The sequence below is a fragment of the Stenotrophomonas sp. AS1 genome (genome assembly GCF_048957655.1).
In the GTDB taxonomy this organism is placed as follows: Bacteria; Pseudomonadota; Gammaproteobacteria; order Xanthomonadales; family Xanthomonadaceae; genus Stenotrophomonas; species Stenotrophomonas bentonitica_A.
The window spans coordinates 451,268-566,610 of the sequence record NZ_JARVXM010000008.1 but is presented as its reverse complement, the minus strand read 5'-3'; the positions used below and the strand labels follow the sequence as shown (position 1 = coordinate 566,610).

The 115,343-nt window shown below is 67.6% G+C and carries 98 protein-coding genes and 1 riboswitch (2 of these 99 running past the window's edge); of the genes, 69 read left to right on the top strand and 29 right to left on the bottom strand.

Annotated features, from left to right (window positions below):
* The 3 genes from PV764_RS17115 to hemH form a co-directional block, all read right to left on the bottom strand.
* Positions 1-1,643: the 5' portion of a methyl-accepting chemotaxis protein gene (locus tag PV764_RS17115; RefSeq protein ID WP_284128612.1), read on the bottom strand. Its footprint begins 94 nt before the window's first position; 1,643 of the gene's 1,737 nt are visible here — the first part of the coding sequence; its start codon is at positions 1,641-1,643; its stop codon lies off the left edge, out of view.
* Between the two features lie 360 nt (positions 1,644-2,003).
* Positions 2,004-2,852 (bottom strand): alpha/beta fold hydrolase, encoded by an 849-nt coding sequence (locus PV764_RS17110; RefSeq protein ID WP_421117147.1) that lies wholly within the window; start codon positions 2,850-2,852, stop codon positions 2,004-2,006.
* Complete coding sequence (gene hemH / locus PV764_RS17105) at positions 2,849-3,811, bottom strand: ferrochelatase (protein WP_019185584.1); 963 nt, start codon at positions 3,809-3,811, stop codon at positions 2,849-2,851. The genes PV764_RS17110 and hemH overlap by 4 nt, the downstream gene beginning before the upstream one ends.
* A gap of 187 nt (positions 3,812-3,998) precedes the next feature.
* On the opposite strand from hemH, the gene PV764_RS17100 reads away from it, so the two are divergent.
* The 4 genes from PV764_RS17100 to tatC all read left to right on the top strand — a co-directional run bounded on the left by PV764_RS17100 (position 3,999) and on the right by tatC (position 6,502).
* The gene (locus PV764_RS17100; protein ID WP_019185585.1) at positions 3,999-4,895 is read left to right on the top strand and encodes a lipid-binding SYLF domain-containing protein; all 897 of its coding nucleotides are present in this window, start codon (positions 3,999-4,001) and stop codon (positions 4,893-4,895) included.
* A 75-nt stretch (positions 4,896-4,970) separates the two neighbouring features.
* Complete coding sequence (gene tatA, locus PV764_RS17095; RefSeq protein WP_019185586.1) at positions 4,971-5,198, top strand: Sec-independent protein translocase subunit TatA; 228 nt, start codon at positions 4,971-4,973, stop codon at positions 5,196-5,198.
* A 15-nt stretch (positions 5,199-5,213) separates the two neighbouring features.
* A complete protein-coding gene (tatB, locus tag PV764_RS17090) occupies positions 5,214-5,756 on the top strand; it encodes a Sec-independent protein translocase protein TatB (protein ID WP_399620392.1) in 543 nt (180 codons plus the stop codon).
* The gene (tatC, locus tag PV764_RS17085) at positions 5,753-6,502 is read left to right on the top strand and encodes a twin-arginine translocase subunit TatC (RefSeq protein ID WP_019185588.1); all 750 of its coding nucleotides are present in this window, start codon (positions 5,753-5,755) and stop codon (positions 6,500-6,502) included. The genes tatB and tatC overlap by 4 nt, the downstream gene beginning before the upstream one ends.
* 43 nt (positions 6,503-6,545) lie before the next feature.
* On the opposite strand, the gene PV764_RS17080 is transcribed toward tatC, so the two are convergent.
* From PV764_RS17080 to PV764_RS17070, 3 genes are all read right to left on the bottom strand, one after another.
* Entirely contained in the window at positions 6,546-7,445 is a 900-nt protein-coding gene (locus PV764_RS17080; protein WP_266083394.1) for a BPSS1780 family membrane protein, read from the bottom strand.
* A 136-nt stretch (positions 7,446-7,581) separates the two neighbouring features.
* Positions 7,582-8,301: a glutamine amidotransferase gene (locus PV764_RS17075; RefSeq protein WP_019185590.1), complete on the bottom strand. Its 720-nt coding sequence runs from the start codon at positions 8,299-8,301 to the stop codon at positions 7,582-7,584.
* Complete coding sequence (locus PV764_RS17070) at positions 8,273-10,111, bottom strand: GspE/PulE family protein (protein ID WP_046272963.1); 1,839 nt, start codon at positions 10,109-10,111, stop codon at positions 8,273-8,275. Before PV764_RS17070 ends, PV764_RS17075 begins: the two co-directional genes overlap by 29 nt.
* Positions 10,112-10,193: 82 nt before the next feature.
* On the opposite strand from PV764_RS17070, the gene glyQ reads away from it, so the two are divergent.
* From glyQ to PV764_RS17040, 6 genes are all read left to right on the top strand, one after another.
* Positions 10,194-11,105 carry a glycine--tRNA ligase subunit alpha gene (glyQ, locus tag PV764_RS17065; protein ID WP_070426246.1) on the top strand — a complete coding sequence of 304 codons (912 nt, stop codon included), beginning with the start codon at positions 10,194-10,196 and terminating at the stop codon, positions 11,103-11,105.
* The gene (gene glyS, locus PV764_RS17060; protein WP_070426245.1) at positions 11,102-13,198 is read left to right on the top strand and encodes a glycine--tRNA ligase subunit beta; all 2,097 of its coding nucleotides are present in this window, start codon (positions 11,102-11,104) and stop codon (positions 13,196-13,198) included. The genes glyQ and glyS overlap by 4 nt, the downstream gene beginning before the upstream one ends.
* Positions 13,199-13,454: 256 nt before the next feature.
* Positions 13,455-15,260, top strand: coding sequence for an autotransporter assembly complex protein TamA (locus PV764_RS17055; protein ID WP_421117145.1), 1,806 nt, complete (start codon positions 13,455-13,457; stop codon positions 15,258-15,260).
* Positions 15,257-19,099: a translocation/assembly module TamB domain-containing protein gene (locus tag PV764_RS17050; protein WP_421117144.1), complete on the top strand. Its 3,843-nt coding sequence runs from the start codon at positions 15,257-15,259 to the stop codon at positions 19,097-19,099. The genes PV764_RS17055 and PV764_RS17050 overlap by 4 nt, the downstream gene beginning before the upstream one ends.
* A 99-nt stretch (positions 19,100-19,198) precedes the next feature.
* Positions 19,199-21,346 carry a S46 family peptidase gene (locus tag PV764_RS17045; RefSeq protein ID WP_421117143.1) on the top strand — a complete coding sequence of 716 codons (2,148 nt, stop codon included), beginning with the start codon at positions 19,199-19,201 and terminating at the stop codon, positions 21,344-21,346.
* A 78-nt stretch (positions 21,347-21,424) separates the two neighbouring features.
* Complete coding sequence (locus PV764_RS17040) at positions 21,425-24,874, top strand: NahK/ErcS family hybrid sensor histidine kinase/response regulator (RefSeq protein ID WP_046272968.1); 3,450 nt, start codon at positions 21,425-21,427, stop codon at positions 24,872-24,874.
* A 33-nt stretch (positions 24,875-24,907) separates the two neighbouring features.
* On the opposite strand, the gene mntP is transcribed toward PV764_RS17040, so the two are convergent.
* The 3 genes from mntP to acs all read right to left on the bottom strand — a co-directional run bounded on the left by mntP (position 24,908) and on the right by acs (position 28,638).
* Positions 24,908-25,486 (bottom strand): manganese efflux pump MntP, encoded by a 579-nt coding sequence (gene mntP, locus PV764_RS17035; RefSeq protein WP_046272969.1) that lies wholly within the window; start codon positions 25,484-25,486, stop codon positions 24,908-24,910.
* Between the two features lie 88 nt (positions 25,487-25,574).
* Positions 25,575-25,665: riboswitch (yybP-ykoY riboswitch) on the bottom strand.
* Positions 25,666-25,851: 186 nt separating this feature from the next.
* Positions 25,852-26,517, bottom strand: coding sequence for a response regulator transcription factor (locus PV764_RS17030; RefSeq protein WP_019185603.1), 666 nt, complete (start codon positions 26,515-26,517; stop codon positions 25,852-25,854).
* Between the two features lie 177 nt (positions 26,518-26,694).
* Entirely contained in the window at positions 26,695-28,638 is a 1,944-nt protein-coding gene (gene acs / locus PV764_RS17025) for an acetate--CoA ligase (protein ID WP_421117142.1), read from the bottom strand.
* 382 nt (positions 28,639-29,020) lie between these two features.
* Here acs and PV764_RS17020 point away from each other — a divergent pair, with 382 nt between their 5' ends.
* From PV764_RS17020 to PV764_RS17010, 3 genes are all read left to right on the top strand, one after another.
* Positions 29,021-30,448, top strand: a complete 1,428-nt coding sequence (locus PV764_RS17020; RefSeq protein WP_046272970.1) for a DcaP family trimeric outer membrane transporter — start codon at positions 29,021-29,023, stop codon at positions 30,446-30,448.
* A gap of 66 nt (positions 30,449-30,514) precedes the next feature.
* Entirely contained in the window at positions 30,515-32,170 is a 1,656-nt protein-coding gene (locus tag PV764_RS17015) for an MFS transporter (protein WP_421117141.1), read from the top strand.
* Between the two features lie 174 nt (positions 32,171-32,344).
* Positions 32,345-33,760: a coniferyl aldehyde dehydrogenase gene (locus tag PV764_RS17010; protein ID WP_421117140.1), complete on the top strand. Its 1,416-nt coding sequence runs from the start codon at positions 32,345-32,347 to the stop codon at positions 33,758-33,760.
* A 22-nt stretch (positions 33,761-33,782) separates the two neighbouring features.
* Here PV764_RS17010 and PV764_RS17005 read toward each other — a convergent pair whose 3' ends face one another.
* From PV764_RS17005 to PV764_RS16995, 3 genes are read right to left on the bottom strand one after another with little or no spacing between them, the layout of a single operon-like run.
* Entirely contained in the window at positions 33,783-34,298 is a 516-nt protein-coding gene (locus tag PV764_RS17005; RefSeq protein ID WP_421117139.1) for a PH domain-containing protein, read from the bottom strand.
* Entirely contained in the window at positions 34,288-35,376 is a 1,089-nt protein-coding gene (locus PV764_RS17000; protein WP_421117138.1) for a hypothetical protein, read from the bottom strand. Before PV764_RS17000 ends, PV764_RS17005 begins: the two co-directional genes overlap by 11 nt.
* A gap of 18 nt (positions 35,377-35,394) precedes the next feature.
* Positions 35,395-36,426, bottom strand: coding sequence for a radical SAM protein (locus tag PV764_RS16995; protein ID WP_421117137.1), 1,032 nt, complete (start codon positions 36,424-36,426; stop codon positions 35,395-35,397).
* 743 nt (positions 36,427-37,169) lie between these two features.
* Between PV764_RS16995 and xth the strand changes: the two genes are divergently transcribed.
* Entirely contained in the window at positions 37,170-37,940 is a 771-nt protein-coding gene (xth, locus tag PV764_RS16990) for an exodeoxyribonuclease III (RefSeq protein WP_421117136.1), read from the top strand.
* Positions 37,941-37,995: 55 nt separating this feature from the next.
* Here xth and PV764_RS16985 read toward each other — a convergent pair whose 3' ends face one another.
* Positions 37,996-38,247, bottom strand: a complete 252-nt coding sequence (locus PV764_RS16985) for a GlsB/YeaQ/YmgE family stress response membrane protein (protein WP_019185610.1) — start codon at positions 38,245-38,247, stop codon at positions 37,996-37,998.
* Positions 38,248-38,337: 90 nt separating this feature from the next.
* On the opposite strand from PV764_RS16985, the gene PV764_RS16980 reads away from it, so the two are divergent.
* The 13 genes from PV764_RS16980 (at position 38,338) to PV764_RS16920 (ending at position 52,112) form a co-directional block, all read left to right on the top strand.
* Positions 38,338-38,937 (top strand): 4'-phosphopantetheinyl transferase family protein, encoded by a 600-nt coding sequence (locus tag PV764_RS16980; RefSeq protein ID WP_421117135.1) that lies wholly within the window; start codon positions 38,338-38,340, stop codon positions 38,935-38,937.
* Positions 38,938-39,054: 117 nt separating this feature from the next.
* On the top strand, positions 39,055-39,693 hold the full coding sequence (gene rsmG / locus PV764_RS16975; protein ID WP_399620432.1) for a 16S rRNA (guanine(527)-N(7))-methyltransferase RsmG: 639 nt from the start codon (positions 39,055-39,057) through the stop codon (positions 39,691-39,693).
* A gap of 201 nt (positions 39,694-39,894) precedes the next feature.
* A complete protein-coding gene (locus PV764_RS16970) occupies positions 39,895-40,692 on the top strand; it encodes a ParA family protein (protein ID WP_019185613.1) in 798 nt (265 codons plus the stop codon).
* Positions 40,692-41,615 carry a ParB/RepB/Spo0J family partition protein gene (locus PV764_RS16965; RefSeq protein WP_019185614.1) on the top strand — a complete coding sequence of 308 codons (924 nt, stop codon included), beginning with the start codon at positions 40,692-40,694 and terminating at the stop codon, positions 41,613-41,615. The genes PV764_RS16970 and PV764_RS16965 overlap by 1 nt, the downstream gene beginning before the upstream one ends.
* A 35-nt stretch (positions 41,616-41,650) precedes the next feature.
* Positions 41,651-41,959: a helix-hairpin-helix domain-containing protein gene (locus PV764_RS16960; protein ID WP_019185615.1), complete on the top strand. Its 309-nt coding sequence runs from the start codon at positions 41,651-41,653 to the stop codon at positions 41,957-41,959.
* 87 nt (positions 41,960-42,046) lie between these two features.
* A complete protein-coding gene (locus PV764_RS16955) occupies positions 42,047-43,012 on the top strand; it encodes an SDR family NAD(P)-dependent oxidoreductase (RefSeq protein ID WP_070426232.1) in 966 nt (321 codons plus the stop codon).
* Between the two features lie 87 nt (positions 43,013-43,099).
* Positions 43,100-43,822 carry a glycosyltransferase family 2 protein gene (locus tag PV764_RS16950; protein WP_046272973.1) on the top strand — a complete coding sequence of 241 codons (723 nt, stop codon included), beginning with the start codon at positions 43,100-43,102 and terminating at the stop codon, positions 43,820-43,822.
* Positions 43,822-44,163 carry a lipid-A-disaccharide synthase N-terminal domain-containing protein gene (locus PV764_RS16945; RefSeq protein WP_019185618.1) on the top strand — a complete coding sequence of 114 codons (342 nt, stop codon included), beginning with the start codon at positions 43,822-43,824 and terminating at the stop codon, positions 44,161-44,163. Before PV764_RS16950 ends, PV764_RS16945 begins: the two co-directional genes overlap by 1 nt.
* Positions 44,164-44,293: 130 nt before the next feature.
* Entirely contained in the window at positions 44,294-46,117 is a 1,824-nt protein-coding gene (locus PV764_RS16940) for a DUF885 domain-containing protein (RefSeq protein ID WP_421117134.1), read from the top strand.
* Positions 46,118-46,216: 99 nt separating this feature from the next.
* Positions 46,217-46,594, top strand: a complete 378-nt coding sequence (locus PV764_RS16935; protein WP_019185620.1) for a DUF2946 family protein — start codon at positions 46,217-46,219, stop codon at positions 46,592-46,594.
* Between the two features lie 54 nt (positions 46,595-46,648).
* Positions 46,649-47,929 carry a TolC family protein gene (locus PV764_RS16930; protein WP_421117133.1) on the top strand — a complete coding sequence of 427 codons (1,281 nt, stop codon included), beginning with the start codon at positions 46,649-46,651 and terminating at the stop codon, positions 47,927-47,929.
* Positions 47,926-48,915 carry an efflux RND transporter periplasmic adaptor subunit gene (locus tag PV764_RS16925; RefSeq protein ID WP_399620448.1) on the top strand — a complete coding sequence of 330 codons (990 nt, stop codon included), beginning with the start codon at positions 47,926-47,928 and terminating at the stop codon, positions 48,913-48,915. The genes PV764_RS16930 and PV764_RS16925 overlap by 4 nt, the downstream gene beginning before the upstream one ends.
* 35 nt (positions 48,916-48,950) lie before the next feature.
* Positions 48,951-52,112 (top strand): efflux RND transporter permease subunit, encoded by a 3,162-nt coding sequence (locus PV764_RS16920; RefSeq protein ID WP_421117132.1) that lies wholly within the window; start codon positions 48,951-48,953, stop codon positions 52,110-52,112.
* Positions 52,113-52,219: 107 nt separating this feature from the next.
* Here PV764_RS16920 and PV764_RS16915 read toward each other — a convergent pair whose 3' ends face one another.
* The gene (locus tag PV764_RS16915; RefSeq protein WP_046272601.1) at positions 52,220-53,434 is read right to left on the bottom strand and encodes a glycosyltransferase; all 1,215 of its coding nucleotides are present in this window, start codon (positions 53,432-53,434) and stop codon (positions 52,220-52,222) included.
* A gap of 320 nt (positions 53,435-53,754) precedes the next feature.
* Between PV764_RS16915 and rpmB the strand changes: the two genes are divergently transcribed.
* The 6 genes from rpmB to uvrD all read left to right on the top strand — a co-directional run bounded on the left by rpmB (position 53,755) and on the right by uvrD (position 60,522).
* Complete coding sequence (gene rpmB / locus PV764_RS16910) at positions 53,755-53,991, top strand: 50S ribosomal protein L28 (protein WP_019185625.1); 237 nt, start codon at positions 53,755-53,757, stop codon at positions 53,989-53,991.
* A 10-nt stretch (positions 53,992-54,001) separates the two neighbouring features.
* Positions 54,002-54,169, top strand: a complete 168-nt coding sequence (gene rpmG / locus PV764_RS16905) for a 50S ribosomal protein L33 (protein WP_172407465.1) — start codon at positions 54,002-54,004, stop codon at positions 54,167-54,169.
* 145 nt (positions 54,170-54,314) lie between these two features.
* Positions 54,315-55,733 (top strand): cardiolipin synthase, encoded by a 1,419-nt coding sequence (gene cls / locus PV764_RS16900; protein WP_019185626.1) that lies wholly within the window; start codon positions 54,315-54,317, stop codon positions 55,731-55,733.
* Between the two features lie 36 nt (positions 55,734-55,769).
* Entirely contained in the window at positions 55,770-57,170 is a 1,401-nt protein-coding gene (locus tag PV764_RS16895) for an FAD/NAD(P)-binding protein (RefSeq protein ID WP_046272618.1), read from the top strand.
* Between the two features lie 126 nt (positions 57,171-57,296).
* Complete coding sequence (bla, locus tag PV764_RS16890; RefSeq protein ID WP_200899487.1) at positions 57,297-58,298, top strand: subclass B3 metallo-beta-lactamase; 1,002 nt, start codon at positions 57,297-57,299, stop codon at positions 58,296-58,298.
* A 34-nt stretch (positions 58,299-58,332) separates the two neighbouring features.
* A complete protein-coding gene (gene uvrD, locus PV764_RS16885; RefSeq protein WP_019185629.1) occupies positions 58,333-60,522 on the top strand; it encodes a DNA helicase II in 2,190 nt (729 codons plus the stop codon).
* 106 nt (positions 60,523-60,628) lie between these two features.
* Here the strand turns inward: uvrD and PV764_RS16880 are convergent, their stop codons facing one another.
* On the bottom strand, positions 60,629-61,393 hold the full coding sequence (locus PV764_RS16880) for a hypothetical protein (RefSeq protein ID WP_235318866.1): 765 nt from the start codon (positions 61,391-61,393) through the stop codon (positions 60,629-60,631).
* Positions 61,394-61,474: 81 nt separating this feature from the next.
* Between PV764_RS16880 and PV764_RS16875 the strand changes: the two genes are divergently transcribed.
* Both PV764_RS16875 and PV764_RS16870 read left to right on the top strand, forming a co-directional pair.
* Positions 61,475-61,801, top strand: a complete 327-nt coding sequence (locus PV764_RS16875; RefSeq protein WP_019185631.1) for a low molecular weight protein tyrosine phosphatase family protein — start codon at positions 61,475-61,477, stop codon at positions 61,799-61,801.
* Positions 61,802-61,938: 137 nt separating this feature from the next.
* Positions 61,939-62,493, top strand: coding sequence for a hypothetical protein (locus PV764_RS16870; protein ID WP_026070161.1), 555 nt, complete (start codon positions 61,939-61,941; stop codon positions 62,491-62,493).
* Between the two features lie 4 nt (positions 62,494-62,497).
* On the opposite strand, the gene PV764_RS16865 is transcribed toward PV764_RS16870, so the two are convergent.
* Positions 62,498-63,229 (bottom strand): ThuA domain-containing protein, encoded by a 732-nt coding sequence (locus tag PV764_RS16865; protein WP_019185633.1) that lies wholly within the window; start codon positions 63,227-63,229, stop codon positions 62,498-62,500.
* Between the two features lie 214 nt (positions 63,230-63,443).
* Here PV764_RS16865 and PV764_RS16860 point away from each other — a divergent pair, with 214 nt between their 5' ends.
* The 3 genes from PV764_RS16860 (at position 63,444) to PV764_RS16850 (ending at position 64,841) form a co-directional block, all read left to right on the top strand.
* On the top strand, positions 63,444-63,701 hold the full coding sequence (locus tag PV764_RS16860; protein WP_019185634.1) for a hypothetical protein: 258 nt from the start codon (positions 63,444-63,446) through the stop codon (positions 63,699-63,701).
* A 49-nt stretch (positions 63,702-63,750) separates the two neighbouring features.
* A complete protein-coding gene (locus PV764_RS16855; RefSeq protein WP_019185635.1) occupies positions 63,751-64,320 on the top strand; it encodes a sugar O-acetyltransferase in 570 nt (189 codons plus the stop codon).
* Between the two features lie 74 nt (positions 64,321-64,394).
* Positions 64,395-64,841 (top strand): universal stress protein, encoded by a 447-nt coding sequence (locus PV764_RS16850; RefSeq protein ID WP_019185636.1) that lies wholly within the window; start codon positions 64,395-64,397, stop codon positions 64,839-64,841.
* A 163-nt stretch (positions 64,842-65,004) separates the two neighbouring features.
* Here PV764_RS16850 and PV764_RS16845 read toward each other — a convergent pair whose 3' ends face one another.
* Both PV764_RS16845 and PV764_RS16840 read right to left on the bottom strand, forming a co-directional pair.
* Positions 65,005-65,244 (bottom strand): hypothetical protein, encoded by a 240-nt coding sequence (locus tag PV764_RS16845; protein ID WP_019185637.1) that lies wholly within the window; start codon positions 65,242-65,244, stop codon positions 65,005-65,007.
* 84 nt (positions 65,245-65,328) lie between these two features.
* Entirely contained in the window at positions 65,329-65,610 is a 282-nt protein-coding gene (locus PV764_RS16840; RefSeq protein WP_019185638.1) for a DUF2782 domain-containing protein, read from the bottom strand.
* 97 nt (positions 65,611-65,707) lie between these two features.
* On the opposite strand from PV764_RS16840, the gene polA reads away from it, so the two are divergent.
* Both polA and PV764_RS16830 read left to right on the top strand, forming a co-directional pair.
* The gene (gene polA, locus PV764_RS16835; RefSeq protein WP_421117131.1) at positions 65,708-68,479 is read left to right on the top strand and encodes a DNA polymerase I; all 2,772 of its coding nucleotides are present in this window, start codon (positions 65,708-65,710) and stop codon (positions 68,477-68,479) included.
* A 358-nt stretch (positions 68,480-68,837) separates the two neighbouring features.
* Entirely contained in the window at positions 68,838-69,314 is a 477-nt protein-coding gene (locus PV764_RS16830; RefSeq protein ID WP_421117130.1) for a DUF421 domain-containing protein, read from the top strand.
* Positions 69,315-69,437: 123 nt separating this feature from the next.
* On the opposite strand, the gene hemF is transcribed toward PV764_RS16830, so the two are convergent.
* The 5 genes from hemF to PV764_RS16805 are packed head-to-tail and all read right to left on the bottom strand — an operon-like array spanning position 69,438 to position 75,505.
* Complete coding sequence (gene hemF, locus PV764_RS16825) at positions 69,438-70,334, bottom strand: oxygen-dependent coproporphyrinogen oxidase (RefSeq protein ID WP_046272602.1); 897 nt, start codon at positions 70,332-70,334, stop codon at positions 69,438-69,440.
* Between the two features lie 41 nt (positions 70,335-70,375).
* Positions 70,376-72,010, bottom strand: coding sequence for a hypothetical protein (locus PV764_RS16820; protein ID WP_421117129.1), 1,635 nt, complete (start codon positions 72,008-72,010; stop codon positions 70,376-70,378).
* Between the two features lie 50 nt (positions 72,011-72,060).
* Positions 72,061-72,660 carry a hypothetical protein gene (locus PV764_RS16815; protein ID WP_421117128.1) on the bottom strand — a complete coding sequence of 200 codons (600 nt, stop codon included), beginning with the start codon at positions 72,658-72,660 and terminating at the stop codon, positions 72,061-72,063.
* A 30-nt stretch (positions 72,661-72,690) separates the two neighbouring features.
* On the bottom strand, positions 72,691-73,110 hold the full coding sequence (locus tag PV764_RS16810; RefSeq protein WP_421117155.1) for an NUDIX hydrolase: 420 nt from the start codon (positions 73,108-73,110) through the stop codon (positions 72,691-72,693).
* A 28-nt stretch (positions 73,111-73,138) separates the two neighbouring features.
* Positions 73,139-75,505, bottom strand: a complete 2,367-nt coding sequence (locus PV764_RS16805) for a prolyl oligopeptidase family serine peptidase (protein ID WP_421117127.1) — start codon at positions 75,503-75,505, stop codon at positions 73,139-73,141.
* A 319-nt stretch (positions 75,506-75,824) separates the two neighbouring features.
* Here PV764_RS16805 and PV764_RS16800 point away from each other — a divergent pair, with 319 nt between their 5' ends.
* A complete protein-coding gene (locus PV764_RS16800) occupies positions 75,825-77,222 on the top strand; it encodes a cytochrome ubiquinol oxidase subunit I (protein WP_421117126.1) in 1,398 nt (465 codons plus the stop codon).
* 1 nt (position 77,223) lies between these two features.
* Positions 77,224-78,237, top strand: a complete 1,014-nt coding sequence (gene cydB, locus PV764_RS16795) for a cytochrome d ubiquinol oxidase subunit II (protein ID WP_019185501.1) — start codon at positions 77,224-77,226, stop codon at positions 78,235-78,237.
* A gap of 505 nt (positions 78,238-78,742) precedes the next feature.
* Here cydB and PV764_RS16790 read toward each other — a convergent pair.
* Positions 78,743-79,765: a pteridine-dependent deoxygenase gene (locus PV764_RS16790; protein WP_421117125.1), complete on the bottom strand. Its 1,023-nt coding sequence runs from the start codon at positions 79,763-79,765 to the stop codon at positions 78,743-78,745.
* Positions 79,766-79,891: 126 nt separating this feature from the next.
* On the opposite strand from PV764_RS16790, the gene PV764_RS16785 reads away from it, so the two are divergent.
* From PV764_RS16785 to PV764_RS16685, 21 genes are all read left to right on the top strand, one after another.
* Complete coding sequence (locus PV764_RS16785) at positions 79,892-80,626, top strand: beta-ketoacyl synthase chain length factor (protein WP_421117124.1); 735 nt, start codon at positions 79,892-79,894, stop codon at positions 80,624-80,626.
* On the top strand, positions 80,619-81,422 hold the full coding sequence (locus PV764_RS16780; RefSeq protein ID WP_019185498.1) for a lysophospholipid acyltransferase family protein: 804 nt from the start codon (positions 80,619-80,621) through the stop codon (positions 81,420-81,422). Before PV764_RS16785 ends, PV764_RS16780 begins: the two co-directional genes overlap by 8 nt.
* Positions 81,409-81,669, top strand: coding sequence for a phosphopantetheine-binding protein (locus PV764_RS16775; protein ID WP_019185497.1), 261 nt, complete (start codon positions 81,409-81,411; stop codon positions 81,667-81,669). The genes PV764_RS16780 and PV764_RS16775 overlap by 14 nt, the downstream gene beginning before the upstream one ends.
* Positions 81,670-81,689: 20 nt before the next feature.
* Positions 81,690-81,947, top strand: a complete 258-nt coding sequence (locus tag PV764_RS16770) for an acyl carrier protein (protein ID WP_019185496.1) — start codon at positions 81,690-81,692, stop codon at positions 81,945-81,947.
* Between the two features lie 22 nt (positions 81,948-81,969).
* Positions 81,970-82,521, top strand: coding sequence for a membrane protein (locus PV764_RS16765; protein ID WP_019185495.1), 552 nt, complete (start codon positions 81,970-81,972; stop codon positions 82,519-82,521).
* Positions 82,514-84,199, top strand: coding sequence for an AMP-binding protein (locus PV764_RS16760; RefSeq protein WP_026070144.1), 1,686 nt, complete (start codon positions 82,514-82,516; stop codon positions 84,197-84,199). Before PV764_RS16765 ends, PV764_RS16760 begins: the two co-directional genes overlap by 8 nt.
* Positions 84,192-84,977 carry a glycosyltransferase family 2 protein gene (locus tag PV764_RS16755; protein ID WP_046272605.1) on the top strand — a complete coding sequence of 262 codons (786 nt, stop codon included), beginning with the start codon at positions 84,192-84,194 and terminating at the stop codon, positions 84,975-84,977. The genes PV764_RS16760 and PV764_RS16755 overlap by 8 nt, the downstream gene beginning before the upstream one ends.
* Positions 84,974-85,921 (top strand): acyltransferase, encoded by a 948-nt coding sequence (locus tag PV764_RS16750; RefSeq protein WP_019185492.1) that lies wholly within the window; start codon positions 84,974-84,976, stop codon positions 85,919-85,921. Before PV764_RS16755 ends, PV764_RS16750 begins: the two co-directional genes overlap by 4 nt.
* The gene (locus PV764_RS16745) at positions 85,911-87,467 is read left to right on the top strand and encodes an HAL/PAL/TAL family ammonia-lyase (protein ID WP_046272606.1); all 1,557 of its coding nucleotides are present in this window, start codon (positions 85,911-85,913) and stop codon (positions 87,465-87,467) included. Before PV764_RS16750 ends, PV764_RS16745 begins: the two co-directional genes overlap by 11 nt.
* Entirely contained in the window at positions 87,454-87,876 is a 423-nt protein-coding gene (locus PV764_RS16740) for an acyl-CoA thioesterase (protein ID WP_046272607.1), read from the top strand. The genes PV764_RS16745 and PV764_RS16740 overlap by 14 nt, the downstream gene beginning before the upstream one ends.
* Positions 87,873-88,493, top strand: a complete 621-nt coding sequence (locus tag PV764_RS16735) for an outer membrane lipoprotein carrier protein LolA (RefSeq protein WP_019185489.1) — start codon at positions 87,873-87,875, stop codon at positions 88,491-88,493. The genes PV764_RS16740 and PV764_RS16735 overlap by 4 nt, the downstream gene beginning before the upstream one ends.
* Positions 88,486-90,831, top strand: a complete 2,346-nt coding sequence (locus tag PV764_RS16730) for an MMPL family transporter (RefSeq protein ID WP_421117123.1) — start codon at positions 88,486-88,488, stop codon at positions 90,829-90,831. Before PV764_RS16735 ends, PV764_RS16730 begins: the two co-directional genes overlap by 8 nt.
* 42 nt (positions 90,832-90,873) lie before the next feature.
* Positions 90,874-92,115 (top strand): NAD(P)/FAD-dependent oxidoreductase, encoded by a 1,242-nt coding sequence (locus PV764_RS16725; RefSeq protein WP_019185487.1) that lies wholly within the window; start codon positions 90,874-90,876, stop codon positions 92,113-92,115.
* On the top strand, positions 92,103-92,654 hold the full coding sequence (locus tag PV764_RS16720; RefSeq protein ID WP_284128623.1) for a DUF3261 domain-containing protein: 552 nt from the start codon (positions 92,103-92,105) through the stop codon (positions 92,652-92,654). The genes PV764_RS16725 and PV764_RS16720 overlap by 13 nt, the downstream gene beginning before the upstream one ends.
* Complete coding sequence (locus PV764_RS16715) at positions 92,651-93,838, top strand: beta-ketoacyl-[acyl-carrier-protein] synthase family protein (protein WP_046272610.1); 1,188 nt, start codon at positions 92,651-92,653, stop codon at positions 93,836-93,838. Before PV764_RS16720 ends, PV764_RS16715 begins: the two co-directional genes overlap by 4 nt.
* Positions 93,835-94,296, top strand: a complete 462-nt coding sequence (locus PV764_RS16710; RefSeq protein WP_019185484.1) for a hypothetical protein — start codon at positions 93,835-93,837, stop codon at positions 94,294-94,296. Before PV764_RS16715 ends, PV764_RS16710 begins: the two co-directional genes overlap by 4 nt.
* Positions 94,293-95,024 carry a 3-oxoacyl-ACP reductase FabG gene (gene fabG / locus PV764_RS16705; RefSeq protein ID WP_421117122.1) on the top strand — a complete coding sequence of 244 codons (732 nt, stop codon included), beginning with the start codon at positions 94,293-94,295 and terminating at the stop codon, positions 95,022-95,024. The genes PV764_RS16710 and fabG overlap by 4 nt, the downstream gene beginning before the upstream one ends.
* Entirely contained in the window at positions 95,024-96,265 is a 1,242-nt protein-coding gene (locus tag PV764_RS16700) for a beta-ketoacyl-ACP synthase (RefSeq protein ID WP_421117121.1), read from the top strand. Before fabG ends, PV764_RS16700 begins: the two co-directional genes overlap by 1 nt.
* A gap of 75 nt (positions 96,266-96,340) precedes the next feature.
* Complete coding sequence (locus PV764_RS16695; RefSeq protein WP_046272614.1) at positions 96,341-96,778, top strand: hypothetical protein; 438 nt, start codon at positions 96,341-96,343, stop codon at positions 96,776-96,778.
* 261 nt (positions 96,779-97,039) lie between these two features.
* On the top strand, positions 97,040-97,306 hold the full coding sequence (locus PV764_RS16690) for a YcgL domain-containing protein (RefSeq protein ID WP_421117119.1): 267 nt from the start codon (positions 97,040-97,042) through the stop codon (positions 97,304-97,306).
* The gene (locus PV764_RS16685) at positions 97,299-100,634 is read left to right on the top strand and encodes an ankyrin repeat domain-containing protein (RefSeq protein ID WP_421117118.1); all 3,336 of its coding nucleotides are present in this window, start codon (positions 97,299-97,301) and stop codon (positions 100,632-100,634) included. The genes PV764_RS16690 and PV764_RS16685 overlap by 8 nt, the downstream gene beginning before the upstream one ends.
* Positions 100,635-100,708: 74 nt before the next feature.
* Here PV764_RS16685 and PV764_RS16680 read toward each other — a convergent pair whose 3' ends face one another.
* Positions 100,709-102,514 carry a monovalent cation:proton antiporter-2 (CPA2) family protein gene (locus PV764_RS16680; protein ID WP_019185478.1) on the bottom strand — a complete coding sequence of 602 codons (1,806 nt, stop codon included), beginning with the start codon at positions 102,512-102,514 and terminating at the stop codon, positions 100,709-100,711.
* Positions 102,515-102,859: 345 nt separating this feature from the next.
* Between PV764_RS16680 and mgtE the strand changes: the two genes are divergently transcribed.
* The 3 genes from mgtE to PV764_RS16665 are packed head-to-tail and all read left to right on the top strand — an operon-like array spanning position 102,860 to position 107,755.
* Positions 102,860-104,230 (top strand): magnesium transporter, encoded by a 1,371-nt coding sequence (gene mgtE / locus PV764_RS16675; protein ID WP_019185477.1) that lies wholly within the window; start codon positions 102,860-102,862, stop codon positions 104,228-104,230.
* 52 nt (positions 104,231-104,282) lie between these two features.
* Complete coding sequence (locus tag PV764_RS16670; protein WP_019185476.1) at positions 104,283-107,012, top strand: bifunctional acetate--CoA ligase family protein/GNAT family N-acetyltransferase; 2,730 nt, start codon at positions 104,283-104,285, stop codon at positions 107,010-107,012.
* A 47-nt stretch (positions 107,013-107,059) separates the two neighbouring features.
* On the top strand, positions 107,060-107,755 hold the full coding sequence (locus PV764_RS16665) for an alpha/beta fold hydrolase (RefSeq protein ID WP_019185475.1): 696 nt from the start codon (positions 107,060-107,062) through the stop codon (positions 107,753-107,755).
* Positions 107,756-107,883: 128 nt separating this feature from the next.
* Here the strand turns inward: PV764_RS16665 and dkgB are convergent, their stop codons facing one another.
* Entirely contained in the window at positions 107,884-108,687 is an 804-nt protein-coding gene (gene dkgB, locus PV764_RS16660) for a 2,5-didehydrogluconate reductase DkgB (protein WP_019185474.1), read from the bottom strand.
* A 164-nt stretch (positions 108,688-108,851) separates the two neighbouring features.
* Positions 108,852-110,066, bottom strand: a complete 1,215-nt coding sequence (locus PV764_RS16655; protein WP_421117117.1) for an MFS transporter — start codon at positions 110,064-110,066, stop codon at positions 108,852-108,854.
* A 127-nt stretch (positions 110,067-110,193) separates the two neighbouring features.
* Between PV764_RS16655 and PV764_RS16650 the strand changes: the two genes are divergently transcribed.
* The gene (locus PV764_RS16650; RefSeq protein WP_019185472.1) at positions 110,194-111,096 is read left to right on the top strand and encodes a LysR family transcriptional regulator; all 903 of its coding nucleotides are present in this window, start codon (positions 110,194-110,196) and stop codon (positions 111,094-111,096) included.
* Between the two features lie 75 nt (positions 111,097-111,171).
* Here PV764_RS16650 and PV764_RS16645 read toward each other — a convergent pair whose 3' ends face one another.
* On the bottom strand, positions 111,172-113,304 hold the full coding sequence (locus PV764_RS16645; RefSeq protein WP_421117116.1) for a methyl-accepting chemotaxis protein: 2,133 nt from the start codon (positions 113,302-113,304) through the stop codon (positions 111,172-111,174).
* Positions 113,305-113,485: 181 nt separating this feature from the next.
* Here PV764_RS16645 and PV764_RS16640 point away from each other — a divergent pair, with 181 nt between their 5' ends.
* Both PV764_RS16640 and PV764_RS16635 read left to right on the top strand, forming a co-directional pair.
* Positions 113,486-113,938 (top strand): Rrf2 family transcriptional regulator, encoded by a 453-nt coding sequence (locus tag PV764_RS16640; RefSeq protein ID WP_019185470.1) that lies wholly within the window; start codon positions 113,486-113,488, stop codon positions 113,936-113,938.
* Positions 113,928-114,836 (top strand): NAD(P)/FAD-dependent oxidoreductase, encoded by a 909-nt coding sequence (locus PV764_RS16635; protein WP_019185469.1) that lies wholly within the window; start codon positions 113,928-113,930, stop codon positions 114,834-114,836. Before PV764_RS16640 ends, PV764_RS16635 begins: the two co-directional genes overlap by 11 nt.
* A gap of 93 nt (positions 114,837-114,929) precedes the next feature.
* Here the strand turns inward: PV764_RS16635 and PV764_RS16630 are convergent, their stop codons facing one another.
* Positions 114,930-115,343, bottom strand: partial view of an aldo/keto reductase gene (locus PV764_RS16630; protein WP_019185468.1) — the final stretch only. The gene runs 546 nt beyond the window's last position; 414 of the gene's 960 nt are visible here — the last part of the coding sequence; its start codon lies off the right edge, out of view; it ends in the stop codon at positions 114,930-114,932.

Genomic DNA, 115,343 nt, shown 5'->3' with positions numbered 1-115,343 from the left:
GCCGCTGCACTGGCTTCCTCGACCAGCGCCGCGTTCTGCTGGGTGGCATCGTCCATCTGCGCCACGGTCTGGTTGACCTGGTCGATGCCGGCCGCCTGCTCCTGCGACGCAGAAGAGATCTCGGCCATGATGCCGCTGACACTGGCGACGCGGGTCACGATCTCGCCCATGGTCTGTCCGGCGTCCTGGACCAGACGGGCGCCCTCGGCGACCTGCTCCACGGAGGCCTCGATCAGGCCCTTGATCTCCTTGGCCGCTTCGGCCGATCGCTGCGCCAGGCTGCGCACTTCGCTGGCGACCACGGCGAAGCCCCGGCCCTGCTCGCCGGCGCGCGCGGCTTCCACCGCCGCGTTGAGTGCCAGGATGTTGGTCTGGAAGGCGATGCCGTCGATCACCCGGATGATGTCGCCGATCCGGTGGGAGGCGCTCTGGATGGCGTCCATGGTGGTCACCACCTGGCCCACCACCTGGCTGCCGCGCGTGGCGACGTCATGTGCGCCGTGGGCCAGCGCGCTGGCCTGGCGCGCATGCTCGGCGTTCTGGCGGACGGTCGAGGTCAGCTCTTCCATCGAGGCGGCGGTTTCCTCCAGATGTGCGGCCTGGCGTTCGGTGCGCTCGGAGAGGTCATCGTTGCCGCTGGCGATCTCACTGGCGGCCAGCGAGATGGAGCCGGTGCACCGCTTGATCCGCTCGACCATCGCGGTCAACTGTTCGGCGGTCGCGTTGGCATCGCGTTGCATGGCTTGGAACGAGCCGTGGAAGTCGCCGCGCATGCGCTGGTCCAGGTCGCCGTCGGCCAGCGCGGAAAGCATGCGGCGGATCTCGCCGACCGTACCACCAACACTGTCCAGCAACTGGTTGATGCCGCCGGTCAGGCCATTGAGGAAGCCGGCGCCGCCGTCGGTGGCCTGCAGGCGACGATCGAGGTCGCCCTTGCTGGCCGCCTCGACGATGTCGGCCACGGCGTTCTCCAGCAACAGCTCGTGGGTACGGTCATGCCACTCCACCGCGAAGCCCTGCCGCTGGCCCTGCGCATCGAACACCGGCGTCACTACTTGGGCGAAATGCACCGGGCCGATCCGCACGCGGCCATGATGGGTGGCCATCAGGGTGTTGAGGATGCCGCGGATCCGGTCCGGGTTGGCATGGAAACGGTGGATGCTGCTGCCGACCAGGCGCTCGGCGTCGAAATCGGGGAAGGCCTCGCGCAGACTGGCCTGCTGGTTGCGCAGCAGCGTCACCACCGACTGGTTGACGTAGCGGATCACGTGGTCGTTGTCGGCAATCATCATCGCCGTGCGGGAGACATCCAGCGCCTGCCGCACCTGGGCATCGTGGGCGTGGTCGACGCTGTCGCGCGCCTGCGCGCGCGCCGCCTCTGCGGCCAGCGAAAGCGCTCGCGTCTCTGCCTGCCGCAGGGCATGACCCTGCTGCCTCACACGCAGCGCCACCAGGCCCAGCAGCAGCCCCGCGATCGCGACCGGAAGCAGCGCCCAGGGCTGCCGCTGCCAGACCGCAGCGATCACGGCGGCGACGATCAGCAGCCCTGAGGTGATCAGACAGGCCGCGTCCGCGAACGGTCGGGCCGTGCGCGTGCGCAGCAGATCGGGTGGGCGGGTCGAGGCAACGGGAAGGGCGGACATGGCGGCTCCAGAATCAACAGAAAGCAGAAATCCTGCGGCGCTCGCGCGCACAGGCGGGTGCCGCACCCCTCACCGGCGATCCCGATGGGCGCAGCAGCGAAAGGAAGCAGGGAGGCGCGTAGGGGGCACACAGCGAACGCCGCGTCGGCGGTGGCGATCACCGCCGGCATGGCCCGGTCCTGTGGGCGATGGCACGGCCAATCCGGCATTGCGACGACGTTCCCTGGAAGCCTGGGTGATGCGCGGCTTCGCAACGGCGGAGCAAGCGACGACAGTGCAGTCGAGAAAATCGCCTGCACCCTCGGTATCGGTCGCTGCCGGGATAAGTTGAGTGCGACCGTGTGTCGCACCGTGCAGGGCTTACCCGGCGAGGAAGCCCTGGATCACCTCGGCCACCCCCTGCGGGTGCTCCATGTGCAGGTGATGGGTGCCCGGGAACACGGCCAGGCGGCCTTCGCGCAACAGGCCGATGCGCTGGCTGCGCAGCGGCTCGGGGTAATACGGCTGCGCCGGCGTGGCGTAGATCACCTGGGTCGGGCACTCGATCGCGGCGAGCAGGTCGTCGATCTGCGCCTCACTCAGGCGCATCGCGGTGGGCAGCATCAGGCGTTGATCGCTGCACCAGCTGTACCCGCCCTCGACCGGTTTGACGCCACGTTCGACCAGCAGGCGCGCGCACGGCTCGCTGAGCTGGTTGGCCATCATGCGGGCGCGGATCGGCGCAGCCAGATCGGGGAACACACGCAGCCTGCGGGTGGACAGTGCACGCGCGGCGCGCACGTGTTCGCGAAGACGCTGTGCTGTCTCATTCTCCGGACCGCGCAGGCCGCCGAGCGCCTCGATCGCGATCAGGCGCTCCACGCGCTCCGGTGCGGCTGCCGCGGTGAGGCTGGCGATGCCCGCGCCCATCGAATGGCCGAGCAGCACGAAGCGATCCCAGCCCAGCGCATCGGCGACCTCAAGGACATGGCAGATCGCACCGGGTGTGTTGTATTGCGTGCCGGGCGGCAGATGCGCGCTGTGGCCGTGCCCGGGCAGATCGATCGCCACCAGCTCCAGCCCGGGCAGCTGCGCGGCCAACGGCACGAAGCTGGCCGCGTTGTCGAGCCAGCCGTGCAGCGCCAGCACACGCAGGCCACCGCTCACAGGCGACCGCAGGCCGGCCACGGTGGTGCCGGCAACCGCCAGGGAGAACGGCTGCAGGGTCATGCCAGCGCCGCGATGCTCAGTCGCGACAGCGCCAGTGCATGCGCCTGCGCATCGTTGAGGCAGGGGATGTAGCGCATGGTCGCGCCGCGCTGGGCCACGGTTTCGGTAAAGCCCATCGCCACTTCCTCCAGCGTTTCCAGGCAGTCCGTGGCAAAGCCAGGGCAGACCACGTCCATGCTGCGCACGCCGCTGTCCGCCATTGCCCACAGGGTGGGCTCGGCATAGGGCTGCAGCCACTTCTCGCGGCCGAACCGCGACTGGTAGGTCAACTGCCAGGCATCGTCGGTCAGCTCCAGGGCCTGCGCGATCGCCCGCGCACTGGCCTCGCAGCGTTGCGGATACGGATCGCCGGCATCGGCCAGGCGCTGCGGGATGCCATGGAAAGAGAACACCAGCTTCTCGCCGCGTCCGTGGTGCTCCCACCACTGGCGGATGCTGCCGGCGACGGCGGCGACCCAGTCCGGATCGACCGCGTAATCGCGCACCAGGGTCACGGTGACGCCGGGATGTGCCGGCTGCCACTGGCGCACCTGGTCCTCGATGGAGGCGGTGGTGGTGGTCGAATACTGGGGATACAGCGGCAGCACCACGATCCGCTTGATGCCCTCGGCGGCCAGCCGATCCAGCTCGGCCGGCAGCGCCGGCGCGCCGTAGCGCATCGCATGACGCACCCGCAGGTCCGGCATGAGGCCCTGCATGGCCTCGGCCAGCCGGCGGGTGTAAACCATCAGCGGGGAGCCGTCCGGCAGCCAGACCTGGGCGTACTTGGCGGCCGATCGACCACTGCGCAATGGCAGGATCAGCCCGTACAGCAAGGGTTTCCAGAACAGTGGCGGAATCGCGACCACGCGCGGATCGCTGAGGAACTCAGCCAGGTAGCGACGCACCGCCGGGGCGGTTGGCGTCTCGGGCGTGCCTAGATTGACCGCCAGCACGGCGGTGTCGGGTGCGTCGAGCATGTCGCCATTCTCGCAGGTCTGCGCGATTGGCGGGATGGATTTGGATGATGAACACGATCCAGCAGGCATATCGATAGCCCGGAATACTCATTGCCGATTCATCGCCGGGCTTCTAACGTCCAGAAGCGTATCGACCCCGGTCGAACGTGCCGCTATCTTGTATGAATCGACTTTCTGGAGCCCACCCATGCGCCGCCTCAGCCTTGTACTGCTGATCACCGCCAGCCTGCTGTCGACCCAGGCCATGGCCGGGCCACAGGAGGACCAGCGCGCCCGCAATGCCGTGCGCGTCCTGAATGAAATCCAGGGCATCCCCGAGCAGGGGATTCCCGACAAGCTGCTCGACGAAGGTCGCGCGGTCGTCGTCATCCCTGACACCATCAAAGCCGGCCTGGTGATCGGTGGCCGTCGCGGCCACGGCCTGATGTCGGTCAAGACGCCCGACGGCAGCTGGTCCAACCCGGTGTTCGTGAAGCTCACCGGCGGCAGCATCGGCTTCCAGGCCGGTGTGCAGTCCTCCGACGTGGTGCTGGTGTTCCGCAATGACCGCAGCCTGGACAATCTCGTCAACGGCAAATTCACCCTGGGTGCCGATGCCGGTGTCGCCGCCGGTCCGGTCGGCCGCAACGCCGCGGCCGCCACCGATGGCCAGTTGAAGGCCGAAATCTGGTCCTGGTCGCGCGCCCGCGGGCTGTTCGCCGGTGTGGCGCTGGATGGCGCCGTGCTGCAGATCGACGATGCCGCCAACCTGGATGCCTACGGCAGCAACACCACGCCGCGCATGGTCTTCGAAGGCCGCGTCGGCGAGCCGCCGTCGGTGGATGTGGTCGCCTTCCGTGACCGTCTGGAAGAAGCCACCTACACCGCCCGTGAAAAGCGCGGGACCGCAGGCAGTGCCCCGGCCCCCGCCCCGGCGCCGCGCGCGGCCACCGTGCCGGTTCGACCTGAACAGGCACCGGCCCCGGCCGCTGCGGGCGCGACCACCGCCCCGCTGCAGTCCGTGCCGGCACAGCCGGCCCCGCAGCAGGGCTTCCAGCCGGTCGGTGACGGTGAAGTCCGTACCGAATCGCTGGACGGCAACTGACTTTTGTCACGCGCGCCGGCTTACCGCCGGTGCGCTATGCTCAACCGTCTGATCACTACGTAACGCGAGCGGCTCATGGGCAGTTTCAGCATCTGGCATTGGTTGGTCGTGCTGGTCATCGTTCTGCTGGTGTTCGGCACCAAGAAACTGACCAGCGGCGCCAAGGACCTTGGCAGCGCCGTCAAGGAATTCAAGAAGGGCATGCGCGACGAGGACAAGCCGAACGCGCAGCTCAGCGACAGCTCGCGTCCGCAGGACTCGACGACGACGTCGCAGACCGAGCACGACCGCGACCCGCGCTGATCCGGGCGGCTTGGCGTGTTCGATATCGGTTTCAGTGAACTGCTGGTCATCGCGGTGGTGGCCCTGGTCGTGCTCGGCCCCGAGCGGCTGCCCAAGGCGGCCCGCTTCGCCGGGTTGTGGGTACGCCGTGCCCGCAACCAGTGGGATTCGGTGAAGCAGGAGCTTGAGCGCGAGCTGCATGCCGAAGAGATCAAGCGCCAGTTCGATGATGTGAAGTCTTCGGTACGCGATACCGAGTCGCAGCTGCGCGCCAGCGGCGAAGCGGTGCGCCGCGAGGCCGAGCAGATGCGCCAGGACGTGGCGCGTCACGGCGAGGGTGTTGCCGCCGCCGCGGACGACGCGCCGGTGATGACCGGCCCGGCGCCAGGTTCTCCGGCCAGCGTGGCCCAGCATGCGGTGGCGACCGATGAGGTCGAGCCGCCGCGCGATGCGATGGCCCCGCCCGGGATCGATGGCAGTGCGCCCCGTGCGGACGTGTCGGCACCGCTGCCGCCATCGACGGATACCGCGGCGCCTGCGCCCACGCGCACGCCGCCGAACGACGAGGCACCGCGATGAGCGAGCATGAAAGCAGCGAGAGCTCGCTGGTTGAACACCTGATTGAACTGCGTGCGCGCCTTGTGCGCGCGTTGATCGGCCTGGGCGTGGTGCTGCTGGGGCTGATGCCGTTCTCGCGTCAGATCTACACGATGGTCGCCGAGCCGCTGATCTCGCAGCTGCCGAACGGGCAGACGATGATCGCGACCAATCCGGCGGGTGCCTTCTTCGCGCCGTTGAAGCTGACCTTCTTCGTGGCGGTGTTCATCGCCGTGCCGTGGCTGCTGTTCCAGCTGTGGTCGTTCGTGGCACCGGGCCTGTATGCCCGCGAGAAGCGCCTGGCCGTGCCGTTGCTGGCCTCGTCGGTCCTGCTGTTCTATCTGGGCTGCGCGTTCGCGTACTTCCTGGTGCTGCCGGCGGTGTTCCACTTCCTGACCACGTTCCGCCCGGAGGTGATCGCGATCACTCCGGACGCAACGGCTTACCTGGATTTCGTGCTGGCGATCTTCTTCGCCTTCGGCACCAGTTTCGAGCTGCCGGTGGCGATGGTGATCCTGGTGCTGCTGGGCTGGATCACGCCGCAGCAGTTCAAGGAAGGCCGCGGCTACGCGATCGTCGGCATCTTCGTGCTGGCCGCGGTGCTGACGCCGCCGGACGTGGTCTCGCAGCTGATGCTGGCCATTCCGATGTGCCTGCTCTACGAACTGGGCATCCATGCGGCACGCTGGCTGGTGCCACGCCCCGGTGGGAAAGCACAGCCGGAGTGACGCACAAACAAAAACCCCGGCCTTGGCCGGGGTTTTGTGTTGATCAGGCGGCGAACACGTTGTTCGGGCCGGGCATCGGCGGCGGGGTCTGCGGCCCCTGCTGGCCGAACATCTGCTTCCACGCCGTGTAGATGGCACCGGCGAACACCGGCATCACCACGCCCATCAGCAGCAGCTGCGCGACGAACAGGGCGAGCATGGTGCCGCCGATCAGCTGCGCGATCAGGGCCACCAGCATCACGCCGAAGTAGATCGCAAACACCGCCACGAAGGCGAGCAGGAAGAACACCAGCATCGCCAGCACGTTGTGCAGGCAGGCGCGCAGGCTCAGGCGCATCGCCTGCAGACCGTTGCGGTGCTCGAACATCACCTGCGGCGGCAGGGTGAACAGCGCCAGCGCCATGGCCAGGAAGGTGACCACCACCAGCGCCAGCCACAGCAGGATGCGCATCGCCGGCAGGCTCGCCATCAGTTCTTCGATCTGGGCCGGGTCCGGCTGCGCGCCGGACTGGCTGATCGTGTTGAGCTGGACCATCACCTCGCTGAGGTGCTGCAGGCCGCTGCTGCCGATCAGCACCAGCAGCAGCACGCCCAGGAACAGGCCGGCCACCAGCTGCGGCAGCAGCGAGGCGAGCAGGTTCAGGGCGCGGCCTTCATGCAGGCCCTGCAGCAGGTGCGCAGGCTGCGCCACGCGGCCCTGGTCGACTTCGCGCACGGCCCAGACCAGGCCGCCGAAGAACAGCGGGCCGGCCAGTGCCATCAACAGCTGCGCCAGCGTGCTCAGCGCCGGGCTCACCATCGCCAGCGACATCACCAGCAACGCGGCCACGGCCCAGATCACGCCGAGCAGGCCCAGCGCCAGCGGCGCCTTGCGCAGCAGGGTGAAACCCGACACCAGCCATTCCGCGCCGGCGGAGGCCGGCAGCTTGCGAATCTCGCTCATAACATTCCGGGGACAGGGGAGGAGGCGCGAACGCCCGATTGCGGTCGATTATCCCTGTTTTCCCGGCGCGTGACCTGAAGGCCGCCCAGCGCGGCGCGGACGCTGCGTTGCGCCCGGTGCCTTGCCGGTGCTCGCCTCAGGCGTTGCGCGCTTGGCGGACGAAACGGCGCAGCAGTTGGCGGGCCAGCGGCGCGGCGCTGACCTCGCGGGCGACGCGGCGCGCGCAGCCGCCGTGCTGGCGGATGCACTCGGCGCGGGCGCGGACATAGCCGCGCATGTGGTGGGTGGCGAACTCGGGGTGGAACTGCACGCCCCAGGCATGCGCGCCCCAGCGGAAGGCGTGGCAGTTGTCCTGCGCCGAGCGCGCCAGGATCGCCGCGCCCTCGGGGGCGCGCAGGACCGTCTGCAGGTGGGTGGCGTGCGCCGGGAAGCGCGCGGGCAGGCCACTGAACAGCGGATCGTCGATCGCTGACGGATCCAGCGCCAGCTCGATCGTGCCCGATTCGCGGCCCGCCGGGTTGTAGGCGACTTCGCCGCCCAGCGCGTGGGCCAGCAGCTGGTGGCCGTAGCAGATGCCGAACACCGGGCGGTCGTCGTGGGCGGCATCGCGCAGCCATTGCGCGCTGCGCTCGCTCCAGTCGGCGCGGTCGGTGACATAGGCGGCCGAGCCGCTGACGATCACGCCGGCGAAATCGCGGTGGCTGGGCAGGGTGCCGCCGTGCTCGACATCGACCACCACGGTCTCGTCGGCGTCGAGCCCGGCCGCGACCCGGATCCAGTGCGAAAACCGCCCGTAGCGGCGCAGCGAGGCGACGGGTTGGCCGGTTTCAAGAATCAGGAACGGGGCGGAATTCATCCGGGGGAGGCAGGACCGAGAGGACTTCCTCGATTGTAGTCAGCCCTGCCGCTACCTTTTCAAGCCCTGCGCGGCGCAGGGTTCGTACCCCTTCAGCACGTGCGGCACGGTTGAAGGCGGCCAGATCCATGTCTGCGCGGATGTGCCGGCGCAGGCTGGAACCCAATGGCAGCAACTCATACAGGCCCACGCGGCCAAGAAAACCGGTGCGCCGGCAGTCGATGCAGCCGACCGGTGCATATGGCGTGGGTGCCTCAGGTAATGCCGCATCGGCATCAGCCAACACCGCCCATTGCTCGGCCGAGAGCACCGTGGGCACCTTGCAGTGGGTGCACAGGGTGCGCACCAGGCGCTGGGCCAATACCCCGTTGAGGGTGGAGGCGAGCAGGTAGTGCGGCACCCCCAGGTCCAGCAGGCGGGTGATCGCGGAGGGCGCATCGTTGGTGTGCAGGGTGGACAGCACCAGGTGGCCGGTCAGCGAGGCCTGCACCGCCATCTGCGCGGTCTCCAGGTCGCGGATCTCGCCGATCATGATGATGTCCGGGTCCTGCCGCAGCAGGGTGCGCACGCCGCTGGCGAAGTCCAGATCGATGTTGGTCTGCACCTGCATCTGGTTGAATTCCGGCGCGATCATTTCGATCGGGTCTTCCACCGTGCAGACATTCACGTCCGGTGTGGCCAGCCGCTTCAGCGTGGAATACAGGGTGGTGGTCTTGCCCGAGCCGGTCGGCCCGGTGACCAGCACGATGCCGTGCGGGCGCTCGACCAGGGCGCTCCAGCCAGCCGCTTCCTGCGGGCTGAAACCCAGCTGGTCGATGCTCTTGAACGCCGCATCCGGGTCGAAGATGCGCATCACGCACTTTTCGCCGAACGCGGTGGGCATGGTCGACAGGCGCATTTCCACTTCGCGCCCGCCCGGCGAACGGGTCTTGATGCGGCCATCCTGCGGGCGGCGACGCTCGGCCAGGTCCATCCGGCCCAGCACCTTGATGCGGCTGACCACGGCGGTCATCACGGCCGGCGGCACCTCGAACACCTTGTGCAGCACCCCATCGATGCGGAAGCGCATGCGGCCCATGTCGCGGCGCGGCTCCAGGTGGATGTCCGAGGCGCGCTGCTCATAGGCGTACTGCAGCAGCCAATCCACGATGTGCACGATGTGCTGGTCGTCGGCGTTGACGTCGCCGGCCCGGCCCAGCTCGACCAGCTGCTCGAAGCTGGGCAGGGTGCTGCTGGCCTCGCCCCGGACATCGCCGCGGGCGCCGCGTACCGAGCGCGTCACCCCGTAGAACTCCATGGTGTAGCGGTGCAGATCCAGCGGATTGACCATCGCCAGCTCGATCCGGCGGCGGCTCAGGTGCTGCAGGTCGCGCAGCCACTCCTGGGCCAGCGGTTCGCTGGTGGCGACCAGCACGCGCTCGCTGTCCACGGCCAGCGGCAGGAAGCGGTGGCGGCGGGCATAGGCATGGGAGACCAGGGCGGTGACCGCCGAGACGTCGACCCGGGTCGGGTCCACCCGCAGGTAGCGCACGCCCGCGCGCTGGGCCAGCCATTCGCTGAGGCGCTCCAGGCCGAGTTCACCGCCGCCGCTGGCGCCCAGCTTCAGGTTGGCCAGCAGAACCAGTGGATGGACCTCGCTGGCATTGCGTGCGCCCGGGGCGGAGAAGCGGATCCGCTCCAGATCGGCAGGGGCGACCAGGCCATCGGCGACCAGTGCTGCAGCGACCTGGTCGAAGTCCAGGCGGCCGTGCGGCAGGGGCACGGCCGGCGCAGGAACACGGGCAATGGCCGCGGGCAGGCGTGGATCCATCCTCCAATTCCCCAAGGCACGGAAGGCCCGTGCGGTCGGTCGCTATACTAGCGCACCCCTCCTGCAGGCAAGAATCCGCCGCATGTCCGTCACGAAGAGCGTTCCGATCACTTTCCAGGGCCTGATCCAGACCCTCAACCAGTATTGGGCGCAGCAGGGCTGCGTGCTGATCCAGCCGCTGGACCTGGAGGTCGGTGCCGGTACGTTCCACCCGGCCACCTTCCTGCGCTCGATCGGTCCGGAAAGCTGGAACGCCGCGTACGTGCAGCCTTCGCGCCGCCCGACCGACGGCCGCTACGGCGAGAACCCCAACCGCCTCCAGCGCTACTACCAGTACCAGGTGGCGATGAAGCCGAGCCCGGACAACATCCAGCAGCTGTATCTGGATTCACTCAAGGCGCTGGGTATCGACCCGCTGGTGCACGACCTGCGCTTCGTCGAGGACAACTGGGAATCGCCGACCCTCGGTGCCTGGGGCCTGGGCTGGGAAGTGTGGTTGAACGGGATGGAAGTCACCCAGTTCACCTACTTCCAGCAGGCCGGTGGCCTGGAGTGCAAGCCGGTGCTGGGCGAGATCACCTACGGTCTGGAGCGCCTGTGCATGTACCTGCAGAACTGCGACAACGTCTATGACCTGATCTGGACCTACGGTCCGGATGGCACCCCGGTCACCTACGGCGATGTGTACCTGCAGAACGAGATCGAGCAGAGCACCTACAACTTCGAATACGCCGATGTGGATGAAATGTTCCATCGCTTCGATGCCTGCGAAAAAGAGGCGCAGAAGCTGGTCGATGTCGGCCTGCCGCTGCCGGCCTATGAGCAGGTCTGCAAGGCGAGCCATGCCTTCAACCTGCTGGATGCGCGCCGCGCGATCAGCGTGACCGAGCGCCAGCGCTACATCCTGCGCGTGCGCGCGCTGGCCCAGGCCGTGGCCAGGCTGTACGAGGCCAAGCGCCTGGAAGCCGTCGCCGCCAAGGAGGTGCAGGCATGAGCACGATGCAGCCGCTGCTGATTGAACTGGGTACCGAAGAATTGCCGGTCAAGGCGCTGCCGGGCCTGGCCCAGGCCTTCTTCGATGGCATCGTCGACGGCCTGACCAAGCGTGGCGTGGCCATCGAACGTGGCGATGCCAAGCCGCTGTCGACCCCGCGCCGCCTGGCCGTGCTGCTGCCCGGCGTGGCTGTTGAGCAGCCGGAACAGCACAGCGAAGTGCTGGGCCCGTACCTGAACATCGCGCTGGATGCCGAGGGTCAGCCGACCAAGGCGCTGCAGGGCTTCGCCGCCAAGGCCGGGATCGACTGGACCGCGCTGGAGCGCACCACCGATGCCAAGGGCGAGCGCTTCGTGCACCGCTCCACCACGCCGGGCGCGCGCACCGCGACCCTGCTGCCCGAGATCCTGCGCGAGGCGATCGCGGCGATGCCGATTCCCAAGCCGATGCGCTGGGGCAGCCACACCTACGGCTTCGCCCGCCCGGTGCATTGGCTGGTGCTGCTGCACGGCCCGGACATCATCGAGGCCGAGGTGCTGGGCCTGAAGGCCGACCGCATGAGCCGCGGCCATCGCTTCATGCACGACAAGACCGTGCGGCTGAGCGCGCCGGAGGACTACGTCGCCTCGCTGCAGGCCGCCTACGTGCTGGTCGATGCCGACGCGCGCCGCGCGCGCATCGTCGAACAGGTCAACGCGGCGGCCGCGCAGGCCGGCGGCCAGGCGCGCATTACCCCGGACAACCTGGAGCAGGTGGTCAACCTGGTCGAGTGGCCGGCGCCGGTGCTGTGCAGTTTCGAGCGCGAGTTCCTGGCGGTCCCGCAGGAAGCGCTGATCGAGACGATGGAGATCAACCAGAAGTTCTTCCCGGTGCTCGATGCCGGCGGCACGCTGACCGAGAAGTTCATCGGCATCGCCAACATCGAATCCAAGGACGTGGCCGAAGTGGCCAAGGGCTACGAGCGCGTGATCCGTCCGCGTTTCTCCGATGCCAAGTTCTTCTTCGACGAAGATCTGAAGCAGGGCCTGGACGCCATGGGCGACGGCCTGAAGACCGTCACCTACCAGGCCAAGCTGGGCTCGGTGGCCGACAAGGTCGCCCGCGTGGCCGCACTGGCCGAGGCCATCGCGCCGCAGGTCGGCGTGGACCCGGTGCTGGCCAAGCGCGCGGCGCTGCTGGCCAAGAACGACCTGCAGTCGCGCATGGTCAACGAGTTCCCGGAACTGCAGGGCATCGCCGGCCGGCATTACGCCGTGGTCGGCGGCGAGTCGCCGGAGGTGGCGCTGGCCATCGACGAGGCCTACCAGCCGCGCTTCGGTGGCGATGACATCGCGCTCTCGCCGCTGGGCAAGGTGCTGGCCATCGCCGAGCGCCTGGACACGCTGGCCGGTGGCTTTGCCGCAGGCCTGAAGCCGACCGGCAACAAGGATCCGTTCGCACTGCGCCGCAATGCGCTGGGCCTGGCCCGCACGGTGATCGAGAGCGGGTTCGATCTGGATCTGCGCGCGCTGGTCGCCACCGCCATCGCCGGTCTGCCGGCGGGCGTGCAGCCCAGTGCCGAGCGCAAGACCGAGGCGCTGCCGCAGGAGCTGTACGACTTCGTGATCGATCGTCTGCGCGGCTATTACGCCGACAAGGGCGTGCCGGCCACGCACTTCAACGCGGTCGCCGAGCTGAAGCCGGTCTCGCTGTACGACTTCGACCGCCGCATCGATGCCATCGGCACCTTTGCCGCGCTGCCGGAAGCGGAAGCACTGGCCGCGGCCAACAAGCGCATCCGCAACATCCTGCGCAAGGCCGAGGGCGCGATCCCGGGCATGATCGACCCGGCGCTGCTGGCCGAGCCGGCCGAGAGCGAACTGGCCGAAGCGGTGGAAGCGGCCATCGATGACAGCAACGCCAGCCTGCACCAGAAGGACTACGTGAGCGTGTTGAACCGGTTGGCGCGCCTGCGCCCGCAGGTGGATGCGTTCTTCGATGCGGTGATGGTCAATGCCGAGGACCCGGCGCTGCGGGCCAATCGCCTGGCCCTGCTCAAGCGCCTGGGCGACCGCCTGGGCAGCGTGGCGGCGATCGAACACCTGTCCAACTGACGCTGCGGGGCAGGACGCCCCGAGGCTCACCAGAAGGCGCGACGGCTTCGGCGGTTCGCGCCTTCTGCGTGTGTGGGACGAGGCGATGCCGTGCGCAGGCGGCGTGCCGGATGCCTCGTCCGATGTCGCGGACGCTTCTGTCCGACACCGTGCTATCATCGATCCGGGCCGACCTGACGCTGGCGACGTTCTCGCGGAATTTAACGGCTTCTTCACCGCCGTTCTGAAACATCCACGCCGATTTCGCATGCTCGCGATGGCCCGTTATGCTGTCGCCATGCAGCCAACGAAATTCGCCCTTCCGCTGATGTTCCTGTCCTTTGCCACCGTCTCGGTGGCACATGCACGGGGGACCATCGAGAAAGTGGACATCAAAGGATTGGACAAGGGCGACGACGCCGAGATGATCGAGAACATCGAGGTCTCGCTGTCCCTGTACGACACCATCGGCAAGGTCCAGGGCGAGTCGCGGCTGGAGTACCTGTTGTCCCAGGCCGAGCGCCAGACCCGCGAGGCGCTGGAACCGTTCGGCTACTACAACCCGACCATCACGGTGGAAAGCCCCCGCGAAGGCGAGAACCTGCGCGTGGTGATCCAGGTGGACAAGGGCTCGCCGACCGTGGTCCGTCGCGAGCACATCGACATCACCGGCCCGGCCCAGCTGGACCAGTACCTCCAGGAAGACCTGGAGAACTTCAAGCCGCGCAAGGGCCAGCGCTTCGAGCACACCGAGTACGAAGCCAGCAAGATCCGGGTGACCCGGCGCCTGGCCGAACGTGGTTACTTCGATGCCGACTTCACCCAGCGCCAGGTCCAGATCACCCGTGCCGAGAACGCGGCCGACGTCGATCTCACCTGGGACAGCGGCCGCCGCTACAACATGGGCGAAATCCGCTTCCACCAGGATTACTTCGTCGACAAGCTGTTCGACCCGCTGGTCTATTGGGACGAAGGCAGCTACTTCCACGAAGGCAAGCTGGACCGCCTGCGCGAATCACTGACCAAGCTGGATTACTTCAGCGTGATCGACATCCAGCCGCGCCCGGACCAGGCCGATGAGAACGGCGATGTGCCGGTGGACGTCAACCTCACCCGCGCCAAGCGCACGATCTACACCGCCGGCCTGAGCTATGGCAGCGAGAGTGGCGCCGGTGTGCGCGGCGGCCTGGAGCGGCGTTTCCTCAACAGCCGCGGGCACAAGATGAACACCCAGCTCGACTATGCGCAGAAGCGCAAGAGCCTGGTCACCAGCTACCGCATTCCGGCCTTCAACTGGCTCGATGGCTGGTATGCGTTCACCGCCAGCGCGTATGACGAGCAGACCGACTACATCGACCTGCGCAACTTCAAGCTGTCGGCCAGCCGCAGTGGCGAGATCAACGAGTACTGGACCGCGATCGCCTCGATCAACGCCCTGCGCGAGCGCTGGCGTTACGCTTCGGGCACCGAGTTCACCGATGCGGTCTACAACACCTCCACGCTGGTCTACCCGCAGCTGGTGGCCGACTACGTCAACGTTGACGATGAGATGTTCCCGCGTCGTGGCCTGAGTGGCAGCGCGACGCTGCGCGGCGGCATCGAAGGCGCCGGCTCGGACACCAGCTTCGTGCAGGCCAACATGGTGCTGCGCTGGTATGTGCCGATCGGCGACACCGACCGCCTGATCCTGCGCGGCGAAGGCGGCACCACCTGGACCAGCGACCTGGTGGCGATGCCGCCGAGCCTGCGCTTCTTCGCCGGTGGCGACCGCAGCATCCGCGGGTATGCCTTCCGCGAAGTCGGCCCGCGCACCGCACCGCCGGACAAGTACGCGCTCGGCGCGAAGAACCTGGTGGTCGGCTCGGCCGAGTATGAGCATTACTTCAAGGGCGGGCCGTGGGGTGCGGCGGTGTTCGTCGATACCGGCAGCGCGTTCGACAACACCATCGATCTGCACACCGGCGTGGGCTTCGGCGTGCGCTGGAAATCGCCGGTGGGCCCGGTGCGCGTGGATATCGCGCACGGCCTGAACAACCCGGATTCGCAGTTCCAGCTGTACCTGAACATCGGAGCGGACCTGTGAGCACGCCGACGCCTTCCGCACCCGCCACCCCGCCGCCGCGCGTGCGTTTCTACCGCAGGCGCCGCTTCTGGGCGTGGTCCGGCTTCACCGTGCTCGGCCTGGTGCTGCTCGCGCTGCTGCTGGTGTACTGGCTGCTGCAGACCGTGGCCGGCCGCGATGTGCTGCTGGCGCAGGTGGTCGCACGCTTGCCGGTCGGCGCGTCGCTGACGTGGAGCAAGGTGGATGGTCCCGTCGCCGGGCCGCTGGTGCTGCACGATCTGGACTTCCGCTACGACGATATCCATTTCACCGCCGAGCGCGCCTATCTGGATCCGGACATCCGCCCGCTGCTGGGGCGCAAGCTGCAGCTCGATGCCCTGCAGATCAAGAACGCGACGCTGAACCTGGCCAAGAGCGATGAGCCGTTCGAGCTGCCCTCGTGGCCGGACTCGCTGCCGCAGATCGAAATGCCCCTAGCGATCCAGGCCGACACGATCATCATCGATGGCTTCCGCATCACCCAGGCGCAGCAGCCGCTGATCGACATCGCCAAGGTGCGCGGTGGCGTGGAGATCGCCAATGGCGAATTCCGCGCGACCCAGCTCAAGGTCGACAGCGACATGGGCGATTTCCGCGTGGACGGCCGTTATCTGCCACGCAGCGATTACGACACCGACATCACCATCGGCGCGCTGATGCCGGCCCCGCGCGGGCGTACCCCGGCGCGGCTGGGGCTGGTCGCACGCGGCGACCTGGGGCACATGGAAGTGGCGATCGCCGGCAACGCACCGGCGCCGCTGCAGGCCAGCCTGGTCTTTGATGGCCGCACCGATCCGGTCTGGAAACTCACCGCACGCAGCAAGGAACTCGACCTGGCACTTCTGGTGCCGGGGATGGACGCGAGCACCAGCACGCCGATGGCGCTGGATGTGCAGGCCGACGGCAAGGGCGGCCAGGCCAATCTGCAGGGCAGCTTCAAGCAGGGCGACATCGCGGTGGAACTGGCGCCCTCCAAGGTCGGCCTGGCCGACCAGGTGCTGACCGTGGCGCCGCTGCAGGTGAAAGGCTTCGGTGGCCAGGCGCGGCTGGAAGGCATCGCCGATTTCACCGACAAGGAAAACGCGAGCCTGCGGTTCTCCGTCGTCGCCAACGACCTGACCTTCGTGCCCGCCGCCGATACCACCACCCCGGGCGCCGCTGCGCCGGTGCCGGTGACGCTCAAGGAAGCGCGCATGGGCCTGGCCGGCACGCTGAAGGCCTGGGCGGCGGTTGGCCGTGCCTCGGTTGAGCGCGAGAAGCAGGTCGCCGACCTGACGTTCGACGTGCGCGGCAACGACCAGGCCGCCGTGATCAAGCAGCTGCAGGCCAGCACGCCGGGCGGCTCGCTGGATGTCACCGGCCAGGTCGCCTGGGCACCGCAGCTGGATTGGGACGTCGCCGCCAGACTGGCCGGCTTCGATCCGGGTTACTTCGCGCCGGGCTGGGACGGCAAGCTGTCCGGTTCGTTCGCATCGAAGGGCCGCCAGTTGCCGCCGCCCGCGGGCAGTCCGGCCGGTACCGCCGGCAGCTACGAAGCCACCGTCGATGTACCTGGCATCAAGGGCACGCTGCGCAAGCGCGCGCTGGATGCCCAAGGCAAGTTCGCCCTGCGCGGCGAGCAGGGCGAGGGCAACCTCAGGCTCGCGCTGGGCAACAGCCGCCTGACCGCCAAGGGCTCGGTCGGTGACCGCCTGGATATCGATGCACAGCTGGAACCGGTGCAGCTGGCGGACCTGTTGCCCAACAGCACCGGCAGCCTGCGCGGCCACGTGCTGATCAAGGGCGCCCGTACCGCACCGGACATCACCGCCGATCTGGTCGGTAGTGGCCTGCGCTGGGACGACTGGAGCGCCGAGGCGATCAGCATCAAGGGCCGCCTGCCATGGCAGGGCGACAGCGGCACGCTGGCGGTGCAGGGCAGCAAGCTGCAGGTAGGCATGCTGCTGGACACGCTCAACGTCAATGCACGCGGCAGCCTCTCCAATCTGCGCCTTGATGCACAGACCAAGAACGAGCTGGGTGCTGTCGCGCTGGAAGGTGGCGTGCGCCAGCAGGGTCAGAGCTGGCGTGGCGATCTGACCGCGCTGCGCATCGCACCGATGAAGGGCGATGCCTGGAGCCTGCGTGCACCGGCCACCTTCAGCGTGCAGGGCAGCAACGTCACCCTGAGCGATGCCTGCCTGGGCGCGGCCACCGGTGGTGCGCTGTGCGCCAGCGCGAACTGGCCGCGCGAAGGCCTGCTCGTACGTGGCGATGCATTGCCGCTGGCGCTGGTGCAGCCCTGGCTGCCGCCGCAGTCCGGCCGCCGCATCTTCCTGCGCGGTGAAGTGAATCTGGACGGGCGCATCCGCCCCCGCGGCAACGCGTGGGAAGGCAGTGCCTCGGTCACCTCGCGCGAAGGCGGCGTGCGCCTGGGCGACAACGCTCGTGGCGAACTGGTGCGCTACGACCAGTTTTCGGTGAATCTGGAGATGACCCCGCAGCAGATCAACGCCAAGCTCGGTGTCGGCTTCCAGGGCGATGGCTTCGTCGATGCCAAGGTGCAGACCGGCTGGGATGCCAACGCACCGCTGACCGGCGAGCTCTACATGAACATCGCGCGCCTGTACTGGCTCGAACTGTTCTCCCCGGACATCGTGCGCCCGACCGGGCTGATCGAAGGCCACGTCAGCCTGCGCGGAACCCGTGGCACGCCCTCGCTGGGGGGCGAGGCCACGTTGAGCAAGTTCAATGGCGAGTTCCCCGCGCTGGGCCTGACCTTCGCCGAGGGCAAGGGCAGCTTCACCGCACAGCCGGATGGCTCGGCCAAGATCACCGCCCAGGCCAACTCCGGCAAGGGCACGCTGTACGTCGATGGCGGGCTGTCCTGGTTCGGTGACGCGCAGCCGCTGCAGCTGCATATCCACGGCGAGAACGTGCTGCTGGCCAATACCAGCGAACTGCGCGTGGTGGCCAACCCCAACCTGGACTTCACCCTGGCCGGCAGCGCGATGCAGCTGCGCGGCACGGTGCATGTGCCCGAAGCAGACCTGGACCTGGAGCGCCTGGATCGCGGTACCTCGGTCTCCGAAGACGTGGTGGTGCTGGACCCGGTCGATCCGGAAGAGGGCCCCAGTTCGCCGCTGGACATGGACCTGACCGTCAGCCTGGGCGACCAGGTCAAGATGGCCGGATTCGGGTTGAAGGGCGCCCTGACCGGCAAGATGCAGGTGTGGGCGCGCCCCGGACGCGAGATGACCGCCAACGGCGGGCTCGAAGTCAGTGGCCGCTACAAGGCCTACGGCCAGGATCTGACCATCACCCGCGGCAACTTGAACTGGAACTACAACGCGGTCTCCGATCCGCGCATCAACATCCGTGCCCAGCGCACTGTCGGCGACATCACTGCCGGTATCGATGTGACCGGGCGGGCGCAGTCGCCGCGCGTGGACGTGTGGTCGGACCCGGCCATGTCGCAGTCCGAAGCACTGGCCTACCTGGTGCTGGGCCGCAGCCTCACCGGTGCCAGCAGCGACCAGGCCCAGCAGGTCAACGCGGCCTCGGCGGCGCTGTCGGCCGGCAGTGGCCTGCTCGCTTCCCAGCTGGGGGCCAAGCTCGGCCTGGACGATGCCGGCGTGAGCCAGTCGCGCGCGCTGGGCGGCTCGGTGATCGGCTTCGGCAAGTACATCTCGCCCAAGCTCTACATCGGCTACGGCGTCTCGCTGGTCGGCAGTGGTTCGGTACTGACGCTGAAGTACCTGCTGCGGCGTGGCTTCGATGTGGAGCTGGAATCGAGCACGGTGGAGAACCGTGGGTCGCTGAACTGGCGGCGGGAGAAGTAAGCCGCGGCCGGTGGTTCAGGTGCCCCTGACCATCGGCCGTTGCCCTGCCGGGCCTCAGTGGCTAAGGTCTCGGGCTGTTCTGACGTACCGGAAGTGCCCATGTCTTCACGCAAACCCCTCACCGCCGCGCTGGCGCTTGGCCTGACCTTCGCCGCCGGCGCCCATGCCGACGAAGGCATGTGGATGCCGACCCAGCTGCCGGACCTGGCCAAACCGCTGAAGGCGGCCGGCTTCAAGGGCAACCCGGGCGACCTGGCCAACGTCACTGCGCCCCCGCTGAGCGCGGTGGTGCGGGCCGGGGGCGGCACCGGTTCGTTCGTCTCCGACGACGGCCTGCTGCTGACCAACCACCATGTCGCCATGGGCGTGATCCAGTACAACACCTCGCCCGAGCACAACCTGATCAACGACGGTTTCATCGCCAAGGGCCGCAGCGACGAGCGCGCGGCCAATCCGGATTTCCGCGTGTTGGTCACGGTCGGGTTCGACAAGGTCACCGATGAGGTGCTGCGCGATGCGCGCGGCAAGACTGGCCGGGCGTACTTCGATGCCGTGGACCGCGCCAGCAAGCAGCTGGTGGCCGAGTGCGAGAAGGAAGGCAACATCCGCTGCAGCGTGGCGGACATGTACTACGGCACCGATTTCTACCGCATCCGCCAGCTCGAGCTGAGCGATGTGCGCCTGGTCTACGCGCCGCCGCGCGCGATCGGCAACTACGGCGATGAGATCGACAACTTCATGTGGCCGCGCCACACCGGCGATTTCACCCTGCTGCGTGCCTACGTCGGCAAGGACGGCAAGCCTGCGCCGTACAGCGTGGACAACGTGCCCTACCACCCGCCGGCGCACCTGAAGATGGCGATCGACGGCCCGAAGACCGGCGATTACGCGATGTTGGCCGGTTACCCGGGCATCACCTACCGCCATCGCACCGCCGCCGAATTCGCCAGCCAGATCGATGCGGTGCTGCCGCGCCGCGTGTCGGTGTTCCAGCAGATGATCGACACCATCGAGTCGGCCAGTGCCAAGGACGCGCAGGCGCGTACCCGGTACGCCTCGCAGCTGCAGTCGCTGAAGAACAACCGCAAGCGTGCCGCCGGCGAGCTGGAAGGCCTGCTGCGCAGCGATGCGAAGGCCCAGCGCGCCGCCGATGAAGCGGCGATGCTGCAGGCCACCGATGCGAAGTACCAGGGCGATATCCAGTCGCTGCTGACCTCGCTGTCCAGCGGTGCCTCGGTGGGGGAGCGCGATCTGCTGCTCGACCTGCTCTCGGCGCAGAGCCAGCTGCTGCGTTCGGCATTGACCCTGGAGCGCCTGCGCATCGAATCGGCCAAGCCCGACGCCGAGCGCGACAGCGGCTACCAGCAGCGCGATCTGGCGCTGATCGAAGGCGTGCTCAAGCAGGTCCAGCGCCGCTACGATCTGGCCATCGAAAAAGCCCTGCTGACCACGCTGCTGACCCGTTACCAGCAGCTGCCCGACGCGCAGCGCGTGCCCGAGTTCGACGCTGCCTTCGGCCGTACCCCGGCTGCGCTGGCCAAGACCCTGGATACGCTGTACGCCAGCACCCGCCTGGGCGACGAAGCCGAGCGCCTGTCGCGATTTGCCGCCGCACAGCAGGGCAAGGCACTGGCGCGCGATCCGCTGATCGACCTGGCCGGTCCGCTGGTGGCCGCGCAGCTGCGCCTGGATGACGAGCGCAAGACCCGCGAGGGCGAGCAGCTGCGCCTGCGCCCGGCCTACATGCAGGCGCTGTTCGCCTGGCGGGCCAAGCAGGGCCGCGCGGTGTACCCCGACGCCAACCGTACGCTGCGCATCAGCTACGGCAAGGTCGAGGCGCTCTCGCCGCGCGATGCCGTGCATTTCGACCCGGTGACCACCGTGGCCGGGATCGTGGAGAAGAACACCAACGCCTACCCGTTCGATGCGCCCAAGCCGCTGCTGGCCGCGATCGCCAAGGGCGATTTCGGCTCCACCGCCGATCCGGTGCTCAAGACCCAGACGGTCAACTTCCTGACCAACCTGGACACCACCGGCGGCAACTCCGGCTCGCCGGTGCTCAATGCCAAGGGCGAGTTGATCGGCCTCAACTTCGACAGCAACTGGGAGTCGGTCAGCGCCAGCTGGTGGTTCGACCCGCGCTTCAAGCGCGCGGTGCACGTGGACATGCGCTACCTGCGCTGGCTGTTGGCCAAGGTCTACCCGGCGCCGGAGCTGTTGAAGGAAATGGGCGTCCCCGCCGAGTAAGGGACGCCGGCCGGCCCCGTAGCGCCACGACCAACGGTCGTGGCCTACACTGCGGGCTGCTCTTGCGGAAACAACCCTGTGGTTTCTAGCTGGATCCTGCTGCTGGTCTCGGTGGTCTACGCCGCGCTGCTGTTCGCCGTGGCGTGGTGGGGCGACCGCCGCCCGATGTATCCGGACCGGCCATGGCTGCGCCCGGTGGTCTACAGCCTGGCGCTGGCGGTGTACTGCTCGTCGTGGACGTTCTACGGGGCGGTCGGCACGGCGGTGCGCAATGGCATCGGCTATCTGCCGATCTACCTGGGGCCGCTGCTGCTGTGGGTGTTCGGCTGGCGCATCATCGAGCGCCTGGCACTGATCGCACGCAGCCAGAACGTGGTGTCCATCGCCGATTTCATCTCTTCGCGGTTCGGCCGCTCGCGGCGCCTGGCCGCGCTGGTGGCGGTGATCGCACTGATCGGCATCGTGCCGTACCTGGCATTGCAGTACAAAGCCGTGGCGATGAGCCTGCAGGTGCTGACCGGCAACGTCGGCCCGACCGGCTTCTTCACCGACCCGGCGCTTTACGTGGCGCTGCTGATGGCCTTGTTCGCCACGCTGTTCGGCACCCGCCAGGTGGACGCCACCGAGCACCACCACGGCATGATGCTGGCGATCGCGCTGGAATCGATGATCAAGCTGATCGCGATGGTGGCGCTGGGCCTGTTCGCCTACCTGTGGCTCAACGACCGCACCGATGCGGTGATCGAGTCCGCGCATACGCTGTTCACCGGGCTGCCACCGGTCGGCTTCATCTCGCAGACGCTGCTCAGCTTCCTGGCGATCATCTGCCTGCCGCGCCAGTTCCATGTAGCGGTGGTGGAGTGCGGCGACGTGCGCGACATCCGCCGCGCGCGCTGGATGTTCGGGGCCTACCTGGTGATCATTTCGGCGATGGTGATTCCGATCGCCACGGCTGGCGTGACCCTGTTCGGCACCGGCGGCAGCGTCGCCGACGACAGCATGGTACTGGCGCTGCCGCTGGCCGAGGGGCGCAAGTTCCTGGCGCTGGTGGCCTACGTGGGCGGTTTCTCGGCCGCGACCGGGATGGTGATCGTGGCCTCGATCGCGCTGGCCACCATGGTCAGCAACGATCTGGTGATGCCGGTGCTGCTGCGCCGCAGTGGCGACCACCAGGAGGCGGCCGACGTTGCCTCGCGCGTGCTCTGGATCCGGCGCACGGCGATCCTGCTGCTGGCCCTGGTCGCCTACAGCTACTACCGCGGCAGCAGCAACGACAGCACCCTGGCCTCGTACGGGCTGATGGCCTTCGCCGCCGTGGCGCAGTTCGCGCCGGGCTTGATCGGCGGCCTGTACTGGCGGGGAGCGAGCCGCCGGGGCGTGGAGGTCGGCATGCTGCTCGGCTTCGCCACCTGGGTGTACACGCTGCTCTTGCCCGCGCTCACGCATGCCGGCTGGATGGACGAGGCCTGGCTGGTGCACGGGCCGTTCGGGATCGGCTGGCTGCAGCCGCAGCATCTGTTCGGCATGAGCGGCTGGGACCCGTTGACCCATGGCACGTTCTGGTCGCTGCTGGTCAATGTCGCGGCGATGGTGCTGGTTTCCGTGCGCTGGCGCCCGGGCGTGGACGAGCGCCTGCGTGCCGCGCCGTTCCTGGACCCGTACGCGCAGCGGCCTTCGGTGGCCGGTGTGTGGCCCGGCAACGTGCATGTGGGCGATCTGCTGGCGCTGGCCTCACGGGTGGTCGGTGACCGCCATGCGCGCCGGTCCTTCTTCGAGCAGGCGCAGTCGATGGATCGCGAGCTGCAGGCCTCCGCGCCGGCGGACCGGGCGTGGGTGCAGTTCACCGAGCGCCTGCTGGCGGCCTCGATCGGCGCCGCCTCCGCACGCCTGCTGCTGACCAGCCTGCTGCGCGGCTCGGGCATGGACCTGGGGGAAGTGGTGGCGGTGCTCGACGAAGCCGGGCAGGAGCTGCGCTTCAACCGCGAGATTCTTTCCACCACGCTGGAGAACATCAGTGCCGGGGTCAGCGTGGTCGACCCGGACATGCGCCTGACCGCTTGGAACCGCCGTTACCAGCAGATGTTCGGGTACCCCGACGGGATGCTCTACGTCGGCCGCCCGGTGGCCGACCTGATCCGCTACAACGCCGAGCGTGGCGAGCTGGGCGAGGGCGACATCGAGGTGCAGATCAACCGCCGCATCGGCTACATGCGCGCCGGTTCGCCGCACATCTTCGAGCGCACCCGCAGCGACGGCAAAGTGATCGAGATGCGCGGCCAGGCATTGCCCGGCGGTGGCTATGTCACCAGCTACAACGACATCACCGACTACAAACACGCCGAGCGCGCGCTGCTGGAAGCCAACGAGACGCTGGAGCAGCGCGTGGCCGAGCGATCGCACGAGGCCGAGATGGCGCAGCAATCCAAGACGCGCTTCCTGGCGGCGATCAGCCACGATGTGCTGCAGCCGCTCAATGCCGCGCGCCTGTTCGCCTCGGCGCTGCGTGAGAGCCACCACAACAACGAAGAGCAGCGGCACCTGGCCGAGCGCGTGGATGCCTCGCTGCGCGCGGCCGAGGAGCTGCTGGATGGCCTGCTGGATGTCTCCCGCCTGGACGCCGGCGGCCTGCACCCGGTGATCGGGGATTTCGATGTCAGCCTGCTGATGCGCGAGCTGGCGGCGCAGTACTCGCCCGTCGCCGCCGGGCGCGGCCTGCGCATGGATCTGTTCGCGCGCCCGGCCTGGGTGCGCAGCGACCGCCGCCTGCTGCGGCGCGTGCTGCAGAACTTCCTGGCCAACGCACTGCGTTACACCCGCCAGGGGCGCATCGTGCTGGCCGTGCGCCATCGCGGGCCGGAAGTGGAGCTGCAGGTCTGGGATACCGGCCCGGGCATCCCCGAGCACCACATGCAGCAGATCTTCGACGAGTTCCACCGCTACCAGCAGCCGTTCGACTGGGGCGAGCAGGGCCTGGGGCTGGGCCTGTCGATCTGCCAGCGCATCTCGCGCCTGCTCGATCACCGGCTCAACGCCCGCAGCCGCGTGGGCAGCGGCAGCATGTTCTCGATCCTGCTGCCCCTGGTGGCCGCGCCGCAGCTGCCGGCCGCGACGTCCTCGCCGGCGCCCAGCCCGGTTACCCGTGCCGATTCGCTGGCCGGGATGCGCGTGCTGTGCGTGGACAACGACCAGGAAATCCTGGACGGCATGCGCGCGCTGCTGGGGCGCTGGCAGGTGCAGGTGATCACTGCCAGTACCGTCGACCAGGCGCTGGAGAAAGTCGTCGAGCGCCCGGATGTGATGCTGGTGGATTACCACCTGCATGACCGCCTGGATGGGCTGGATACGCTGGTGGCGCTGGGCCAGAAGGCCGGCCGTGCGATTCCGGGTGCGCTGCTCACCGCCGATGGGCGCGATGAGCTCAAGCGGATGGCGCGCGACCGTGGCTACCGGTTGTTGACCAAGCCGATCAAGCCGGCCTCGCTGCGCGCCTTCCTGGCCGCCTTCCACGACACCCGCGGCGATCTCTAGCCGCGGGCGTCCTGGGGAGGCGGCGGCAGGCGGTCAGGCCATGGCGCCGCTGAGATGTTCGTACAGGATGGTCGAGCCGATGATGATCAGGATCAGGCCGCCGATGATCTCCGCGCGCTTGCCGACCATGCCGCCCAGCACGCGGCCGAGCATGATGCCCATCGTCACCATGGTCAGCGTGCACAGGCCGATGATCAGCGCCATCACGCCGATATGCACATCGAGGAAGGCCAGGCCGATGCCCACCGCCATCGCATCGATGCTGGTGGCGAAGCCGGTCACCGCCAGGCGCCAGAAGCCATGGTGTTTGCTGGTGTCTTCGTCCTCGGCACCGTCATCCGGGCGGAGCCCGTTGATGATCATGTGCACGCCCAGCGCACCGAGCAGGCCGAAGGCGATCCAGTGATCGAAGGCCTCCACGTACTGCAGCGCGGCGCGGCCGAGCAGCCAGCCGATCACCGGGGTGATGCCTTCGATGACACCGAAAATGAGGCCGGCGCGCAGCGCATCGGAGAAACGGGGCTTGCGCATCGCCGCGCCTTTGCCGATCGCCGCGGCGAAGGCATCGGTGGACATGGCAAAGCCGATCAGCAGGATCGAAACAGGCGACATTGGGGTACGCGGCAGGTCGGGCGATATCGAGCAACGGACCGCGAACGCGCCCAACCTGTCGTTGCGCACGCGGACCGCTGGTCTCGCCAACCATGATGGTTGCCCGCACCACGGCGCACTGGCCAAGTATGTTGATGCGGGCGATTCCTGCAGCAGGAATCCGGCTACTCCCCAAGGGGACGCGAAGCTTAGCACCGGGGTTGTGGCGTGGCGCGTTTACCGGCAATTGCGCAGGTCACGCTGGATTTCATAGCCCCGGCTATAAGCCGTGGCGGGTAGAGCCGACCGTTGGTCGGCTGCACGGCGTGATCGGGCTCTGCAGCCGACCAACGGTCGGCTCTACGCCACCGATCCGCGTGGTGCCCTCACTCCTCTTCGGGCGGCAACACGATCTGCTCGTCATCGATGGCCAGCTTGCCGGCCATCAGCACCGCCTGGGTGCGGTTGGTGACGCCCAGCTTGCGCAGGATCGCGGTGACGTGCGCCTTGATCGTCGCCTCGGAGACATTGAGGTCGTAGGCGATCTGCTTGTTGAGGCGGCCGGCGCCGAGCATCTGCAGCACGCGGAACTGCTGCGGGGTCAGCTCGCGCAGGCGCTGGCCGATCTCGCGCTCTTCGCGGCCGGTCGGTGGCACGTTGTGTGCCTCCGGCGGGGCCCAGGTTTCGCCATCGAGGATGGTGCCCAGCGCATGGCCGATCGTGTCCGAATCGGCGGATTTGGGGATGAAGCCGAACGCACCGTGGTCCAGCGCACGGCGCATCACGGTCGGTTCCTCACGCGCGGAGACCACCACCACCGGCAGCTGCGGGTGCAGGGCACGCATGTGGACCAGCGCATTGAAGCCCTGCGCACCGGGCATGTTGAGGTCCATCAGGACCAGGTCGGCGTCGGTGTGCTGGTCGGCCAGCTGGTACAGCGCTTCCACGCTGTCCGCTTCGTACAGCTGCACGCCGGGGATGACACGGCTCACGGCGCCGCGAAGGGCTTCGCGGAACAGCGGGTGGTCATCGGCAATCAGGAGGGTAGGCATGGTGGGGGCCATGTTGCGAAAGGGGTAACACGCTGAAACGGAACGAGTGTATCGAGACGACAGCCCCCAGAGTCAGGGGCGGCCGCGCAGCGGCGGGGGTGTGGGTGATGGTGAGAAGGGCCCACGGTCCGCTTGCGGACCGTGGGAGCGACAGCGAGAATGCGATGGGGCGACCCCTCACTTCACCTTGCGTTCTTCCACCAGCGAGGCCACGACCGACGGATCGGCCAGGGTCGAGGTGTCGCCGAGCTGATCCGGCGCGTTCTCGGCGATCTTGCGCAGGATGCGGCGCATGATCTTGCCCGAGCGTGTCTTCGGCAGGCCAGGGGCCCACTGCAGGTGGTCGGGCGCGGCGATCGGCCCGATCTCCTTGCGCACCCAGGCGACCAGTTCCTTGTGCAGCTCCTCGCTCGGCGTCTCGTCGGCGATCAGGGTCACGTAGGCATAGATGCCCTGGCCCTTGATGTCGTGCGGGAAGCCGACCACGGCCGCTTCGGCCACCTTGGGATGCGAGACCAGCGCGCTTTCCACTTCGGCGGTACCGATGCGGTGGCCGGAGACGTTGATCACGTCGTCCACGCGGCCGGTGATCCAGTAGTAGCCATCCTCATCACGACGGCAGCCGTCGCCGGTGAAGTAGCTGCCCGGGTAGGTGCGGAAATACGTATCGATGAAACGCTGATGGTCACCGTAGACCGTGCGCATCTGGCCCGGCCACGAATCGCGGATGATCAGGTTGCCTTCGGTGGCCCCTTCCTGGATCTCGCCATCGGCGTTGACAAGGGCCGGCTGCACGCCGAAGAAGGGCAGGGTGGCCGAGCCCGGCTTGAGATCGACCGCGCCGGGCAGCGGCGAGATCAGGATGCCGCCGGTTTCGGTCTGCCACCAGGTATCCACGATCGGGCAGCGGCTGTCGCCGACCACCTCGTAGTACCAGCGCCAGGCTTCGGGATTGATCGGCTCGCCGACGCTGCCAAGCAGGCGCAGCGAACTGCGCGAGGTGCGCTTGACCGGTGCATCGCCTTCGCGCATCAACGCGCGGATCGCGGTCGGGGCGGTGTAGAAGATGGTGACCTGGTGTTTGTCGATCACCTCCCAGAAGCGGGACGTGTTCGGGAAGTTCGGCACGCCTTCGAACATCACCGAGGTTGCGCCATTGGCCAGCGGGCCGTACACGATGTAGCTGTGGCCGGTGACCCAGCCGACGTCGGCGGTGCACCAGTAGATGTCGTCCTCGCGCAGGTCGAACACCGCTTCATGGGTGTAGGCCGCATACAGCAGGTAACCGCCGGTGGTGTGCAGCACGCCCTTGGGCTTGCCGGTGGAGCCGGAGGTGTAGAGGATGAACAGCGGATCCTCGGCATTCATGCGCTCGGGCTCGCACTGGGTCGGCTGCGGGTCCACCACATCGTGGAACCAGCGGTCGCGCGGGGCCTGCATGTCCACCGCGCCGCCGGTGTGGCGCACCACCAGCACCGTTTCCACGGTGGTGGTGCCGGGCAGCTTCAGCGCCGCATCGACGTTGGCCTTGAGCGGGATCTTCTTGCCACCGCGCAGCCCTTCATCGGCAGTGATGATCAGCTTGCTGCCGCAGTCGATGACGCGGTCGGCGATCGAGTTCGGGGCAAAGCCGCCGAACACCACCGAGTGGATCGCACCGATGCGTGCGCAGGCCAGCATGGCCACGGCGGCGTCGACGATCATCGGCAGGTAGATGGTGACCCGGTCGCCCTTCTTGACGCCGAGGTTGCGCAGCGCGTTGCCGAGGCGGCAGGTGCGCTCATACAGCTCGCGGTAGGTCACGCCCTGGGCGGGTGCATCGGCGCTGTCCGGTTCGAACAGCAGGGCGACCTTGTCACCGCGTTTGTCGAGCTGCCGGTCCAGGCAGTTGACGCTGGCGTTGAGTTCGCCGTCTTCGAACCACTTGATGCGGAAATCATCGAGCTGGTAGCTGACGTTCTTGATGCGGGTCGGTTTCTTGAACCAGTCCAGGCGCTCGGCGGCCTTGCCCCAGAAGGCGTCCGGGTGCTCCACCGATTCACGGTAGAGCTGCTGGTACGTGTTCTTGTCGATCCGCGATGCCGCGGCGAACGCGGCGTCGACGGGGTAAAGATCAGCCATGGCACCCTCACTTGCACGTTGACTTGGGTTGTGCGGTCGCAGCATAAGCGGCGACCTCTCCCCCTCAGTTTGCCGCATCCACCCGCCTGCGCGGTGTCGAGGTGGTTAGACCATGGTCGAACGCCGCATGCCCTGGTATGAGAGGGCCGTCTAGCCCGGTAGCTCACGACTGCTGGTCGTGAGGCAAGGCGTACCGACCAACGGTCGGTACCTACGCGGTGCCTGCGGCACCTGCCGGTCCCCTGCCGGCGCCCGGGTCGTACTCGCCCCTTGGGGCGAGTACGACTAATGGCCAATAGCTTCGGTGCGTCAACGCGCCGCACCCTCGGCTCGACCGTGCCCCACGCGCGGCATCACTTTGCCACCCGGGAGAGAGGGCAACATGAGCCACCGTTTGCTGAGGACGACACGCCGGCCGTTGGCCGCCGCCCTGTTCGTCGCACTGATCGCGCCAGGCATGGCGTTCGCTGAAACCGCAAAAGAAAAAGCGCTGGAAGCCCGCGTCGTCGAGCTTGAGCGCCAGGTCCAGCTGCTGCTGAACAACCAGCAGCAACAGCAGGCCCAGATCAGCCAGGCCCAGACCGATGTCACCGCCGTGCGCACGGTGCAGGCGCAGCAGCCGGCGGCGGCCACTGTGCCGGCCGGCAAGCAGCCGATCCAGGTCACCACCATCACCCCCGGCGCCGCGCCGGGCACCACGGTCAAGATCGGTGGCTTCATCAAGGCCGATTTCCTGGCCACCCAGACCGGCGACGGCCAGCTGGCCGACGACGCCACCGGTCGCGCGCTGTACCTGCCGGGCCAGACCCCGGTGGCCGGTGCCGGCGGCAGCGGCAAGCGCTCGGACGTGGACTACAACGCCCACGCCAAGTTCTCGCGCTTCAACCTTGGCATCGACAATGTCAGCGAGGCCGGCAACAAGTCCGGTGCGTTCTTCGAGATGGACTTCTTCGGCAATTCGCTGGGCAACCAGACCGCGACCAATACCTACGGTGCGACCCTGCGTCACGCCTACATGTACTGGAACAACTGGATGGCCGGCCAGACCTGGTCGAACTTCATGGACGCGGCCTCGCTGCCGGAAGCGGCCGACTTCGTCGGCCCGACCGATGGCGTGATCTTCGTGCGCCAGGCCCAGATCCGCTACACCCAGGGGGGCTTCAGTGTCGCGCTGGAAAACCCGGAAACCACGCTGCTCACCGGCACCCGCAACCCGGTCACCGGCGTGTGGACCAACGTGGCCAGCAACTCCGACCGTGGCGCACTGCCGGACCTGACGCTGCGGTATGGCTGGAAGGGTGACTGGGGCACCTTCGGGGTCGGCGGCGTGGTTCGCCAGCTCAAGGTCGACAACCAGACCACCGGTGCCGACGCGGACAAGATCGCCGGCGGCCTGACCCTCGGCGGCAAGTGGGTGATGGGCCCGACCGACACTCTGCATTACCAGGTCACCGGCGGCGAAGGCATCGCGCGCTACATCGGCCTGGGTGTCACCGCCGACACCGCGTATGACATCGCCCGTGACGAACTCAACCCGACCGGTGTGCTGGCCGGTTACGTGGGCTGGCGCCACGCCTTCACCCCGAAGCTGCGCACCAACCTGATCTACGCGCGCAGTGATTACGACAACGACGGCAGTCTCGGCCCGCTGGTCACCAAGAGCGTGCAGAGCATCCGCGGCAACGTGTTCTACACGCCGATGCCCAAGGTCGATGTCGGCGCCGAGCTGATGTACGGCGTGCGCGAGATCGAGGATGGCCGCAAGGGCGATATCAGCCGCCTGCAGTTCACGACGAAATACAGCTTCTAAAACAGAAAACGCGTGCCGGCGTACAGCCGGCACACCACCACGATTGCTTCGGAGGGGAAGCGTCCCATGTCAACAACACCTGCACCGGCGAAAGCCCAACTTACCCAGGGACACAAGAAGGTCATCTTCGCGTCCAGCCTGGGGACCGTCTTCGAGTGGTACGACTTCTTCCTGTACGGCTCGCTCGCCGCGATCATCGCCAAGCAGTTCTTCAGCGGTGTCAATGAAACCACCGGCATGATCTTCGCCCTGCTGGCGTTCGCGGCCGGCTTCTTCGTGCGTCCGTTCGGCGCGGCCTTCTTCGGCAGCCTCGGCGACCGCATCGGCCGCAAGTACACCTTCCTGGTCACGATCCTGATCATGGGCATCTCGACCTTCCTGGTCGGCGTGCTGCCCAACTACGCCTCGATCGGTTTCGCCGCCCCGGTGATCCTGATCATCCTGCGCCTGGCCCAGGGCCTGGCGATGGGTGGCGAATACGGTGGCGCGGCGACCTATGTCGCCGAGCATGCACCGGCCGACAAGCGTGGCCTGTACACCAGCTTCATCCAGTGCACCGCGACGCTTGGCCTGTTCATGTCGCTGCTGATCATCCTGGCCTGCCGCTACTTCCTGGGCAATGAAGCGTTCGAAGCCTGGGGCTGGCGTATTCCGTTCCTGGTCTCGATCGTGCTGCTGGGCATCTCGGTGTGGATCCGCCTGCAGCTGAGCGAATCCCCGCTGTTCCAGCAGATGAAGGCGGAAGGCAAGGGCTCCAAGACCCCGTTCCGTGACAGCCTCAAGGACGGCAACCTCAAGCTGATGCTGCTGGTCCTGCTCGGTGCCGCAGCTGGTCAGGCGGTGGTCTGGTACGGCGGCCAGTTCTACGCGCTGTTCTTCCTGAGCAGCATGCTCAAGGTCGACGCCACCACCTCCTATCTGCTGATCGCCGCAGCCCTGGCACTGGGCGTGCCGTTCTTCATCTTCTTCGGCTGGCTGTCCGACCGTATCGGCCGCAAGAAGATCATCCTCGCCGGCTGTCTGTTGGCCGCGATCACCTACATCCCGATCTTCAAGGGCCTGACCCACTTCGCCAACCCGGCCATCGAAGAAGCCCGCACCAACTCGCCGGCGCTGGTCAATGCCGATCCGAACACCTGCTCGTTCCAGTTCGATCCGGTCGGCCTGCGCAAGTTCACCAGCTCCTGCGACGTGGCCACCGCGGCCCTGACCAAAGCCGGTGTGCCCTATGACGTGAAGCCGGCACCGGCTGGTACGCTGGCGACGGTCAACGTCGGGACCACCGCGGTGACCTCCTACGAGGCTGCAGGACTGACCAAGGAAGAACTCAAGGCCAAGGGCGATGCCTTCGGCGGAGAGCTCAAGGGTGCGTTGGGTGCCGCCGGTTACCCGGCCAAGGCCGACAATGCGCGCATCAACATCCCTGGCACGATCTTCATGCTGTGGCTGCTGGTGCTGTACGTGACCATGGTCTACGGCCCGATCGCCGCCTACCTGGTCGAGCTGTTCCCGACCCGCATCCGCTACACCTCGATGTCGCTGCCGTACCACATCGGTAACGGCTGGTTCGGTGGCTTCCTGCCGGCGATCTCGTTCGCACTGGTGGCCGGTACCGGCAACCTCTACTACGGCCTGTGGTACCCGATCATCATCGCGTTGATGACGGTCGTGGTTGGTGGCCTGTTCCTGCATGAAACCAAGGACGTGGACATCACCAAGTAACGGTGATCCACACGGCAGGACGAAGGGGCCGCGATGCGAATCGCGGCCCTTTCTGTGTCCGGGGTAGTGCCGGCCGCTGGCCGGCTCTGCATGAGATTCCGGAGACGCGTGCATGGCTGCCGGCCAGCGGCCGGCACTACCGATCATCACGTTCTGTGCGGCTATAGTCGGCCCATGAGCGATGCCCACACCGATCCTGCCGCGCTTCCCGCGATTCTGCAGCGCCTACGTACCGCCTGGCAGGCCAACCGCCCGACGCTGGAACAGCGCCGCGATGACCTGCAGCGCCTGCGAGCGGCCCTCAAGGCCCGCCTGCCGGAGATGGCCACGGCGATCTCGGCCGACTTCGGCCACCGTTCCACCCACGAATCGCTGATCGCCGACGGCATGACCGTGCTCGGCGACATCGACCATCTGTGCAGCCACCTGCGCGGCTGGATGCGGCCGCGCAGGGTCGGGGTCGGCTGGCGGTTCTGGCCGGCACGCGCCCAGACCCGGCCGGTTCCTCTGGGTGTGGTCGGGGTGATCTCGCCCTGGAATTACCCGGTCAACCTGGCGTTGATTCCGCTGGCGACCGCGATCGCCGCCGGCAACCACGTGATCCTCAAGCCGTCCGAGCACACGCCACGCACCAGCGCCTTCCTGCAGTCGCTGCTGGCGGAGGTGTTCCCCTCCGATCGCGTGGCGGTCGTGCAGGGCGATGGAGACCTTGCCAGCGCCGTGGCCGGCTCGCCGCTGGACCACCTGGTGTTCACTGGCTCCACCGCCATCGGCCGCAAGGTCATGGCCGCGGCCGCCGAGCACCTGACCCCACTCACGCTGGAGCTGGGGGGCAAATCTCCGGCCATCGTCTGCAGCGATTACCCGTTGGAGAAGGCGGCCGCGCGGCTCGCCACCGGCAAATTCTTCAATGCCGGCCAGACCTGCATCGCGCCGGACTACGTGCTGATCGACGGCCATCGCCAGCGCGAACTGGTGCAGCAGCTGCAGACGCAGGTGCAGGCGCGCTATGGCGATTTCAGCGACGCCGCCGATTACACCCGGATCATCCACGACGGCCAGTACCAGCGCCTGCGTGGCTATCTCGAGGAGGCTCGCGCGCGGGGCGTGCCGGTGATCGAACTGGCGACGGTCGATCCCGAGCGTGCGCAGCGCGAGCGGCTGATCGTGCCGACCATCGTGCTCGATCCGCCGGCCGATCTGGCGCTGATGCGCGAAGAGATCTTCGGACCGATCCTGCCGGTCTGCGCGTATCCGGATCTGGACGCCGCCATCGCAGAGGTGCAGTCCCGTGACCGCCCGTTGGCGCTGTACGTCTTCAGTCAGGAACGTGTGCAGGTGGAACGGGTGCTGGTGCAGGTCGTGGCCGGCGGCGTCACCGTCAACGACACCCTGCTGCATTTCGCGGTCAATGGCCTGCCGTTCGGCGGGGTCGGCCCGAGTGGCATGGGCGCCTATCACGCGCGTGCCGGTTTCGATGCGATGAGCAAGCAGCTGCCCATCCTGTGGCAGTCGCGCTGGGCCGCCAGCGATCTGCTCAAGCCGCCGTATTCGAAGATCGCCGGGATGTTGAAGGCGATGGTGCGGTGAGGGCCGCCGGCATGGACGCCCGCTACAGACGCCTGAGCGCGGCCAGGAACGCGTCGGGATCCTCCGGGGATACCAGCAGCGTGTAACCGGCCGTCGTCGGCAGGATCACCACCTTCGCGGGATCGGTCACTACTGCAAATGCTTTCCCCTTGCCGGTGCGGAACCACCCCAGTGAAAGGCCCGGCATGCCGATGCCATTGGTGCGTAGACCCAACGCAGTGTCATCGCTGCCGGGCAGCCGCCGTCGTGCGCCGGCATGATCGATCTGTGCCATCGGAACGGAAACGGAATACGCGCCGCCACCGACGGTCAGAGTCGTGGCGTCCGCCGTCAGCCGGATCGCGCTGAGTTGCCAGACGCCAAGCAGGCCGATGATGACGGCCAGAGAGGTGGCGCCGAGCGCGGCCAACTGGGACATCCTGTCCTGCCCGAGGAAGTAGACCGCCGCGCCGACCAACAGTAGCGGGACGACGCCGATCAGCAGCACCGCAGCGAGGGTCTTGTAATTCAACGCGTGGATCGCGAATTCAGTGGGCATGCTTCGTCGGAACTCCTGCCGTCTTGTAAGCGTAGAAGGTCACCGCGTCAATAATCTGAGGCAAGCTATCGGTGGATACATTTATCAGACTAAGATTGGACAACGACGTCAGTACCGCCGCTACCTCTTCGCGAATACTTTCACGTAGCGCGTGGAGTTGCAATTCTCCATCCTGAGTGACCTGTGAAAGACGATAGCTCGTTTGCATATTCCTGACTGCCGCAGGATCCAACTTCATGAACTGACCGGTAAAGGGTGCGGCTGCAAATCTAGGATGTTCATTCCCGTTAACCAAGATTGCTGTCATTACAGCGGCACTGATGCCTACACCCGCCATAATAGCAATCGTTGCAGCAACCGCGGCGGAGACATACAGCACGGCGAGTAGCGCGATGCCGACTACGCAGGCCGCCATTGCAGAGCATGCAGCGATGGTAACCCCTCCGTCACCCCGTAGCACTTGAACAACGGCGGCTAGATCCTCCTCCATCGCGATAGCGCCCGAACTCTTCAGGATGCCAATAAACTCATTCTTCTGTTCTGATGTAAGAGGTGCATTTTCATGAGCCCCGATTGCGTCTCGGATCACGTGGATGTTAGAGGAAATTATTCGCTCAATCCGCGATTGCAGAGCTGAGGGATCACGGCGCTCAAATACACCTGCAATTCGCATGTACTCGAATAGCTTGTCGTAGTCTCGCTTGCTAAGTGCATCTTTCACCGAAGGTTCTGACAGGGCAACTAGCATCACGACGGATCTGTCCAAGAGTGTCGCGTCCGATCCATCTAAGCCATGTTGTTCAAAATAGCGTCGTGGCGACGAAAAGAATGAGTTGGCGGCAGAGCTATCAGTAAGAACCGACTCGACGAGATTGGATACTCTTGCCAATTCGGTTAACGCGGAATGGGGCAGGCCTGAGTTTGCAAGTGGAAGGATCAGCCTATCCGCTCCGGAGGGCGCAACTGTCCCGTCCGCAACGCTGGCCGGCGCTCCGTGAAGTCGACCTGCTACACCAGTGGCAATAGGCACCACCAGGGTGGCTTGTATGAATCTTCTGCGCTTGCTGTCAATTTTCATATCCATTCCATAATAAGATTATGCGGACCTCGATAGATTGAGTGAGCGCTCACGTAAAGCCATTGACACTTTTAGTCTTGTCATTACCTCTGGAATAAATTCTTGATAGCGCTCGCGAATCGCGTTTCGAATTTCTGGGTTTTTGTGCATAATGGAGCAGGCTTCGCATATATGCACAACGTTCTCCAGCTCCGCGAATGAATTCTTGCCCATCACTCGTTCAATGATGGAATACGGGCCATCTACGTGAATCCACATTTTCATAAAGTCATCGAACTGCGATGAATATAAGGATTCGATGTTATAGCCGTCGTTTTTTCCGAGACGCATTTCGGGAATATGCTCCAGAGTGAGTCCGCAACAAGCTGATAGGTTGTCATGGGGCGTCACAACAACGGTATCGAAAATTTGATTACAACCCACTCTGAGTTGTTCAATATCGACCTTTTGTTGGCGTCGCTCCGCGTCTTCATGAAAAGGCATCCACGAATTTGATTGGACAGATATGGCTCTTGACTCAATGTAAGGGGAAAGTATGGGGCTTTTCAGAATTTCATTTATCAGCGATAGGTCTTCCCCCTGATTCTCTACTGTGACAAGGCAGAATATTCCTGCCTCGGCGGCTGCTGTAGCTGCATTTATAATGCTGGATGATGGCACCCATTCTTGATGATCTTTGCCAGTGCTAATGTTAAGTTCTTGGAGTCCGGATGATCGAAGTTCTGCGGCCGTACGGTGAGCTGTATTGGCAGTTTTTCCCCAGTACCCGTTAGAAACCACGCGAGTCGCTAGGCCCTCACTAGTGCAATAAGCGATTGCAGCAAAAAGGTCATCTTTGAGCATCAGTGCTTCGCCGCCGCTGAATACAACTAGGCCTAGCTCAAGGAACGCTGATTTTGCTTCTCTAATTCGATCAATTATTGTTTCTTTTGAAAGGCGGCCACTAATTAAAGGGCTTGATTCAAAGCAGCACTGCTTGCATGCAGCTGTACATTGATATGTGCAGAGGATTGTCAGAGTTCTTGGGCTGAGTGATCCGCTAATTGGCACTTTATGGATTCCTTTTTGGGAGCTTGAAGATAAACAATACCCATGGATAAGTGCGCGGCTTGATGGCGATTTACGAGTTAGTCCTGTTTGATGCTTACGTTTGCTAAATTGAATGCGGGGCGCGTCGATCGTAAGTATGGATTGTGATATTTCTGAAGTTCGCCGTGCGTTGGTTGGTGAAGGCTGCACATGCGGATATGAGTGAGATTGACGTTAACGTTAATTCCTTTTTGCTAGATTCCCTCCATCCATCCTGCCGTGCAATGGAAATACTGCTAATTTTTCTGTAGGTAAATGCCTGCGGTAATAAGGTCAATTGCGACATTAAGTCGATCTAGATGTTGCGCCAGAGGTGAGGCTGTCAGAATGCTAGCTTAGTTACGCGAGTGCGTCTGGCGCACGTTTCGAAAAAGTGTTATGCATCGAAATATGCGGATTGCAATAGATGTGGCAATCCACTTCCATGTTTGGTTCCGCTGCCGGCTGTGGCCGGGCACTTGGTGCTGGTGACTGCGTCGAGTCGGAAGCCTTGTAAGGAATCGCAGGGAGACTCTGTTTTAGTCAGTCCGGCGCTTTAATCGACCATCCACTTAGTACGCAATTTTGCGCTTATCCACTCGTTAACCTTCAAGCATTTGGTGGGCCGCGATGCTCCTGATCACCTCAGATATCGAGTGTTTGTCAGTGCTGCCCGCACTCAGTGGAACTCGGCAGCGGCACGCCTCCACGGGTAGAATGCCCGCATGAAAATCGCTTCCTGGAACGTCAATTCGCTCAACGTGCGCCTGCCGCACCTGGAACAATGGCTCACGGCGTTCACGCCGGATGTGGTCGGTATCCAGGAAACCAAGATGGAGGACCACAAGTTCCCCGACGCGGTGCTGGCCGGGCTGGGCTACCGCAGCGTGTTTGCCGGGCAGAAGACCTACAACGGCGTCGCGCTGCTCTCGCGCGAACCGGCGCAGGACGTGCAGATCGGCATTCCCGGTTTCGAGGATGAGCAGAAGCGCGTCATCGCCGGGACCGTCAACGGCGTGCGCATCATCAATCTGTACGTGGTCAACGGCCAGGACGTGGGCACCGACAAGTACGCCTACAAGCTGCGCTGGCTCGAGGCCGTGCACGCTTGGGTCGAGGCCGAGCTGGCCAGGTACCCGGAGCTGGTGGTGATGGGCGACTTCAACATCGCCCCCGATGCCCGCGACGTGCACGACCCGCTGGTGTGGAACGAGAACCACATCCTGACCTCCACCGCCGAGCGCGGCGCCCTGAACAAGCTGCTGCAGCTGGGCCTGCACGATGCGTTCCGCCTGCACAGCGAGGAAGAAGGCGTGTTCAGCTGGTGGGATTACCGGGCGGCCGGCTTCCGCCGCAACCTGGGCCTGCGCATCGACCTGACCCTGGTCTCCGACGCGCTCAAGGCGCGCACGCTGGCCTCGGGCATCGACCGCGAGCCGCGCACCTGGGAGCGCCCCAGCGACCATGCGCCGGCATGGGTGGAGCTGGCGCCGTAAACAACAAGGCCCGGCAGTGCCGGGCCTTGTTGATCGAACGAAGTACGTGAGCGCGTCAGCGGATGCTTTTACGGGTGAACAGATTCACGATCGCCAGCAGAATGACTGCGCCGATCAGCGAATAGATGAACGACCACAGCGTGATCGCTTCATTGATGCCACCGCCGAAAAAGTAGCCGGCAATCAGCGCGCCGACGATGCCGACCACGATGTTGAGGATGATGCCTTGCTGCGCGTCCCGCTTCATGATGATGCTGGCAAGCCAGCCCACGATGCCGCCGACGATCAACCAGATGATGATGCCCATAGCGTTGACTCCCTCTGTGCGGATGCGACCTGTGCAGTTGACGGCACACCCCGTGAAGTCGTCGTGCAGCCGGTATGGCGGGGGCGTGGCATGACCCTGCCGGCGACCTTGGAGGGCCCCTGGCGCTTCGGCCCGGTCACGGTCTGGCGCCTGCCGCATGTGCCGGGCACCCGCGGCGAGCCCCAGGCCCGGGTCCTGCTGGCCGAGCAGCTGGGCGGGGCGCCGGAGGACCTGCCGCTGCAGCGTGACCCGCGTGGCCGCCCGGCGCTGCATGGCCCGTTGGTCCATGTGGGCACCGGGTGGAGTCACAGCCACGGCCTGCTGCTGGTCGCGATGGGTGAGGGGGTGCGGCTGGGCGTGGACCTGGAACCGCTGCGCCCGCGGCCGCGGATGCTGGAGATCGTGCAGCGCTTCTTCCACCCGGCCGAGATCGCCTGGCTGGAATCGCTGGACGAGAACGCCCGCAACCACTGGTTCTTCCGGGTGTGGTGCGCCAAGGAGGCGCTGCTGAAGGCGCAGGGGCAGGGCATCTCGTTTGGTCTGCACCGGCTGCAGCTGGCCCCCGGCATCGACGGAGGCCTGCACCTGGCCTGGTGCGACCCGGAACTGGGGCCCGCCGAGCGCTGGCACCTGCATGAGTGGCAGGCGGCGGATGATTTCCGCGCGGCGCTGGCCTGGCATGCGGTGTGAGATCGAGGGCGTGGCCAGCGATTGGGTGTGCGGGCGGAGGCAGCCGATCAACGGTCAGGTATGCGAGCAGCGGCAGCCGACCAACGGTCGGCTCTACCGACCTGCGATAATGGCCGCATGAACGAACACATCCTCCCCGCTGGCGTGGCCGACGCGCTTGAGCGCGGCCTGGCCGCCATGCAGCTGGACGCCGCGCTGGCACCGCCGCTGCTGACCTACCTGACCCTGCTCGACCGCTGGAACCGTACGTACAACCTGACGGCCATCCGCGATCCGCTGGAGATGGTGACCCGCCATCTGCTCGATTCGCTGGCGATGCAGCCGTACCTGGAGAGCGGCACCCTGGCGGACCTGGGCACCGGCCCCGGGCTGCCCGGCATCCCGCTGGCGATCGCGCGCCCGCAGCTGCAGGTGACCCTGGTCGAAAGCAATGGCAAGAAGGCCCGCTTCATGCGCGAGGCCGTGCGCCAGCTGGGCCTGGGCAACGCCCGCGTAGCCGAGTCGCGCGCCGAGGCGCTGGCCGAACCGGCCGCCTATGACCATCTGACCGCGCGCGCGATGGACACCCTGGCCGGGATCATCCGGGTCGGTGGGCACCTGCTGCGCCCGGGCGGCCGCCTGCTGGCGATGAAAGGCGTGTACCCGCACGACGAGATCGCGCAGCTGCCGGCCGGTTGGTCGGTCGAACAGGTGCTGCCGTTGAGCGTCCCTGGATTGACCGGCGAGCGCCATCTGGTGGTGGTCACCGGCCCGTGAGCCGGTGACTCCCGCGCCCGCATCGCCCGTCCCAGCGTCGTCCCGGCGCCCTCCCGCGGTGTCCCCATGCGGCGCCACCGGCGTGCCCGTGGGCGTCGTTGCGGCATTGCGGCGCATGCCTGCCGCGCATCTCACAGTGCATGACACGCCTCATATACGCATAATGACCAGTCCCACTCCCTGCCGATGAGGCTCACCCGCATGGCCCGCATCATCGCCATCGCCAACCAGAAAGGTGGCGTCGGCAAGACCACGACCGCCGTCAATCTGGCCGCCTCCCTGGCTGCTGCACCCAAGCGCGTGCTTCTTGTCGACCTCGATTCCCAAGGCAATGCGACCATGGGCAGCGGCGTGGACAAGCGCGAAGTCGCCGCTTCCACCTGTGACCTGCTGCTGGGCGAAAGCACCGCGGCCGAGGTCCGGGTCAAGACGCCGGAGGGCTTCGACCTGCTCCCGGGCAACATCGACCTGACCGCCGCCGAGATCCAGCTGATGGACCAGAGCGAGCGCGAGCAGCGCCTCAAGCGCGCGCTGGCCCCGATCCGCGACGAATACGACTACATCCTGATCGACTGCCCGCCGGCGCTGTCGCTGCTGACGCTCAACGCGCTGGCCGCCGCCGATTCGGTGATCGTGCCGATGCAGTGCGAGTACTACGCGCTGGAAGGCCTGAGCGCGCTGGTGGAAACCATCGAAGCGCTGCGCGCCAACCTCAATCCCGCGCTGGAAATCGAGGGCGTGCTGCGCACCATGTTCGATGTGCGCAACAACCTGGCCAATGCCGTGTCGGCCGAGCTGACCGAGCACTTCGGCGAGCAGGTGTTCCGCACCATCGTGCCGCGCAACGTCCGCCTGGCCGAGGCGCCCAGCCATGGCCAGAGCATCGTCGGGTACGACCGTGCCTCGCGCGGTGGCGTTGCCTATCTCGGCCTGGCCGGCGAGATCATCCGTCGCAACAACCAACGCAAGAAGGCCGACAAGGCCATGGAGACCGCCTGATGAGCACCAAGCCTGCCCTCGGCAAGAAACGCGGCCTCGGCCGTGGCCTCGACGCGCTGTTGGGGCCCAAGGGGGCGGTGACACAGGTGCAGGCAGCGGCCGTGGTCGAACCGCAGCCGGGTGAACTCCTGCGCAAGCTGCCGGTGGGCCATCTGCAGCCGGGCAAATACCAGCCGCGCCGCGACATGGACGAAACCAAGCTCGCCGAGCTGGCCGAGTCGATCAAGGCCCAGGGCGTGATCCAGCCGATCCTGGTCCGCCAGCTCGGCCCGGACAGCTTCGAGATCGTGGCCGGCGAACGCCGCTGGCGCGCGTCGCAGCTGGCCGGCCTGGACGAAGTGCCGGTGGTGGTGCGCGAGCTGGAAGACCGCACCGTCATCGCGATGGCGCTGATCGAGAACATCCAGCGCGAAGACCTCAACCCGCTCGAGGAAGCCGAAGCCCTGCAGCGGCTGATCAGCGAGTTCGCCCTGACCCATGCCGAGGCCGCCCAGGCCGTGGGCCGCTCGCGTGCGGCGGTGTCCAACCTGCTGCGCCTGCTGGAGCTGCCGATCGCGATCCGCCTGCTGCTGGAAACCCGCCGGCTGGAAATGGGCCATGCCCGCGCCCTGCTGACCCTGGCGCCGGAACTGGCCAGCAAGCTCGCCCAGGAAGCGGCCGACCAGGGCTGGTCGGTACGCGAAGTGGAGCACCGCGCGCAGCAGTTCGCCGCCGGCAAGGTGCCCGGCGCGTTGCGCAAGAAGCCCTCCGCCGCTGCACCGCAGGCCGACATCGCCTCGCTGGAAACCGAACTGTCCGAGTCGCTGGGCGCCCGCGTGGCGATCAACCACGGCCGCGGCGGCAAGGGCAAGCTGATCATCCATTACACCGACCTGGACACGCTGGATGGCGTGCTCGACCGACTTCGCGCACAGAAGGGCTGAGTCCCCCGCAGGCGTCAGAGGATTTCCCCCCAGCAATGAACCCCACCAAGGTCGACCGCAACCATCTGTTGCGTCTGACCGACCTGCCGAATGTCGGGCCGGCCTGTGAGAAAGATCTCCGTCTGATCGGCATCCGCGTGCCAGCGCATCTGCGCGGTCGCGATGCCTATGACATGTACGCGCAGCTGTGCCTGCGCACGGGGGTGATGCACGACCCCTGCGTGATCGATGTATTCCTGTCGGTGCTGCGTTTCATGCAGGGCGAAGCGCCGCGGCCGTGGTGGGATTTCAGCAAGGAACGCAAGGCCACCCTGGCCAAGGAAGCGCCGCTCAGCCTCTGGTGAAGCGGACCACCGGGACGTGTGCAACGCCACGCGGGCGTCCCGGGAAAGCACTGTATTGATACGTGGCAAGTAGGACGGACGGACCCCATGACCATTCTCGTGACCGGCGCTGCCGGCTTCATCGGCGCCAACACCTGCAAGGCCCTGCTCGCGCGCGGTGAGCGCGTCGTCGGCCTGGACAACTACAACGACTACTACGATCCGCAGATCAAGCGCGATCGCGTGGCTGCGCTGTGCCCGCAGGCCGATATCCGCGTGCTCGACCTGACCGACCGCGACGGCCTGGCCGCGCTGTTCGACGAGGTGCAGCCGACCCGGGTCATCCACCTGGCCGCCCAGGCCGGCGTGCGGTACTCGCTGGAAAACCCGCATGCCTACGTCGACAGCAACCTGACCGGCTTCGTCAACATGCTGGAGCTGTGCCGCCACCGCGGCGTGGCCCATCTGGTGTATGCCTCGAGCAGCTCGGTGTACGGCGATTCGGCCACCCCGCCGTTCTCCGAAGACCAGCGCATCGACAAGCCGCGCTCGCTGTACGCCGCGACCAAGGCCGCCAACGAATTGATGGCCTACACCTACGCCCAGTTGTTCGGCCTGCATGCCACCGGGCTGCGCTTCTTCACCGTGTACGGCCCGTGGGGCCGCCCGGACATGGCGCCGCTGCTGTTCTCGCGCGCGGTCCTGGCCGGCCGCCCGATCGACGTGTTCAACGACGGAAAAATGCAGCGCGACTTCACACATGTCTCCGACATCGTGGATGGCATCCTCGGCGCGCTGGCGCATCCGTCCAGCGACACGGTGCCGCACCGGGTGTTCAACCTCGGCAACCACACGCCGATCGAACTGGAGCACTTCATCGGGGTCATCGAGTCCGCCGCCGGACGCCCGGCGCAGAAGGTCTACAAGCCGATGCAGCCCGGCGACATGGTCCGCACGATGGCCGATACCACGCGGGCGCATGACGCTTTCGGCTACGAGCCGGCGATGCCGATCGAGCGCGGTCTGCCGCCGGTGGTGGCCTGGTGCCGGGATTATTTCGGGGATCACGCCTGACACACACGCCTCGATTCATCTTCGGATAACCTCGGGTGCGGAAAATGCGCGCTCTTTTTCGATCCTGGCCAATCGCAGAGCCCGACCATGAGCCAACCCCAGTTGTCGGTCGTCGTCCCGGTCTTCAATGAACGCGACAACGTCACGCCCCTGATCAACGAGATCACCACCGCGCTGCGCGGGCAGGTCGATTTCGAAATCGTCTACATCGACGACCACTCGCGCGACGACACCCTGGCGGTCCTGCAGGCCCTGAAGGCCACCACGCCCGAGCTGCGGGTACTGCACCACGTCACCCAGAGCGGGCAGAGCACCGCGGTGCGCAACGGCGTCAAGCACGCCCGCGCGCCGTGGATCGCCACCCTGGACGGTGACGGCCAGAACGATCCGGCCGACATCCCCAAGCTGCTCGCCGCGCGCGCGGCGGCCGCCACTGAGGTCAAGCTGTTCGCCGGGTGGCGTGTGAACCGCCAGGATTCGGGCAGCAAGCGCTGGGCCAGCAAGTGGGCCAATGCGATCCGCGCGCGCATGCTGCACGACGATACCCCCGATACCGGCTGCGGCATCAAGCTGTTCGAGCGTGCGGCGTTCCTGGAGCTGCCGTACTTCGACCACATGCACCGCTACCTGCCCGCGCTGATGCAGCGGGCCGGCTGGAAGACCACCAGCGTGCCGGTCAACCATCGGCACCGCACCGCGGGTGTGTCCAAGTACAACAACCTGGGCCGCGCGCTGGTCGGCATCCGCGACCTGCGCGGCGTAGCCTGGCTGATCACGCGCAGCAAGCGCACCGCCGTGGAAGAGCGCTGATGGAACTGCACTGGCTCGACCAGCCACTGACGTGGCTTTACTGGACCGGCCTGCACGTGACCGGCTGGAAGTTGATCGGCTACACCGGCGCGCTGATGTTCGGTGGCCGCTGGCTGGTCCAGTTCATCGCCTCGCGCCGTGCCGGCAAGCCGGTGATCCCGCGCCTGTTCTGGTACATGAGCGTGGTCGGCAGCCTGATGACGCTGAGCTACTTCCTGTTCTCGGCCAAGCAGGACTCGGTGGGCGTGCTGCAGAACCTGTTCCCGGCGTTCACCGCGCTGTACAGCCTGAAGCTGGATATCGACCATCGTGGGTGGAAGCGGGACAAGGCGGCGCATTGAGGGCGTGCCGACCGACCAACGGTCGGTGGCTACCGGACGGGGTGAACGTCGGATGGGGGCCGGGGTCGTAACGGGGGCCCGCGACGCGGGCAGGACCTTTGATCCATGCGCGGCCCCTTCGCCCGGTGCCATGATCGGGGTTTGCCGTCCCCCGGGAACCCTGATCGTGAAATCACCGCTCGTTGCTGCGCTGCTGCTCGCCCTGGCCCTTCCTGCCGGCGCCGCCCTGGCCGCGCCTCCAGCTGCCCCGGCCGCCGCCCCGGCCAGCCTGGCCACTGAAAGCCCCGCCGATGCGCAGTTCCGCGCCATCTACGAGAAGGAATGGGCCTGGCGCGAAGCCGGTGGCGGTGAGGCCAGCGAAGACGGCGACGGCCCGGCCAACGCCACCCGCATGCCCGATGTCGGCGCGGCCGCGCAGCAGGGCCGGCTGAAGGTCTGGGACGACGTCCTGGCCCAGCTGGACAAGGTCGACACCCAGGCGCTCTCGGCCGAGAACCGCATCAACTACGCGATCTACCGCGACCAGGTGTTCAACCTGGCCGCCGATGTGCGCCTGCGCGCCTACGAAATGCCGTTCAACGCGGACTCCTCGTTCTGGTCCAATCTGTCCTTCATGGCCCGGCGCGAGATGAAGACCGCGCAGGACTACCGCAACTACATCGCGCGCCTGAACGACGTGCCGCGCTACTTCGACCAGCAGACCGACAACATGCGTGCCGGCCTCAAGCGTGGCTTCAGCGTGCCGTGCGCGGTGCTCGATGGCCGCGAGGTGTCCATCGCCACGGTCTCCGAACTGAAGGATCCGACCCAGTCGCCGCTGTACGCGCCGTTCAAGAAGCTGCCGGCCAGCATCCCGGCCGCCGAGCAGGCACAGCTGCAGGAGCAGGCCCGCCAGGCCATCGGCGGCAGCGTGGTGCCGGCCTTCGCCAAGCTGCGCACCTTCTTCGTCAGCGAGTACGTGCCGCAGGCGCGCACCACCCTGGCCGCCGAAGCGATGCCCGGCGGCAAGGCGTACTACAAGCAGCAGATCCACGAATACACCACGCTGGACCTGACCCCGCAGCAGATCCACGAGATCGGCCTGAAGGAAGTGGCGCGCATCCAGGCCGAGATGGACGGCATCATCAAGCAGGTCGAGTTCAAGGGCAGCTTCGCCGAGTTCCTGACCTTCCTGCGCACCGATCCGCAGTTCTATGCCAAGACCCCGGACGAGCTGCTGCACCGCGCGGCGTGGATCTCCAAGCGCGTGGATGGGGTGATCGGCAAGTACATGACCCTGCCGCGCGCGCGCTTCACCATCGTGCCGGTACCGCCGGATATCGCCCCGTTCTGGACCGCCGGCCGCGGTGGCATGGGCACCTACTGGCTCAACACCTACAACCTGCCGGCACGGCCGTTGTACAACCTGCCGGCGCTGACCCTGCACGAGTCCGATCCGGGCCACGCCCTGCAGGGCGCGCTGGCGGCCGAGCAGGGCGAGCAGCCCGCGTTCCGCCGCAACAACTACATCTCCGCCTACGGCGAAGGGTGGGGCCTGTACTGCGAGAAGCTCGGCGTGGAGATGGGCATCTACGAAACCCCGTACGAGGATTTCGGCCGCCTCACCTACGAGATGTGGCGTGCCGCGCGCCTGGTGATCGATACCGGCGTGCACCACAAGGGCTGGACCCGCGAGCAGGCGCTGTCCTACCTGCGCGACCACACCGCGCTGAGCGAGCATGAAGTGACCACCGAAGTGGACCGCTACATCTCCTGGCCGGGCCAGGCGCTGAGCTACAAGCTCGGTGAGATCGCGATCGTGCGCCTGCGTGCGCAGGCCGAGAAGGAGCTGGGTAACCGCTTCGACGTCAAGGCCTTCCACGACGCCGTGCTGAGCCAGGGCTCGGTGCCGCTGCCGGTGCTGGAGGCGCAGATCCAGGCCTTCATCGCCCAGCGCAAGGCCGCCGCCAGCTGAGGTGCGCGGGGGCCGGCCGTCGCGCCGGCCCCGCCAACGTGAACCAAGCTGCCGGCCTGCGATTGTGTAACGGCTTCACGCCCGGCTACCCTGCGGGCCATGTTCCGTCGTGCCCGCCCGCGTCCGTCCCTGCTGCTCCGCCTGCTGATGCTGGTGGTGGTCGGTGTGGGCGTGTTCGGCAGTTCGCTGGCCTCGGCCCTGGCCGATATCCACCTGAGCGTGCATGCCGACAGCAGCGAGCTGCATGGCAGCGATGACACCGCCGGCACCGCCTCCAGCGACGACGACGGCAACGAAGACTGGCTGCATGCCCTGGTGCATTGCGGCCACTGCCATGGCCACGGCGGCGTGCTGCCGATGGCCGCGATGGCCTGGAGCCTGCCCGCCGCCCCCAGCCACGGCGTCCCTGCCGGGTTGGTCGCGCAACTGCGCACCCAGCCGCCCGAGAACCTGCTGCGTCCTCCGATAGCGATCTGACGCCCTGCGGCTGCGTGCCGCCGTTTGCCATCTGATCGTTTTCTGGAGACTCCCATGTGGATGCGTCTGGCAGCGTTGGCTGCCATTGCGTTCGTGCCGTGCGTGTACGCACAGGGCACGACACCTGCTGCACCGTTGACCCTCGACGACGCCATCGCGCGCGTCGCCCAGTACCACCCCGACCTGCGCCTGGCGCAGGCCCTGCGCCCGGTGTGGGAAGCCCGCCGTGACGCGGCCGGCCTGTCGCCGCCGTTGACCGTGGGCGTGGAACTGGAGAACGCGCTCGGCACCGGCGAGGCCCGCGGCGTCGATGCCGCCGAGGTCACCGTCACCCTGGCCGGCGTGCTGGAGCGGGGCGGCAAGCTGGATGCCCGCCGCGCCGTAGCCCAGGCCAACCTCGACAGCCTCGCCCCGCAACGTGAAACCGCGCGGCTGGACCTGATGGCCGAGGTCGCCCGCCGCTACCTGGCGGTGACCGACGCGCGCCAGCAGCTGCGCATCGCCGAGACCGATATCGAACAGCGCAGGCGCGCGGTGGCGGCCGCGCGGCTGCGCCTGCAGGCCGGTGCTTCGCCGGAGTCAGTGCTGATGACGGCCCAGGCGATGCTGGCCCAGGCTGAGCTGGACCGCGATCGCGCCATGCAGATGGATCAGTCCGCGCGTGCGGCACTGTCGGCGTTGTGGCGCCAGCGTGATCCTGGCTTCGATGTGGTGAGTGGCGACCCGATGCAGCTGCCCGCGCTGCAGGACTTTGCCGTGCTCGCCGACGAACTCCAGCGCACGCCGGAACTGGCGGTGCTGGCTGGCGAGCGCCGCATCCGCGAAGCGCAGGTGCAGCTGGCCCGAACCGAAGCACGGCCCGACGTCAGCTGGCAGGTGGGCGTGCGCAACAGCCGCGATACCCGCGATACCTCGCTGGTGGCTGGTTTCAGCCTGCCGCTGGGCAGCGTGCGCCGCGCCGAGCCGGAGATCCGCGCGGCCGAGGCCGAGCTGGCGCTCAACGGCGTGGAGCGCGAGGCGCGCGCGCTGCAGCTGTACGCCACGCTCGCCGAAGCGCATGGGCGCTACCTGACCTCGCGATTGGAAGTCACGCGCATGGCGCGCGACGTCCTGCCCCAGCTCAAGCGCGCCGAGAATGCCGCCGAGAAGGCCTGGCGTGCCGGCGCGATCAGCTACATGGAATGGGCCCAGCTGCAGGCGATGCGGATCGAAGCACGCCAGCGTCAGCTGGAAGCGGCCATCGCCGCACAGACCGCCCTCATTGAAATCCAGCGGCTGACCGGCCAGAGCATGGTCGCCGCCACCGACACCGTGTCCACGGAGGACCGCCGATGACCGCTTCCCTGACCCGTACCGTGCTGGCCGGCAGCCTGTTGATCGCGCTGATGGCGCTCACCGGCTGCGGCAGCAGTGACCCCGCGGCAGCGCCGACCAAGGCCGCTGCGACGGACGCCGGCCATGGCGAGGCCGGGCATGACGATGATCATGACGATCATGACGCACCGGAAAGCACCACCATCGCCGCCGCGATGGCCGAACAGGCCGGCATCCGGGTGGCGCCGGTGGTGGCCGGCACCATCGCCGACGAGCACGACGTGCAGGGCCTGCTGACGCCGGTCGATGGCCGTGTCGCGCAGGTGATGGCGCGCTTCCCCGGGCCGATCCGCTCGCTGCGCGCCAATGTCGGCGACCGCGTGCGCGCCGGCCAGGTGCTGGCCAGCATCGAGAGCAACCTGAGCCTCACCACCTACACCGTGACCGCACCGATCGGTGGCGTGGTGCTCGCGCGTCAGGCCCAGGTCGGCGGCGTGGCCGGCGAGGGCACGCCCTTGTTCGAGATCGGTGATCTGTCCACGTTGTGGGTGGACCTGCATATCTTCGGCAACGACACCCAGCACATCACCGCCGGTGTGCCGGTCACGGTGTCGCGGATGACCGACGGCGTCAGCCAGGCCACCACGCTGGAGCGTGTGCTGCCCGGTACCGCCACCGCCAGCCAGAGCACGGTCGCCCGTGCCACGCTGCGCAACGATGATGGCCAATGGCGGCCCGGTGCCGCGGTGAAGGCCCGCATCGTTGTTGCCACCACCCCGGCCGCGCAGGTGGTGCCGCTGAGCGCGCTGCAGACGATGGACGGCAAGGACGTGGTGTTCGTGCGCGAAGGCGAGACCTACACCGCACGCGCGGTGACGCTGGGTGCACGCGATGCCGGCAAGGTGGAAGTGCTCGGTGGCCTGGCCCTCGGCGAAGAGGTGGTGGTCGAGCAGAGCTACGTGGTCAAGGCCGACATCGGCAAGGCAGGGGCATCGCATGAACATTGACGCCTCGCCACGCCCCGCATCCGGAGGGCGCCGTCATGCTTGAGCGCATCATCCGCGCCGCCATCGCCCATCGCTGGTTGATGATGGCCCTGACGTTGGTGCTGATCGCGCTCGGCAGCTGGAGTTTCACCAAGCTGCCGATCGACGCCACCCCGGACATCACCAACGTCCAGGTGCAGATCAACACCGCCGCGCCGGGCTACTCGCCGCTGGAGACCGAACAGCGCATCACCTATCCGGTGGAAACGGTGATGGCCGGCCTGCCGGCGATGGAGCAGGCTCGTTCGCTGTCACGCTACGGCCTCTCGCAGGTGACCGTGGTGTTCAAGGACGGCACCGATATCTACTTCGCCCGGCAGCAGGTCGCCGAGCGCCTGCAGCAGGTCAAATCGCAGATCCCCGAGGGACTGGATCCGCAGCTGGGGCCGATCTCCACCGGCCTCGGCGAGATCTTCATGTACACCATCGATGCCGATCCCAAGGCGCGCAAGGCCGATGGCACGCCCTACACCGCCACCGACCTGCGCACCCTGCAGGACTGGGTGATCCGGCCGCAGCTGCGCAACGTGCCTGGGGTGACCGAGGTCAACACCATCGGTGGCTTCCAGCGTCAGGTGCACATCACCCCGGATCCGGCACGCCTGCGCGCGCTGGGCTTTACCTTGGAGGACGTGGCGCAGGCGGTGGAAACCAACAACCAGAACGTCGGCGCCGGCTACATCGAACGCAACGGCCAGCAGTTCCTGGTGCGCATCCCCGGGCAGGTCGCCAACCTGGAGGAGATCGGCAACATCGTGCTGGCCCGCCGCGAAGGCGTGCCGATCCATGTGCACGATGTGGCCCAGGTGCAGGACGGCCCGGAACTGCGCAGCGGCGCGGCCACACAGAACGGGCATGAAGTGGTGATGGGCACGGTGGTGATGCTGATCGGCGCCAACAGCCGTGATGTTGCCCAGGCCGCGGCCGCGCGCCTGCAGCAGGCGCAGGCCAGCCTGCCCGAGGGCGTCACCGTCACCGCCAGCTACGACCGCACCGCGCTGGTCGACCGCACCATCGAGACGGTCGCCAAGAACCTGATCGAAGGCGCCCTGCTGGTGATCGTGGTGCTGTTCCTGCTGCTCGGCAATTTCCGTGCGGCGTTGATCACCGCGGCGGTGATTCCACTGGCGATGCTGTTCACGCTGACCGGCATGGCCCGGGGCGGTGTGTCGGCCAATCTGATGAGCCTGGGCGCGCTGGACTTCGGCCTGATCGTCGATGGTGCGGTGATCATCATCGAGAACTGCCTGCGCCGCTTCGGCGAACGCCAGCACCTGCTCGGCCGCGACATGACCCGCGAAGAACGCTTCGCCGAAACCGCCAGCGCCACCGCCGAAGTGATCCGCCCGAGCCTGTTCGGGCTGGGCATCATCACCGCGGTGTATCTGCCGATCTTCGCGCTCACCGGCGTGGAAGGAAAAATGTTCCACCCGATGGCGATCACCGTGGTGCTGGCCCTGACCGGTGCGATGGTGCTGGCACTGACCTTCGTGCCCGCCGCGATCGCGCTGTTCCTCGGTGGCCGTGTGCAGGAGAAGGAAAACCGCCTGATGGCCTGGGTGCGTCGGCGCTACGAACCGATGCTGGGCTTCGCCCTGCGACGCGGCCGCTGGATGGTGGCCGGTGCGCTGGTGCTGGTGGTCGGGTGTGGCCTGCTGGCGACGCGGCTGGGCAGCGAGTTCGTGCCGAACCTGGACGAAGGCGATGTCGCGATGCACGCCATGCGCATCCCCGGCACCAGCCTCACCCAGTCCATCGAGATGCAGAAGCAGATCGAGAACCGGCTGGTGCAGTTCGCCGAGGTGGACAAGGTGTTCTCCAAGATCGGCACGCCGGAAGTCGCCTCTGATCCGATGCCGCCCTCGGTCGCCGATACCTTCATCATGATGAAGCCGCGCAAGGCTTGGCCGGATCCGCGCAAGACACGTGCGGCGCTGCTGGCCGAACTGGAAGAAGCGGTCGAGCAGTTGCCCGGTAACAACTACGAGTTCACCCAGCCGATCCAGATGCGCACGAACGAGTTGATTTCCGGCGTGCGTGCCGACGTGGCGGTGATGCTGTTCGGCGATGATCTGGACACGCTGCTGTCGGTCGGCAAGCGCATCGCGGCGGTGGCCGGCAGCGTGCCGGGTGCGGCCGACGTGCGGGTAGAAGAGACGAGCGGTCTGCCACTGCTGACCGTTACCCCCAACCGCACCGCGTTGGCCGGGTATGGCTTGAACCCGGGCCAGGTGCAGTCGACCGTGGCCACCGCGGTGGGTGGCCAGGTGGCAGGGCAGCTGTTCGAAGGCGATCGCCGCTTCGATATCGTGGTGCGCCTGCCCGAAGCGCTGCGCCAGGACCCGGCCGCGCTGGCGGACCTGCCGGTGTCGTTGGAGACGGCGCTGGCCGATGACGCCGACGAGTCCAGCCGCACCGGCAGCTGGACCAGTGGCAGTGCGCGCACGGTGCCGCTGCGTGAGCTGGCGACGCTGAGCAACAGCGAAGGGCCGAACCAGATCAACCGCGAGAACGGCAAACGCCGGATCGTGGTCACCGCCAACGTGCGTGACCGCGACCTTGGTGGATTTGTCGGTGATCTGCAGCAGGCGATCGGGCGCGATGTGCAGGTGCCCAACGGCTACTGGATCGAGTACGGCGGCAGTTTCGAGCAGCTGATCTCGGCCAGCCAGCGCCTGTCCATCGTGGTGCCGGTGACGCTGGCGATCATCTTCGCGCTGCTGTTCTGGGCGTTCGGCTCGGTCAAGGATGCGGCGATCGTGTTCAGCGGCGTGCCGCTGGCGCTTACCGGTGGCGTGCTGGCGTTGGCGCTGCGCGGCATTCCGCTGTCGATCTCGGCCGGTGTCGGCTTCATCGCACTATCCGGCGTGGCGGTGCTCAACGGCCTGGTGATGATCAGCTTCGTGCGCAGCCTGCGCGAGCAGGGGATGCCATTGCCGCAGGCGGTACGCGAGGGTGCCTTGGGCCGTCTGCGCCCGGTGCTGATGACCGCATTGGTGGCCTCGCTGGGCTTCGTGCCGATGGCCTTCAACGTCGGCGCCGGCTCGGAGGTGCAGCGTCCGCTGGCGACCGTGGTGATCGGCGGCATCGTCTCCTCCACGCTGCTGACCTTGCTGGTGCTGCCGGTGCTGTATCGCTGGCTGCATCGGAAAGGATGAGGCGGCACGGGTGATCGGGTAACTCTTCATCGATGGGGTAGCACCCGACCGTTGATCGGGTGATTCTTCAGGCGGCACAGAAAAATCCGTGTGCGCCGTGGCCGCTGCTATCGAGGTGACAACCACGCCTCGATGGCAGCGACGCCAGTGCTGACGCCGTTCTCGGCAGTCATCGCGTGACCCAGCGCGGCGGCGCGGGCACGGGTATCGGCACGTTCGGCGAACGCGATGGCCCGCCTCAGTGTCCCGGCGTCCAACCGCTTCGGCGACAGCGCCGCCGGTGCCACGCCCAACTGCTGCAACCGGTCCGCCCAGAAGAACTGATCCGCGGCGAACGGCATCACCAGCGACGGCACCCCGGCCCGGCAGGCCGAGTGCGTGGTGCCGCTGCCACCGTGGTGGATGACGAGCGAGCAGCGCGGGAACAGGGCTTCGTGCGGGGTCGGCCCGAGCACGAACACGTTTGGCGGAAGCGGGGCGCTGGGCAGCCCGGCCCAGCCCGGGAACAGCAGTACCCGCCGCGGCGCCAGGGCCGCCAGCAGCGCGGGCAGCACCTGGTCGCGATCGAAGCCGGTCATGCTGCCGAACCCGAGGTAGACCGGCGGGGGGCCGGCGTCCAGGAAGGCCTGCAGGGCCGGCGGCGGCTGCCAGCCGTGCTCCGGTGCTCGCCACTGGCCGCAGATCCTGTGGTTGGCGGGCCAGTCCGGCGGCGGGGGCAGCAGGCTGGGCGAGATGCCGTACAGCATCGGCAGATCCCGCCAGGGCGAGGCGCGCCCCGGCATGCCCAATGCCCGTCGCGCGGCGTTGATCGGACCGCGGAAGGTGCGCCATACCGCCTGGTTGACCAAGGTGTAGCTGAGGCGATTGAGCGCGCCGGGCAGGCGCAGCCGTGGCAGGAACGGAGAGGGGAAGCCGGCGGTCGGGGTCAGCGGAATCATCCCGGTGCCGATCACCGGCAGCCCATGGTGTTCGGCCACGGCCAGGCCCACGAACGCGGCCAGCCCGCCGGTCAGCACCGCATCGCACCCGGCGGCCGCCGCGTCGGCCTGGCGCATCCAGCCGGGCACGTGCCGTTGCGCCATCCGCGCCAGACCCCGCGAGGCCGCAAGGCGGGCGTTGCCGCGCGACACCAGCGCCACCACCTCGTCATGGATGTCGCCCTCCAGCGCGGCATGCGGGACGCCCAGCTGGCGCGCGGTATCCAGCGTGCCGCGCTCGGCCAGCAGAAGCACCTCATGGCCGGCGCCGATCAGCCCATGACAGAGCATCACCAGCGGGCGGGTGTCGCCTTCGGTGCCGTAGGTCAGGGCGAGCAGCTTCATGAAAGGCTGAAGGCGAAGGGCAGTAAAGGGGCTGGGGTCGTCATCGTCACATCCGCGTTGCAGGCCCGGGCAGCCTAGCGGAGCGGCTGTCACGGGGCCGGGATGGCGCGCTTGGGCCAGGCCGGCTTGCCGCAGGCCCCCGGAGCGGGCATAATGCGCGGCTCGCTGTGTCCAAAAACCTTTGGATCGGTGGCCGGGAACACGTCATCCGGCCCGCCCTCGACAGCGTAACCCTTTGATTCTCATGACGTGTGGCGGGAAACCGCCGAGGCCGCCGTCGCCCGGGCTATGGGCTGACAACTACTTTATCGAGGTGCGCAATGTCCCGCGTATGCCAAGTTTCCGGCAAGCGAGTGCAGACGGGTAACAACGTCTCGCACGCCAACAACAAGACCCGTCGTCGTTTCCTGCCCAACCTGCACGAGCGCCGCTTCTGGGTTGCCAGCGAGAACCGCTGGGTCAAGCTTCGTGTTTCCGCGCATGCCCTGCGCACCATCGACAAGAACGGCATCGACTCCGTTCTGGCTGAGCTGCGTTCGCGCGGCGAAAAGGTCTGAGGAGTAAACGATCATGGCAGGCAAGCGCGATAAGATCCGTCTGATTTCGACGGCCAACACTGGCCACTTCTACACGACGGACAAGAACAAGAAGAACACCCCCGGGAAGATGGAATTCCTGAAGTACGATCCGGTCGTGCGCAAGCACGTCCTGTACAAGGAAGGCAAGATCAAGTAATCCGCGAGGATGCTTGAGCTTCCCGAAAAAACCCGCCCCTCGTGGCGGGTTTTTTCATGGGCCGCGCCCGGGCCCGCACCCGGCATGAGCGGTTGCATGCAGCGACCCATGGCAGAATGCGGTTCCCCTCCCGACGGGCGACGCGATGCTGTTCGAGTGGCTGCTGGGTTCGTGGTTGTTGATGCTGGATTGGCTGATCCGGCTGGCCGCGCTGTTCTGGATTCCCAGCCGCACCACGCCCGGTGCCGCGCGCAGCTGGCTGCTGCTGGTCGGCTTCGTGCCGCTGCTCGGGCTGCCGCTGTACCTGCTGTTCGGCCACCCCTGGCTGTCGCGCCAGCGCGTGCAGCGCCAGGCCGAGGCGTCCCAGGTGATCCGCGAGGAACAGGCCCTGCAGCCGCCGCTGCGCTGGACGCCCGCGCCGGATACCGCCACCGCCGAGATCGTGCCGCTGATCGAGCGCCAGGGCGATTTCATGCCCATCCACGGCAACGCGGTGGATCTGCTCAACAACTACGACGCTTCGCTGCAGGCGCTGATCGAAGACATCGACCAGGCGCGCGAACGCGTCCACCTGCTGTACTACCTGATGTTCGACGATGCGGTCGGTGAGGCCATCGTGCAGGCACTGCAGCGCGCCGCGGCGCGTGGCGTGCACTGCCGGTTGCTGCTGGATGCTGTCGGCGCCAAGCGCGGGCTGCGCCACTATCGCCACCGCCTGCAGGCGATCGGTGTGGATGTGCGCGCGATGTTGCCCGGTGGCCTGCGCTGGCGCCGCAGTGGCCGCATGGACCTGCGCAACCACCGCAAGATCGCGGTGATCGACAACCGCGTCGGTTACATCGGCTCGCAGAACCTGGCGCGGGCGCAGTTCGTGGCCGGGTTCCCGAACAAGGAACTGGTCGCGCGCGTGCGTGGGCCCGTAGTCGCCCATCTGGAGGCCGTGTTCGCCAGCGACTGGTACATGGAAACCGGACAGCGCCTGGATGTGTTGACCGCAGTGCCGGTGTGCTCAGCCGATGTCCCGACCCAGCTGCTGCCCAGCGGCCCGGCGTATCCCTTCAGCAACGCGCGTGATGCGGTGAACGCGCTGATCCATCTGGCCCGGCGGCGGATCGTGCTGGTCACGCCCTACTTCGTGCCCGACGAAGCGACCTTGAGCGCGCTGCGCATCGCTGCGCTGTCCGGCGTGCAGGTGCAGCTGATCCTGTCGGCCAGCACCAACCAGCGGCTGACCTCCTGGGCGCAGGAGGCCTACTACGACGAGCTGCTGCGCAGTGGCGTGCGCATCGCGCTGTATGCGCCGAACTTCCTGCACGCCAAGCACCTGACCGTCGATGAAGATATCGCGCTGGTCGGCTCGATCAATCTTGATATCCGCTCGTTCGCGCTCAATGCCGAGATCGGCATGCTCTGCTACGACGCCGGCATGGTGCGCCAGCTGGCGCAGATCGAAGCGGACTATCTGGAGCAGTCGCGCCAGCTGGATCTGGCGACGTGGCGCCAACGTCCGGCCTGGAAGCGCAGCCGCGAAGGCATCGCGCGGCTGGCCGATGCCTTGATGTAGTCCGCTGTGACGCACGTGGACGGCCGGTCCACGTGCATCGCCTACAATCGGGGCATGACTGCGTCCGATACCCATCGCCAGTGTGATCTGGCCATCGTCGGCGGCGGCGCTGCCGGCGTCCTTGTCGCACTGCAGGCGCTGCGCCATGCCGAGCGGCCGTCACGCATCGTGCTGTTCGAGCCGGCCTCGGTGCTGGCCGAAGGCATCGCCTACGCCACCCCGTGGCCCGAGCATCTGCTCAACGTGCCGGCCGGCAAAATGAGCGGGCTGCCGGACCAGCCCGCGGATTTTCTCGATTACCTGATCGACAGCGAGGCGATCGCCGATGTGCCGCGCGAGGTGCTGGCCGAACAGTTCGTGCCGCGCCGCCATTACGCTGCCTACCTGCGCCAGCGCCTGGAACAGGCGCGCGAACGCAGCGTGGCGGTGCTGGAGGTGGTCGAACAGCCGGTCTTCGCGCTGGTTCCCCACGCACAGGGCGTGCAGCTGCGGCTCGATGACGACGTGACCTGGAGCGCCCAGCGCGTGGTGCTGGCCTGCGGCAACAGCATGCGCCCGCTGCCGGTGCCCGGTGCCGACGCATTGCCGCCCGCGCAGGCGGTGGAGGCCTGGGATTACGACGGCGTGCGTGTCCTGGCCGGCGATGACGATCTGGCCATCATCGGCTCGGGCCTGAGCATGGCCGACAGCGTGGTCGCCCTCGCCGCCGCCGGTCACCGTGGGCGCATTTTCGTGCTCTCGCGTCATGCGTTGCTGCCGTTGCCGCAGGCGCATGGCGCATCCGTCACCTTCGATCCGCAGCCGCTGCTGGCGATGTCGCTGCGCCAGCGCATGCGGGAGCTGCGTGCGCAGGCCGATGCCGCCGTGGCGCGGGGCATCCCGTGGCAGAGCGTGATGGACCGCGTCCGGCCGATGGGCCAGGCGCTGTGGCTGAGCTTGAGCGAGGCCGACCAGCGCCGTTTCCTGCGCCACGTGGTGCGCTATTGGGACGTACACCGACACCGCATCGCCGAATCGGTGCACGCCCAGGTGGCCGAACTGGAGCGTCGTGGCCAGCTGCAGCGCCACCGCGCCCGCCTGGACACGCTGCTGGTGCAGGAAAGCGGGCTGCAGCTGCACGGCCGCAGCCCGGACGGTGGCCTGCCGCCATTGACCGTGGGCGCGGTAATCAACGCCACCGGGGTGGAGACGCGCGCGCTGTCCATGCGCAATCCGCTGATCCGGCAGCTGCTGGCCGACGGGCATGCCCGCCCGGGCCCGCATGGCCTGGGCCTGGATACCACGGTGGAGGAGGGCGGCCTGATCGACGGCCATGGCCAGCCGCAGCCCGCGATCCGGGTGGTCGGCAGCCTGCGCATCGGCACCCTGTGGGAAAGCCTGGCGATCCCGGAGCTGCGGGTGCAGGCCGAACAGGCCGCCCGACGCAGCCTGGGCTGACGGCGACATCCTTTCCGGGGCCGTGCAACCAGCCGCAGAGCCACCTCATGCCACCCTTTCGAAATATGCATTGGTGATGGGGCAGAGACGGCTCTAGGCTCGTGTGTTTCACAGAGGGAAATGCCCATGTCGTCCAGCCCCGACCGGACCGCCACCCCTGCCCCTGCGAGGGCCACGCTGCGCGCACTCACCTTGCTGGGCGCCATGCTGGGTCTGGCCGCCTGCCATCGTCAGGCACCCGCTGATGGCGCTGTTCCGACCGCTCGGGGTGCCGAGGCAGCTGCCGCCGCCACCGCGCTGGGCGACATTCCCGCCTGTCCGGCGGGTGCGAGCGTGATGGAGGGATGGAACGATCGTGCCCCGCCACGGCGTATCTTCGGCAATACGTGGTACGTGGGCACCTGTGGCCTGGCGGCCGTGCTGGTGACGTCCGATCAGGGCCATGTACTCATCGATGGCGGCACGACACCGGCTGGCCCGCTGATCGAGGCCAATATCCGCGCACTGGGCTTCGACCCGCGCGACGTGACGTACCTGCTGAACTCGCACGAGCATTACGATCACGCCGCCGGCCTGGCGCATCTGCAGGCGGCCACCGGTGCACCGCTGCTGGCGCGGGCCCCTGCCGTGGCCACCCTGCGCAATGGCAGAAGCGACCGCGATGATCCACAGTACCTTGAGGAAGGCGCAGCATTTCCACCGGTAGCGCAGGTTCGGGCCATCGGCGATGACGAGGTCGTCCGCGTCGGTCCGCTGGCATTGACTGCCCACGCCACCCCGGGCCATACGCCGGGCGGAACCAGCTGGACCTGGCGTTCATGCGACGCTGGGCGATGCCTGGATATCGCTTACACCGACAGCGTCAGTGCGATCTCCGATGCGCAGTACCGCTATATCGATCACCCGCGGATGGTGGAGGCCTTCCGGCGCGGCCTGGACCGCTTGGCCGCGCTTCCCTGCGACGTGCACGTAACGCCGCATCCACTGGGCAGCGACCTGTTCGCCCGTCTGCAGAACGACGCGGCCTCTCCGCTGGTCGATGCCGGCGCCTGCCGCCGCTACGCACAGCAGGGGCGCATCAACCTGGACAAACGGCTTGCCGAGGAAGCGGCCGGACGCGCGCCCTGACGCAGGGGCGGCCCGGAGGGCGTAAAATGGGGACATGGATGTTTCCCACTTGCTCGACGGGTTGAACCCCGCCCAGCGCGAAGCTGTGTCCGCCCCGCCCGGCCACCATCTGGTGCTTGCCGGTGCCGGTTCCGGCAAGACCCGCGTGCTTATCCACCGCATCGCCTGGCTCAATGAAGTCTGCGGCGTGCCGACCCATGGCATTTTTGCGGTGACCTTCACCAACAAGGCCGCCGGGGAGATGCGTCACCGCATCGACCTGCAGCTGCCGCAGGGCAGCCGCGGCGCCTGGATCGGCACCTTCCACGGCCTGGCCCACCGCCTGCTGCGCCTGCATTACCAGGACGCCAAGCTGCCCGACAGCTTCCAGGTGATGGACTCGGACGACCAGCTGCGGCTGGTCAAGCGCGTGGTCCAGCAGCTGGAGATCGACGACGGCAAGTTCCCGCCGAAGCAGATCGCCTGGTGGATCAACGAGCAGAAGGACGAGGGCCGCCGCCCACAGCACATCCAGCCCGAGCCGCATGATGCGTGGCTGGAGACCATGCGCCAGGCCTACGCGGCCTACCAGGAACGCTGCGACCGTGCCGGCCTGGTCGATTTCGCCGAGCTGCTGCTGCGCGCGCATGAACTGCTGCGCGACAACCCGGCCCTGCTGGCCCACTACCGTTCGCGCTTCCGCGAAATCCTGGTGGACGAGTTCCAGGACACCAACGCCATCCAGTACGCCTTCGTGCGCGTGCTGGCCGGCGACAGCGGCCACGTGTTCGTGGTCGGCGACGACGACCAGGCCATCTACGGCTGGCGCGGCGCCAAGGTCGAGAACGTCCAGCGCTTCCTGAAGGATTTCCCGGGTGCGCAGACCGTGCGCCTGGAGCAGAACTACCGCTCCACCGCCAACATCCTCGGCGCAGCCAATGCGGTGATCGCGCACAACCCGGACCGCATCGGCAAGGAGTTGTGGACCGACAGCGGCGACGGTGATCCGATCGATCTTTACGCGGCCTACAACGAAATGGATGAGGCGCGTTACGTGGTCGAGCGGGCGCGCCAGTGGGTGCGCGACGGCGGCAGCTACGGCGATGTGGCCGTGCTCTACCGCAGCAACGCGCAGTCGCGTGCGTTCGAAGAAGCGCTGCTCTCCGAGCAGGTGCCGTACCGCGTGTATGGCGGCATGCGCTTCTTCGAGCGTGCCGAAATCAAGGACGCGCTGGCATACCTGCGGTTGATGACCAACCGCAACGATGACGCCGCCTTCGAACGCGCGGTCAACACGCCAACGCGTGGCATCGGCGACCGCACCCTGGATGAAGTGCGCCGGTTGGCGCGCGCCCAGGCGATCTCGCTGTGGGAAGCGACCATGCTGACCACCCAGGGAAATGCGCTGGCCGCACGCGCACGCAACGCGCTGGCCGGCTTCCTGGTGCTGGTCAATCAGCTCCAGGCCGAAGCGGACACGATGACCCTGGCCGAACGCATCGACCACGTGCTGATGCGCTCGGGCCTGCGCGAGCACTGGTCCAAGGAAAGCCGCAACGCGCTGGATTCGGAATCGCGCGCGGACAACCTGGACGAACTGGTCTCGGTGGCCTCGCGCTTCGTGCGTCGCGAGGATGACGTCGAAGAGACCCAGGACATGAGCGAGCTGGTCGCCTTCCTCGCCTACGCCTCGCTGGAGGCTGGCGAAGGCCAGGCCCAGGCCGGCGAAGAGGGCGTGCAGTTGATGACGCTGCACGCCGCCAAGGGCCTGGAATTCCCGCTGGTGTTCCTGGCCGGCATGGAAGACGGCCTGTTCCCGAGTGCACGTTCGCTGGAAGAAAGCGGCCGGCTGGAAGAAGAGCGTCGCCTGGCCTACGTGGGCATCACGCGCGCGCGCCAGAAGCTGGTGCTCTGCTACGCCGAATCGCGTCGCATCCATGGCCAGGACAACTACAACGTGCCCTCGCGTTTCCTGCGCGAGATCCCGCGTGAGCTGGTGAACGAAGTGCGCCCCAAGGTGCAGGTCTCGCGCGGCACCTCGCTGGGCGCCAACCGGGTGATGGGCCATGCGGCGCTGGAAGCACCGCCGCTCAAGCTGGGCGCGATGGTCAACCATCCCAAGTTCGGCGAAGGCATGGTCACCGACTATGAAGGCAGCGGCCAGCACGCCCGCGTGCAGGTGGAATTCATCGAAGCCGGCAGCAAGTGGCTGGTGATGGCGTATGCCAACCTGACGGTGATCTGATCACCGTCGGGGGCCGGGAATTCCTGTAGAGCCGAGCCATGCTCGGCTGCTGTAGGCGGGGAAAATCAGCCGAGCATAGGCTCGGCTCCACAACAGCGGTCGGTCGTCAGCCGGTGGTGAACGTCTCCACGGCTGCCACCACCCCGGCGCGTTCCATCAGCTCTTCATGCTGACGGTTTTGGATCAGCACGTAGCGCCCTTCCTCCGGCGACAGCACTTCGATCACCTCGTCGCGATAATTGGTGATCTCGATGAAGCCATCGCTCACTCCGTTGAGGTTTTCGATCTCGGCCATCAGTGTCTCAAGACTCACGATGGCCCCGTCCTTGTCCGCTCCGCCGCCAGTCCGGGGGTTGTCGAAATACAGGCTGATCTTCGGTTGCCTGATCCTGCGCCAGTTGTTGACGTCGACGATGTGATGCGTGGACCACTTGAAATCCTCTTCTGATTCGTTGCCGCTGAACTCGCACTGGAAGATCGGCAGACACAGGAACAGGTCGGTTCGATTCGCACTGCGGTTCAGGAGCCCGTGATACGTGCTGGGAACCGCTATCGCGTGGGTGAATCCATAGATGTTTGGTGGAATAGCAAAAATCGTCGGTCTGTCATGAGACAGGTGGGACGGCGCGCTCAGCCCTACGCTGGAAGCGAACTGCGGATCATGGATGTCCTTCGAGGTGATCGCCAGATCATGCCCGTCGGCGTTTCGCAGGCAGCAATAAAGCGTGTACGTCGCAACGACGTATTTGCCAACGTAGCAACCATGGGCTTCGCCGACCTCGCCAAATTCCCTCAACAGCTCATCTCTGGTGATCATGGTTATCTGGACAGTGGGGAAGCCCATGATGGCTGTCGGAACCTTCGTCAGCAATGCAATTTGTTTAGATTGTCCTGTGGGGTCAGATCCCTTTTCCGATGGAAAAGGAATCCGCCCCCGATTACGCTGCGAGCCATGACCCGCAACGTACTTTTCCTTTGCAGCCAGAACCGCCTGCGCAGCCCGACGGCCGAGCAGGTATTTGCCGATTGGCCCGGTATCGAGACCGCCTCGGCAGGGCTGCTGGCCCACGCCGAGGAAGTGCTCAGTCCGGAGCAGCTGCAGTGGGCCGACCTGGTCTTCGTGATGGAGAAGGAGCACCGCAGCCGGCTGTCCAGTCGTTACAACGCATGGCTGGGCGGCAAGCGGGTAATCTGCCTGGATATCCCGGACGACTACGAGTACATGGACCCGGTGCTGGTGGAGTTGCTCAAACGTAAGGTGGCGCCGTTCCTGCGTTGACCGCGCTGTTGTAGCGCCGAGCCATGCTCGGCTGCTTACTGCCGAAAGGCAGTCGAGCACGGCTCGACTCTACACATGGGAGCCGGCCAGCGGCCGGCACTACAATGGGCGGCATTCCTTTCGCGCAGGCCCCCGCCATGACCGATTCGCCGCTGCACGTCACCGTGAAGTTGAACGCCAAGCTTCAGCCCGAGCATCGCCACGAGCTGTTCGAAGATCCACTGGATGCCCTGCTGGGCACTGCCGAACTGGGCGAGATCACGGGCGGTGGCACCGCGCTGACCGACGACGGCGAAGTGGACTATGGCGATATCGAGATCGCGTTGAACGATCCGGCCTCGCTGCCCGGCGTGATCGAGCTGCTGCAGCAGCTGGGTGCACCCAAGGGCTCGCTGATCCAGCGCGAAGGCGTTGCCGATCAGCCGTTCGGTGTCACCGAGGGCCTGGCGTTGTACTTGAACGGCACCGACCTGCCCGATGAGGTCTACGAGCAGTGCGATTCGAACTACGTGTTCGAGCAGATCGTCGAGCGTATCGAAGGCCACGGCGAGATCTGCAGCTGGTGGCAGGGCCCGACCGAGACGGCGCTGTATCTGTATGGCGCCTCGTTCGACACGATGCACGAGCGTATCGCCGATCTGCTGGCGAGCTACCCGCTGTGCCAGGGCGCGCGCGTGGTACGCACCGCCTGATCGATCAACACGCCGGCGCGTGGCCTGCCGCATAGCGCAGGCCACGGCGCAGCTGCGCGCGGACATTCGGGTCGCCATACACCGCCACATCGTGGCCCAGCCCGGTATACCAGCTGCGGCCGCCATCGAAGGGCCGGCACCAGGCGATGGGATGATCGGCGCCCATGGTGCCGCCGTCGTAGCGCGATTCGTCCACCGTCGCGATGACCTGCACCATCCCACGGGGATTGCGCCGGTAGTTGTAGAGCTCATCGCGGATCGGCCAGGCCACTCCGGAAGCCTTCCCGTCCCGTTCGGGCTGCACCAACGTGTCCTGCAGACCTTCCGGGTGTTTGTGGAACCACGCGCCCACCAGCTCGCCATACCACGGCCAGTCGTATTCGGTATCCGCGGCAGCGTGCACGCCCATGAAACCGCCGCCGTTGCGGATGAACTGCTCCATGGCGGCCTGCTGCGTGGCGTCGAGCACATCGCCGGTGGTGTTGGCGAAGACCACGGCGCGGTAGCGGGCGAGGGTGTCGGCGCGGAAGTCGCGCGGATCCTCGCTGTGGTCCGCCCTCAATCCGGCCTCGGTGCTCAGCTGGCGCAGCGTCGCCACGGCCACTGGAATCGAGTCGTGGTGGAACTTGGCGGTGCGGGTGAAGATCAGGATGCGGTCGGCGCCGGGTGGGGCGGCAAGCCCGGCCATCGGGAGCAGGAGCAGCGAGCACAGCAGGGCGATGAGCAGTCGGCGCATGCGCGGAGTCTGTCACGGGCCGTGTCGCCTGGCGTCCTGCGCTGCAGCACGGGCAACGCATGCGTGCGCGATCGGGCAGGGGGCGGGGCGGGCGGGCACGCTTCATCCCGGATCCTCCCCGGCTCATCCCGGATTTCACGCGCTTCGTCGCGTGCCGCTTGTCGCTTCCAAGGGCGGCGCCCAGAGTCTGCCCCTGTCCGCTGGGAGCGCACTCGTGAACAAGGGAATTCCGTATCTGCTTGCTGCACTGGTCCTGCTGACGTGGTCGGCAGGCTGGGCCGAGCCGGTGCTGGCCCTGGTCCACCACGCGCAGAGCTGCCTGGCCGGCGGCGGCGACTTCGATCTGCTGCGCCTGCGCTGCCAGCCACAGCCCAGCGTGGTGTGCATCGGCCCCGCAACGTTGTGGTTCTGGCTGAGCGGCGTCGTCTTCGCGGTGGTGGCACTGCTGGGCACGCGGCGTGGCGCACGCTGACACGCGCGTGCGCAACCGGCATCATCGGGCTCTGTCTGATGGAGGCCACATGGGTCCGAGCGAAAAGGAAAAGATGCTGTCCGGGATGCCGTATCGTCCGGGCGACCCGGAACTGCAGGCCGAGATGGCGGCGGCCAAGGTCTGGATGGTCCGTTACAACGCGGCCCTGGCCGAAAGCCCGGCCGTGCGCTGCGCGCTGTTGCGCGAGCAGCTCGGTGCGGTCGGCGAAGGCGCGGTGATCCGGCCGCCGTTCCACTGCGATTACGGCAGCAACATCCGCCTGGGCCAGGGCGTATTCCTCAACTACAACTGCGTGATCCTGGACGTGGCCGAGGTCAGCATCGGCGATGGCACCCAGATCGGCCCGGCGGTGCAGATCTATGCGGCCGACCATCCGCGCGATCCGCAGGCACGCGCGCAGGGCCTGGAGTCGGCCAGGCCGGTGCGCATCGGCCGCAATGTCTGGATCGGCGGCGGCGCGATCATATTGCCCGGCGTGACCATTGGCGATAACGCGGTGGTCGGTGCCGGCAGCGTGGTCACCCGCGATGTACCGGCCGGTGCGACGGTGGTGGGCAACCCGGCACGGGGAGTGACTGTACGCACCCACGGCGATTGATCCAGCTCAAGGCACCGCGTCCACATCGGGTGTGCAATGGTGATGTTCCCATTGCCACCCCAAGGAGCTCTGCCATGTACAAGCGCATCCTGATCGCCACCGATGGTTCGGAGCTGGCTGAAAAAGGCCTGGCCAAGGGCCTGGAGCTGGCCAGGGACCTCGATGCCGAGGTCGATATCGTGACCGTCTCCGAGCCGTGGGCGGTGGGCATGTACGACGCCATGGGCTGGAGCGTGGGCTACATGAACACGCCCGAGTACAAAGCCGACCGCGAAGAGACCGCGCAGAAGGTGCTGCAGCCGGCCAAGGCCGCCGCCGAGGCGCAGGGACTGCGCACCACCACCGTGCACGTGCTTGACCGCTATGCCGCCGACGGCATCATCGATACCGCCACTGAACGCGGCAGCGACCTGATCGTGATGACCTCGCATGGTCGCCGTGGCGTCACCCGTGTGCTGCTCGGCAGCCAGACCGCCGAAGTGCTTGCACGCAGCACGGTACCGGTACTGGTCATCCGGTAACGGGGAAAGCGGTAGTGCCGGCCGCTGGCCGGCTCCCAGGTTGGCCCGATGCAGGCGCAGCCGGCCAGCGCCCGGCACTACCTCCCCCTTCGTCGCAAAGCGTGCGCGTCCGATCCGTCGCAAAGCGCGAGCGCCCGATCAATCGCAAAGCGTGCGCGTCCGATCAGTCGCGCAGCTTCAACGTCTGCGATTCATCCAGCGTGCCATCGGGCTGCAGCACCACATAGCGCTCGCCGTGGCGGTCGAACAGTACCGGGATCGGGTCGCGGAACAGCGGGCGGCGCACGAAGCGCAGCTGCCAGCCGAAATGCTCCAGCGTTTCCACCGCCTGGCGCTGCTCCGCCGTCAGGCCGGCGCGCAGTTCAGCCGGGTTCGGGGCAGTGCGGCGTTCGGGTGTGGTCATCGAGCGTAGGCGTGCAGGGACGGGCGTGTTGCCCCGGCCACCGCGTGCGGACACGGGGGGCGGCCGGGCGGACAGCGCCGCGGTTCACCAGCTGTAGAGCTTCCAGTAGACCGGCGAGACGCCGTCCTTGTCACTGTCCATGCGGCCATCGCCGTTCTGGTCATACATGTAGAACGGGGCACCGCGCGACGGGGTCACCTTGACCATCCGCAGCTGGCCACCCACCCGGTATTCCTCGATGGTGTCGCCGTTGTCCTGGACCGTCTTGACCACGTCGGCACCGGTGACATCGACCGGGGGCCTGCCGCCGCCACCGGTGGCACAGCCGGCCAGCGCGAGCAGGCCTGCGAGCAACAGAATCTTCATGGGCCGGGAGTCCTTGGGCGAAGAGGGCCTGATTATGCCCGATGGATCGTGAGCCCGGTGCCGACGACGGTCAGGGCCGGGCGCGTAGAATCGTCGCATGAGCCGATTAGTCCTGATTGACGGGTCCAGTTACCTGTATCGCGCGTTCCACGCGCTTCCGCCGCTGACCAACGCACACGGTGAACCCACCGGCGCATTGTTCGGTGTGGTCAACATGCTGCGCGCCACCCTGAAGGAGCGCCCCGAGTTCGTCGCTTTCGTGGTCGATGCGCCGGGCAAGACCTTCCGTGACGACCTGTACGCCGACTACAAGGCCAACCGCCCGCCGATGCCCGACGACCTGCGCCCGCAGATCGAGCCGATGTGCCGCATCGTCGAAGCGCTGGGCCTGAGCATCCTGCGCATCCCCGGCGTGGAAGCCGATGATGTGATCGGCACGCTGGCCCTGCAGGGCCACCGCGATGGCCTGCAGGTCACCATTTCCACCGGTGACAAGGACTTCGCCCAGTTGGTCCGCCCGGGCATCGAGCTGGTCAACACCATGACCGGCAGCCGCATGGATTCGGACGCGGCGGTGATGGAGAAGTTCGGCGTGCGTGCCGACCAGATCGTCGACCTGCTGGCGCTGATGGGCGACGCGGTGGACAACGTGCCGGGTGTGGAAAAGTGCGGCCCCAAGACCGCTGCCAAGTGGCTGGCCGAGTACCAGCACCTGGACGGCGTGATCGCCGCGGCCCCGACCATGAAGGGCAAGATCGGCGAAAACCTGCGCGCGGCGCTGGAGCGCCTGCCGCTCAACCGCGAGCTGGTCACGATCCGCACCGACGTGCCGCTGGAGGTGACGCCGCAGACGCTGCCGCTGCGCGAGCCGGATGTGCCCTCGCTGAGCGAGCTGTACCTGCGCTACGGTTTCACCCAGGCCCTCAAGGAGCTGGGCGGCCCGGTGCCGGCCCCCGCTGCCGCCAGCGATGCCCCGGTCAGCCTGCGCGGCACCGCGGCCGGCTACGCCCGCGGCACGGCGGAGGAGGCGGTGGTGCCGGTCGACCCGGCGCTCTCCGCCCCCGGTGAGTACGAGATGGTGCTGACCACTGAGCAGCTCGACGCCTGGGTGCAGCGCCTGGCCACGGCCGAGCTGATCTCCTTCGATACCGAGACCGACGCGCTGGACGCCATGCGCGCCAACCTGGTCGGCATCAGCCTGGCGGTCGAGCCGGGCCGGGCGGCCTACATCCCGGTCGGCCATGATTACCCGGGTGCGCCGGCCCAGCTGCCGCGCGAGCAGGTGCTGGCAGCGCTGCGCCCTGCCCTGGAAGACCCCACCAGGAAGAAGCTTGGCCAGCACGGCAAGTACGACCTGCACGTGCTGCGCCGCCACGGCGTGAACCTGCAGGGGTACCACGACGACACCATGCTGGAGAGCTTCGTGCTCAATTCCACCGCCACGCGCCATGACATGGACTCGCTGGCGATGCGCTACCTGGGCTACACCACGATCAAGTTCGAGGAGGTGGCCGGCAAGGGCGCCAAGCAGATCTCGTTCTCGCAGGTGGGCCTGGACGAAGCGTGCCGTTACGCTGCTGAAGATGCCGACGTGACCCTGCGCCTGCACCACGCGCTGCAGCCACAACTGCAGGCCACGCCCTCGCTGGACGGCGTCTACCGCGACATCGAGATGCCGCTGGTGCCGGTGCTGGCGCGGATCGAAGCCAATGGCGTGCACATCGACATGGCCGAGCTGCGCCGGCAGAGCCAGGACCTGGGCTCGCGCATGCTGGCCGCCCAGCAGAAGGCCACCGAGCTGGCCGGGCGCACCTTCAACCTGGATTCGCCCAAGCAGCTGCAGGCCGTGCTGTTCGACGAACTGCAGTTGCCGGCACTGGTGAAGACGCCCAAGGGCCAGCCCAGCACCAACGAAGAGGCGCTGGAGGCGATCGCCGAGCAGCATGAACTGCCGCGGGTGATCCTGGAGTACCGCGGGCTGGCCAAGCTGCGCAGCACCTATACCGACAAGCTGCCGGAGATGATCAACCAGGACACCGGGCGGGTACACACCAGCTACCACCAGTCCGGCGCCGCCACCGGCCGGCTGTCCTCGTCCGACCCGAACCTGCAGAACATCCCGATCCGCACCGAGGACGGCCGCCGCATCCGCCGCGCCTTCGTCGCCCCGCCGGGCCGCAAGATCCTGGCCTGCGATTACTCGCAGATCGAACTGCGGATCATGGCCCACCTCTCCGAAGACCCCGGCCTGGTGCGGGCCTTCGAGCAGGGCGTGGACGTGCACCGGGCGACCGCGGCCGAAGTCTTCAGCCGCAGCCTGGAGGAGGTCACCTCCAACGAACGCCGGGCCGCCAAGGCGATCAACTTCGGGCTGATGTACGGCATGAGTGCGTTCGGGCTGGCCCGCAACCTGGGCATCGACCGCGGCCAGGCCCAGGATTACGTGGCGCTGTACTTCAGCCGCTACCCGGGCGTGCGTGATTTCATGGAACGGATGCGCCAGCAGGCCCGTGACCAGGGCTACGTGGAGACCCTGTTCGGCCGTCGCCTGTACCTGAACGACATCAACGCCCGCAACCAGGGCCTGCGCGCCGGGGCGGAACGCGCCGCCATCAACGCCCCCATGCAGGGCACGGCGGCCGACATCATCAAGCGCGCCATGGTGAAGGTGGACAGCTGGCTGCTCGACCACAGCGACCAGGCCAAGATGATTCTGCAGGTACACGACGAACTGGTCTTTGAAACCGAAAGTAGTTTCCTCGATACCTTGCGTTTGAAAGTCGTTGAATTGATGTCGTCAGCGGCCGAACTGCGGGTACCGCTGGTGGTGGATGCCGGCGTCGGTGATAACTGGGATGAGGCACATTGAGGCCTGAATCACAGTCAAAAGGCTGAATTGGTTCATTGCGCCACGATAATCTGACTGTTGGATGAATGTTTCCGGAAAGAGGGGCGGATTAATTGGGCCCCTTCACGAACTATCAATGTTCGGAGTGCTTTGATAGACCTCGACAGGCGCAATGCCTGTTGTGGATCTCTCCCATCCCCTGGAGCAGATCTCGGAACGGGGGCTCCTCCCCAAGCACCCGTTCCCCGGCCCCGCTAACCTCCCCCTGGTTGGCGGGGCTTTTTATTTGTGGCGCCGAAAACAGCCCCTCCGCGCCGCCCGGCCATTGCCTCGCAGCGGGTGCCGGCCCATGCTGGCTGGACGAGTCCGGGGAAAGGCAATGAGCGACCTGTTTGCATTGGCCATGCCGTGGTGGGAATTCATCCTGCGCGCGGTGGTGGTGTACGTGGTGGTCCTGGGCATGGTCCGGCTGTCCGGCAAGCGCGCGCTGGGCCAGATCACCCCGTTCGACGTGCTGCTGATCGTGTTGCTCGGCAACGCGGTGCAGAACGCCCTGCTGGGCCAGGACACCTCCCTGGGCGGCGGTCTGCTGCTGGCGGCGACGCTGATCTCGATCAACTACGGCGTGGGCTGGCTCAGCACGCGCAGCCGACGGATGGAAACCCTGGTTGAAGGCGAGCCGATCCTGATTGCCCGCGACGGCAAGGTGCTCGATTCCGTGCTCAAGCGCGAACTGGTCACCCCGGCCGATCTGGACGCGGCGATGCGCCAGCAGGGCTGCCTGTCCATCGACGATGTCGCCCTGGCCGTGCTGGAGATCAACGGCCACATCACGATCGTGCCGAAGAAGGCGTAGAGCCACCCCATGGGTGGCTGCCATCTTTGGGACCGCAGCCACCCATGGGGTGGCTCTACCCGACGGGTGCCACCCATGCACCGCATGCGAAATCCATGCCGGCCCATGCGGTGGCGCGCTGGGTTACACCCAGTCGCGCGGCACGAGATAGTCGGCCAAACGCGCCTCGTCGCTGCCGACCTCCGGCTGGAAGCCATACTCCCAGCGCACGCGCGGGGGCAGGCTCATCAGGATGCTCTCGCTGCGCCCACCGCTCTGCAGCCCGAACAGGGTGCCGCGGTCGTAGACCAGGTTGAACTCGACATAGCGGCCGCGCCGGTACAGCTGGAATTCGCGCTCGCGCTCGCCATACGGCGTGTCCTTGCGGCGCTCGACCAGCGGCAGATAGGCGTCCATGAAGCCATCGCCGACCGCGCGCAGATACGCAAAATCGCGCTCGAAGTCACCATGCAGGTCGTCGAAGAACAATCCGCCTACGCCCCGCGTCTCGTTGCGGTGGCGCAGGAAGAAATACTCATCGCACCAGCGCTTGTGCGCCGCATAGCGCTCTTCGCCGAAAGGTGCGCACAGATCGTGCGCAACCTGGTGCCAGTGCCGCACGTCTTCGTCGATCGGGTAGAACGGGGTGAGGTCGAAGCCCCCGCCGAACCAGGACGCCACCGCCACGCCATCGCGCTCGGCGCGGAAGTAGCGCACGTTGGCGTGCGTGGTCGGCAGGTAGGGATTGGCCGGATGGAACACCAGCGAGACGCCGGTCGCGCGCCATGACGCGCCGGCCAGCTCCGGCCGGTTCGCCGAGGCCGATGGCGGCAGGCGGGTACCGGCCACATCGGAGAACCCGATCCCGGCCTGCTCGAACACCGCGCCATCGCGCAGGATGCGGGTACGGCCACCGCCACCCTCCGCACGCTGCCAGAGATCTTCGGCAAAGCGGGCCTGGCCGTCGGCGGTTTCGATCGCCGCACAGATGCGGTCCTGCAGGTCGGTCAGATACGCGCGGACGCGGTCGAAGTCGTTCATGGCGCTACTTTACCGCAGGCCGGTGCACGGCCTGCGTGTGCTCAGTGGCCGCTCTTGCGGTTGCGGTTGCTGCTGTCCTTTGTCGCGGCAGGGGCCTGGGCCGGCGCATCGGCATCGTCGTCCGCCTCGGCCTCGGCGGCCATGCGCTCGGCGATCTGCTCCAGCCCGGCGCTGATCTGCAGCAGGCCCCAGTTGCGGGTCGCGTGCACATCGCAGGCGACGTGGGTACCGTTGCCGTCCTTTGCGCAGATCGCGGCCATCTGCTCGGGCAGCGCCTCGTCACCGGTGTGTTCGTAGACGCTGGCCAGGTTCTCGCAGCCCTCGCGCACGCCGGCGGTGCACAGCGTCAGATAGAACGGCGACGCCTCGGCCCAGCGGTTGCGCAGCGCCAGCTGATGACCAGCGGCATTGCAGCCCTGCAGCTTGCCGGCCGCGCAGCACGCCTGGGCACCGCCTTCGCGGGCCAGCGTCGGGCAGTCCTGCGGCAGCGGGGTTTCGACGAAGACCACCGGCGCGCTGCACTGCTGCGCCTCGCCGGTGTGTGCGTAGTAGCTGAAGCGGTTCCAGCTGTCCATGCCGATGAGGTTGCCATTGGCCAGGCGCTTGAAGACGAAATCGTCGCCCTGGTCGTGACGCACGCGGATGTCGCCATCGACCAGGCGCGCGCGCAGTTTGCCACCGAAGCCGCTGTCGATCATGCCGCCATCGCCGAACGGCAGATGGTCCATCAGGCCCTGGCTGGCCACATAGCTGCCGCAGGGCAGGGACGTGGCTGCCACCGGGCTCAACGCCGTAGCGTCCAGCCCGGCCAGCGGGGCGGCCCGCTCACAGGCGCGCGGGTCGTGGCCCCGGGTGCAGGCCCGCTGCAGTGCGTCGCGGGCGGGAACCAGGCGGCCGGCGTCCCACAGTGCTTCGGCGGCCTTGGCGCAGAACGTGCCGCCGGTCTGTGCCTGGCAGATCGCGGTGATCTCATCGAGCTGCGCGGCCGGGAGCGGCGAGGCATCAGCGGCGGCGAGGCCGCCGAGCAGGGCCTTGGCAAAGGCCTGGCCCATGGCGTCACGCGCGGCCTCCAGGCAGGCGGCCTGGTCGTACTGGGCGGCGTCGGGCTTGCAGACCTCCGGCTCGTCCCTGTCCGGGCTGTCGTCCTGCGTGGCGGCCAGCGTCCTGGCCTCGTGCGCCCCGGACTGGAAGTTGGCCAGCAGGCGCTTGCAGGCGGCCGGGACATCCTCGCGGCACCACTGGCGGAGGCGGTCGTTGCTGGCGAAAAGCATGTCGTCCAGGCAGGTGCCGATCTCGGCCCGGCAGGACGCAGCGGGGAACACCGTGGCGGGGCGACAGGCGGCCTTCTGCAGGCGGTACGCGTTGAAGCGGTCGCTGAGCCGGCGGCCGCCGTCTTCTATGGTCAGCGCGCCTACCCCGCCATTGTCCAGGTCGGCCAGCTTCAGCTCGTCGCTGAGGCGGCTGAGGAGGTACGGCTCGGGTGCCTGGCCGGGAATCTGCCGCACGCCTTCATTCGCACTGTTCAGGGTCAACGTGGTGCCGGTGTCCTCGGAGACGAACGTGCCGCACATCATCGCCTGCGCGGCTGCGGTCGCGGGCAGGCTGACCGCCGTGAGCAGGGTGAACAGGGTCGCGCGCCAGCCGTGGCGGCGCAGAAGGGGGAGGGAAACAGTCACACCATCATCCTTGCAGGTCGTGCAGCGCGCGGTGGCGCTGCGGGGGAATGTCAGCGGCGGAACAGGGCACGCACATCGGCCGCGCACAGGCGCACGATCAGCCAGCCCTGCAGCACCGCGAAGGCCAGCGCGGTCATGCCGGCAAGGCCGCTGCAGATCACGCGCTGCACGCGCAGTTCACTGCGCAGCTTGAGCAGTTCAATCGACATCGTGTCGTCGGGTATCTGCGCCAGCAGGTGGCCGAACGCATCGTCCAGCAACCACGCGGCGATCAGGTTGAGCACGGCGGTGACCGCCAGCAGCACGATGAACAGTGCCCATGCCCAGCGCCAGCGACGCAGCATCCCCCAGCACGCCGCACTGCCCAGCAGGCTGGACACGCACAGCAGCACGTTGGCGAGCACCGGGTGGGTCAGCAGCCAGCGCAGCGAGCCGGGCAGCCAGTGCAACTCCTCATCGGCCAGCAGCGCCTGCAGCGCCTCCGCGCCCGACAGTGGAATGGCAATCAGGGCCAGGACGGTCCACATCGCGGCCGAGGCCAGGCAGACCAGCAGCACGGACTTGAGCAGGGGGGCGAGAAAGGCAGGGGCGCCATCCCCGCTGGGGCGGGGCAGGGAGGAAGGCAATTGCGGGGGAAGCGACGCTGACATCCGGTGTCCTGGTTGGGCAGGCCGCAACGTCTAGGTCGCCGCCACCGCGTTCGCGGCCGCGGGCAGGATATGGTCTGCGCTCAACGGTGCCAAGCGCCGCCCATGCGGCGGGCGCAACGGCACCCAGGCCAGTTCGGCGATTTCCGCCTGTGCCCGCGGCGTCCCGGTGATCGTGACCAGGAACGCATGGGCCCGTACGCGATGCCCGGCTTCGTGCACCGCCCACGCCTCGAAGCGGCCCAGCGCCACGGCGCTTCCGGCCACCAGGGTGACGCCGAGTTCTTCGTCCAGCTCACGCGCCAGGGCAGCCAGCGGTGCCTCGCCCGGATCGGGCTTGCCACCCGGCTGGATGAAGGTCGCCGTGCCCTGTTTGCGTACCACCAGCACGCGGCCACCGGCATCGCAAACGACCGCGGCGACGATATCGATCGTCGCCGCGGCGTGCTGCACGTCAGTGGGCACCGACGTCATCGCTGGCTTACTTCAGGTTCTCTTCGAACAGCTTGAGGATGCGCTTGTACTGGTCCAGCCAGGAATCGGCACGCACATAGCCGTGGCGTTCCAGCGGGTACGGCGCGATCGACCAGTTGTCCTTGTGCAGCTCGATCAGCTTCTGGGTGAGGTTGACCGAGTCCTGGAAGAACACGTTGTCATCCATCATCCCGTGCGCGATCAGCAGGTGGTCCTGCAGGCCGTCGGCGTATTCGATCGGCGACGATTTGCGGTACGCCTCCGGGTCGATGTCCGGGGTGTTGAGGATGTTGGCGGTGTAGCCGTGGTTGTACTGGTGCCAGTCGACCACCGGGCGCAGCGCGGCGCCGGCCTTGAACGTGCCCGGCGAGCGGAACAGCGCCATGAAGGTCATGAAGCCGCCGTAGGAACCGCCGTAGATGCCGGCGTGGTCACGGTCGCCCTGCTTGGTCTGGACCAGCCAGTCCAGGCCGTCCTTGTAGTCTTCCAGTTCCGGGTGGCCCATGTTGCGGTAGATCGCCGTGCGCCAGTCGCGGCCGTAGCCGGCGCTGCCGCGGTAATCCATGTCCAGCACCACGTAGCCCTTCTGCACCAGCAGGTTGTGGAACATCTGCTCGCGGAAGTAGGCCGGGTACTGCTGGTGCACGTTCTGCAGGTAACCGGCGCCGTGCACGAACATGGCGATCGGGTACTGCTTGCCCGGCTCGAAGGTGTCCGGGCCGTAGTACTTGGCCCAGACCACACCGGCACCGTGCTTGGACGGCACCTGCACCAGCTTGGGCTGGATCCACTCGCGCGCCTTGAACTCGGCGGTGCGGGTGTCGGTCAGCACCTTGGCCTGGCCACCGGCGGCGGGCACCACGGCCAGCTGGGTCGGCAGGTAGGCACCGGAGTAACGCACCAGCAGCTGCTGGCCGTCCGGGGAGAGCGAGAAGTCCTCGACACCGTTGAGCGCGGTCAGCTCACGCACCTGCTTGCTGGCGGTATCGACCGCGCACACTTCGTAATCGCCCGGCGACTGCTGGTTGCACAGGAAGTAGAAGCCACGGCCATCGGCGCTGGGCACCGGCATCGAGGTTTCCCACTTGCCACCGGTCAGCGCCTGCGGCTTGGCCGTGCCCTGCTGGGTGTACAGGTGCGAGTAGCCGGATTCTTCGGACAGCAGCCACAGCGTACGGTTGTCGTTGGACCAGCCGAAATCGTTGAAGCTCCAGTTGATCCAGGCGCTGTCGGTCAAGCGATGACGCGTCTCCAGCTTGGCGCTGGCCGGGGTCACGCTGGCGATCCAGCGGTCCTTGTTGTCATTGGCGCGCAGCATGATCGCGGCCTGCTGGCCATCGGCGCTCCAGCGGATGCCGGGCGCGCCGGGGCCGCCCAGCACTTCCACCGGGCGGTTGCCCTTCAGCGCGTCCTTGCCGGCGGCCTTGCGCAGCGCGGCCAGCGGGTCGGTGGCGATGCCCGGCAGGCCGTCCAGCGACAGCGGCTTGACCGTGCCGGCGACGGCATCGACCAGCCACAGCGCGTTCGGCTCGGGATCGTTGCGGCCGACGCGAGTGCGGGTGTCTTCGAATTCTTCGTAACCCGATTCGGTGACGTACTTGGGCATCTTGCCGCCGCGGCCTTCATCGAAGCTCTTCGGCTTGGTGACCACGATCAGGGTGCGCGCATCAGGCGAGAGCACGCTGTCGACGATCTCCACGTCGGCGCCCAGATACACCGGGCCCGGTGCACGGGTGCCGTCGGCACGGCGCCAGCTGGCTTCCTGCGCCTTGAGCGCCTCGCGCTGGGCGCGGTCGTTGCGCAGCGTGGCCAGGGTGCGCAGCTGCTGCTCACGCAGGGTGTCGGCCTTGGGCGCATCGTCCGGGTTCTTCTCGGCCTTCAGGCTGGCCACCTGCTGCACGCCGGCGGCGGCGGTCCAATGGAACCAGTTCTGGCCGGTACGCCAGATCACGCCGCCATCGCGGGCGAAATTGACCGCGCCGGACTTTTCGGTGCTGCGGGTCAGCTGGGTCAGCGCGCCACTGCGCAGGTCACGCACGAACACATCGCCATTGCGCACGAACGCCGAGCGCTGGCGCGCGCTGTCGTAGACCGGGCTGTCCACGTCCAGGGTGCCACGCTGGTCATCGCCGACCTGCGCAGCCACGCCACCGGCGACCGGCTGGCGGAAGGTATCGCGCACCGGGCTGCCGGTGCGCTTGAGCTGGTACTCGACCTGCTGGCTGTTCCAGGACCACCACGCGCTTTCGACCGGGGGGCCGATCCAGTCCGGGTCGGCCATGGCCTGCTCGATGGTGATCGGCGTCGGCGCCGCATGGGCAGCGCCGCCAAGGGCGGCGAGCAGCAGCAGGGACAAAGGCAGCGTTCTGGGCATTGCGGGCGGCACCAATGAGGAAAACCCGCCAAGCGTAGCAGCCGCAAGGGCCGCGGGAAGGGGCCACAGGTCATGGGCGTGCGCTCATGAGCGACGGCCGGTGGGTCGGGCGCTGGGCCCCCATACCCTTTCCGGCGAATGTCCTCCGGCGTCGGCCTGCGGCCGCCCCCTCCCCCTTTATTTCGCCTCCAAGGGTATGGGGGCCCAGCGCCCGACCCACCTGCGACAAAGTGAAGCAGCGCGTCACCGGGTCGCATGTGCCTTTCACGGATACAGGCCCAGACTGGTGCGGATTCCAGAAGCCAGTCGGAGGCGTCTCTTGGACGCGTTGTTGTTGTCCCGGATCCAGTTCGGGTTCGTCATCAGTTTCCACGTGCTGTTCCCGGCCTTCACGATCGGCACGGCCAGCTGGCTGGCCTTTGTCGAATCGCGCTGGCTGCGCACCGGCAATCCGGTCTGGCGCGAGCTGTATTTCTTCTGGCAGAAGATCTTCGCCGTGTCCTTCGGCATGGGCGTGGTCAGCGGCATCGTCATGGCCTTCCAGTTCGGGACCAACTGGCCGCGGCTGAGCGAGGTCGCCGGTACCGTGATCGGGCCGCTGCTCACCTATGAAGTGCTCACCGCGTTCTTCCTGGAAGCCAGCTTCCTGGGCGTGATGATGTTCGGCTGGGGCAAGGTCTCGCCGCGGCTGCATTTCTTCTCCACCTGCATGGTGGCGCTGGGCACGCTGGTCTCCACGTTCTGGATCCTGTCCTCCAACAGTTGGCTGCAGACGCCGGCCGGCTACGACATCATCGACGGCATCGTGCACCCGCAGAACTGGTGGCACGTGGTGTTCAATCCGTCCTTCCCCTACCGCCTGGCGCACATGGCGCTGGGCTCGTTCATCACCACGTGCTTCGTGATCGGCGGCGTGGGGGCGTGGTACCTGCGCAAGGACGTGCACCGCGAGGCCGGTCGCAAGATGCTGCTGGCCGCGGTGGGCTTCGCCGCGCTGACGGTGCCGGTACAGATCTTCGTCGGCGACATGCATGGCCTGAACACGTTGAAGCACCAGCCGATGAAGATCGCGGCGGTGGAAGCGCACTGGCATTCCGAAGGCGAGGGCAAGGGCGTGCCGCTGGTGGTGTTCGCCGTGCCCAACGAGAAGGCCGAGCGCAATGACTACGAGATCGCGATTCCGCGCCTGGGCAGCCTGATCCTCACCCATTCGCTGGACGGCACCTTCGATCCGCTGACCTCGGTGCCTGCCAGCGATCGGCCGCCGGTGGTGCCGGTGTTCTTCGCGTTCCGGGTGATGGTCGGGCTGGGCACGCTGATGCTGCTGCTGGCCTGGGTCTCGGCGTTCCAGTGGTGGCGCGGCAAACTGTTGCAGTCGCGCTGGTTGATCCGCGGCTGGAACTGGATGCTGCCCAGCGGCTTCATCGCGCTGATCTCCGGCTGGTTCGTGACCGAGATGGGCCGGCAACCGTGGGTGGTCTATGGCGTGCTGCGCACGGCCGATGCAGTCGGCCCGCAGAGTGCGTGGATGACGGCGTTGTCGCTCGGTGTGTACATCGTGGGCTATGCGTTCGTGTTCGGCTGGGGCATCTGGTACCTGGTGAAGATCATCCGCACCGGTCCCAAGCCGCATGAGCCGGCACCGAAGCTGGATGCCGGCAGCCACACCCCGGCGCGGCCGCTGTCCGGTGCCGATGAACCGCTGGAGGAGCGCTGAGATGGAGATGACCACCTGGTTGCCCGTGGCATGGTTCGCGGTGATCGGCTTCGGCGTGCTGATGTACGTGGTGCTGGATGGCTTCGTGCTCGGCATCGGCATCCTGGCGCCGATGGCCGAGGATGAAGAACAGCTCGACATCATGATGAATACCGCCGCGCCGATCTGGGACGGCAACGAAACCTGGCTGGTGCTGGGCGGGGCCGGGTTGATGGCGGCCTTCCCGAAGGCGTACGCCGCGCTGCTGTCCGCGCTGTACCTGCCGGTGCTGCTGCTGGTGGTGGCGCTGGTGTTCCGCGGCGTGGCCTTCGAATTCCGCTTCAAGGCACACCGCTCGCGCAAGCTGTGGAGCGTGGCGTTCGGCCTGGGTTCGCTGCTGGCCGCGTTCGCGCAGGGCGTGATCCTTGGCGCGCTCGTGCAGGGCCTTCAGGTCGTGGATGGCCGTTACGTGGGCGGCGCCTTCAGCTGGTTCAGCCCGTTCTCGATGCTGACCGGCGCTGCCGTGGTGTTCGGTTACGCGCTGCTGGGCAGCACCTGGCTGATCCTCAAGACCGAAGGCCGCGAGCAGACCTTCGCGCGCACTTTGACCCGCCCGCTGGTGGTCGCCGTGATCGTGTTCATGGGCCTGGTCAGCGCGTGGCTGCCGTTCCTGGATTCGCGCCTGATGGCGCGCTGGTTCAGCGATGGCAACTTCTGGTGGCTCTCGCCGGTGCCGTTGCTGACCTTGGCGGTCGCCACGGCGCTGTGGCGCAGCGCGATGCACCCCAAGCGCGATCTGCCGCCGTTCCTGTTGACGCTGGGCCTGTTCGTGCTGGGCTTCATCGGCCTGGTGCTGGGCATGTGGCCGTACCTGCTGCCCCCCAGCATGACGTTGTGGCAGGCGGCCGCGCCGGCCTCGTCGCTGAGCTTCAGCCTGGTCGGGCTGGTGATCCTGCTGCCGGTGATCCTGGGCTATACGGCGTGGTCGTACCGGGTGTTCCGCGGCAAGGTTCGGGCGGATGTGGGGTATCACTGAGAAAAGCGCGGTGGCTATTCCCGGTTCCGTGTGGGCGAGGGCGGTCAGACCCTGCCCGGACGCACCGTAAACCCATCCATGGGGGCTCGTGAGCGGCATCCATGCCGCTCCAACGGTCCCGGCAGGGTCTGACCGCCCTCGCCCGGCAGAGTCTGCCTCGTCGGTTGGAAGAAGCCAGTCGTAAAAGAAGGGTCAAGGGCAGCCAATTCAAGAGCAGCCGACCAGTGGTCGGCTCTACCAGAGCCACAGCCACAGCCACAGCCACAGCGAGAGATCGCCTTACTCATCAAGAAAAAGTGTCAGGCAACCGATCGGGCACCGTCTGCTTTTGATGTTACCCATGCGCACCAGCCAACTGTCGAAGGGACGGTGTGGGTGGGGTGGCGGGACCATGTGTTGCCATGGATGGCAACACATGAGCTTACATGGACGTACTTGCAGCGGGTCCCGACACCCCACCCACGCCGACCCAGCCCAGGTACGACCGGAAAACCAAGGCTTTGGCTCAGCCGTGCAGCCCCTCGATCTCCACCAGCAGCTCCGCGCGGCACACCTCCGCATGCAGCACCACGAACGGCGGTGCCGTCGGCAGCGCCGCCATCTGCGCCGCCACCAGGCCCATATCCTCCGCCCGGCGCACATACACCTTGAGCACCGAGCCCGAACCCAGCACCGGTGACAACGACGGCCGCTGGCCGCGCGCCGTATCCACCAGGCTCTGCAGATTCGTCAGCGTCTCGCGCAACTGCTCATCCACCGCCCCCGTGTGCTGCGACACATGGCCCACGATCGCCGCCGTCCCCGACTGCAGCAACGGCAGGCCCGTCGCCAGCGGCGGCAGCAGCGCACGCGAAAAACTGGGCGACTGCGGCCCGTACTGGCGCGGATACCGGAACGCGCTCACCTGGCGCGGATTCTCCAGCGGCTGGCCCGGTTCACGCGCGGCCAGCCAATACACCTGCAGGCGGCGCTCGCCATCGAAACGGCCGATGCAGGTCGCGGCCGGGAGCGCGGCCTCGTCCAGCTCGCGCAGGCCACGGACGCGGCCCACGCAGAAGCGCCGATAACGTTCCTGGTCACCGTCGCCCTCGGTCACGGCATCAAGATAGTTCCAGGTCCGCAGCAGGTGCGGATAGCCGCACCGCGACAGGAACGCGCTCATCCGCGCGTAGGCCTCGGCCGCAGCCGATTCGATATCGCTGTCGGTCTCCTCGATCTCCAGCACCCCGAACAGCAGGCTGTCGTTGTGCGACCAGCGCACCCCGTCGGTGACCCCGTGTTCGACCGGCGTGCCGCCGCGCCAGACCTCGATCTGCGCCGGGCCCTGTTCGGCCAGCGGCACCTGCAGCCAGCGCGGGTCGTCCAGCGTGGCGCGGGGAAGGCCGAAGCCGAACACGGCAAGTGTGCGCGGGTCGGCCAGTGCCGCCTCGCGCTGCGTGGCCGGGACGTACGCGACACGGAACAACGCGGGTCCGGAGGAAGGGGAAGCGACTGCCGGGGCCGTTGCGTTGTCGATCGTGTTGCTCATTTCAGAATGTGAATGCAGCCAGTGCCGAGAGTGTCATGATAGCGTGCGCTCCTTTCCCGGCGCCGCCACCGGTGCCAGGCGATGTCGACGGCCTTCTCCTGGTACCCATCCATCATGTTGGCGGGAATGATTGAGTTTTCTGTAATCGATTGGGCGGCGTGGGCGCCGGGCATCACCACCCACGCGCAGTGGCAGGCGTGGGCGAAGGCCCCCTGGCTGCCCACCGGTGAGGACACCCCCGCGTTGTCCGAAGTGCCCGCCATGCAGCGACGTCGCATCGAGCGGCTCGGACGCATGGCGATCCAGACCGCCTGCTGGTGCGAGCAGCCCGACGACGATGGCCGGGTGCCGCTGGTGTTCGCCTCGCGGCACGGCGACGTGGCCCGGTCGATGGAGCTGCTCAACACCCTGAGTGCGGACCAGCCGATGTCGCCGACCGGCTTCGGCCTGTCGGTGCACAACGCGATCGCCGCGCTGTACTCGATCGCCCGCGGCCAGCGGGGCAACTATCTGGCCCTCGCGGCCGGCCGGGCCACGGTGGAAACGGCCTGCGTGGAGGCCTTCGGGCTGCTCGCCGATGGTGCGCCGGAGGTGCGGCTGGTGGTGTACGAATCGCCACTGCCGCCGATCTATGCCGGCTTCGCCGACGAGCCCGACCCTTTCTTCGCGTGGTGCTGGCGGCTCGGGCCGGCCAGCGGCCCGGGCACCCGACTGTCGCTGGGCTGGGGTGCCGGCGGCGAGGATCGTCCCTCCGACGGTCTGCCGCATGGCCTTGAAGCGCTGCGCTTCCTGCTGGCGGGGTCGCCTTCGCTGGGCCTGGAGGCCGACGGCCAGCACTGGAGCTGGCAACGCCATGGCTGAGCGCTGGCCGGCCCGGATCAACCGTGCCTGGCGGGTGCTGGGCACGGGGCTGAGCTTTGCCGCCTTCGGGATCGGCGGGCTGGTCCTGGGCGGGATGCTGTTCCTGTCCCTGTTGCTGGTCCGCGACCCGGTACGCCGGCGCGTGCTGGCGCGGCGCCTGGTCCAGGCCGGTTTCGCCACCCACGTCGGCCTGATGCGCCGGCTGGGGCTGATGACCTACGAGATCCGCGGGGGCGAGCGCCTGCAGCGCAACGGCCTGCTGATCCTGGCCAACCATCCGACCCTGATCGATGTGGTGCTGCTGATCGCCCAGCTGCCCAATGCCGACTGCGTGGTCAAGCAGGCCGTGGCCCGCAACCCGTTCATGCGCGGCCCGGTCCGTGCCGCCGGTTATGTCTCCAATGATGATGGGGCCGGGCTGGTGGACGACTGCATCGCCGCGGTCCAGGCCGGCGGCAACCTGGTGATCTTCCCGGAAGGGACCCGCACCGTGCCCGGGCAGCCGCTGCGCCTGCAGCGTGGCGCGGCCAACATCGCAGTGCGGGGCCGGCTGGACATCACCCCGGTGCGGATCACCTGCACCCCGCCGACCCTGACCAAGGGCCAGAAATGGTATCGTGTGCCATCACGGCGATTTCACGTTCAGCTGGAAGTCGGGGAGGATCTCCCGATCGCCCCGTTTCTGAACGAGACCGGCGATGCGCCCAGGGGGGATGCCTTGGCGGCCAGGCGTGTGACCGATCATCTTGCCCATTACTTCGACTTCGCTGGAGACCCGACCCGTGCAGGCACTTGAGCACGAGATCAAGGAATTGATCATTTCATCGCTTTCACTGGAAGACATCACTCCCGAAGACATCGATTCCGCCGCCCCCCTGTTTGTCGAGGGGCTGGGCCTGGATTCGATCGACGCGCTGGAACTTGGATTGGCCCTGCAGAAAAAGTACGGTGTCAGTCTGTCAGCCGATTCGGAAGAGACCCGTCGCCATTTCTCCAGCGTGCGTGCCCTGAGCGAGTTTGTCGCCGCACGCCAGCCGTCCTAACGGCGCGTCAGGATTTACCCATGACCAAGAACGAACTTTTCGAGCGCATCGTCAAGATCCTCAAGGACAGCTTTGAGATCGAGCCGAGCCGCATCACGCCTGCCGCGCGGCTGTACGACGACCTGGACATCGACAGCATCGACGCGGTCGACCTGATCGTGCAGCTCAAGCCGCTGCTCGGCCGCAATCTGCAACCGGAAGCGTTCAAGCAGGTGCGTACCGTGCAGGACATCGTGGATGTGGTGCACGGGCTGTTGCCCGGTCAAGCGGCCGCCTGACGGCCATCGCTGAAGACTGACCATGGTCCGGGTACGCGTCGCGGCGTTTGCGTTGCTGTCGCTGGCATACCCGCTGGTGGTGTACCTGTCGCTGGGCCGGTTCGAGCCGCGCTGGTTGTCGCTGCTGCTGTTCACCCTGGCCGCGCTGCGCGCGCTGACCACCCGCCAGGCGGTGTGGTGGGTGGCCGCGCTCGGTACCGGCGTGCTCGCCCTGGTCGCCACGGCCTTCAACCAGGCGCTGCCGCTGAAGCTGTACCCGGCGCTGGTGAATGCGGTGATGCTGGTGATCTTCGCTACCAGCCTGCGTTTCGGCCCCAGCGCGGTGGAGCGCCTGGCGCGGCTGAGCGAGCCGGACCTGCCGCCGTTCGCCGTGATCTATACCCGCCGCGTCACCTGGATCTGGTGCGGCTTCTTTGTTCTCAACGGAAGTCTGGCCCTGGCCACGGCGCTGTGGGCGTCCAACCAGGTCTGGGCGTTCTACAACGGATTGTTGGCGTACGTGATGATGGGTGCTCTGTTTGGTGGGGAATGGCTGGTCCGGCGACGGGTCAAGGCGGCGCATGCGCATGGCTGAGTGGATCGCACTGGACCGGTTGGCGCTGGTGCCGCGCCCGGGCCGCATCGTCGGCATCGCCGGCGACACCGTGGTGGACCATCCGCAGTTCCGCACGCAGGTGCTGCGCTGGCAGCAGGCCTTCGCACGCGCGCCCGGCACCGACTGGGCGCTGTATTTCGATGACACGCTCACCTTCGCCGCCGCCCTGTTGGGGGCGTGGCATGCCGGCAAGCGTGTGTTCCTCGGGGGCGACAACCTGCCGGCCACGCTGGAAGGATTGAGCCCGCGCGTGGCCGGTTTTGCGGGTGACGTGCCGTCGCGCTATGCGTCGCTGCAGCCGGATCCGGAGGTCGATCCCGCCGTCGTGCTGCAACCGCTGGATGAAGCCGCACTGGCACTGGTGGTGTTCACCTCCGGCAGCACCGGTGCGCCGAGCGCGATCGTCAAACGCATGCGCCAGCTGACCCGCGAGGTGGATGCGTTGCAGGCCGCCTTCGGCGAGCAGATGGACGGCGCGCAGGTGCAGGGCACGGTCTCGCACCAGCACATCTACGGCCTGCTGTTCCGCGTGCTGTGGCCGCTGGTGGCCGGCCGCGCGATCCAGCCGCGCCGGTTTTTCCATGAGGATCTGGTCAGCGCGCTGGGCGGCCAGCCGTCGGTGCTGGTGGCCACCCCGGCCCACCTCAAACGGTTGCCCGAACAGCTGGACTGGTCCTCGCTGGGCGGCCAGCTGCGTGCGGTGTTCTCCTCCGGCGGCCCGCTGCCGACCGAGGCGGCGCTGCAGGTCCGCGCCCTGATGGGCGTGGCCCCGACCGAGGTCTTCGGCAGCAGCGAGACCGGTGGCGTGGCCTGGCGGCGCTGGAGTGCCGCCCAGCCGCAGTGGCATCCGTTGCCGGGCGTTGCCTGGCGGATCGAGGAAGGTTGCCTGGCGGTGCGTTCGCCGCACCTGGACAACGACGACTGGTGGCTGACCCAGGACCGCGCCGTCGCCGATGACGGCCACAGCTTCCGGCTGCTCGGCCGCGCCGACCGCATCGTCAAGATCGAAGAGCGCCGCGTCTCGCTGGACGCCCTCGAACAGCAGCTGCGTGCGCACCCGGCGGTGCAGGACGTGCGCGTGCTGGTGCTGCCGGGCGCGCGCGAACAGCTGGCCGCCGTGGTGGTGCCGCAGGCGGCGGGCGCCGCGAACTGGGACGATGCACAGCGCCGCCGCCAGGCGCAGCAGCTCGGCGCGCATCTGGCCCAAAGCCACGATGCCGTGACCCGGCCGCGCCGCTGGCGTTTCATCGACGAACTGCCGCTCAACGCGCAGGGCAAGGTTACTGCCGCGGCACTGGCGGCCCTGTTCCGGCCGCTGATGCCGACCCCCGAGTGGCAGCAGCGCGATGCCACCAGCGCCTCGCTGCAGTTCGTGCTGGATCCGGACCTGGTCGCATTCGACGGGCACTTCCCGCAGGCCAGGATCCTGCCCGGCGTGGTCCAGCTGGACTGGGCGATCCACTACGGCCGCAGCGCATTCACGATGCCGCCGCAGTTCCTGCGCATGGACGCGGTCAAGTTCCAGCACGTGGCCCGCCCGGGCGACTGCCTGCAGCTGAGCCTGGGCTGGGATGCGGCCAGGTCGGCGATGAGCTTCCGCTACGTCTCCGTCCATGGCGTGCACGCCAGCGGCCGGGTGGTGTTTGGTGATGCGTGATGACCCCGGTAACGGCATGAGCAGATCGGCCTTCGCCCCGCTGGTGGTGATCCCGGTGTACGACCACGCGCATGCGATCGGTGCGGTGGTGCAGGGCGTGCTGGCCAGTCGGCAGCCGTGCCTGCTGGTCGACGATGGCTCGCACCGTGAGTGCGCGCAGGTGCTTGATGCGCTGGCCCGCGAGCACGCACCGCAGGTGACGCTGCTGCGGCTGGCGGTGAACCAGGGCAAGGGTGGCGCGATGCTGGCCGGCTTTGCCGAAGCCGCGCGCCTGGGCTACAGCCACGTGCTGCAGATCGATGCCGACGGCCAGCACGAGACCGCCGATATCCCCCGTTTTGTCGCGCTGTCGCAGGCGCAGCCGGAGGCGGTGATCTGTGGTATCCCGCGCTATGACGCCAGCGTGCCCAAGGCACGCCTGTACGGCCGCTACGCCACGCATATCTGGGTCTGGATCAACACGCTGTCGCTGCAGATCCGCGACTCGATGTGTGGCTTCCGCCTGTATCCACTGGCCCCGGTGATCCGCCTGATGGGCGAGGAAACCATTGGCCGGCGCATGGATTTCGACAGTGAAATCCTGGTGCGGCTGTTCTGGCGTGGGGTGAAGGTGATCAGTGTGCCGACCGCCGTCACCTATCCCAGCGATGGCGTCTCGCACTTCGATGTGTGGCGCGACAACGTGCGCATCAGCCGCATGCACGCGCGCCTGTTCGTCGGAATGCTGTGGCGCGCGCCGCGGCTGCTGTGGCAGCGCATCGCAGGGCCCGGCGCATGACCACGCCCGCCCCCGGCAGTGCCCCGCACTGGGCCGACATCGGCGAGTCCACCTCGGCCGCCGGCGTGCTGTTCCTGTGCTGGGTGCACCGCTGGTTCGGCCGCTGGCCGTTCCGGCTGTGCGTGTACCCGGTGGTGCTCTGCCACTGGTTGAGCAACCGGGTCGCGCGCGAATCGTCGCTGCAGTACCTGGAGCGCCTGCAGGCCCATACCGGCGTGTTCCCCTCGGCACCCGGGCGCTGGCAGAGCCTGAAGCACTTCGCGCTGTTTGCCGACACCATGCTGGACAAGCTGCTCGGCCTGGGCGGCCGCTATCCGCCCGAGCACATCCATCTGCAGCGCGACCTGGTGCTGGACAAGATCGCGCGCCGCGAAGGCGGGCTGATCCTCACCGCGCACATCGGCTGCCTGGAGCTGTGCCAGGTATTGGCCGAGCGGGTGCCGGGCTTCCACATCACCGTGCTGGTCCACACCGCGCACGCGCAGCGCTTCAACCGCCTGATGCAGCGGCTCGATCCGCTGGCCTCGGTGGAGCTGCTGCAGGTCACCGACATGGGCCCGGCCACCGCGGTCGAGCTGCAGCGCCGGGTCGAGGCGGGTGGTTTCGTGGCCATCGTCGGCGACCGCGTGCCGCTGCGTGGCGGGCGCACCGTGCCGGCCCCGTTCCTCGGCCACACCGCTCAGTTCCCGATCGGCGCCTATGTACTGGCCGCGGCGCTGGCGTGCCCGGTCTACACCATGGCCTGCCTGCATCACGGCCGCGGCTACCAGGTGCGCTTTGAACAGTTCACCGACCGCATCGTATTGCCGCGCGGTTCGCGTGACGCCGCGCTGACCGCGCAGGCGGAACATTTCGCCCGGTGGCTGGAAGTTCAGGTCACCCAGGCACCCTTGGACTGGTTCAATTTCTTCCCCTTCTGGGATCAGGCATCTCATGGCAAGTAAGGCCGATCAGGCACCCTCCGTCCGCTTCGGCGATGCGCCGCTGACCATCGAAGACGTGGTCGCGCTGTCACAGCGCCAGGCCCAGGCCGTGGTCACCGACGATGCCGCGTTCACCGCGCACATCCAGCGCGGCGCGGACTTCCTCGATCGCCTGCTGCGCGAAGACGGCGTCATCTACGGGGTGACCACCGGCTACGGCGATTCGTGCACGGTGAACATTCCGCCGGCGCTGGTGGCCGAACTGCCGCACCACCTGTTCACCTACCACGGCTGTGGCCTGGGGCGTTTCCTGGACCCGCAGGAAACCCGTGCGGTGATCGCCGCGCGCCTGGCTTCGCTGGTGCGCGGCATGTCCGGGGTCAGCCACCCGCTGCTGCAGGGCCTGGCCACGCTGCTGCGGCATGACGTGCTGCCGCTGATCCCGGCCGAAGGCTCGGTCGGCGCCAGCGGCGACCTCACCCCGCTGTCCTACGTGGCCGCGGTGCTTTGCGGCGAGCGCGAGGTGATGTACCAGGGGTCGCGCCGCCCGGCGGCCGAGGTGCTGGCCGAGATCGGCATGGCGCCGCTGCGGCTGCGCCCCAAGGAAGGCCTGGCGATCATGAACGGCACCGCCGTGATGACGGCGCTGGCCTGCCTGGCGTACGACCGCGCCGACTACCTGACCAGGCTGGCCACGCGCCTGACCGCCTTCAACGTGCTGGCCAGTGACGGCAACGCCCATCATTTCGATGAAATGCTGTTCGCTGCCAAGCCGCACCCGGGGCAGACCCGGATCGCCGCGCGCCTGCGCCAGGACCTGCACAGCGACCGGCCGCCGCGCAACGAACAGCGCCTGCAGGACCGTTACTCGCTGCGCTGCGCCCCGCACGTGATCGGGGTGGTGCAGGACGCCCTGCCGTTCTTCCGCCAGCTGATCGAAACCGAACTCAACAGCGCCAACGACAACCCGCTGATCGATGTCGAGGGCGAGCGCATCCTGCATGGTGGCCACTTCTACGGCGGCCACATCGCCTTCGCGATGGACGCGCTGAAGAACACCATCGCCAATCTGGCCGACCTGCTCGACCGGCAGATGGCGCTGGTGGTGGATGCACGCTTCAACCATGGCCTGCCGGCCAACCTGTCGGCCGCCACCGGTGAGCGCGCGGCGATCAACCATGGTCTGAAGGCGCTGCAGATCAGTGTCTCGGCGTGGACCGCCGAAGCGCTCAAGCAGACCATGCCGGCCTCGGTGTTCTCGCGTTCCACCGAATGCCACAACCAGGACAAGGTCAGCATGGGCACCATCGCCGCGCGCGACTGCCTGCGTGTGATCGAGCTGACCGAGCAGGTCGTGGCGGCGCTGCTGATCACCGCCCGCCAAGGCGTGGCGCTGCGTGAGCGCGTCGGCATGAAGGCCACGCTGCACGGCGATCTGGCCGCGATGTACCAGGACCTGTCCGAGCGCATCGCCCTGATCGAGGAGGATCGCGCGCTGGATGGTGAGCTGCGCGCCCTGCTGGACGATATCCGCGCACAGCGCTGGGAGCTGTATGTCCACGAATGATCTGAGCTTCGAGGTCGCGCTGTCGCCGGCCTTCCATGACTGCGATGCGATGCAGGTGGTCTGGCACGGCAACTATTTCAAGTACTTCGAGATCGCGCGTTGCGCCCTGCTGCAGCGCCATGACTACGACTACCCGCAGATGCGCGATTCCGGTTACCTGTGGCCGGTGGTCGATGCGCGGGTGAAGTACATCCGCCCGCTGCTGTACGGCCAGGCACTGCGCGTGCGCGCCACGATCACCGAGTGGGAAAACCGCCTGAAGATCGCCTATGAAATCGTGGATGCGGACAGCGGTACCACGCTGACCCGCGCCCATACCATCCAGGTCGCGGTCGACGCGGCCACCAATGAAATGCTCTACCTGTGCCCGCCGGTGCTGTGGGAGCGTCTTGGAGTGCAACCGCAATGAACCGTTTCCTGCGCATGCTGTGCGTGCTGCTGATGCTGGCCATGGTCGCCCCGGCGTTCGCCGCCACCGATGTGGAGGCAGTCAAGCAGCGCGTGGCGAAGGTCGACGTGCTGCGCGGCGAGTTCACCCAGGAGAAACAGGTCGCCGGGTTCAAGAACCCGCTGCGCTCGCAGGGTCGCTTCGTGCTGGCCCAGGACCACGGGGTGGTCTGGACCACGCTCAAGCCGTTCCCTTCCGAGGTGGTGGTCACCCGCGACCGCATCCTGAGCCGGCAAAGCGATGGCAGCAGCCGGGTCGAACTGGATGGCCGCCAGCAGCCGGCGATGCGCTCGGTCAACGCGATCATGTTCGCGCTGATGAGTGGCGATGCGCAGGCGCTGTCGGCGCAGTTCACGGTCAAGGTGGAAGTGCTGCCCGGCAACGCGTGGAAGATGCAGCTGACCCCGCGCTCGGCCATGCTCGGCAAGGTGTTTGCGCAGCTCACTCTGAGCGGTGACCGCTACGTGCGCGAGGTGCAGATCAACGAGGCCAACCAGGATGTCACCCGCATCCACTTTGCCGGCATGAGCGATACGCCGGCGGCGTTGAGCGCCGACGAGGGCCGCAAGTTTGAATGACGTGCTGACGTCCAACGGCCGCCTGCAGCGCCTCTGGCGCTGCCTGGCCATTGCCTGGCTGCTGGTGCTGATCGGCCTGGGCGTGCAGCAATGGCAGTTGTGGAAGAGCGAATCGCGGATCGATACCGACATCCTCGCGCTGTTGCCGCAGGATGCGCACGACCGCCTGCTGTCCGATGTCACCCGCCGTATCGCCGATGCCAACGCGCGCCAGATCGTGGTGTTGCTGGGCAGTACCGATGCGGCGCAGACCAAGGCGGCCGAGGCCGCATTCCGCGATGCCATCAAGGTGGAGCGGGGCGCTGCCCCGCTGCTCCAGGAAAGCGGCTCGATCGAAGGCTGGTTCGATCAGGCACGGGCGTTCTACGCACCGTATCGCGACCGCCTGCTGACCAGTGCACAGCGCGAGCGGCTGCAGAACGAACCCACCGATGGCCTGGCCGAATCGGCACTGGCGGCGCTGTACGGCCCGATGGGCGCGCCGCGCCTGACCGAGTGGCGCCAGGATCCGCTCTCGCTGTGGCCGCAGTGGTGGCAGGAGCGCGCGCTGGGTTCGGGCCTGCAGATGGGCGATGACGGCCTGCTGGAAGCCGATGGAAAGCATTGGTCGATCGTGCAGTACGACACGGTCGGCTCGGCGTTCCAGCTCGATGGCGAGCGCCATATCGACCTGCTGCTGGACACCGCCGCCGAGGCCGCCATGAAGCAGGCGCCGGGTCTGGAAGTGCTGCGTGCCGGCGTCCCGCTGCATGCGGAAGCCGCGGCCGTGCAGGCCAACTGGGAAATCAATACGATCGGCTGGGGGTCGCTGGCCGCGGTACTGCTGCTGGTATGGCTGGCGTTCCGTTCGCTGCGCCCGATCCTGCTGGTGGCCGCCTCGCTGCTGATCGGCTGTGGCGTCGCGCTGGCGGTGACGGTGCTGGTGTTCGGCAAGGTGCATGTGTTGACGCTGGTGTTCGGTGCCTCGCTGGTGGGCGTGGCCGAGGATTACGGCATCCACTGGTTCGCCTCGCGCCAGGCCGAACCGGCGGACCGCCGCTGGAAGCTGCTGCGGCACCTGCTGCCTGGCCTGTGGCTGGCGCTGTTGACCAGCGCACTGGCCTATCTCGCGCTGGGCCTGGCGCCGTTCCCGGGGCTGCGCCAGATGGCGCTGTTCTCGGTGGTCGGCCTGGCCGCCGCCTTCCTGACCGTGATCTTCTGGTTCCCGTGGCTGGATGGCGGCGAAATCCGTCGTACCGGCTTCGCCCGCTGGCTGGGCGCCACGCTGGAGCGCTGGCCGCGCCTGCACGGGCGCAAGGCGGCGATGTTCCTGGGCGTGGTGACGGTGCTCTCGGCGATCGGCATCGCCCGTCTGCAGACCAATGACGACCTGCGCAGCCTGCAGTCATCGCCGCCGGACCTGATCGCCCAGCAGATCCGCATCAGCCAGATGCTGGGCATGCCCAGCCCGGCGCAGTTCTATCTGGTCCAGGGCGATACCGCCGAGCAGGTGCTGGAGCGCGAAGAGGCACTGATCGATCGCCTGCGCGTGCTGGAAGCGGGCAAGCAGATCGGTGGCTACCGGGCGATCAGCGACTGGCTGCCCTCGCAGCAGCGCCAACATGCCGATGCGGCCCTGACCGCCAAGGTCGAGCCGCAGGTGCTGGCACGGGTCGGTGCGGCGGTGGGTGAGCCACTGCTGCGCCCGGCCTATGCTGCGCAGGACCTGCAGGCCGACGCCTTCCTTGCCTCGCCGGCAGCCATGCCGTTCCGACATCTGTGGCTGGGCACGGTCGGGAAGGGCGTGGCGTCGGTGGTGATGGTCGATGACCTCTCGCGTGCCGATGCGCTGGCGCTGCTGGAAGCACAGGCCAAGGGCATCGATGGCGTGCGCTGGGTGGACCGGACCGCCGATTTCTCGCAGCTGCTCAAGCATTACCGCAAGCTGATGAGCGGGCTGCTGCTGATCGGCATCGCACTGGTGTTTGCGGTGCTGTTCTGGCGCTACCGCGGCCAGGCCTGGCGCGTGCTCGCCCCGACCCTGATCGCCGGCGCACTGACACTGGCGCTGCTGGGGCTGTTCGGCCAGCCACTGCAACTGTTCAACGTCCTCGCGCTGATGCTGCTGCTCGGCATGGGCATCGACTACGGCATCTTCCTGATCGAACACCGCGGTGATGCCAGTGCCTGGCTCGCGGTCTGCGTGGGCGCGGCCAGCACCTGGTTGTCGTTCGGCCTGCTCGGGCTGTCGGCCACGCCGGCGCTGCGCGCCTTCGGGTTGACCCTGTTGTTCGGCATCGGCCTGGTCTGGCTGATCTCGCCGCTGTTCCGCCCGCCACCGCACGACGCACCGCACTGAGCGACCGCGTTTCCCTCTCATGATCTGATCAAGGATGTATCGATGAACCCGCAGGTGGAACGTACTGAAATCCTCGTCATCGGCGCCGGCCCGGCCGGCTCCGTGGCGGCGGCGATGCTGCGCCGGCAGGGGCGCCAGGTGCTGATCCTGGAGCGCCAGGCGTTTCCGCGGTTCTCGATCGGCGAGAGCCTGCTGCCGCAGAGCATGGAATACATCGAGGCGGCCGGGCTGCTGCAGGATGTGGTGCAGGCCGGGTTCCAGTACAAGAACGGTGCGGCGTTCGTGCGCGGCGAGGCGACCACCGAGTTTGATTTCCGCGACAAGTTCTCGCCGGGCTGGGGCACCACCTACCAGGTGCAGCGCGCCGACTTCGATGACGTACTGGCGCGCGGTGCCGAGCGCATGGGCGCTACGCTGCGCTTCGGTGACGAGGTGCTGTCCGTGCAGCCCGGGCGTCCGGCGCAGGTGCAGGTGCGCCGGCCCGATGGCAGCGAGTACACCATCGAGGCCGGTTTCATTCTCGACGCCAGCGGCTTCGCCCGGTTGCTGCCGCGCCTGCTGGACCTGGAGTCGCCGTCGAATTTCCCGGTGCGCGGTGCGATCTTCTGCCATGTGCGCGACCACATTCCGGCCGGCGCAGGCTTTGATCGCAACAAGATCCTGATCACCACCCATCCCGAGCACGTGGACGTGTGGTACTGGACGATTCCGTTCTCCAACGGTTGCTGTTCGCTGGGCGTGGTGGCCGAGCCGAGCTTCTTCGCGCGCTACCCGGGCACCGATCTGGAGAAGCTGCAGGCCATCGTCGGTGAGGATCCGAACCTGGCCCGCCTGCTCGGGAACGCCGAATGGGCGGTGCTGCCGGTGCGCACCATCACCGGGTACTCGGCCAATGTCTCCTCGTTGTGGGGCGAAGGCTATGCCCTGCTCGGCAACGCCGGCGAGTTCCTCGATCCGGTGTTTTCCTCGGGGGTGACCATCGCGTTCAAATCGGCCCAGCTGGCCAGCGATTGCCTGGCCCGCGAGCACGCCGGTGAAACGGTGGACTGGGAACAGGACTTCTCGGTGCCGCTGCGCGCCGGGGTGAAAACCTTCCGGCGTTTCGTCGAGGCCTGGTACGCCGGTGGCTTCCAGAAGATCATCTACCATCCCGATCCGCAGCCGGAGGTGCGCCGCATGATCTCCTCGATCCTGGCCGGCTATGCCTGGGATACCAACAATCCGTACGTTGCCGACGCCAGCGGCCGGCGCCTGCGCGTGCTGGAGGAACTGTGCAGCGCCTGATCCTGACCCTGTTGTTGAGCCTGCTGCTGGCCGCATGCGCCAGCACCCGCATGCCCACGCCGCTGGTACAGCTGCCCGTGCTGCAGCTGGCGCCCTCGGCATTGCCGCAGCCGGTGCAGCTGCAGCAGCGCCTGCAGTTCCGCTTCGGCAGCCACGAGCGTGAGCTGGATGCCCTGCTGGAGGTGGATGCCGAACAGGTGCGGCTGGCGGTGCAGGCGATGGGCCAGACCGGCGTGCGCATCGTCTGGGACGGGCAGCATCTGGAACAGACCCGGGCCCCGTGGCTGCCGCCGCAGGTGCGCGGCGAGCGCGTGCTCGACGACCTGCAGTTCGCGTTGTGGCCCGCCGCGGCGATCCGTGCCGCGCTGCCGGACGGCTGGAGCCTGCAGGAAGCCGACGGCGTGCGCAGCCTGGTCCAGGGCGGCACACCCTGGCTGGTGCGCGAGACATTGCCCGATGGTCGCGTGCGGCTGCGCAACCTGGCCGAGGGCTACGAACTGGTGATCGAATCAATGGACATGGGGCAGGGCCAGGAGTGAGCAGCAGCGCGGTCTATCTGAACGAGCTGGGGGTGATCTGCGCACTGGGGGCCGACCGCGCCCAGGTGCGCGAGGGCCTGTTCGCGGCGCAGCCCGGCGGGCTGCACGACAACGACACCCTCCTGCCCGGCCGCACGCTGGCGCTGGGCGAAGTGCAGGCGCCGCTGCCGGACCTGGCCGACCTGCCGGTCGCCCTGCGCGGCCGCAACAACGGCCTGCTGGACGCTGCGCTCGGCCAGATCCGCGAGGCCGTCGATGCCGCCGTCGCCCGTTTTGGTGCCGAGCGCGTGGCGGTGATCATCGGTACCAGCACCTCGGGCATCGGCGAGTCGGAGCACGCACTGCGCACCTATCACCGCGATGGCGTGTGGCCGGCGGATTTCCATTACGCCCAGCAGGAAATGGGCACCGCCGCGCGCTTCGTGCGTGAGCGGATCGGCAGCACCGGCCCGGCCTGGACGATCTCCACCGCGTGCTCGTCCAGCGCCAAGGCGCTGATGTCGGCCGCACGCCTGCTGCGCGCCGGCGTGGTCGATGCGGTGGTCGCCGGCGGGGCGGACTCGATGTGCCGCTTCACCGTGGCCGGGTTCAGCGCGCTGGAGTCGGTCTCGGCGGTGCGCTGCAATCCCTTCTCGGTAAACCGCAGCGGCATCAACATCGGCGAAGGCGCCGCGCTGTTCCTGATGACCCGCGAGCCGGGCCCGGTGCGCCTGTCCGGCTGGGGCGAATCGTCCGATGCCCACCACATGTCCGCGCCGGATCCGCAGGGACGTGGCGCGATCGATGCCATGCAGCAGGCCCTGGACCGGGCCGGGCTGGCGCCGGCGCAGATCGACTACGTGAACCTGCATGGCACCGCCACCGGTCACAACGATGCGATGGAAAGCCAGGCGGTCGCCGCGGTGCTGGGCACGCAGGTGCCGGCCAGCTCGACCAAGCCGCTGACCGGGCACACGCTCGGCGCCTCGGGCGCGATCGAAGCGGCGCTGTGCTGGATGACCCTGGCCGACAACCCGGACCAGCAGCTGCCCACCCACTGGTGGGACGGGCAGCCCGATGACGCCTTGCCGGCGCTGGCCCTGGTGGCACCGGGCACGCGCGCTGCGCAACCGCTGCAGCACGTGCTCAGCCATTCGTTCGCCTTCGGCGGCAGCAACGCCGTGCTGGCCCTGGCGCGAGGATGAGCATGCCGCTGCCCGATGACATCGATGCGGTGCTCCCGCACCGCGACAGCATGCGCCTGATCCACCGCGTGGTGGCGTGGCAGGACGAGTCCATCGCCGTTGAGGTGGACGTGCCCGCGCAGGGGCTGTTCTGCACGCCTGATGGCGTGCCCGCCTGGGTCGGGGTGGAGTACATGGCGCAGGCGATCGCCGCCTGGGCCGGGTGCCGCGCACGCCACGCCGGCCGCGCGCCGTCGATCGGCTTCCTGCTTGGCACCCGCCGGTACACCGCCCACCAGCCGTTCTTTGCCGCCGGCAGCTGCCTGCGGGTGGAGGCGAACTGCGAGTTGTTGGGCGAGAATGGCCTGGGCATGTTCGCCTGCCGGATCCTGGCGGGCGATATCGAAATGGCGGTTGCCAACGTCTCCGTGTTTGAACCCACGGACGCGATGGCCTATCTGGAGAGTGGAGAGGCATGACAGGGAATCTGACCGTGCTGGTGACCGGCGCCAGCCGGGGCATCGGCCGTGCCGTGGCGCTGCGTTGCGCGCGCGACGGCTTCGATGTGGTGGTGCATTGCCGCAGCCGCATCGAGGAAGCACAGGCCGTGGTGGCCGAGATCCAGGCGCTGGGCCGACAGGCCCGGGTGCTCATGTTCGACGTGAGCGACCGCGATGCCGCGCGTACCGCGCTGGAAGCGGACATCGACGCGCACGGCACGTATTACGGGGTGGTCTGCAATGCCGGCATCGCCCGCGATGGCGCCTTCCCGGCGATGCCGGCCGAGGATTGGGATGCGGTCATCCACACCAACCTGGACAGCTTCTACAACGTGCTGCACCCGCTGGTGATGCCGCTGGTGCGCCGGCGCAAGCCCGGCCGCATCATCACCTTGTCCTCGGTCTCCGGCCTGGTCGGCAACCGCGGCCAGACCAACTACAGCGCGGCCAAGGCCGGCATCATCGGCGCCACCAAGGCGCTGGCGCTGGAGCTGGCCAGCCGCGCGATCACGGTCAACTGCGTGGCCCCCGGGCTGATCGAGACCGAGATGGTCAATGAAGAAGTGGTCGAGCACGCGCTCAAGCTGATCCCGGCCAACCGCCTGGGCCAGCCGGAGGAGGTCGCTGCCGCGGTCTCGTTCCTGCTCTCCGAATCGGCCGGCTACATCACCCGCCAGGTGATCTCGGTGAACGGAGGGATGGTCTGATGGCCCGCCCCGATCGTCGCGTGGTGGTCACCGGCGCGGCTGCCATCAGCCCGCTCGGGCAGGACTGGGCGAGCATCCGTGCGCGCCTGCAGGCCAGGACCAATGCGGTGCGCTACATCCCCGAGTGGGAGGTCTTCGATGGCCTCAACACCCGCCTGGCTGCACCGGCCGAAGATTTCGAGCTGCCGTCCAACTACAACCGCAAGACCACCCGCAGCATGGGCAAGGTCGCGGTGATGTCGGTGCGCGCCACCGAGCTGGCGCTGGAGGCGGCCGGCCTGCTCGGCCATCCGGTGCTGCGCAGTGGCATGGCCGGCGTGGCCTATGGCTCGTCCTCGGGCAGCCACGAGGCCACCGCCGAGTTCGGCCGGATGCTGCATGAGCACACCACCGAAGGCATCAGCGCCACCACCTACCTGAAAATGATGAGCCACACCTCGCCGGTGAACATTGGCGTGTTCTTCGGCTTGTCCGGGCGGGTCTACACCACCTCCAGCGCCTGCACCTCGGGCAGCCAGGGCGTGGGCTCGGGCTATGAAGCGATCCGCAGCGGCAAGCAGACCGTGATGGTCACCGGCGGTGCCGAGCAGCTCGACGCCACCGCCGCCGCCGTGTTCGACACCCTGTTCGCCACCAGCGTGCGCAACGATGCGCCGCAGACCACGCCCAGTCCGTTCGATGCCCACCGCGACGGCCTGGTGCTGGGCGAGGGCGCCTGCACGCTGATCCTGGAAGAGCTGGAGCATGCCCAGGCCCGCGGCGCCACGATCCTGGCCGAAGTGGTCGGCTACGGCACCAACAGCGACGGCCAGCACGTCACCCAGCCCAGCGCCGGGACCATGGCGCAGGCCATGCGGCTGGCGCTGGAGGATGCCGACCTGGCTGCCGACCGGATCGGTTACGTCAACGCGCACGGCACCGCCACCGAGCATGGCGACATCGCCGAAACCCAGGCCACCCACCAGGTGTTCGGCCCCGGCGTGCCGATCAGCTCGCTCAAGAGTTATGTGGGTCACATGCTCGGTGCCTGCGGCGCGTTCGAGGCCTGGCTGAGCATCGAGATGATGCGCGAGGGCTGGTTCGCCCCCACCCTGAACCTGTACGAGGTCGATCCCCGCTGCGGCGCGCTGGATTACATCCATGGCGACGGCCGTGCCCTGCAGACCGACTACGTCATGAGCAACAACTTCGCCTTCGGCGGCATCAACACCTCGTTGATCTTCCGCCGCTGGCAGGACTGACCGCAGTTTCCGGCCCGCGTCGCGGGCCGGCCGTTCCGTAGACCCCTCGCATCCCCCCAACAAGGAGAAAGTTGAATGCGTCGTTTTGCCCTGATCGCCGCCACCGCGCTGCTCGCCCTGGCCAGTACCGCCCAGGCCCGCGAAACCCGTGTCGAGCAGTCGCTGCATGAGCTGGTCAATTCCGCTGAAGCCCGCAACGTGGGCATCGACGGCAGCGTGAAGTTCTATCTGGCCGGTGAAAAGGTCAGCGTAGTGGAACGCCTGGGCGAGGACGTGACCAACAAGAAGACCAACGCCGCCAACAAGAGCGATGCCGAAGCCTGCCGCTGGGTGGCGCTGTCGGCGCTGCGCGCGCTGCAGGATGGGGCAAAGTCGCGCGGTGCCAATGCCGTGGTCGACATCGTCAGCTACTACAAGAAGAACGAGTTCAAGAGCACCACCAACTACGAATGCTATGCGGGCGCGATCCTGGCCGGCGTGGCGCTGAAGGGCACCTACGCCAAGGTGAAGTGAGCCCCCGGGCCACCGTCCCTGCCGGGGCGGTGGTCCATGCAGCGGCCAACGCAGGTACCGGCGGCATCGCCGCAGCGACGCATTCATCACAGCGCCATCGGCAGACTGCAGCGGCGCCCAGCTGAACGACATCACGACATTGATGAACCTGATGCTGTCGCGTGACGGAAAACCGACAGTAGACAGTGCACGTGGCTTTCACCTGTGCCGGCTTTCCTCCACAATCATTGTCATTCACTACCCTGGGCAACGCCCTGCGGCATGCAAGCCTACGTCTATAAAAACCAACGCAAGCAGGACAGCTTCGTCTATCTCGCCGTTCGTGATGACTTCTCGGTCATCCCTGACGCGGTAAAGGCCTCGCTGGCGCCGTTCCAGTTCGTTCTCGAAGTGGCCCTGACTCCCGACCGTCGCCTCGCCCAGGTCGATGCCGCACAAGTGCGCCAGAACCTGACCGAGCGTGGATTCCATCTGCAGTTGCCGCCGCCTCCGTTGGCGCCGGTCAGGTTCCCGCGACGCAATGATTGAATCCCAACGCCCCCGCGCCGTCGCATCTGCTGCCGCCCTCGGTGCGCTGCTGGCCCTGGCTGCGGCCATCGGCGGCGTGCCCGGTGCCGTGTGCGCCGCATTGGCCCAGCCGGCGTTCGCGCTGGCGGTCTCGTGGTGGCGCCGCACCCGCTCGCTGCAGCCGCTGCCGCAGGTGGTCCGTCAGGATGCGCCTGCGCTGCTGGCGCTGTGGGGGCTGGGCCCGCTGCTGCTGACCCTGCTGGTGGCCTGGCCGCTGAGTGCCCTGCACGACAGCGGCAGCCTGGCCGCCGTGCTCGGCGTGAGCGTGGCGGTCAGCGCCGCGCTGCTCGGGGTCTGGCGGACCTGGCCGCTGTGGAATGACGTGGAACGCAGCGAAGGCAGCCTGGCCCGTCACTGGCAGACCCTGGCCGGACGCGACCTGACCGCCTGGCGCGGGCTGGCCGTTGCTGCGCTGGTGGTGCTGGTGTGCGCGCTGGTGGTGCTGCCGGCGTGGCCGGGCCTGGTCTCGGCGGCGCTGCACTGGCCGATCGCCGCTGCAGTGGTACTGCTGTCCCCGCTGGCGCACGTGCTGCTGCAGGCGATTGCCCCCGCATCGACCCTGAGCGCACCGGTACCGGCAGAGACCCGCGGTGACCGCGATGATCTGTTCGCCGACGCGTACGCCGAGCCCAAACCGCTGGAATCGATCAGCCTGCACGAACAGCAGCCGGCGCTGTACGACGCGGCGCGCAGCGGCCGGGTCGACCGTGCCCTGCAGTTGCTGCAGGCCGGCGCCGACCCGCACGGGCTGCCCGATCCGGCCTGGCGCGACCAGCGCAGCCTGGCCGTGCTGGCCGCGGTGCTGCCCGACCTGCGCCTGCTGCGCGAACTGATCGCGCGCGGCGTGGGCGTCAATGCCCCGCACCGTGGCATGACCCCGCTGCTGGCCGCTACCCGCGACAGTTGGCACGGTCGCCCCGAGGCGGTGATGACCCTGCTCGCCAATGGCGCCGACCCGCGCGCGGTGGACAGCGAGGGCAACACGCCGCTGCATCACGCGGCGCGCAGTTCCGATCCCGGTGTCGCCGCGCTGCTGCGCGATGCCGCCGCGGAAGTGGACGCGCTCAATGATGACGGCTGGTCGCCGCTGGCCGTGGCCTGCCAGGTCGGCAACTGGCGGCTGGCCAAGTTCCTGCTCGAACGCGGGGCCAAGACCGAGCCGGCCGAGGGCACGCCCGTGCTGCTGGCCGCGGCCGGGACTGAAGAAGACGACCCGGCCGGTGTGCAGCTGCTGCTCAAGCACAAGGCCCGCGCCGATGCGCGCGACCGCCAGCGCCGCAGTGCGCTGCACGAAGCTGCGCTGGCCGGCCATGTCGACATCATCGACGTGCTGCTGGCCGCCGGCGCCAACCTGGAAGCACGCGATGCACTGGCGCGCACGCCGTGGTTGGAGGCCGCGCGCGGTGGCCGGGCCGGCGTGGTCGAACACCTGCTGCCGCACCATCCCGACCTCAATGCGGTGGATGGCGAAGGCCGCAACGCCGTGCTGCTGGCCTGCATGGCCGACAACGTCTCGCCGCTGCTGGTGCGCCGCCTGCGCGACCTGGGCATCGCCGCCGACGTAGCCGATCCGCAGGGCCGACGCGCGGTGGACATCGCCGCCGGTGCCGGGCGCTGGGCCATCGTGTCGCTGCTGGATCCGTCCTATCCGCTGCCCTCGGCGGTCAGCGATGGGCTGGTGATGTCCGGTGACAGCGATGCGGCTCCTGCGTCGCTGCCGGACCGCCCGCCGCTGGAACTGCTGCGCGAAGCACTGAGCTTCGGCAACGTCGAGGGCATGGCGGCCCTGGCCCGCCTGTGCGCGCCCGAAGAACTCGGTGCGCTGCTGCACGATGCCGAACTGGCTCTGGACCCGCAGGCGCTGGACTGGCTGCTGGCACATGGTGCGGCCCCGGAAGTGCTCGATGCCTGCGGAGATACCCCGATGTTCGCGCTGCTGGCGCGCGGCATCGATGCGGTGCCGGCCCTGCAGGTGCTGCTGCGCCGCGGCCTGTCCCCGGCCGGTCGCGGTGGCCTGGCGCGCCTGCTGAGCGCCTGCGCCCAGCGTGACCACGCCTCGCGTGGCCTGGAGCAACTTGCACTCGAACTGCTGGAACGCGGCGCCGACCCGTTCGCGCCGTCGCCGGCGGGCGACCCGCCGCTCTCGCTGGCCGTCCGCCTGGACTGGCTGCGCCTGCAGCAGGCCCTGCTGACGCTGGGCGTGGACCGCGAAGCGCGCGACAGCCATGGCATGACCGCCCTGCATCTGGCCACGGCGCTCGCGCGCGAAGGCTCGATCAAACTGCTGGTGCAACAGGGCGCCTCACCCGAAGCCCGCGCCGCCGACGGCCAGACCCCGCTGGGCGTGGCACTGTCGATCGGCCGCCGCGACCTCGCCGACTGGCTGGACTGGCGGGTGTGGCCGTTGCCGCGCCGCGCGCTGCGCGACGGTGACCTGCCGGCCGCTGCGATGGCCGGCGATGCCGATGCCGTGCGTCGCCTGATCGACCTGGGGTTCGGGGTCGATGCCGTCGACGCCCAGGGCTGCACTGCGCTGCTGCGCGCCGCTGGTGGCGGTCACCTGGCCGTGGTGGATCTGCTGCTGACCCGCGGTGCCAACCCGCAGCATGCCGCCGCCAGTGGCGCCACGCCGCTCTCGGCGGCAGTCAGCATGCGCCAGGTGGATATCGTCTCGGCGCTGCTCGATGCCGGTGCCGAACTCGAATACCGCCTGCCGGGCGGCGTCACCGTGCTGATGCTGGCCTCCGCACTGGGCCTGCCGGACATCGTCTCGCGCCTGCTCACCGCCGGTGCCAACGTGCACGCCGGCGATGCCCAGCAACTGGGTCCGCTGCACTGCGCGGCGCTGTACGGCTTCAGTGCGCGGGACCGTGCGCGTCTGCTCGCCCTGCTCGACACCCTGCTGCTGGCCGGTGCCGAACCGGACCAGGCCGCCGCCGGCTCGGTCACGCCGTTGCTGCTGCTGCTCGGCGCACGCGCCGAGCCGGGCACCGCCTGCGACGAGCAGATCGTGCTCGCTGCGGTGGAGCGTCTGCTGGACGAAGAGGTCTCGCTGGACGTGCGTGATCCGCGTGGCTTCGGTCCGCTGCATCTGGCGGCGCTGCACGGCCTGCCGCTGCTGGTGCAGCGCCTGCTGCGTGCCGGTGCCGATCCGGATGTACGCGACGCGCTCAACCGCAGCCCGCGCGAGATCGCGGTGATGCGCGGCTTCATCGACGTCGCTGGCGAATTCGAACCGCTGGTGCCGGGCGTCTCCTCGATGGCCCGGTTCCTGCGCGATAACGGCTGACTCCGCGGTGGGTAGTGCCGGCCGCTGGCCGGCAGCGGATCAATGATGCACGCGACGGTGCATCCGCAGGTTCATCAATGCTGCGGACGGTCGTCCGCGCCCTTCCCATCACTCTCCGCATCCGCCTCGAACAGATGCATCAGGTCCGCACGCGCATCGCGCGAGGTCTGGATCACCGCCGCTTCGTCGTCGTAGACCAGGTACTGATCGCGCAGGAGTTTTTCGTCGTGCTCGCGGAAGCGCTGCACATGGCTGCGTGCGGTCTCCACCGACATGCCCAGCGCGATCAGCATCCGTTCGCTCAGTTCCAGGCTGGTGCCGAACACCTCGCGGAACGGCTCGGCGGACATGTCCATCAGCCGCCACGCATGCTGGCGGTTGCGTGCGCGCACCAGCACCACCGCATCCGGATACATGCGCCGGATCAGCCGCGTGGCCCGCATGTTGGCGTCCGGATCATCCAGCGTGACCACGTACACGCGGATGTGTTCGCCACCTGCGGCGCGCAGCATCTCCGGTCGGGTCGGGTCGCCGTAATAGAGTTTGTTGCCGAACCGGCGCAGGTCCGAGACCGTGTCCGGGTTCGACTCCAGCGCCACGAAGGGAATCTTCTGCGCGGTCAGCAGGCGCGCCACCACCTGGCCGAAGCGGCCCATGCCGGCGATCATCACCTGCGGCTGTACATCGTCGATGTCGACCTTGTCAGCGGGCTGGACGGGGGCCTTGGGTCCCTCGTCGCGACCCAGCAGGCGGATCAGGACGATCATCAGCAGCGGTGTGATCGCCATCGACAGACCCACGATCGCCACCAGCCGATCATGGTTGGCGCTGCCCAGCAGATGCGCGCGCTGCGCCTCGTTGAACACCACGAAGGCGAACTCGCCGCCCAGCCACAGCACGCTGCCCAGCAGTACCGCATGGCGGGTACGCAGCTTGGCCAGCTTGCCGATCCCGAACAGGAGGCCGAACTTCACCACCAGCAGGATCGCCACGCCGGCGGCGATCATCATCGGCTCGGCGATGATGCGGTCCAGGTCGATGCCCATGCCCACTGCGATGAAGAACAGGCCGAGCAGCAGGCCCTTGAACGGCTCGATCTGCGATTCCAGTTCGTGCCGGAATTCCGAATCGGACAACAGCACGCCGGCCAGGAACGCGCCGAGGCTGGGGCTCAGGCCGGCCTCCTGCATGAACCACGCGGTGCCCAGCACCACCAGCAGCGCAGTGGCGGTGAATACTTCGGGGCTGCGTGTACGCGCGATGATGTTGAACAACCGGCGCAGCACCGGCCGGCCGCACAGGATCACCACCGCCAGCGCGCCGATCGCGATCGCCACGTCGTTCCACTGCAGGGTGTCGTTGCGCGCACCGCCCAGCAGCGGAATCGCGGCCAGCAATGGGATCGCGATCAGGTCCTGGAACAGCAGGATCGCAAACCCGAGCCGCCCGTAATCGCTGTTGATCGCCTTGTGCTCGGACAGCAGCTGCAGACCGACCGCCGTGGAGGACAGCGCCAGCGCGATGCCGACGATCAACGCACTCTTCCACTGGAAATGATCGAGCATCAGCAGGCTGCCGAGCACGAGGGCGCTGAGCGCCACCTGCAGCGCGCCGGCCCCGAACACCGAGCGGCGCATCACCTTCAGGCGGGCGGGGGACAACTCCAGCCCGATCACGAACAGCAGCATCACCACGCCGATCTCGGCGGCGCTGAGGATGCGGTCGGCGTCCTGCACGAAGCCCAGCCCATCGGGGCCGAGCACCACGCCGGCGGCGAGGTAGCCGAGCACCGCGCCCAGGCCGAGCTTCTTGAACACCGGCACCGCGATCACCGCGGCCAGCAGCAGCACCAGGGCCAGCTCGAGCGCGCCGCTATGCATGGGAGAACCTGCTCATGGGATCGTGTGCCGTGCGGGTGGAAAGCCTCCCCGGGGCAGCCGGGGCCCGTGGCCGGGGCCACGCGCCATTATGCGGCCGCGATGCCGGCCGAAGGCCACTGTTACCCGAACGGCGCGCTCCCCAAGGGTTGACCTGCGTCACACCCGGGTCCAGACTGCCCGCCGCTGCTGGCGTCCGCCGTCGGCAGTAAACCCATCCGGAGTCCCCAACCCATGTCCAGCGACAGTAGAAGTCGACCTTGCTCGACGCCAGCGATGGCGACCGCCTGACACGGGTCGGTTCGCCAGCGTTGGCGTCGCGCAATGCGATCCCCACAGGCGAATACGATGAACCAGAAAGACCTGCTGCGCCCGGTGGCCGATGCCGCCTCCTTGAGCGCACCCCTCGATAATTTCAACACCGCCGATGCGGTGGAATTCCTCAACACGCTGAGCCTGTCGCGCGCCGCCGATACGCTGGCCGCGCTGCCGTTGCCGCGCGCGGTGAAGATGCTCGAGCAGCCCGAGCTCAACCGCGGTGGCGATCTGGTGGCGGCCATGCCGGTCGCCCGCGCCGCCGCCCTGCTCGGCCTGATGGCCGATGACCGCGCCACCGACATCGTCCACGAGCTGGACGAGGACGAGCGCGCGCGCCTGATCCCGCTGCTCAGCCCCGAGGCCCGCAAGGCGATCCAGCAGCTGCTCAGCTACCCGGCCCACACCGCCGGCGCCCTGATGACCACCGAGTTCGTCAGCGTGCCCTCGGACTGGACGGTGGGCCGCACCCTGCAGCACATCCGCGAGGTGGAGCGCACCCGCGAGACCGTCTACGCGATCTACGTGCTGGACCCGCATACCCGTGCGCTGGTGCAGGTCGTCACCATGCGCCGGTTGATCACCGGGCTGCCCGAGGAGCCCATCCTCGACGTCGCCCAGGTCAATCCGCCGGTGACGGTGGATGTGCAGCTGGACCAGGAAGAAGTCGCGCAGCTGATCCGCCGCCACGACCTGCTCGCGATCCCGGTGGTGGATGCGCAGCACCATGTGCTGGGCATCGTCACGGTGGACGACATCCTCGATGCCCTGATCGAAGAATCCACCGAGGACGTGCACAAGTTCGGCGGCATGGAAGCACTGGAAAAGCCGTACATGCAGATCGGCTTCTTCGAGATGCTGCGCAAGCGTGCCGGCTGGCTGAGCGTGCTGTTCCTGGGCGAGATGCTGACCGCCAGCGCGATGCAGCACTACGAAGACGAGCTGGCGCGCGCGGTGGTGCTGACGCTGTTCATTCCGCTGATCATGAGCTCGGGCGGCAACTCCGGCTCGCAGGCGACCTCGCTGCTGATCCGCAGCCTGGCCCTGCGCGAGCTGCGCCTGCGCGACTGGTGGAAGGTGGCCTTGCGCGAGGTGCCGACCGGCATCACCCTGGGCGCGATCCTGGGCGTGCTGGCGATCATCCGCATCGTCTCCTGGCAGCTGCTGGGCCTGCATGACTACGGCGACCATTGGCAGCTGCTGGCACTGACCATCGGCGCGGCCCTGGTCGGTATCGTCACCTTCGGCTCGCTGTCCGGCTCGATGCTGCCCTTCATCCTCAAGCGCCTGGGCTTCGACCCGGCCAGCGCCTCGGCCCCGTTCGTGGCCACGCTGGTGGACGTCACCGGCCTGGTCATCTACTTCAGCATCGCCGCGATGATCCTGCGCGGCACCCTGCTTTAACAGGGACGGGGGTGGTTAATAACCACCCCCGTCCCTGTTACTGTCTGGTCGCATGAGCACCTACCACCTGCAAGCCGTCTTCCGCCCGCAGTCGGTCGCCGTGATCGGCGGCAGCCCGCGTGAACGTTCCGCCGGCCGGGCGGTGATGCGCAACCTGCGCGGCACCGGCTTCCCCGGCAAGGTCGCCTGGATCAACCCGCGGTACAGCGAGATCGACGGGATCCGCACCGTGAAGCGGCTCAAGGACCTGGATTGGGTGCCCGAGCTGGTGGTGATCACCGCCCCGGCCAGCATCGTGCCGCAGGTGGTGGCCACCGCCGCCGAGCGCGGCGTCAGCGCGGCGATCATCCTCACTGCCAACCTGGGCGAGGGCCCGGGCTCGCTGGCCGCACAGGTGGAAGCGGCGGCACGGCCCAAGGGCCTGCGCATACTCGGTCCGCACTGCCTGGGCGTGATCGCCCCGCACGCGCGCTTGAACGCCAGCATCGCCGCGCATTTCCCGCAGGCCGGCGATCTGGCCCTGATCTCCGAATCCAGCGCGATCGCCGCGGCCCTGGTGGAGTGGGGCGTGGCACGCTCGGTCGGTTTTTCCGCCGTGGTCTCGCTGGGTGACACCCTGGATGTCGACTTCGGCGATCTGCTCGACTACTTCGCCACCGATTACCGCACCCGCGCGATCCTGCTCTACGTCGAGCACATCCGTGACGCGCGCAAGTTCATGTCGGCCGCGCGCGCCGCGGCGCGTGCCAAGCCGGTGGTGGTGGTCAAGTCCGGCCGTCATATCCGCATCAATCCCGATGCCGATACCCACGTACAGGCGCTGGCCAGTGCCGACGCGGTGTATGGCGCAGCGTTCAACCGCGCCGGCCTGCTGCGCGTCAGCGCGCTGGACGAACTGTTCACCGCGGCCGAAACGCTGGGCCGGCTCGGCACCTTTCCCGGGCGCCGGCTGGCGATCCTGAGCAACGGCGGCGGGGTAGGGCGGCTGGCGGTGGATCAGCTGCTGGCCCTGCGCGGCAGCCTGGCCGAGCTGTCGCCGGCCACCGTCGCCCAGCTCGATGCGGTGCTGCCGCAGGGCTGGTCGCGCAGCAATCCGGTCGACATCGTGGTCGATGCCGACGGCGACCGCTACGCTGCGGCGATCGAAGCGCTGATGTCCGATACCGAGAACGACGCGGTCCTGGTGGTCAACGTGCCGACCGCGTTCACCTCCTCGGCCGATGCCGCGCAGGCGCTGACCCGCACGCTGGGCCTGCGCCCGCGCCATCACCGCGACAAGCCGGTGTTCGCGGTGTGGCTGGGCAACGACGACCGCGCCACCGCCACGCTCAATGCCGCGCGTGTGCCGACCTACCCGACCGAAGCCGAGGCCGTGCGCGGCTTCCAGCATCTGGTGCGCTACCGTGACGCGCAGGCCGCGTTGATGGAAACCCCGCCCAGCCTGCCCGAGGATTTCGTGGTCGATACCGCCGGCGCCCGCGCGCTGGTGGAGGCTGCGCTTGCCGCCGGCCAGCAGTGGCTGGACCCGATCGCTACCCACCAGCTGCTGAGCGCCTATGGCATTCCGTCCGCACCGGTGATGCAGGCACGGGATGCGCACGAGGCGATGGACCTGGCCCAGCCGCTGCTGGAGCAGGGCGCCACGGTCGCGATCAAGGTGTTCTCGGCCGATATTCCGCACAAATCCGATGTGGACGGGGTGCGCTTGAACCTCAGCACCCTGCAGTCGGTGCATGCGGCGGCCACCTCGATCATCGCGCGTGCGCACGAGAAACGGCCCGATGCGCGTATCGATGGCGTGCTGGTGCAGCCGACCATCGTGCGGCCCAAGGCCCGCGAGCTGATCGCCGGCATCGCCGACGACCCGACCTTCGGCCCGGTGGTCGTGTTCGGCCGCGGCGGCACCGCGGTCGAAGTGATCGATGACAAGGCCATCGCCCTGCCGCCGCTGGACCTGCGCTTGTCGCATGAACTGATCGGCCGCACGCGGGTCTCACGCATCCTCAAGGCGTACCGCGATGTCCCGGCCGCCGACGAACGTGCAGTCGCGCTGATCCTGGTCAAGCTTGCCCAGCTTGCCGCCGACATTCCCGAGATCCGCACGCTCGACATCAATCCGCTGCTGGCCGACCGCGATGGTGTGATCGCACTCGATGCGCGCGTGGCGATCGAACCCTCGCGCAAACTGCACAAGGGCCGCGGCCACCCGCGCTTCGCGGTATTTCCGTACCCGAAGGAGTGGGAGCGCACCATTACCCTGTCCGACGGTGCGCCGGCGTTCGTACGTCCGGTCCGCCCCGAGGATGACGCGCTGTTCCGCGCGTTCTTCGCCCGCGTGACCGACGACGACCTGCGCCTGCGCTTCTTCCAGTCGGTGAAGCATTTCAGCCACGAGTTCATCGCACGCCTGACCCAGCTCGACTACGCGCGCTCCATCGCGCTGGTGGCGATCGACCCGCGCAGCGGCGACATGCTCGGCGCGGTGCGGCTGCACGCCGATGCGGACTACGACCGTGGCGAGTACGGCATCCTGATCCGCTCGGACCTCAAGGGCCACGGCATCGGCTGGAGGCTGATGGCGATCATGATCGAGTACGCCCAGTGGCTCGGCCTGAACATCATTGAAGGCCAGGTGCTGCGCGAAAACAGCACCATGCTGGCGATGTGCCAGAGCTTGGGCTTCAAGACGCGACTGGACCCGGACGATTCGACGGTGATGGTGGTGACGCTGCCGGTGCAGGATGTGCAGGTCCCGCAGGCGCCCGATCCTGCAACGCACTGAGCCGATCGCGGTACGACGTGTGCACGTTGGCGGAGCGACAATACGGCATGACCGATCGCCTCCCCCTGCTGCTGCTCCCCGGCCTGCTCAACGACGCTGAACTCTGGCGCGCGCAGATCGCCGACCTGTCCGATATCGCCGACTGCATCGTCGGCGACCAGACCCGTGGTGAGACGATGCAGGCGGTGGTCGATGACGTGCTGGCCCAGGCACCGGCGCGTTTCGCGCTGGCCGGTTTCTCGCTGGGTGGGTTCGTGGCGCAGGCGATCCTGCGCACCGCGCCGGAACGCGTTCTGCGGCTGGCCCTGATCGATACCTCTATCCATGCCGACTCGCCCGAGCGTGCCAGGCAACGCCAGACCCAGCAGGCCAGCGTGCGCCTGCCCGGAAAATTCCACGGCTTCGGCGATACGTTGATGCGCAGCTACATCGACGCCTCGCGGCTGGATGACGATGTGCTGGTGCAGCGCGTACGCGACATGACCGCGCGGCTGGGTGCGGAGGTGTTCCTGCGCCAGAGCGCCCTGGATCGGGTGGATGGCCACGACGTGCTGGCCGGGTACCGCGATCCACTGTTGGTCGTGTGTGGTGCGAACGACCGCATCACCCCGCTGGCGATCAGCGAGGAGATGCATGCGCTGGTGCCGCACTCGCACCTGGTGGTGCTGCCCGACTGCGGGCATCTGGCCCCGATGGAGAAGCCGGACGAGGTCAGCGCCGCAATGCGGGACTGGTTGCGGTGATACCGGCCAGCGGCCGGCGCTTCCCGATGATGCGCACGTCGTTGATCGGGCGCTGGCTCTTCCGGTAGGTGCCGACCGTTGGTCGGCACGCACCCACCCACGCCCGACCAACCCTCGGACCCTGCCGATCAATCCCAGGCTGGCGCGATCGCTTCCGGATTGGCCAGGCGATGCCCGCGATCCAGCGTGGCGATCTGCGCCATGTCCTCATTGCTCAAACGCAGGTCGGCCGCGAGCAGGTTGCCGGCCAGGTTGTCGCGCTTGGTCGAGGACGGAATCACCGCAAAGCCCTGCTGCAACGCCCACGCCAGCGCGACCTGGGCCGGGGTGGCCTGGTGACGCTCGGCGATGGCCTGGATGACCGGGTCCTTGAGTACTTCGCCGTAGGCCAGGCTCATGTACGCGGTGACATGGATGCCCTGGTCCTTCAGGAACGCGATCAACGCGCGGTTCTGCAGGTACGGGTGGACTTCGATCTGGTTGGTGGCAATCGCCCCGGCCCCCAGGATCTCGATGGCCTGGCGGGTCTGGGCGACGGTGAAGTTGGAGATGCCGATCTGCCGGGTCAGGCCCTGCGACTTCGCCTCGGCCAATGCACCCAGATACTCGGCCATCGGCACGGCATCCTTCGGCGAGGGCCAGTGGATCAGGGTCAGCTCGACATGGTCGGTGCGCAGCTTGCGCAGGCTCTCGCGCAGGCTGTCCAGCAGCGCGTCGTGGTGGAAGTTGGCGATCCAGATCTTGGTGGTGATGAACAGCTCATCGCGTGCCACGCCGGATTCGGCGATGGCCTGGCCGACCTCTGCCTCGTTCTCGTAGATCTGCGCGGTATCGATGGCGCGGTAGCCGACGTCCAGCGCGTTGCGCACCGAATCGATGACGGTCTGGCCTTTCAGTCGGAACGTGCCGAGGCCGAATGCGGGAATGCTCATGGAAACTCCTTCATGGGGTGAGGTGCAGGCTACGCCGTGCACCGTAAAGCGACGGTAGAGCCGACCGTGGGTCGGCTGTGGTTGCATGGAACGAATCGTTGGTCGTCTGTCAGGTGGAGCCGACCGTTGGTCGGCTGCTGTCACGGGTCCGCGACCGGAATCCCTCAATGCGCACTCACGGCGATGCCTTCGGCGCGGTCGGCCACCCCATCGCGGCGGTCCAGGCGGCCGCTCAACGCGGTCAGGCCGAAGGCGCCCATCACCACCAGCGCGCCCAGCCACGGGGTGTGCATCAGGCCGAAGTGATCGACCACCAGGCCACCCAGTGAAGCACCGAGCGCGATGCCGACGTTGAAGGCGGCGATGTTCAGGCCCGAGGCCACATCGGCGGCCTGCGGAGCGAAACGCTGTGCCTGTTTGACCACATACACCTGCAGCCCCGGCACGTTGCCGAACGCCACCGCGCCCAGCGCCAGCACGGTCAGCAGCACCAGCCAGGTGTTGTAGGCGGTGAAGGTAAGCACGAACAGCACGGCCGCCAGCAGGGCGAAGATCAGCTTCAGTGCCGGGATCGGACCGCGGCGGTCGGCCAGGCGGCCGCCCCACAGGTTGCCGATCGCCACCGACACGCCATAGACCAGCAGCACGCCGCTGACCGCATTGGCCGAGAAACCGGTGACGTCCTGCAGGATCGACGCCAGGTAGGTGAACGACAGGAAGGTGCCGCCGTAGCCGAGCGCGGTGATCGCATACACCAGCAGCAGGCGCGGCTGCGCCAGCACCGACAGCTGCTGGCCGAAGGTCGCCGGCGCGCTGCGCTGCAGGTTGCGTGGCACGAACAGCAGGCTGCCGATCAGCGCGATCACGCCCAGCGCGGCCACCGCGAGGAAGGTCGCACGCCAGCCCAGGTGCTGGCCGATGAAGGTGCCCAGCGGCACGCCGGTGACCAGGGCCACGGTGAGGCCGGTGAACATGATCGCGATCGCCCTGGCCGCTTTCTCCTTGGGCACGACCGAGGTGGCGATGATCGAGCCGATCGAGAAGAACACGCCGTGCGCCAGGCCGGTGAGCACGCGCGCGACGATCAGCGAGCCATAGCCCGGCGCCATCCAGGCGATCACGTTGCCGAGCGTGAACAGCAGCATCAGCGCGACCAGCAGGGTCTTGCGCGGCACCCGGCCGGTCAGCGCGGTGAGGACCGGGGCACCGACCGCCACGCCCAGTGCGTACAGCGACACCAGCAGGCCGGCCGAGGGCAGGGTGACGCCGAGGTCGGCGGCGATCGTCGGAATCAGGCCGACGATGACGAATTCAGTCGTGCCGATGGCGTACGCACCCAGCGTCAGCGCCAACAAGGCCAAAGGGATACCACGGGACATGGACGGATACCGGTGGGAAGTGAGGCTGCGCAGTCTGCGCGCCGCATTCTTGCGGAAAAAGCGGCCTTCACGCCAATCACTGTTGCTTCATGGTCAATAATGGGCGGTCTCCCGCCGTGTCACCGCCATGAAAACCACCCTTGATGAAATGCAGGCCTTCATCGCCGTGATCGACAGCGGGTCGATCACCGCTGCCGCCGAACAGCTGGGCCAGACCACCTCCGGGGTCAGCCGCGCGCTGGGCCGGCTGGAAGAAAAGCTCGGCACCACCCTGCTCACGCGGACGACCCGTCGCCTTCAGCTGACCGAGGAGGGCGACGCTTTCCTGGCCCAGGCACGCGCGATCGTGGCCTCGGTGGAGGCGGCCGAAGAGCAGATCGCCGCACGCCGTGAGCGACCGGCCGGGCGCCTGCGCGTGGATGCGGCGATGCCGTTCGTCCTGCACGTGATCGCCCCGCTGGTGGCCAGCTACCGCGCGCGCTATCCCGAGGTGGCGCTGGAGCTCAACAGCAGCGAGCGCTACATCGATCTGCTGGAGCGGCGCACCGATGTGGCGATCCGGATCGGGCCGCTGGCCGATTCCACCCTGCACGCGCGGCCGCTGGCCCACAGCCGGCTGCGCGTGATGGCCAGCCCGGCATATCTGGCGCAGCACGGTACCCCGCGCGACGTGGCGGCGCTGGCGGGGCACACCCTGCTCGGCTTCAACGAGCCTGACTCGCTCAATCACTGGCCGCTGCCCGGGGCGACCGACGCGCTGCTGCACGTGCGCCCGGCGGTGGCGGTCTCCAGCGGCGAAACGCTGCGCCGGCTGGCGCTGGAAGGGGTCGGGATCGTCAGCCTGTCTGATTTCATGACCCACCGCGACCGCGAGGCCGGCGCCCTGGTGCAGGTGCTGCCGGATATCACCGTGGAGGTCCGCCAGCCGATCCACGCCGTGTACTACCGCAACACGGCGGTCTCGGCGCGGATCAGCTCCTTCCTCGATCACCTGGCGCAGGCCATGGTCGGCACGCCCTACGTCCGGTAGTGCCGGCCGCTGGCCGGCTCCCCCGCGACGCCCACTGCGTGCGGCTGCCGGCCAGCGGCCGGCACGACGGCTGCATTACGCCGCCCGCGCCAATCCGCCCATCGCACCGCGCCCGGCATCCAGCACGAACACATCCACCGCCGCGTTCAGGGCCAGCGCCTGGTCTTCCATGCTGCGCGCCGCCGCCGAAGCTTCTTCCACCAGCGCTGCGTTCTGCTGCGTGGTCTCGTCCATCTGCACCACGGTCTGGTTGACCTGCTCGATCCCGGCGGACTGTTCCTGCGAGGCGGCTGCGATGTCGGCCATGATGTCGGTGACGCGCTGCACACTGCCGACGATCTCGCCCATGGTCTGCCCGGCCTGCTTCACCAGTGCGGCGCCGCTGTCGACATCGGTGACGGATTGATCGATCAGCCCCTTGATCTCCTTGGCCGCGCTGGCCGAGCGCTGCGCCAGCGTGCGCACTTCGCTGGCGACCACCGCAAAGCCGCGGCCCTGCTCGCCGGCGCGCGCCGCTTCCACCGCAGCGTTGAGCGCAAGGATGTTTGTCTGGAACGCGATGCCGTCGATGACGCTGATGATCTCGGCGATCTGCCGCGACGAGGCCTGGATCGCCCCCATCGTGGTGACCACCTGGCCGACCACCTCACCGCCTTGCGAAGCGACCGAGGCGGCGTTGATCGAAAGCTGGTTGGCCTGGCGCGCATGCTCGGCGTTCTGGCGCACGGTGGAGGTGAGTTCCTCCATCGAGGCGGCGGTTTCTTCCAGGTTGGCGGCCTGCTGTTCGGTGCGGCGCGACAGGTCGCTGTTGCCCGCGGCGATCTCGCCGGCGGCGGTCTGGATCGACTGCGCGGCGTGCTTGATGTGGCCAACGATGGTGGTCAGCTGACCGGTGGTACGCGCCATGTCATCGCGCATGCGCGCGAACACGCCGTGGAAGTCGCCGTGCATGCGCGCGCTCAGGTCACCCCCGGCGATCGCCTGCAGCACGCGCGACACTTCGCCCAGATCCTGCTCGGTGGTCTGCATCAGGCGGTTGAGGCCGCCGACCATCTCGCCGAAGTCGTGCTGGTAGCGTGCCTCATCGCCGCGCTGGCTGAAATCGCCCACGGCCGCTGCCGCCGCCAATCGTTTGATCTCGGCATTGATCGCACCGAGGTTGGCCTTGGCGGTATCCAGCGCCTGGGTGATCACCGCCTTCTCGCCGGGCAGGCGTTCCATGTCCACCGACAGATCACCGACCGCGTAGTGGCCCATGATCTCGATCGCCCGCAGCTTCACCTGGATGTGGTTGGCGACCAGGGTGTTGGTGTCGCGGACCATCTGCCCATAGCCGCCCGGGAATGCCGTGGCGTCCATGCGGTAGCTGATTTCACCGGCGTCGTGGCGCTGGGCCATCGTCGCCTGCGCGGCCAGCACGCCCTTCAGGGTCTGGGTAACCTCGCGCATCGCGGTGCCAAGGCGACCGATCTCATCGCCGCTGCGCACCACCACCACATGCTCCAGATCGCCGCGCGCCACCGCGCGGGCCGCGGCTTCGACCGCGACCACCGGGGCGATCACCGCGCGCCGCAGCCACAGGGTGAGCACGGCCAGCAGCACCAGCGCCGCCAGCGCCGTGACCATGGCCGAGGCGACCAGCGCGGCGCGTGCGCGCTCGGAGGTTGCACTGGTCTCGTACTCGGCCCGTTCGCTGGCGCGCGCCGCCAGGGCATCCAGCGTGGCGCCCACGGCGCGGTCGGCGCCGCGCACCAGCGCGTCGCCGGCCTGGGTGTCATAGCCACTGGCCGCGAACGCCTCCAGCGCGCCGCGGTAGCGGTCCTCCAATGCGCGGTGCTCGGCCAGGAACCGGTTGGCCAGCGTGCGTGTCTGTTCATCGCGGCTGGTCGCCAGCGTGCTGGCCAGGGCTTCAATGCGGCGTCCTTCCGCATCGAACGCCGCCAGGTGGCGCTCGCGCAGCGCTTCATCGGCGCCGCGGATCAACACGTTCTTCCACTCCTGCACCTGCAGCCGGAACTCGCGCTGCAGCAGCTCGGCCTGCGCTTTGCGGGCGACCTCGACCGGCACCTCGGCCGACAGGTTCCGCCAGGCCGACCCCAGCCCGGCCAGGGCCGCCAGCACGATGATGACCAGGCCGAGCGACAGCGCGCCCAGCAGTTTGAATTGAAGACTCAGGGCGCGTGGACGCGCCGGTGCGGAGGACGTCATGAGAGATCAAAAGTAAGGAAGGGCGATGCGGTATCGGTCTGCCGGAGAAGGCCTGAAGTGCGACGCCAATCACGGTTACCGTTCCATTAAACGTTGTGACGATGGCGTGTAGATGAAATTTGCTCGCATATGGAACAAAACAGGACTGGACGCGCTAGCGATATGTAACTATTGTAGTTACATGAAATCCAGTAACCAGTTTTCCGACGCGCTGCATGTGATGGCCCATCTGGTCGGCCAGGACGGCCCGCGCACCTCCGAGCAGCTCGCGACCTGCCTGCCCACCCACCCCGTGGTCATCCGTCGCCTGCTGTCCGCCCTGCACAAGGGCGGTCTGGTGACCACGGTGCGGGGCCACGGCGGCGGCAGCCAACTGGCGCGGGCACCGGCGCAGATCACCCTGCACGACGTGTATGTCGCCATCGGTGCGCCCCCCCTGCTGCACACCGGTGCGCGCGAGACCGGGCGCGGCTGCCCGGTGCAGCGCGTGGTCAACGAGGCGCTGGACGACAGTTACCGCCAGGCCCAGGCGCTGCTCGAGGCCCGCCTGCGTGACACCACCCTGGCCACGCTGGGCGAAGAATTCGCCCGCCACCTGGCCCACCACGCTGCAGGAGTTCCCCATGACGTTTGATGCGATTGTCGTCGGCGGCAGTTTCGCCGGCCTGTCCGCGGCCCTGATCCTGGCGCGTGCGCGCCGCGAGATCCTGGTGATCGACAGCGGCCTGCCGCGCAACCGCTTCGCCGCCCATTCCCAGGGCGTGCTGGGCCAGGATGGCATCGCCGGCGCCGAGCTGCTGCGCAACGCCAAGGCGCAGCTGTTGGACTACCCGACGGTGCGCTGGGTCAACGATACGGTCAGCACGGCCCAGACGACCGTGGATGGTTTCGTGGTCGGCACCGCCAACGGTGACACCTGGGCCACGCGCAAGCTGCTGCTGGCCACCGGCATCGCCGATGAACTGCCCGAACTGCCCGGCCTGGCCGAGCGCTGGGGCCACAGCGTGGTGCACTGCCCGTACTGCCATGGCTATGAAATCGGCGGCGGCGCGATCGGCCTGCTGGGCGGGCATGAGAAATCCGCCACGATGGCCGCGTTGCTCGCGGACTGGGGCAACGTCACCCTGTTCGCGCACGGCATGACACTGGCACCGGAGGAACTCGCCGCCCTGCAGCACCGCGGGGTCGGCATCGAGCACGAGGCGGTGATCGGTCTCGAAGGGGAGGCACCGGCGCTGAGCGCTGCCGTGCTCGCCGATGGCCGCCGGGTTGAACTGCGCGCGCTGTTCGTCACCGCGCGCCAGCATATGGCGACCCCCCTGGTGGAACAGCTGGGCTGCGTGCTGGAGGACAGCCCGGTCGGCGTGCTGGTCCAGGTCGACCCGGGCAAGCAGACCAGCGTGCCCGGCATCTATGCCGCGGGCGATGCAACGCTGGTCGGCAACATCAGCCTGGCCAGTGCCGAAGGCGTGCGCGCCGGCGTCAGCCTGCACCACGCGCTGGTCGCCGAGGACAGCCGGGCCAACCGATAAGGCGAGGGCGCTCGGCCGGGCCGGAAACCGAGCGCCCGCCCCACACGGAAACAGCCGCCCTGCGGCGGCTGTCCGTCATCCATGGCGGTGGGCTCAGGCCTGTTCGGCGCTCGCCGCATCCAGCTGCTGCACTTCCTGCGCCGACAGCGCGACCTTCGCGGCGGCCAGCACATCGTTCAACTGCTCGACACTGGTGGCGCTGACGATCGGCGCGGTGATGCCCGGGCGGGCGATCAACCAGGCGATCGCGATCTGCGACGGGCTCACGCCATGCGTGCTGGCGACGTCGTCCAGTGCGCCGAGGATGCGCAGGCCACGTGGATTGACGTACTTGTCCACCACGCTCTGGCCGCGCGCGCTGCTCTTGCCCGCATCGGCGGCACTGCGGTACTTGCCGCTGAGGAAGCCGCTGGCCAGCGAGTAGTAGCTGATCACGCCGAGCTGCGCTTCGCGCACTACCGCTTCCAGCCCGGCTTCATAACCGGCGCGGTCGTACAGGTTGTACTC

Coding starts and splice junctions, on each gene's coding strand:
- PV764_RS17110 (WP_421117147.1), bottom strand. CDS start 2,852: ATGACCCTGCAGCCGTTCTCCCTGGCGGTTGCCGGCACCACCGTGGCC.
- hemH (WP_019185584.1), bottom strand. CDS start 3,811: ATGCTCGACGCACCCGACACCGCCGTGCTGGCGGTCAATCTAGGCACG.
- PV764_RS17100 (WP_019185585.1), top strand. CDS start 3,999: ATGCGCCGCCTCAGCCTTGTACTGCTGATCACCGCCAGCCTGCTGTCG.
- tatA (WP_019185586.1), top strand. CDS start 4,971: ATGGGCAGTTTCAGCATCTGGCATTGGTTGGTCGTGCTGGTCATCGTT.
- tatC (WP_019185588.1), top strand. CDS start 5,753: ATGAGCGAGCATGAAAGCAGCGAGAGCTCGCTGGTTGAACACCTGATT.
- PV764_RS17080 (WP_266083394.1), bottom strand. CDS start 7,445: ATGAGCGAGATTCGCAAGCTGCCGGCCTCCGCCGGCGCGGAATGGCTG.
- PV764_RS17075 (WP_019185590.1), bottom strand. CDS start 8,301: ATGAATTCCGCCCCGTTCCTGATTCTTGAAACCGGCCAACCCGTCGCC.
- PV764_RS17070 (WP_046272963.1), bottom strand. CDS start 10,111: ATGGATCCACGCCTGCCCGCGGCCATTGCCCGTGTTCCTGCGCCGGCC.
- glyQ (WP_070426246.1), top strand. CDS start 10,194: ATGTCCGTCACGAAGAGCGTTCCGATCACTTTCCAGGGCCTGATCCAG.
- glyS (WP_070426245.1), top strand. CDS start 11,102: ATGAGCACGATGCAGCCGCTGCTGATTGAACTGGGTACCGAAGAATTG.
- PV764_RS17055 (WP_421117145.1), top strand. CDS start 13,455: ATGGCCCGTTATGCTGTCGCCATGCAGCCAACGAAATTCGCCCTTCCG.
- PV764_RS17045 (WP_421117143.1), top strand. CDS start 19,199: ATGTCTTCACGCAAACCCCTCACCGCCGCGCTGGCGCTTGGCCTGACC.
- mntP (WP_046272969.1), bottom strand. CDS start 25,486: ATGTCGCCTGTTTCGATCCTGCTGATCGGCTTTGCCATGTCCACCGAT.
- PV764_RS17030 (WP_019185603.1), bottom strand. CDS start 26,517: ATGCCTACCCTCCTGATTGCCGATGACCACCCGCTGTTCCGCGAAGCC.
- acs (WP_421117142.1), bottom strand. CDS start 28,638: ATGGCTGATCTTTACCCCGTCGACGCCGCGTTCGCCGCGGCATCGCGG.
- PV764_RS17020 (WP_046272970.1), top strand. CDS start 29,021: ATGAGCCACCGTTTGCTGAGGACGACACGCCGGCCGTTGGCCGCCGCC.
- PV764_RS17015 (WP_421117141.1), top strand. CDS start 30,515: ATGTCAACAACACCTGCACCGGCGAAAGCCCAACTTACCCAGGGACAC.
- PV764_RS17010 (WP_421117140.1), top strand. CDS start 32,345: ATGAGCGATGCCCACACCGATCCTGCCGCGCTTCCCGCGATTCTGCAG.
- PV764_RS17005 (WP_421117139.1), bottom strand. CDS start 34,298: ATGCCCACTGAATTCGCGATCCACGCGTTGAATTACAAGACCCTCGCT.
- PV764_RS17000 (WP_421117138.1), bottom strand. CDS start 35,376: ATGAAAATTGACAGCAAGCGCAGAAGATTCATACAAGCCACCCTGGTG.
- xth (WP_421117136.1), top strand. CDS start 37,170: ATGAAAATCGCTTCCTGGAACGTCAATTCGCTCAACGTGCGCCTGCCG.
- PV764_RS16985 (WP_019185610.1), bottom strand. CDS start 38,247: ATGGGCATCATCATCTGGTTGATCGTCGGCGGCATCGTGGGCTGGCTT.
- PV764_RS16980 (WP_421117135.1), top strand. CDS start 38,338: ATGACCCTGCCGGCGACCTTGGAGGGCCCCTGGCGCTTCGGCCCGGTC.
- rsmG (WP_399620432.1), top strand. CDS start 39,055: ATGAACGAACACATCCTCCCCGCTGGCGTGGCCGACGCGCTTGAGCGC.
- PV764_RS16970 (WP_019185613.1), top strand. CDS start 39,895: ATGGCCCGCATCATCGCCATCGCCAACCAGAAAGGTGGCGTCGGCAAG.
- PV764_RS16965 (WP_019185614.1), top strand. CDS start 40,692: ATGAGCACCAAGCCTGCCCTCGGCAAGAAACGCGGCCTCGGCCGTGGC.
- PV764_RS16960 (WP_019185615.1), top strand. CDS start 41,651: ATGAACCCCACCAAGGTCGACCGCAACCATCTGTTGCGTCTGACCGAC.
- PV764_RS16955 (WP_070426232.1), top strand. CDS start 42,047: ATGACCATTCTCGTGACCGGCGCTGCCGGCTTCATCGGCGCCAACACC.
- PV764_RS16950 (WP_046272973.1), top strand. CDS start 43,100: ATGAGCCAACCCCAGTTGTCGGTCGTCGTCCCGGTCTTCAATGAACGC.
- PV764_RS16945 (WP_019185618.1), top strand. CDS start 43,822: ATGGAACTGCACTGGCTCGACCAGCCACTGACGTGGCTTTACTGGACC.
- PV764_RS16940 (WP_421117134.1), top strand. CDS start 44,294: ATGATCGGGGTTTGCCGTCCCCCGGGAACCCTGATCGTGAAATCACCG.
- PV764_RS16935 (WP_019185620.1), top strand. CDS start 46,217: ATGTTCCGTCGTGCCCGCCCGCGTCCGTCCCTGCTGCTCCGCCTGCTG.
- PV764_RS16930 (WP_421117133.1), top strand. CDS start 46,649: ATGTGGATGCGTCTGGCAGCGTTGGCTGCCATTGCGTTCGTGCCGTGC.
- PV764_RS16925 (WP_399620448.1), top strand. CDS start 47,926: ATGACCGCTTCCCTGACCCGTACCGTGCTGGCCGGCAGCCTGTTGATC.
- PV764_RS16920 (WP_421117132.1), top strand. CDS start 48,951: ATGCTTGAGCGCATCATCCGCGCCGCCATCGCCCATCGCTGGTTGATG.
- PV764_RS16915 (WP_046272601.1), bottom strand. CDS start 53,434: ATGAAGCTGCTCGCCCTGACCTACGGCACCGAAGGCGACACCCGCCCG.
- rpmB (WP_019185625.1), top strand. CDS start 53,755: ATGTCCCGCGTATGCCAAGTTTCCGGCAAGCGAGTGCAGACGGGTAAC.
- cls (WP_019185626.1), top strand. CDS start 54,315: ATGCTGTTCGAGTGGCTGCTGGGTTCGTGGTTGTTGATGCTGGATTGG.
- bla (WP_200899487.1), top strand. CDS start 57,297: ATGTCGTCCAGCCCCGACCGGACCGCCACCCCTGCCCCTGCGAGGGCC.
- uvrD (WP_019185629.1), top strand. CDS start 58,333: ATGGATGTTTCCCACTTGCTCGACGGGTTGAACCCCGCCCAGCGCGAA.
- PV764_RS16875 (WP_019185631.1), top strand. CDS start 61,475: ATGACCCGCAACGTACTTTTCCTTTGCAGCCAGAACCGCCTGCGCAGC.
- PV764_RS16870 (WP_026070161.1), top strand. CDS start 61,939: ATGACCGATTCGCCGCTGCACGTCACCGTGAAGTTGAACGCCAAGCTT.
- PV764_RS16865 (WP_019185633.1), bottom strand. CDS start 63,229: ATGCGCCGACTGCTCATCGCCCTGCTGTGCTCGCTGCTCCTGCTCCCG.
- PV764_RS16855 (WP_019185635.1), top strand. CDS start 63,751: ATGGGTCCGAGCGAAAAGGAAAAGATGCTGTCCGGGATGCCGTATCGT.
- PV764_RS16850 (WP_019185636.1), top strand. CDS start 64,395: ATGTACAAGCGCATCCTGATCGCCACCGATGGTTCGGAGCTGGCTGAA.
- PV764_RS16845 (WP_019185637.1), bottom strand. CDS start 65,244: ATGACCACACCCGAACGCCGCACTGCCCCGAACCCGGCTGAACTGCGC.
- PV764_RS16840 (WP_019185638.1), bottom strand. CDS start 65,610: ATGAAGATTCTGTTGCTCGCAGGCCTGCTCGCGCTGGCCGGCTGTGCC.
- polA (WP_421117131.1), top strand. CDS start 65,708: ATGAGCCGATTAGTCCTGATTGACGGGTCCAGTTACCTGTATCGCGCG.
- PV764_RS16830 (WP_421117130.1), top strand. CDS start 68,838: ATGAGCGACCTGTTTGCATTGGCCATGCCGTGGTGGGAATTCATCCTG.
- hemF (WP_046272602.1), bottom strand. CDS start 70,334: ATGAACGACTTCGACCGCGTCCGCGCGTATCTGACCGACCTGCAGGAC.
- PV764_RS16815 (WP_421117128.1), bottom strand. CDS start 72,660: ATGTCAGCGTCGCTTCCCCCGCAATTGCCTTCCTCCCTGCCCCGCCCC.
- PV764_RS16805 (WP_421117127.1), bottom strand. CDS start 75,505: ATGCCCAGAACGCTGCCTTTGTCCCTGCTGCTGCTCGCCGCCCTTGGC.
- cydB (WP_019185501.1), top strand. CDS start 77,224: ATGGAGATGACCACCTGGTTGCCCGTGGCATGGTTCGCGGTGATCGGC.
- PV764_RS16790 (WP_421117125.1), bottom strand. CDS start 79,765: ATGAGCAACACGATCGACAACGCAACGGCCCCGGCAGTCGCTTCCCCT.
- PV764_RS16785 (WP_421117124.1), top strand. CDS start 79,892: ATGATTGAGTTTTCTGTAATCGATTGGGCGGCGTGGGCGCCGGGCATC.
- PV764_RS16780 (WP_019185498.1), top strand. CDS start 80,619: ATGGCTGAGCGCTGGCCGGCCCGGATCAACCGTGCCTGGCGGGTGCTG.
- PV764_RS16770 (WP_019185496.1), top strand. CDS start 81,690: ATGACCAAGAACGAACTTTTCGAGCGCATCGTCAAGATCCTCAAGGAC.
- PV764_RS16765 (WP_019185495.1), top strand. CDS start 81,970: ATGGTCCGGGTACGCGTCGCGGCGTTTGCGTTGCTGTCGCTGGCATAC.
- PV764_RS16760 (WP_026070144.1), top strand. CDS start 82,514: ATGGCTGAGTGGATCGCACTGGACCGGTTGGCGCTGGTGCCGCGCCCG.
- PV764_RS16755 (WP_046272605.1), top strand. CDS start 84,192: ATGCGTGATGACCCCGGTAACGGCATGAGCAGATCGGCCTTCGCCCCG.
- PV764_RS16750 (WP_019185492.1), top strand. CDS start 84,974: ATGACCACGCCCGCCCCCGGCAGTGCCCCGCACTGGGCCGACATCGGC.
- PV764_RS16745 (WP_046272606.1), top strand. CDS start 85,911: ATGGCAAGTAAGGCCGATCAGGCACCCTCCGTCCGCTTCGGCGATGCG.
- PV764_RS16740 (WP_046272607.1), top strand. CDS start 87,454: ATGTCCACGAATGATCTGAGCTTCGAGGTCGCGCTGTCGCCGGCCTTC.
- PV764_RS16735 (WP_019185489.1), top strand. CDS start 87,873: ATGAACCGTTTCCTGCGCATGCTGTGCGTGCTGCTGATGCTGGCCATG.
- PV764_RS16725 (WP_019185487.1), top strand. CDS start 90,874: ATGAACCCGCAGGTGGAACGTACTGAAATCCTCGTCATCGGCGCCGGC.
- PV764_RS16710 (WP_019185484.1), top strand. CDS start 93,835: ATGAGCATGCCGCTGCCCGATGACATCGATGCGGTGCTCCCGCACCGC.
- fabG (WP_421117122.1), top strand. CDS start 94,293: ATGACAGGGAATCTGACCGTGCTGGTGACCGGCGCCAGCCGGGGCATC.
- PV764_RS16700 (WP_421117121.1), top strand. CDS start 95,024: ATGGCCCGCCCCGATCGTCGCGTGGTGGTCACCGGCGCGGCTGCCATC.
- PV764_RS16695 (WP_046272614.1), top strand. CDS start 96,341: ATGCGTCGTTTTGCCCTGATCGCCGCCACCGCGCTGCTCGCCCTGGCC.
- PV764_RS16690 (WP_421117119.1), top strand. CDS start 97,040: ATGCAAGCCTACGTCTATAAAAACCAACGCAAGCAGGACAGCTTCGTC.
- PV764_RS16685 (WP_421117118.1), top strand. CDS start 97,299: ATGATTGAATCCCAACGCCCCCGCGCCGTCGCATCTGCTGCCGCCCTC.
- PV764_RS16680 (WP_019185478.1), bottom strand. CDS start 102,514: ATGCATAGCGGCGCGCTCGAGCTGGCCCTGGTGCTGCTGCTGGCCGCG.
- mgtE (WP_019185477.1), top strand. CDS start 102,860: ATGAACCAGAAAGACCTGCTGCGCCCGGTGGCCGATGCCGCCTCCTTG.
- PV764_RS16670 (WP_019185476.1), top strand. CDS start 104,283: ATGAGCACCTACCACCTGCAAGCCGTCTTCCGCCCGCAGTCGGTCGCC.
- PV764_RS16665 (WP_019185475.1), top strand. CDS start 107,060: ATGACCGATCGCCTCCCCCTGCTGCTGCTCCCCGGCCTGCTCAACGAC.
- dkgB (WP_019185474.1), bottom strand. CDS start 108,687: ATGAGCATTCCCGCATTCGGCCTCGGCACGTTCCGACTGAAAGGCCAG.
- PV764_RS16655 (WP_421117117.1), bottom strand. CDS start 110,066: ATGTCCCGTGGTATCCCTTTGGCCTTGTTGGCGCTGACGCTGGGTGCG.
- PV764_RS16650 (WP_019185472.1), top strand. CDS start 110,194: ATGAAAACCACCCTTGATGAAATGCAGGCCTTCATCGCCGTGATCGAC.
- PV764_RS16645 (WP_421117116.1), bottom strand. CDS start 113,304: ATGACGTCCTCCGCACCGGCGCGTCCACGCGCCCTGAGTCTTCAATTC.
- PV764_RS16640 (WP_019185470.1), top strand. CDS start 113,486: ATGAAATCCAGTAACCAGTTTTCCGACGCGCTGCATGTGATGGCCCAT.
- PV764_RS16635 (WP_019185469.1), top strand. CDS start 113,928: ATGACGTTTGATGCGATTGTCGTCGGCGGCAGTTTCGCCGGCCTGTCC.